The 88,104-nt window shown below is 67.8% G+C and carries 83 protein-coding genes (1 of these 83 cut by a window edge); 26 read left to right on the top strand and 57 right to left on the bottom strand.

Going from position 1 to position 88,104, the window contains the following annotated elements; translation table 11 throughout:
* A partial coding sequence (locus AOZ53_RS03395) for a TadE/TadG family type IV pilus assembly protein (protein WP_054486841.1) occupies positions 1-751 on the top strand: 751 nt, incomplete at its 5' end.
* An 81-nt stretch (positions 752-832) separates the two neighbouring features.
* On the opposite strand, the gene ftsB is transcribed toward AOZ53_RS03395, so the two are convergent.
* The 4 genes from ftsB to AOZ53_RS03375 all read right to left on the bottom strand — a co-directional run bounded on the left by ftsB (position 833) and on the right by AOZ53_RS03375 (position 4,799).
* Positions 833-1,279 carry a cell division protein FtsB gene (ftsB, locus tag AOZ53_RS03390; protein WP_054486839.1) on the bottom strand — a complete coding sequence of 149 codons (447 nt, stop codon included), beginning with the start codon at positions 1,277-1,279 and terminating at the stop codon, positions 833-835.
* Positions 1,280-1,343: 64 nt separating this feature from the next.
* Entirely contained in the window at positions 1,344-2,630 is a 1,287-nt protein-coding gene (gene eno / locus AOZ53_RS03385; protein WP_054429546.1) for a phosphopyruvate hydratase, read from the bottom strand.
* 4 nt (positions 2,631-2,634) lie between these two features.
* Positions 2,635-2,919, bottom strand: coding sequence for a DUF1330 domain-containing protein (locus AOZ53_RS03380; protein ID WP_054429547.1), 285 nt, complete (start codon positions 2,917-2,919; stop codon positions 2,635-2,637).
* A 227-nt stretch (positions 2,920-3,146) separates the two neighbouring features.
* Entirely contained in the window at positions 3,147-4,799 is a 1,653-nt protein-coding gene (locus AOZ53_RS03375; protein WP_054429548.1) for a CTP synthase, read from the bottom strand.
* 192 nt (positions 4,800-4,991) lie between these two features.
* Between AOZ53_RS03375 and AOZ53_RS03370 the strand changes: the two genes are divergently transcribed.
* Positions 4,992-5,999, top strand: a complete 1,008-nt coding sequence (locus AOZ53_RS03370; protein ID WP_054486837.1) for a hypothetical protein — start codon at positions 4,992-4,994, stop codon at positions 5,997-5,999.
* 77 nt (positions 6,000-6,076) lie between these two features.
* On the opposite strand, the gene AOZ53_RS03365 is transcribed toward AOZ53_RS03370, so the two are convergent.
* The 9 genes from AOZ53_RS03365 to AOZ53_RS03325 all read right to left on the bottom strand — a co-directional run bounded on the left by AOZ53_RS03365 (position 6,077) and on the right by AOZ53_RS03325 (position 17,302).
* The gene (locus tag AOZ53_RS03365; protein ID WP_054479679.1) at positions 6,077-7,867 is read right to left on the bottom strand and encodes an aminopeptidase P family protein; all 1,791 of its coding nucleotides are present in this window, start codon (positions 7,865-7,867) and stop codon (positions 6,077-6,079) included.
* 8 nt (positions 7,868-7,875) lie between these two features.
* Positions 7,876-8,694 (bottom strand): M55 family metallopeptidase, encoded by an 819-nt coding sequence (locus AOZ53_RS03360; RefSeq protein WP_054486835.1) that lies wholly within the window; start codon positions 8,692-8,694, stop codon positions 7,876-7,878.
* 20 nt (positions 8,695-8,714) lie between these two features.
* Entirely contained in the window at positions 8,715-9,809 is a 1,095-nt protein-coding gene (locus AOZ53_RS03355; RefSeq protein WP_082385488.1) for a DmpA family aminopeptidase, read from the bottom strand.
* Between the two features lie 169 nt (positions 9,810-9,978).
* A complete protein-coding gene (gene gsiD, locus AOZ53_RS03350) occupies positions 9,979-10,881 on the bottom strand; it encodes a glutathione ABC transporter permease GsiD (protein WP_054429553.1) in 903 nt (300 codons plus the stop codon).
* 7 nt (positions 10,882-10,888) lie between these two features.
* The gene (gene gsiC, locus AOZ53_RS03345) at positions 10,889-11,809 is read right to left on the bottom strand and encodes a glutathione ABC transporter permease GsiC (protein WP_049072229.1); all 921 of its coding nucleotides are present in this window, start codon (positions 11,807-11,809) and stop codon (positions 10,889-10,891) included.
* 88 nt (positions 11,810-11,897) lie between these two features.
* Positions 11,898-13,451 carry a glutathione ABC transporter substrate-binding protein GsiB gene (gene gsiB / locus AOZ53_RS03340; RefSeq protein WP_054429554.1) on the bottom strand — a complete coding sequence of 518 codons (1,554 nt, stop codon included), beginning with the start codon at positions 13,449-13,451 and terminating at the stop codon, positions 11,898-11,900.
* 65 nt (positions 13,452-13,516) lie between these two features.
* Positions 13,517-15,403: a dipeptide ABC transporter ATP-binding protein gene (locus AOZ53_RS03335; protein WP_054429555.1), complete on the bottom strand. Its 1,887-nt coding sequence runs from the start codon at positions 15,401-15,403 to the stop codon at positions 13,517-13,519.
* Positions 15,404-15,449: 46 nt separating this feature from the next.
* On the bottom strand, positions 15,450-16,430 hold the full coding sequence (locus tag AOZ53_RS03330) for an isoaspartyl peptidase/L-asparaginase family protein (RefSeq protein WP_054429556.1): 981 nt from the start codon (positions 16,428-16,430) through the stop codon (positions 15,450-15,452).
* The gene (locus AOZ53_RS03325; RefSeq protein ID WP_054429557.1) at positions 16,427-17,302 is read right to left on the bottom strand and encodes a MurR/RpiR family transcriptional regulator; all 876 of its coding nucleotides are present in this window, start codon (positions 17,300-17,302) and stop codon (positions 16,427-16,429) included. Before AOZ53_RS03325 ends, AOZ53_RS03330 begins: the two co-directional genes overlap by 4 nt.
* 186 nt (positions 17,303-17,488) lie before the next feature.
* On the opposite strand from AOZ53_RS03325, the gene AOZ53_RS03320 reads away from it, so the two are divergent.
* Entirely contained in the window at positions 17,489-17,947 is a 459-nt protein-coding gene (locus AOZ53_RS03320) for a GNAT family N-acetyltransferase (RefSeq protein WP_054479148.1), read from the top strand.
* A 143-nt stretch (positions 17,948-18,090) separates the two neighbouring features.
* On the opposite strand, the gene AOZ53_RS03315 is transcribed toward AOZ53_RS03320, so the two are convergent.
* The 3 genes from AOZ53_RS03315 to AOZ53_RS03305 form a co-directional block, all read right to left on the bottom strand.
* Positions 18,091-18,744, bottom strand: coding sequence for a CoA transferase subunit B (locus AOZ53_RS03315; protein WP_054429559.1), 654 nt, complete (start codon positions 18,742-18,744; stop codon positions 18,091-18,093).
* Positions 18,745-18,756: 12 nt separating this feature from the next.
* Complete coding sequence (locus AOZ53_RS03310) at positions 18,757-19,455, bottom strand: CoA transferase subunit A (RefSeq protein ID WP_006393519.1); 699 nt, start codon at positions 19,453-19,455, stop codon at positions 18,757-18,759.
* Positions 19,456-19,754: 299 nt separating this feature from the next.
* Complete coding sequence (locus tag AOZ53_RS03305; RefSeq protein WP_035361297.1) at positions 19,755-20,204, bottom strand: acyl-CoA thioesterase; 450 nt, start codon at positions 20,202-20,204, stop codon at positions 19,755-19,757.
* Between the two features lie 112 nt (positions 20,205-20,316).
* Between AOZ53_RS03305 and AOZ53_RS03300 the strand changes: the two genes are divergently transcribed.
* From AOZ53_RS03300 to AOZ53_RS03275, 6 genes are all read left to right on the top strand, one after another.
* On the top strand, positions 20,317-21,963 hold the full coding sequence (locus tag AOZ53_RS03300; protein WP_054429560.1) for an electron transfer flavoprotein-ubiquinone oxidoreductase: 1,647 nt from the start codon (positions 20,317-20,319) through the stop codon (positions 21,961-21,963).
* A 14-nt stretch (positions 21,964-21,977) separates the two neighbouring features.
* Positions 21,978-22,826, top strand: coding sequence for an NAD(P)H-binding protein (locus AOZ53_RS03295; protein ID WP_054429561.1), 849 nt, complete (start codon positions 21,978-21,980; stop codon positions 22,824-22,826).
* A gap of 75 nt (positions 22,827-22,901) precedes the next feature.
* Entirely contained in the window at positions 22,902-24,035 is a 1,134-nt protein-coding gene (locus AOZ53_RS03290; RefSeq protein ID WP_054486924.1) for a cytochrome P450 family protein, read from the top strand.
* Complete coding sequence (locus AOZ53_RS03285) at positions 24,032-24,376, top strand: antibiotic biosynthesis monooxygenase family protein (RefSeq protein WP_054429563.1); 345 nt, start codon at positions 24,032-24,034, stop codon at positions 24,374-24,376. Before AOZ53_RS03290 ends, AOZ53_RS03285 begins: the two co-directional genes overlap by 4 nt.
* A 128-nt stretch (positions 24,377-24,504) precedes the next feature.
* Positions 24,505-25,386: a GntR family transcriptional regulator gene (locus AOZ53_RS03280; RefSeq protein ID WP_054486833.1), complete on the top strand. Its 882-nt coding sequence runs from the start codon at positions 24,505-24,507 to the stop codon at positions 25,384-25,386.
* 165 nt (positions 25,387-25,551) lie between these two features.
* Entirely contained in the window at positions 25,552-26,880 is a 1,329-nt protein-coding gene (locus AOZ53_RS03275) for an omega-aminotransferase AptA (RefSeq protein WP_054429565.1), read from the top strand.
* A gap of 63 nt (positions 26,881-26,943) precedes the next feature.
* Here the strand turns inward: AOZ53_RS03275 and ltaE are convergent, their stop codons facing one another.
* The 6 genes from ltaE to AOZ53_RS03245 all read right to left on the bottom strand — a co-directional run bounded on the left by ltaE (position 26,944) and on the right by AOZ53_RS03245 (position 34,895).
* On the bottom strand, positions 26,944-27,954 hold the full coding sequence (ltaE, locus tag AOZ53_RS03270) for a low-specificity L-threonine aldolase (protein ID WP_054486832.1): 1,011 nt from the start codon (positions 27,952-27,954) through the stop codon (positions 26,944-26,946).
* Positions 27,955-27,996: 42 nt separating this feature from the next.
* A complete protein-coding gene (locus tag AOZ53_RS03265; protein WP_156333218.1) occupies positions 27,997-28,884 on the bottom strand; it encodes a DMT family transporter in 888 nt (295 codons plus the stop codon).
* A gap of 136 nt (positions 28,885-29,020) precedes the next feature.
* Positions 29,021-31,000: an acetate--CoA ligase gene (gene acs / locus AOZ53_RS03260; protein WP_054486830.1), complete on the bottom strand. Its 1,980-nt coding sequence runs from the start codon at positions 30,998-31,000 to the stop codon at positions 29,021-29,023.
* Positions 31,001-31,264: 264 nt separating this feature from the next.
* On the bottom strand, positions 31,265-32,605 hold the full coding sequence (locus AOZ53_RS03255) for an MFS transporter (RefSeq protein ID WP_054429569.1): 1,341 nt from the start codon (positions 32,603-32,605) through the stop codon (positions 31,265-31,267).
* Positions 32,602-33,009 carry a heme-binding protein gene (locus AOZ53_RS03250; protein WP_054486829.1) on the bottom strand — a complete coding sequence of 136 codons (408 nt, stop codon included), beginning with the start codon at positions 33,007-33,009 and terminating at the stop codon, positions 32,602-32,604. The genes AOZ53_RS03255 and AOZ53_RS03250 overlap by 4 nt, the downstream gene beginning before the upstream one ends.
* A complete protein-coding gene (locus tag AOZ53_RS03245; protein WP_054486826.1) occupies positions 33,006-34,895 on the bottom strand; it encodes a propionate--CoA ligase in 1,890 nt (629 codons plus the stop codon). The genes AOZ53_RS03250 and AOZ53_RS03245 overlap by 4 nt, the downstream gene beginning before the upstream one ends.
* Positions 34,896-35,208: 313 nt before the next feature.
* Between AOZ53_RS03245 and AOZ53_RS03240 the strand changes: the two genes are divergently transcribed.
* Positions 35,209-35,868: a C40 family peptidase gene (locus AOZ53_RS03240; protein WP_054429571.1), complete on the top strand. Its 660-nt coding sequence runs from the start codon at positions 35,209-35,211 to the stop codon at positions 35,866-35,868.
* 200 nt (positions 35,869-36,068) lie between these two features.
* Here the strand turns inward: AOZ53_RS03240 and AOZ53_RS03235 are convergent, their stop codons facing one another.
* The 4 genes from AOZ53_RS03235 to AOZ53_RS03220 all read right to left on the bottom strand — a co-directional run bounded on the left by AOZ53_RS03235 (position 36,069) and on the right by AOZ53_RS03220 (position 40,470).
* Entirely contained in the window at positions 36,069-36,392 is a 324-nt protein-coding gene (locus tag AOZ53_RS03235) for a DUF2325 domain-containing protein (RefSeq protein WP_035361296.1), read from the bottom strand.
* A 232-nt stretch (positions 36,393-36,624) separates the two neighbouring features.
* On the bottom strand, positions 36,625-37,569 hold the full coding sequence (locus tag AOZ53_RS03230; protein WP_006389315.1) for a CysB family HTH-type transcriptional regulator: 945 nt from the start codon (positions 37,567-37,569) through the stop codon (positions 36,625-36,627).
* Positions 37,570-37,662: 93 nt separating this feature from the next.
* A complete protein-coding gene (locus AOZ53_RS03225; protein ID WP_054429572.1) occupies positions 37,663-39,156 on the bottom strand; it encodes a CoA-acylating methylmalonate-semialdehyde dehydrogenase in 1,494 nt (497 codons plus the stop codon).
* Positions 39,157-39,252: 96 nt separating this feature from the next.
* A complete protein-coding gene (locus AOZ53_RS03220; RefSeq protein ID WP_054429573.1) occupies positions 39,253-40,470 on the bottom strand; it encodes an ABC transporter substrate-binding protein in 1,218 nt (405 codons plus the stop codon).
* Between the two features lie 171 nt (positions 40,471-40,641).
* Between AOZ53_RS03220 and AOZ53_RS03215 the strand changes: the two genes are divergently transcribed.
* The gene (locus AOZ53_RS03215) at positions 40,642-41,562 is read left to right on the top strand and encodes a LysR family transcriptional regulator (protein WP_054429574.1); all 921 of its coding nucleotides are present in this window, start codon (positions 40,642-40,644) and stop codon (positions 41,560-41,562) included.
* A 105-nt stretch (positions 41,563-41,667) separates the two neighbouring features.
* On the opposite strand, the gene lptF is transcribed toward AOZ53_RS03215, so the two are convergent.
* Positions 41,668-42,768 carry an LPS export ABC transporter permease LptF gene (lptF, locus tag AOZ53_RS03210; protein WP_054429575.1) on the bottom strand — a complete coding sequence of 367 codons (1,101 nt, stop codon included), beginning with the start codon at positions 42,766-42,768 and terminating at the stop codon, positions 41,668-41,670.
* A gap of 55 nt (positions 42,769-42,823) precedes the next feature.
* Here lptF and AOZ53_RS03205 point away from each other — a divergent pair, with 55 nt between their 5' ends.
* From AOZ53_RS03205 to AOZ53_RS03165, 9 genes are all read left to right on the top strand, one after another.
* The gene (locus AOZ53_RS03205; protein ID WP_054429576.1) at positions 42,824-44,329 is read left to right on the top strand and encodes a leucyl aminopeptidase; all 1,506 of its coding nucleotides are present in this window, start codon (positions 42,824-42,826) and stop codon (positions 44,327-44,329) included.
* Positions 44,330-44,351: 22 nt separating this feature from the next.
* The gene (locus AOZ53_RS03200; RefSeq protein ID WP_054429577.1) at positions 44,352-44,807 is read left to right on the top strand and encodes a DNA polymerase III subunit chi; all 456 of its coding nucleotides are present in this window, start codon (positions 44,352-44,354) and stop codon (positions 44,805-44,807) included.
* A gap of 60 nt (positions 44,808-44,867) precedes the next feature.
* Positions 44,868-45,449 (top strand): hypothetical protein, encoded by a 582-nt coding sequence (locus AOZ53_RS03195; protein WP_054486824.1) that lies wholly within the window; start codon positions 44,868-44,870, stop codon positions 45,447-45,449.
* A gap of 150 nt (positions 45,450-45,599) precedes the next feature.
* Positions 45,600-46,310 carry a Bax inhibitor-1/YccA family protein gene (locus tag AOZ53_RS03190; RefSeq protein ID WP_006393496.1) on the top strand — a complete coding sequence of 237 codons (711 nt, stop codon included), beginning with the start codon at positions 45,600-45,602 and terminating at the stop codon, positions 46,308-46,310.
* A 67-nt stretch (positions 46,311-46,377) separates the two neighbouring features.
* Complete coding sequence (locus AOZ53_RS03185) at positions 46,378-47,295, top strand: aldo/keto reductase (RefSeq protein ID WP_054429579.1); 918 nt, start codon at positions 46,378-46,380, stop codon at positions 47,293-47,295.
* Positions 47,296-47,299: 4 nt separating this feature from the next.
* Positions 47,300-48,586, top strand: a complete 1,287-nt coding sequence (locus tag AOZ53_RS03180) for an NTP/NDP exchange transporter (RefSeq protein WP_054486822.1) — start codon at positions 47,300-47,302, stop codon at positions 48,584-48,586.
* A 90-nt stretch (positions 48,587-48,676) separates the two neighbouring features.
* The gene (locus tag AOZ53_RS03175) at positions 48,677-49,639 is read left to right on the top strand and encodes a Bug family tripartite tricarboxylate transporter substrate binding protein (RefSeq protein ID WP_054429581.1); all 963 of its coding nucleotides are present in this window, start codon (positions 48,677-48,679) and stop codon (positions 49,637-49,639) included.
* A gap of 31 nt (positions 49,640-49,670) precedes the next feature.
* A complete protein-coding gene (locus AOZ53_RS03170; protein WP_054486820.1) occupies positions 49,671-50,648 on the top strand; it encodes a M14 family metallopeptidase in 978 nt (325 codons plus the stop codon).
* A gap of 3 nt (positions 50,649-50,651) precedes the next feature.
* Complete coding sequence (locus tag AOZ53_RS03165; protein WP_054429583.1) at positions 50,652-51,749, top strand: pyridoxal-phosphate dependent enzyme; 1,098 nt, start codon at positions 50,652-50,654, stop codon at positions 51,747-51,749.
* A gap of 33 nt (positions 51,750-51,782) precedes the next feature.
* Here the strand turns inward: AOZ53_RS03165 and AOZ53_RS03160 are convergent, their stop codons facing one another.
* The 19 genes from AOZ53_RS03160 to AOZ53_RS03070 form a co-directional block, all read right to left on the bottom strand.
* Positions 51,783-52,700, bottom strand: coding sequence for a LysR substrate-binding domain-containing protein (locus AOZ53_RS03160; RefSeq protein WP_054429584.1), 918 nt, complete (start codon positions 52,698-52,700; stop codon positions 51,783-51,785).
* Between the two features lie 19 nt (positions 52,701-52,719).
* Positions 52,720-53,307, bottom strand: coding sequence for a DNA repair protein RecO (gene recO / locus AOZ53_RS03155; RefSeq protein ID WP_025137141.1), 588 nt, complete (start codon positions 53,305-53,307; stop codon positions 52,720-52,722).
* Entirely contained in the window at positions 53,300-54,190 is an 891-nt protein-coding gene (era, locus tag AOZ53_RS03150) for a GTPase Era (protein WP_006393488.1), read from the bottom strand. Before era ends, recO begins: the two co-directional genes overlap by 8 nt.
* Positions 54,187-54,948, bottom strand: a complete 762-nt coding sequence (rnc, locus tag AOZ53_RS03145; RefSeq protein WP_049072173.1) for a ribonuclease III — start codon at positions 54,946-54,948, stop codon at positions 54,187-54,189. The genes era and rnc overlap by 4 nt, the downstream gene beginning before the upstream one ends.
* 2 nt (positions 54,949-54,950) lie before the next feature.
* On the bottom strand, positions 54,951-55,835 hold the full coding sequence (gene lepB, locus AOZ53_RS03140; RefSeq protein WP_054429585.1) for a signal peptidase I: 885 nt from the start codon (positions 55,833-55,835) through the stop codon (positions 54,951-54,953).
* A gap of 22 nt (positions 55,836-55,857) precedes the next feature.
* Positions 55,858-57,651, bottom strand: coding sequence for a translation elongation factor 4 (gene lepA / locus AOZ53_RS03135; protein ID WP_054429586.1), 1,794 nt, complete (start codon positions 57,649-57,651; stop codon positions 55,858-55,860).
* A 220-nt stretch (positions 57,652-57,871) separates the two neighbouring features.
* Positions 57,872-59,296, bottom strand: coding sequence for a DegQ family serine endoprotease (locus AOZ53_RS03130; protein ID WP_369815784.1), 1,425 nt, complete (start codon positions 59,294-59,296; stop codon positions 57,872-57,874).
* Positions 59,297-59,405: 109 nt separating this feature from the next.
* The gene (locus tag AOZ53_RS03125; RefSeq protein WP_054429588.1) at positions 59,406-60,482 is read right to left on the bottom strand and encodes a MucB/RseB C-terminal domain-containing protein; all 1,077 of its coding nucleotides are present in this window, start codon (positions 60,480-60,482) and stop codon (positions 59,406-59,408) included.
* Positions 60,482-60,991 (bottom strand): sigma-E factor negative regulatory protein, encoded by a 510-nt coding sequence (locus AOZ53_RS03120; protein ID WP_054429589.1) that lies wholly within the window; start codon positions 60,989-60,991, stop codon positions 60,482-60,484. The genes AOZ53_RS03125 and AOZ53_RS03120 overlap by 1 nt, the downstream gene beginning before the upstream one ends.
* 12 nt (positions 60,992-61,003) lie before the next feature.
* On the bottom strand, positions 61,004-61,603 hold the full coding sequence (gene rpoE, locus AOZ53_RS03115; protein WP_006389292.1) for an RNA polymerase sigma factor RpoE: 600 nt from the start codon (positions 61,601-61,603) through the stop codon (positions 61,004-61,006).
* Positions 61,600-62,058, bottom strand: coding sequence for a hypothetical protein (locus AOZ53_RS03110; RefSeq protein WP_082380378.1), 459 nt, complete (start codon positions 62,056-62,058; stop codon positions 61,600-61,602). The genes rpoE and AOZ53_RS03110 overlap by 4 nt, the downstream gene beginning before the upstream one ends.
* A 37-nt stretch (positions 62,059-62,095) precedes the next feature.
* A complete protein-coding gene (gene fabF, locus AOZ53_RS03105; protein ID WP_054429591.1) occupies positions 62,096-63,325 on the bottom strand; it encodes a beta-ketoacyl-ACP synthase II in 1,230 nt (409 codons plus the stop codon).
* A 183-nt stretch (positions 63,326-63,508) separates the two neighbouring features.
* Complete coding sequence (gene acpP, locus AOZ53_RS03100) at positions 63,509-63,748, bottom strand: acyl carrier protein (protein ID WP_005012191.1); 240 nt, start codon at positions 63,746-63,748, stop codon at positions 63,509-63,511.
* Positions 63,749-63,961: 213 nt separating this feature from the next.
* Complete coding sequence (gene fabG, locus AOZ53_RS03095) at positions 63,962-64,714, bottom strand: 3-oxoacyl-ACP reductase FabG (protein ID WP_006393479.1); 753 nt, start codon at positions 64,712-64,714, stop codon at positions 63,962-63,964.
* 4 nt (positions 64,715-64,718) lie between these two features.
* Entirely contained in the window at positions 64,719-65,654 is a 936-nt protein-coding gene (fabD, locus tag AOZ53_RS03090; RefSeq protein WP_054486818.1) for an ACP S-malonyltransferase, read from the bottom strand.
* A gap of 91 nt (positions 65,655-65,745) precedes the next feature.
* Positions 65,746-66,732 (bottom strand): beta-ketoacyl-ACP synthase III, encoded by a 987-nt coding sequence (locus AOZ53_RS03085; RefSeq protein ID WP_054486816.1) that lies wholly within the window; start codon positions 66,730-66,732, stop codon positions 65,746-65,748.
* Positions 66,732-67,799, bottom strand: coding sequence for a phosphate acyltransferase PlsX (gene plsX / locus AOZ53_RS03080; RefSeq protein ID WP_054429593.1), 1,068 nt, complete (start codon positions 67,797-67,799; stop codon positions 66,732-66,734). Before plsX ends, AOZ53_RS03085 begins: the two co-directional genes overlap by 1 nt.
* Before the next feature lie 59 nt (positions 67,800-67,858).
* Positions 67,859-68,041, bottom strand: a complete 183-nt coding sequence (gene rpmF / locus AOZ53_RS03075) for a 50S ribosomal protein L32 (protein ID WP_006389284.1) — start codon at positions 68,039-68,041, stop codon at positions 67,859-67,861.
* Between the two features lie 52 nt (positions 68,042-68,093).
* Complete coding sequence (locus AOZ53_RS03070; protein ID WP_231690288.1) at positions 68,094-68,771, bottom strand: YceD family protein; 678 nt, start codon at positions 68,769-68,771, stop codon at positions 68,094-68,096.
* A gap of 123 nt (positions 68,772-68,894) precedes the next feature.
* On the opposite strand from AOZ53_RS03070, the gene AOZ53_RS03065 reads away from it, so the two are divergent.
* The 3 genes from AOZ53_RS03065 to AOZ53_RS03055 are packed head-to-tail and all read left to right on the top strand — an operon-like array spanning position 68,895 to position 70,992.
* Positions 68,895-69,497 (top strand): Maf-like protein, encoded by a 603-nt coding sequence (locus AOZ53_RS03065; RefSeq protein ID WP_054429595.1) that lies wholly within the window; start codon positions 68,895-68,897, stop codon positions 69,495-69,497.
* Positions 69,494-70,204, top strand: a complete 711-nt coding sequence (locus tag AOZ53_RS03060) for an SAM-dependent methyltransferase (RefSeq protein ID WP_054429596.1) — start codon at positions 69,494-69,496, stop codon at positions 70,202-70,204. The genes AOZ53_RS03065 and AOZ53_RS03060 overlap by 4 nt, the downstream gene beginning before the upstream one ends.
* Complete coding sequence (locus AOZ53_RS03055) at positions 70,201-70,992, top strand: N-acetylmuramoyl-L-alanine amidase (protein WP_369816780.1); 792 nt, start codon at positions 70,201-70,203, stop codon at positions 70,990-70,992. The genes AOZ53_RS03060 and AOZ53_RS03055 overlap by 4 nt, the downstream gene beginning before the upstream one ends.
* 18 nt (positions 70,993-71,010) lie before the next feature.
* Here the strand turns inward: AOZ53_RS03055 and msrQ are convergent, their stop codons facing one another.
* The 4 genes from msrQ to AOZ53_RS03035 all read right to left on the bottom strand — a co-directional run bounded on the left by msrQ (position 71,011) and on the right by AOZ53_RS03035 (position 74,422).
* The gene (gene msrQ / locus AOZ53_RS03050; RefSeq protein ID WP_054429598.1) at positions 71,011-71,664 is read right to left on the bottom strand and encodes a protein-methionine-sulfoxide reductase heme-binding subunit MsrQ; all 654 of its coding nucleotides are present in this window, start codon (positions 71,662-71,664) and stop codon (positions 71,011-71,013) included.
* Positions 71,661-72,629 (bottom strand): protein-methionine-sulfoxide reductase catalytic subunit MsrP, encoded by a 969-nt coding sequence (msrP, locus tag AOZ53_RS03045; protein ID WP_054429599.1) that lies wholly within the window; start codon positions 72,627-72,629, stop codon positions 71,661-71,663. Before msrP ends, msrQ begins: the two co-directional genes overlap by 4 nt.
* A gap of 163 nt (positions 72,630-72,792) precedes the next feature.
* Positions 72,793-73,455, bottom strand: coding sequence for an HAD family hydrolase (locus AOZ53_RS03040; RefSeq protein WP_054486813.1), 663 nt, complete (start codon positions 73,453-73,455; stop codon positions 72,793-72,795).
* A 1-nt stretch (position 73,456) separates the two neighbouring features.
* Complete coding sequence (locus tag AOZ53_RS03035) at positions 73,457-74,422, bottom strand: RluA family pseudouridine synthase (protein WP_100505113.1); 966 nt, start codon at positions 74,420-74,422, stop codon at positions 73,457-73,459.
* A 508-nt stretch (positions 74,423-74,930) separates the two neighbouring features.
* Here AOZ53_RS03035 and AOZ53_RS03030 point away from each other — a divergent pair.
* Positions 74,931-78,002, top strand: coding sequence for an Rne/Rng family ribonuclease (locus AOZ53_RS03030; RefSeq protein ID WP_054486811.1), 3,072 nt, complete (start codon positions 74,931-74,933; stop codon positions 78,000-78,002).
* 153 nt (positions 78,003-78,155) lie between these two features.
* Here the strand turns inward: AOZ53_RS03030 and AOZ53_RS03025 are convergent, their stop codons facing one another.
* From AOZ53_RS03025 to argE, 6 genes are all read right to left on the bottom strand, one after another.
* A complete protein-coding gene (locus tag AOZ53_RS03025; protein ID WP_082380376.1) occupies positions 78,156-78,662 on the bottom strand; it encodes a hypothetical protein in 507 nt (168 codons plus the stop codon).
* 154 nt (positions 78,663-78,816) lie between these two features.
* Positions 78,817-79,365, bottom strand: coding sequence for an acyloxyacyl hydrolase (locus tag AOZ53_RS03020; RefSeq protein WP_054429602.1), 549 nt, complete (start codon positions 79,363-79,365; stop codon positions 78,817-78,819).
* Positions 79,366-79,628: 263 nt separating this feature from the next.
* A complete protein-coding gene (gene accD, locus AOZ53_RS03015) occupies positions 79,629-80,507 on the bottom strand; it encodes an acetyl-CoA carboxylase, carboxyltransferase subunit beta (RefSeq protein WP_054429603.1) in 879 nt (292 codons plus the stop codon).
* A 37-nt stretch (positions 80,508-80,544) separates the two neighbouring features.
* Positions 80,545-81,411, bottom strand: a complete 867-nt coding sequence (gene trpA, locus AOZ53_RS03010) for a tryptophan synthase subunit alpha (protein ID WP_054429604.1) — start codon at positions 81,409-81,411, stop codon at positions 80,545-80,547.
* 1 nt (position 81,412) lies between these two features.
* On the bottom strand, positions 81,413-82,612 hold the full coding sequence (gene trpB / locus AOZ53_RS03005; RefSeq protein WP_054429702.1) for a tryptophan synthase subunit beta: 1,200 nt from the start codon (positions 82,610-82,612) through the stop codon (positions 81,413-81,415).
* Between the two features lie 181 nt (positions 82,613-82,793).
* On the bottom strand, positions 82,794-83,945 hold the full coding sequence (gene argE, locus AOZ53_RS03000; protein ID WP_054429605.1) for an acetylornithine deacetylase: 1,152 nt from the start codon (positions 83,943-83,945) through the stop codon (positions 82,794-82,796).
* A gap of 132 nt (positions 83,946-84,077) precedes the next feature.
* On the opposite strand from argE, the gene AOZ53_RS02995 reads away from it, so the two are divergent.
* Positions 84,078-85,391: an MFS transporter gene (locus AOZ53_RS02995; RefSeq protein ID WP_054486808.1), complete on the top strand. Its 1,314-nt coding sequence runs from the start codon at positions 84,078-84,080 to the stop codon at positions 85,389-85,391.
* A gap of 132 nt (positions 85,392-85,523) precedes the next feature.
* On the opposite strand, the gene AOZ53_RS02990 is transcribed toward AOZ53_RS02995, so the two are convergent.
* A complete protein-coding gene (locus AOZ53_RS02990; RefSeq protein WP_054429607.1) occupies positions 85,524-87,815 on the bottom strand; it encodes a RelA/SpoT family protein in 2,292 nt (763 codons plus the stop codon).
* A 108-nt stretch (positions 87,816-87,923) separates the two neighbouring features.
* Between AOZ53_RS02990 and AOZ53_RS02985 the strand changes: the two genes are divergently transcribed.
* Positions 87,924-88,104 carry the 5' portion of a M90 family metallopeptidase gene (locus tag AOZ53_RS02985; protein ID WP_054474953.1) on the top strand. It continues 653 nt past the right edge of the window, so 181 of the gene's 834 nt are visible here — the first part of the coding sequence; the start codon lies at positions 87,924-87,926; its stop codon lies beyond the right edge, outside the window.

Raw genomic sequence — 88,104 nt, 5'->3', positions numbered from 1 at the left:
CATGACCGCCTTTTTTGTCGCCTCGCGCTTTTCCGCCACGCGCCCGTCCCAGCGCGGCGCCGCCGCCCTCGAATTCACCCTGGCCGCCGTCCTGGTGCTGCTGCTGGCGCTGGGCACGGTCGAGGCCGTCCGCTGGCAGCTGACCCGCCAGATCGTCCACCTGGCCCTGTTGCAGGCGGCCCGCGCCGGCGCCACCGCCCACGCCGATCCGGTCCGCATCCGCTCGGCGTTCCAGCAGGCCCTGCTGCCGCTGCACGCCGGCGGCGGCGGCCAAGCCGGCGCCCGCCGCCGCCAGGCCAACGCCCAGGCGCGCATCGCCGCGCGGGTGGGCGCGCCCGCCTGGCGCATCGAGATCCTGCGGCCCGACGCCCAGGCCTTCCGCGATCATGCGCGGCCGGGGCTGCGCACCGACGCGCCCGCCGGCCTGCCGGCCATCGACAACGCCTACCAGGCGCTGCAATACGCGCGCCGGCCCGATCTGCCGGACAGCCGCAGCATCTTCCTGGCCAATACGCTCAGGCTGCGGCTGACCTATCTGTACCGTCCCCTGTTGCCGCCCCTGCGCGCGCTGCTGGCGGGGCTGGCCGGCGCCGACGGCAGCTACGCGAACGCAGCCAGGGCGAGCGGCCTGGCGCCGATCGGCATGGAACTCGACATGGAAATGCACAGCCATCCCGTGGACTGGCGCGGCGGCCAACCGTATCCGCCCGGCATGGTGGCCGGGGCGTGCCGCGGCCTCCACTGCCCGTGAACGGACGAGGTGGCGCGGACATCAGCGCTCGAATATGACGGGGCCGTTGGCGGGTCCGGGCATGGCCCGGACGCGTGGCGATCAGCGTTGGGGAGTGGCGGCGCCGTTGGCCGGCCGGGCATTGGCCGGCCGCGTGGCGGAAGTCGCGGCCGGAGCCGGCCTGGCGGGCGTGGCCGGCGCGCTGGCGCGCACCGGGGTCGCCGGACGGCTGGCGGCCTCGGTGGCCAGCGATGCGCCGCCGGCGGGCGGCTGGGTGTTCTGCGGCAGGATATGCACGAAGACCTCGCCGTCGCGCATCATGCCCAGTTCGCCGCGGGCCCGTTCCTCGATGGCGCCGGAGCCGTTTTCCAGGTCGCGGACTTCGGCTTCCAGGGCCGCGTTGCGCGCGCGCAGGCCTTCGTTGGTCTCGCGCTGCGCCGCCACCTGGCGTTGCAGGTCCCAGACCTTGAACCAGCCACCCTTACCCAGCCAGAGCGGGTATTGGATCAGCCCTACCAGCACGAACAGCACCAGGAACAACAGGCGCATACGCAGGAACCCTCAGCAGTCGTGGCGCGAAGAAGGCCGCGGCGCGCGCCGCGGCCCGCTTACATTAACGCAAGTTGTAGAAGGCTTCCAGACCGGGGTACGACGCGACTTCGGCCAGCTCTTCCTCGATGCGCAGCAGCTGGTTGTACTTGGCCATGCGGTCCGAACGCGACAGCGAGCCGGTCTTGATCTGCATGGCGTTGGTGGCCACGGCGATGTCGGCGATGGTCGAATCCTCGGTTTCGCCCGAACGGTGCGAGACGACGGCGGTGTAGCCCGCGCGCTTGGCCATTTCGATGGCGGCGAAGGTTTCGGTCAGGGTGCCGATCTGGTTGATCTTGATGAGGATCGAGTTGGCGACGCCCTTCTGGATGCCTTCGCGCAGGATCTTGGTGTTGGTGACGAACAGGTCGTCGCCCACCAGCTGCACCTTCTTGCCGAGCTGGTCGGTCAGCAGCTTCCAGCCTTCCCAGTCGTTTTCGGCCATGCCGTCTTCGATCGAGATGATCGGGTACTTGTCGCACCAGGTGGCCAGCAGGTTGGTGAATTCCTGCGAGGACAGCGAGATGCCGCCTTCGCCGGCCAGGGTGTACTTGCCGTCGCGGTAGAACTCGGAGCTGGCGCAGTCCAGGCCCAGGGCGATCTGCGTGCCCGGCTCGTAGCCGGCTTCGGTGATGGCCTTCAGGATCAGCTGGATCGCGGCTTCGTGGCTGGGTACGTTGGGGGCGAAACCGCCTTCGTCGCCCACCGCGGTGGACATGCCCTGGCCGTGGATCAGCTTCTTGAGCATGTGGAAGACTTCGGCGCCCCAGCGCAGGGCTTCACGGAAGCTGCCCGCGCCCACCGGCAGGATCATCAGTTCCTGCAGGTCGAGGGTGTTGTTGGCGTGCGCGCCGCCGTTGATGACGTTCATCATCGGCACGGGCATGCTCATGGGGCCGCTGCCGCCGAAGTAGCGGTACAGCGACAGGCCGGATTCGTCGGCGGCGGCGCGGGCCACGGCCATCGAGGCGGCCAGGATGGCGTTGGCGCCCAGGCGTTCCTTGGACTCGGTGCCGTCCAGCTCGATCAGGGTGCGATCGACGAAGGTCTGCTCCTGGGCGTCCAGGCCCATCAGGGCTTCCGAGATCTCGGTATTGAGGTTCTCGACGGCGCGCAGCACGCCCTTGCCGAGGTAGCGGCCCTTGTCGCCGTCGCGCAGCTCGATGGCTTCGCGGGCGCCGGTGGACGCGCCCGACGGCACGGCCGCGCGGCCCATGGCGCCGGATTCCAGCAACACGTCACATTCGACGGTCGGGTTGCCGCGCGAATCCAGAATCTCGCGGCCGATGATATCGACGATTGCACTCATGACTTTACATTCCCTGAACGATAAACATATTCATCACGGCCGCGCCTTCGCGGGCATTGCGGGCGCGTCGGTACTGCCAGGAGTCGTAGAAGGCCTGGGCCGCGGCCAGGGAGGGAAACTCCATGACGACGGTGCGGCCGGGCTCACGCCCCTCGAGGTGCCGGGATTCGCCGCCGCGCACCAGGATCTTGGCATCGTACGCGCGCATGGCGAGCGTGGACAGACGCTTGTAATCCTCGTACTGTGCGGGCTTGGTCACTGTGACGTCGGCGATGAGGTAGGCACTCATGGGGTTCCTTCAGAGCAGTTGCGTTGATGGGGTCGCGGCGCCGGACCGCATGACTCGGGCAGTGTCTCGCAACACGGCCAGGCCGTGCCTGTCCGATGCTAAGTGGTTGTATCCGAAAGCAGCGCCGTGGCCCGGGGCCACGGCGCATTGTCCGCCAGGAGCGAAGGCGGGAACAAGACCGGCGGCCCGGGCGGCGCAAAAGCGCGGCTCGGTGCCGCCGACCCCCATTACGCCCCCTGGCCGCGGCGAGCCTTCTGCTCGATGGCGGCGCGGATGTAGCTGGAGAACAGCGGATGGCCGTCACGCGGGGTGGACGTGAACTCCGGGTGGAACTGGACGCCGACGAACCAGGGGTGGTCGGGCAGTTCCATCATTTCCGGCAGGTTCTCGGTCGGCGTGCGCGCGCTGATCACCATGCCGGCCTCTTCCAGGCGCGGCACGTAGACGTTGTTGACTTCGTAGCGGTGGCGATGGCGCTCGTTGACTTCGTCGCCGTAGATCGACTGGGCGCGGGTGCCGGACTTGATCGGCACGCGCTGCGCGCCCTTGCGCATGGTGCCGCCCAGGTCGGACGAGTTGTCGCGCTTCTCGACCTTGCCTTCGCGGTCCATCCATTCGGTGATCAGGGCCACCACGGGATGCGGCGCCGACGGATCGAACTCGGTGCTGTTGGCGCCGCCCAGGCCGGCCACGTGGCGCGCGAATTCGATCACGGCCAGTTGCATGCCCAGGCAGATGCCCAGGTACGGCACGCCGTTTTCACGGGCGTAGCGGATCGCGGCGATCTTGCCCTCGGTGCCGCGCTTGCCGAAGCCGCCCGGAACCAGGATGGCGTCCAGGTGCTTGAGCTGCTCGGTGCCGCGCGTTTCGATGTCTTCGGAATCGATGTACTCGATATTGATCTTCGAGCGCGTGTGGATGCCGGCGTGCACCAGGGCTTCGGTCAGCGACTTGTACGACTCGGTCAGGTCGACGTACTTGCCGACCATGCCAATGGTCAGCTGGTGCTCGGGGTGTTCGAGCGCGTAGACCAGGTTGTCCCACATGGACAGGTCGGCCGGCGGCGGGGTCAGGCCCAGCGCTTCGCAGACGATGTTGTCCACGCCCTGCTTGTGCAGCATGGCCGGGATCTTGTAGATCGAGTCGGCGTCCCACACCGAGATGACGGCATCCAGGGGGACGTTGGAGAACATCGAGATCTTGGCGCGCTCGTCGTCCGGGATGGGACGGTCGGCGCGGCACAGCAGCGCGTTCGGGTAGATGCCGATTTCGCGCAGCTTCTGCACCGAGTGCTGGGTCGGCTTGGTCTTGAGCTCGCCGGCGGACGCGATGAACGGCACCAGCGTCAGGTGCACGAAGGCGGCGTTGTTGCGGCCCATGCGCAGGCTCATCTGACGCGCGGCTTCCAGGAAGGGCAGCGATTCGATGTCGCCCACGGTGCCGCCGATCTCGACGATGGCGACGTCGGTGTTGCCGTTCCAGGCGGCGTCAGCGCCACGGGCGATGAAGTCCTGGATCTCGTTGGTGATGTGCGGAATGACCTGGACGGTCTTGCCCAGGTAGTCGCCCCGGCGCTCCTTGCGCAGCACCGATTCGTAGATCTGCCCGGTGGTGAAGTTGTTCACCTTGTGCATGCGGGCTGAGACGAAACGCTCGTAGTGGCCCAGGTCCAGGTCGGTTTCCGCGCCGTCTTCCGTGACGAACACTTCACCGTGCTGGAACGGGCTCATGGTGCCCGGATCGACGTTGATGTAGGGGTCGAGCTTGAGCATGGTGACTTGCAGACCACGCGACTCGAGGATGGCGGCAAGCGACGCAGCGGCGATGCCCTTGCCCAGGGAAGACACCACTCCGCCGGTGACAAATACGTATTTGGTCATCGTAATAAGCGCCCGGGACGAGCGGGCGCGTGCGGGAAATTTGGATTATAGCCGGGAGGCGGAACTTGTCTGGGTTTTCCCCTAGCGGCCAGGCGTAACATTTGGCTGCACTCGCGCGCAAGACCGAAATGCCGTGACGGCGGCCATCATGCTATGGTCGTCCCCGATTTTCTCGTCCCGAGGCCCCTGCCGATGAACCTTCCGACCGCACACCCGAACGCGCTGGCCAGGCGCCTGACCACCGCCGCCGTCGGCCTGCAGCTGCTGGGCGCCATCCTGGTTCAGCTCTACCTGGTAAGCGCCGGACCGCTGGCCGCGCTGACGCGCGAGGCGTTTGCCCGGCCCGACATGGTGGCGAGCACGGTAGTGAACATCGTCGCCGGCTGCATCCTGGTCGGCCTGACCACCTGGGGCGCCACGCAGCGCTGGCTGCGCCGGCACAACGCGGGCGACGTCGACCGCCCGGGCCGGATGGTGGCCGTGCTGCTGGCGGTCTCGCTGGTGCTGTTCGTTCTGATCTCGACCGGGCTGGCGTTGCTGCAGCACGGTTTCTACACGCTCATCTTCAAGCACAAGGAATGGGTGAACCAGGCCTTCGGCTATTACGGCGCCCGCCGCATGCTCCTGATGGCCCTGCCGCCCAAGCTGTGCGCCATCCTGCTCACCATCCTGGGCAGCTGGCTGGCGGTGCGCATCGCGGCCTGGAGCGTCACGCCCGTCGCCGCCGCGCAGGCGCCGTCCCTGCAGCGGCGCCACGCCGCGTGGATCGCCGCGCTGACGCTGCTGCTGTGGCAATTGCATGTCGCGCTGGTGATCGGCCTGTACTTCATGACCTATGCGGGATCGGCCGGCATGCTGGAACACGCGATCGGCTACTGGATCGTGCCCGCGTTGCTGCTGGCGCTGGCTGCATGGGTCTGCCTGCGCAGCCTGCCGCCAGTGCTGGGCGTAGCCGGCATGGGCCGCGCCATCGCCCACGGCACCTTCGCCTTCTGGCTGACCCAGGTGCTTGGAATCGGCCTGGCGCTTTTGATCATCTGGTCAATGACCTGGAGCCAGCTGATGCGCACGGCCGCGTCGTACACGACCTCGGTGGTGTCGGTGCTGATCTACAGCGTGCTGCTGGCGCTGAGCTGCTACCTAGGCGCCCGGCTGTTCTACCGCCGCCGCGCGACGCCGCCGGAGAGCGCGTCGGCCTGAGCGTGAGCGCCGCGCGATGGCGCGCATGCCATGAAAAAAGGCCCCTCGGGGCCTTTTTTCATGGTCGGAAACGACGATCAGATGGCCGCCGTGCGACGCTCCAGCCAGGCCAGGGCCTCGCCTTCCACCAGCGGCGACAGGCGCTCGAACACGGTCTTGTGATAGTCGTTGAGCCACGCGGTTTCGTCGGCACGCAACAGCGACGGCTCGATGCAGCGCGTGTCGATCGGGCACAGCGTCAGCGTCTCGAAGCACAGGAACTCGCCCAGTTCGGACGTCAGCCAGGCGCGGTTGGCCACCAGGTTCTCGATGCGCACGCCCCAGCGGCCCGGGCGGTAGATGCCCGGTTCGTTGGAGGTGATCATGCCCGGCTCCATCGCCGTGTGCGGGCCGGGAGCCGCGCGATAGGAGATGACCTGCGGGCCTTCGTGCACGTTCAGGAAATAGCCCACGCCGTGGCCGGTGCCGTGGCCGTATTCCGCGCCGCCTTCCCAGATCGGGGCGCGCGCGATGGCGTCCAGCATCGGCGACGGCGTGCCGCGCGGGAACGAGGCGCGCGACAGCGCGATCATGCCCTTGAGCACCAGCGTGAAGTCGACCTTCTGGTCGGCGCTGGGCGTGCCCACCGCGACCACGCGGGTGATGTCGGTGGTGCCGCCCAGGTACTGGCCGCCGGAGTCGATCAGCAGCAGGCCGTCGCCTTCGATGGTGGCGTGCGACTCGGCCGTCGCGCGGTAGTGCGGCATGGCGCCGTTGGCGTTGAAGCCGGCGATGGTGGCGAAGCTGGGGCAGACGTAGTCCGGGCGGCGCGCGCGGGCGGCGGTGATCTGCTCGTCGATGGTCAGCTCGGTGATGCGCTCGTTGCCCAGCGCGCCTTCGAACCAGGCGAAGAACTCGCACAGGGCGGCGCCATCCTGCGCCATCGCGTGGCGCACGTTGGCCAGTTCGGCGTCGGTCTTGCGCGACTTGATCAGGGTGGACGGGTTGATCGCCTCGACGCGCGGCACGGCCGGATCCATCGCGTGGAACACGCCGCAGGTGACGCGGGCCGGATCGATCAGCAGCTTCTGGTCCAGTTCGAGCGAGGCCAGCGCGTCGGCGGCCTGGGCGTAATCGGCCACCTCGACGCCATCGGCGGCCAGCGTGGCGCGCAGGGCGGCGTCGATCTTGCCGTCGGCCACGAACAGGGTGGCGTGGTCCGGGCCGATCAGCGCGTGGCCGACGAACACCGGGTTGTAGTCGACGTCGGCGCCGCGCAGGTTGAAGAGCCAGGCGATGTCGTCGAGCGTGCTGACGAAATGCACGTCGGCGCCGTGGGCGCGCATGGCGGCGCGCACCTGGGCCAGCTTGTCGGCGCGCGCGACACAGGCCTGCGGCGCCACGTGTTCGTAGATCGCGGCCTGCGGCAGGCCGGCGCGGTCGGTCCAGATATCGTCCAGCAGGTCGGCGCGGATCTCCAGCGTGGCGCCGGACGTGGCGGCGGCCACCGACAGCGCGCGGAACGCGGCCAGGCCCAGCACCTGTCCATCGACGCCGATGACGTCGCCGGCGCGGGTGTTGGCGGCCAGCCAGTCCACATGGCCCGGCGTGGTGGCGACGGCGATCTTCATCAGCTGCACGCCGGTGCCGGCCAGTTGCGCCTCGGCCTGCACCCAGTAGCGGCTGTCGACCCACAGGCCGGCGAAATCAGCGGTCACCACCAGCGTGCCCACCGAACCCGTGAAGCCCGACAGCCAGCGCCGGCCCTGCCAGCGCGCCGGCAGGTATTCGGACAGGTGCGGATCCGAGGACGGCACGATATAGGCGGACAGGCCGCGGCGGCGCATGGCCTGCCGCAGTTGGGCAATACGGGTGTCGGTGCTGGACATGGGTTTCCTTAGCGCAACATGAAGGACATCGCGGCCAGGCTGTTCAGGGTGCGAACGGCGGCCTGCATGCTGTCGGTGGTGAACCGCAGCGTCACGCCGTCCACGCGCTCCAGCGTGGGCCACATGCAGAACAGGTCGGCCAGGGCCGACGACTGCGTCTGCAACCGGCATTCTATAGGGGCGGGGATGCGGAAAGGAACCGCCTTCTTCAGGTTGCGCACGGCGGTCTCCGCGGCGGCGGCGATCGCGCGGCGCGAGGCCGCCGGCGACAGCGTCACGCCGCTGCCCTGGCCGTGGGCGACCTTGGTCTGCACCCACTGCGCGCCGGGGAACAGGTCGGTGGTCTCGGCGATGAACACGTCGTCGCCGGTGGCCAGGATGACGGGCACGCCCATTTCACCGGCCAGCGCGCCGTACAGGCCGGCCTCGCCCAGCTCCATGCCATTGATGAAGACGCGCGAGAAGGCGAAGCTGTTGATGGTGTGCGCGAGAATGCCGCGACCCTGCGAGCGCGAGTGATAGCCGATCATGAAGACCGCGTCGCAGCCCTCTTCCAGGCCGCCCATCATGCCCAGGTAGCGCGGCTTGCCCAGCACCAGGCGGGCGCGTTCGTCCAGGCCGTCCGGCAGCAGGTTGCGGAAACCGCCGTGCGAATCGTTGACCAGGATCTCTTCGGCGCCGCCGGCGATGGCGCCCTGCACGGCCGCGTTGGCCTCGGCGGTCATCCAGGCGCGGGCGCGTTCGTATTCGCCGTTGCCTGCGCGCACTTGTTCGGCGTGGAAGACGCCGGCGACGCCTTCGATATCGGTGGAAATCAGGATTTTCATGGGGTGTGCCTTGGTGGGATTCAGAATTCGGTGTCCGCCAGCCATTGGCGCCAGTCGGGCGCGGCGTCGCGGAGGGCGGCGCGGTGATGGCCATCGCGGCCCCGCACGCTTTCGGCCTGCCACAGCGCGGCGATGATGGCCTGCTCGCAGGCCTCGGCGGCCGCCTCGAACAGCGGATCGATGCGGGTTTCGTGCAGCATGGCCAGCGCCGGCATCGGCTGTTCGGCCTGTTGCGGCACGGTGTACGCGGTGGAGAACGCCAGCGCGATGTCGCCGCTGCCATGGCCGAACACCGAGCCGGTGCGGGCCAGGCCGGCGCCGGCGCGCAGCGACAGGCGGCGCAACTGGCGCGCGTCGAGCGGCGCGTCGGTCGCCACCAGCAGGATGATGGAGCCCTTCTCCGGCACGATGGCGGCATTCTCGCCCGCCTGCGCCAGGCCGCGGTCCAATTGATCCGCCAGCCGCCGGCCGAAGGGCCGGCCGGCCACGGTCAGATTGGGCAGGCGGCCGAAATTGGCCAGCACCAGCGCGCCGACGGTGTAGCGCAGGCCCGGCTGGATCGATGCCAGGCGCGAGGCCGAGCCGATGCCGCCCTTGAAGGAAAAGCACGACATGCCGCGGCCGGCGCCGACCGCGCCCTGCGCCATGCGCTTGTCCGCGGCGGCCAGCGCCTGGGCGTAGTGCGACTCCTGCACCGCCATGGCCTGGATGTCGTTCAGGTAGCCGTCGTTGCACTCGAACACCAGCGGATTGACCGTCGACATGCCGCGGCCGATCTCGGGCGTGGCCGCCACCGCCGAACGGATCTGGGCGTTGGCCACGGTGCCCACGCCGAAGGTGTTGGTCAGCGCGATCGGCGTTTCCAGCACGCCCAGTTCCTGCACCTGGACCAGGCCGGTGCTCTTGCCGAAGCCGTTCAGCACCGTGGCGGCCGCCGGCACCTTGTCCAGGAACAGATTGCCGCCGTGCGGCCGCACCACGGTCACGCCGGTCTGCCGCGCGCCGTCGTCCAGCGTGCAGTGGCCGACGCTGATGTCGCCCACGTCGCAGATCGAATCGAGCGGGCCGGCCTCCAGCTTGCCGATGCGGGGTTGGTCCAACGCTTGTTTGTCCATGCTTGTCGCTGCGTGTCGCCACGCTCCAGAATGCAAAATGCCGCCGTCCTGCGTGGCCGTGGCGCGCGCCGCGAGGCGGGCGCCCGGACGCGGGCGGCGGCAAGGGATCCGATGCCGCGCGCCGAGCCCCGAGGGGCGGCCGGCGCGGTGGCCATCATCCGCTTGGCGGTTACTTGCGATCGATCTTGGGATCGAGCGCGTCGCGCAGGCCGTCGCCCAGCAGGTTGAACGCCAGCACGGTCAGGAAGATCGCCAGCGCCGGGAAGATCGCCACGTGCGGGGCGATCACCATGTCGGCGCGCGCCTCGTTCAGCATCGCGCCCCACTCCGGCGTGGGGGGCGAGGCGCCCATGCCCAGGAACGACAGGCTGGCCGCGGTGATGATCGAGGTGCCGATACGCATCGTGCCGTACACCACGATCGGCGAGATCGTGCCGGGCAGGATGTGGCGCATGATGATGGTCCAGTCGGACGCGCCCACGCTCTTGACCGCCTCGACGTAGGTCATCTGCTTGATCGATAGCGTGTTGCCGCGCACCAGGCGGGCGAACGCCGGCACGCTGAACACGGCCACGGCCACGATCACGTTGACCATGCTCGAGCCCAGGATCGCGACCACGCCAATCGCCAGCAGCATGCCGGGGAACGCCAGCAGCACGTCGGAGACGCGCATCGTGATGCGCTCCCACCAGCCTTCGTAGTAGCCCGCCATCAGGCCCATGAAGGTGCCGACGACGGCGCCCATGGCGACGGACAGGAAGCCGGCGGCCAGCGAGATGCGCGCGCCCATGATGATGCGGCTGAAGATGTCGCGGCCCAGCGAGTCCACGCCCAGCCAGTGCGTCCACGAGGGACCGGCATTGAGGGCGTCGTAGTCGAAGAAGTTCTCCGGGTCGAACGGCACGATCCAGGGGGCCAGGATCGCCACCACGACCAGCAGCAGGACGAAGAGGCCGGCGCCCACGGCCAGCTTCTGCTTCTTGAACTTGCGCCAGAACTCGGTGGCGGGCGTGCGCACGTCGTTCTTGGGCACGGCGGTGGCGACGGTTGCGGCGGGTGTCGTATTGCTCATGGCCGCCTCACTTGTAACGGATGCTGGGATTGATGACGCCGTAGAGCACGTCGACAATCAGGTTGATCAGGATGAATTCGAACGAGAACAGCAGCACCAGGCCCTGGATCACCGGGTAGTCGCGCTGGGTCACGGCATCGACCAGCAGGCGGCCGAGGCCGGGCCAGTTGAACACCGTCTCGACCACGATCGAGCCGCCCAGCAGGAAGCCGAACTGCAGGCCCATCATGGTGACGACCGGAATCAGCGCGTTGCGCAGCGCGTGCTTGATGACCACGCGGCGCTCGCTCAGGCCCTTGGCGCGGGCGGTGCGCACGAAGTCTTCCTGCACCACTTCGACGAAGGAAGCGCGGGTGAAGCGCGCCATCACCGCGGCCACGGCCGCGCCCAGCGTGATGGACGGAAGTATGTAGTGTTTCCAGCTGGAGGCGCCCACGGTCGGCAGCCAGCCCAGGTTCACGGAGAAGATCTGCATCAGCATCATGCCCAGCGCGAACGCGGGGAACGAGATGCCGGACACCGCCAGCGTCATGCCCAGGCGATCGGGCCAGCGGTTGCGCCAGACGGCGGACACGATCCCGATGATCATGCCGAAGGTGACGGACCAGGCCATACTGGCGATCGTCAGCCACATGGTGGGCATGAAGCGATCGGCGATTTCGGTCGAGACGGGACGCTTGGTACGCAGCGAGGTACCCAGGTCGCCTTGCAGCATGTGGCTGAAGTAGCGCACGAACTGCTGCGGCAGGGGCAGATCCAGGCCCAGTTCCTTGCGCACCAGTTCGACGGTCTGCTGGTCGGCCTCCTGGCCCGCGGCCAGTCGCGCCGGGTCGCCCGGAAGCATGTGCACAAACAGGAACACGACCACGGCCACCAGCAGCAGCGTGGGGATCATGCCCAAAAGACGTTTGACGATGTAGGTCAGCATTGAAATTCCTGCAACATCGGCGGGGACACCGCGTCCCCGCCGTATGTGGCCTTGCAAGGGCCTTGCGGCCCCGAGAGTTACCGCCGGATTACTGCTTCAGTTCGATGTCGCCGAACCAGAACGAGGTGTCCGGTTCCACGTACACGCCCGACAGGTTCTTCGACTTGACGTACAGGTTGTTCTGGGTCACCAGGAAGGCCCACGGGGCGTCCTTCCAGATGGTTTCCTGAACGGTCTTGTAGATCTCGGTCTTCTTGGCGCGGTCGGTCGTCGCCAGGGCTTGCTGGATGCCGTCGTCAACCGACTTGTTCGAGTAGTACGACACGTTGTTGAGCACCGGCGGGAACGCGGCGGTGGTCAGCAGCGGACGCAGGCCCCAGTCGGCTTCGCCGGTCGAGGACGACCAGCCGGCGTAGTACATGCGGACCTTGGCGTCTTCAGGCTTCTGCACCTGTTGCACGCGCTGCACGCGCTGGCCCGATTCCAGCACTTCGACCGACACCTTGATGCCGACTTGCGCCAGTTGCTGCTGCAGGAACTGCACCACCTTCACCGAGGTGCCGTCGTTGTAGGCGGACCAGAGCTGGCTTTCGAAGCCATTGGGGTAGCCGGCTTCGGCCAGCAGGGCCTTGGCCTTCTTGATGTCGTACGGCCACGGGCCGGTCTTGTGGGCGAAGTCCACGCCGGTCGGCACGACGCCGTCGACGACGGTGGCGTAGCCCGAGAAAGCGACCTTGGCCAGGGCTTCCTTGTTGATGGCGTAGTTGATGGCTTCACGCACCTTGACGTTGTCGAACGGCTTTTGCTGCACGTTCATCGACAGGTAGCGGGCCATGATCGAGTTCTTGTGGTCGACCACGTCCAGCTTGTCGTTCTTGGCCAGCACGGCGGCCTGCTCGAACGGCACCGGGAAAGCGAACTGCGCTTCGCCCGTCTGCACCACGGCGGCGCGGGTGTTGTTGTCGGTGACGGTGCGGAACGTCAGGGTGTCGACCTTGGGGTAGCCCTTCTTCCAGTAGCCGTCGAACTTCTTGACCTTCAGGTATTCGGCCGGTTTCCATTCGACGAATTCGAACGGGCCGGTGCCGACCGGGTGGAAGCCGATTTCCTTGCCGTACTTGGCCAGGGCGGCCGGCGAGATCATCATGGCGGCCGGGTGGGCCAGCGCGTTGATGAAGGCCGAGAACGGCTTCTTCAGCGTGATCTTGACGGTCAGCGGGTCGATCACTTCGATCTTCTCGATGACGCTGAACTGGATGTAGCGCGACAGGCGGTTTTCCGGGTTGGCCGGACGGTCGAAGTTGATCTTGACGGCTTCGGCGTTGAACGGGGTGCCGTCATGGAACTTAACGCCATCGCGCAGCTTGAAGGTGTACACCAGGCCGTCTTCGCTGACGGTGTAGTCGGTGGCCAGGACCTTCTGGACCTTCAGGTCCTTGTCGAACTCGAACAGGCCTTCGTAGTAGGCCTTGCCGGCCGCCTGGTTCAGCGTGCTGTTGGTGTTGTACGGATCGAGCGTTTCCAGCGCGATGGAGACGGCAAACGTCACGTCCTTGGCAGCATGCGCCAGCGGCGAGGTGAGCACGCCGAAGGCCACCGCGGCGGCGGCCATCAGCTTGGTGGGGCGCAGAACTTTCATCATTGCAACTCCTGGTTCCGTGAGGAATTAGGGGGTTTGGTGGAAGAAAAACAAGTACGACAACTGACTCAATACGCTCCGCCGACCGCATGGCGGGCGACGAAGTGATCGGTTCCTACCTGCACCAGCGGTTGCACCACCGGCTCGTCGCCGAGCTTGCGGATCGGGCTGGGAATTTCATCGGACAGCAAGGTGCGCTTCATGTGGCGGCGCGCCGGATCGGCGATCGGCACGGCGGCCATGAGCTTCTTGGTATAGGGGTGCTGCGGGTTCTCGAAGATGGCCCGGCGCGGACCGATCTCGACAATCTGCCCCAGGTACATGACCGCCACGCGGTGGCTGACGCGCTCGACCACGGCCATGTCGTGCGAAATGAACAGGAACGAAATGCCCATGTCGCGCTGCAGGTCGATCAGCAGGTTGACGATCTGCGCCTGGATCGACACGTCCAGCGCCGACACCGATTCGTCCGCGATCACGACCTTCGGGTTGAGAGCCAGCGCGCGCGCGATACAGATGCGCTGGCGCTGGCCGCCGGAGAATTCATGCGGATAGCGCTGCGCCATTTCGGGCGGCAGGCCGACGCGTTCGAGCAGTTCGGCCACGCGCTGCTCGGCTTCCTTGCCCTTGGCCACGCCGTGCACCAGCAGCGGCTCCATGATCGAGAAACCGACCGTGACGCGCGGATCGAGCGAGGCGAACGGATCCTGGAACACGAACTGGATGTCGCGGCGCAGGGCTTGCAGTTCGGAGGTCTTCAGACGCACGATGTCGCGCCCGCCGAAGCGGATCTCGCCGCCCTGGCTGTCCACCAGGCGCAGCAGCGAGCGGCCGGTGGTGGACTTGCCGCAACCGGATTCGCCCACCAGCGACAGCGTCTCGCCGGGGTACAGGTCGAAGCTGACCTTTTCCACGGCATGCACGCGGCGCTGCACGCGGCTCATGATGCCGCCGCGCAGGTCGAAACGCGTTACCAGGTCGCGCACGCTCAGGATCGGCTCGCGGCGCGCGGCCGGCACTTCCTGGGTGCTGGTGGCGCCGGGTTCGGCCACCGGCTGAGCCTTGCCGTCCACCTGCAGCAGCGGGAAACGCGCCGGCAGGTCGGTGCCCTGCATCGCGCCCAGCTTCGGCACGGCCGACAGCAGCGCCTTGGTATAGGCATGCTGGGGCGTGGCGAACACCGACGCCGACGGGCCTTCCTCGACCTTGTCGCCGCGGTACATGACCAGCACGCGGTCGGCCACTTCGGCGACCACGCCCATGTCGTGGGTGATGAACACCACGCCCATGTGCATTTCTTCCTGCAGCTGGCGGATCAGTTGCAGGATCTGCGCCTGGATCGTGACGTCCAGCGCGGTGGTGGGTTCGTCGGCGATCAGCAGCGCCGGCTTGCAGGCCAGCGCCATGGCGATCATGACGCGCTGGCGCATGCCGCCCGACAGCTGGTGCGGGTAGCGGTCCAGCACCGACTTGGCTTCCGGGATGCGCACCTGCTCCAGCATGCGCAGGGCTTCGGCGCGCGAGGCCGCGGCGTCCATGCCCTGGTGCTCGCGGATCGATTCGGCGATCTGGTCGCCGGCCGTGAACACCGGGTTCAGGGAGGTCATCGGCTCCTGGAAGATCATGGCCATGTCGGCGCCGCGCACATTGCGCATGGCGCGCTGGTTGGCATTGACCAGGTCGATCACGGAACCGTTGCGCCGGCGCAGGGCCATGCTGCCCTGGGCGATGCGGCCGCCGCCATGTTCCACCAGGCGCATCAGCGCCAGCGACGTCACCGACTTGCCCGAACCCGATTCGCCCACGATGGCCAGGGTCTCGCCCCGGTCCACATGGAACGACAAGTTGCGCACGGCTTCGACCGTGCGCTCCGAACCCACGAAGCGCACCGTCAGGTCGTCGACCTGGACCACGCGGTTATCCGGCAGCGCCAGGCTGTTTGCGCGATCAACCATATCTCTAGTAATCCCCAAAACTGACAAAAACGAAGCCCGCCGCCGCTCAGCGGTAGATGGCGGTGACCGGCTTCTCGCCGACGCGGGCGTAACCGCGGTACATGCCTTCCGTGTTGAACGGCAAGGCCACATTGCCCTGGGCGTCGACGGCCACCAGGCCGCCCTTGCCGCCGATGGTGGGCAGTTTTTCCATCACGACGCGGTCCGCCGCCGTTTCCAGCGAGGCGCCGCAATATTCCATCTGGGCCGCCACGTCATAGGCGGCGACCATGCGGATGAACATCTCGCCGGTGCCGGTGGTGGACACGGCGCAGGTCTTGTTGCTGGCGTAGGTGCCGGCGCCGATCAGCGGCGCGTCGCCGACGCGGCCGACCTGCTTGTTGGTGATGCCGCCGGTGGAGGTGGCCGCGGCCAGGTTGCCCTGCGCGTCCACGGCCACGGCGCCCACGGTGCCGAACTTCTTGTCCGAATCCAGCGGATCGGCCGGCGCCGGCTGGCCGCGCGCGACCATGGCCTGGCCGTCGTGGTCCAGCACCGCCGCTTCCGGCGTTTCGCGCTGCACGCGCAGCAGCTGCTCGCGGCGCGCTTCGGTCGAGAAGTACGACGGGTCGACCAGTTCCAGGCCGGCGTCCTTGGCGAAGGCTTCGGCGCCCTCGCCCACGAAGAACACGTGCTTGCTGGTTTCCATGACCTTGCGCGCGGCGAACACCGGGTTGCGCACGCAGTTGACGTTGGCGATGGCGCCCGAACGCAGCGTGGCGCCGTCCATGATGGCGGCGTCCAGCTCATGGGTGCCGGCGCTGGTGAACACGGCGCCATGGCCGGCGTTGAACAGCGGGCAGTCTTCCAGCAGGCGCACGGCCTCGGTGACGGCGTCCAGCGCGCTGCCGCCACGGGCCAGCACGGCCTGGCCGGCGGTCAGGATGGATTCGAGCGCGCTCAGGTATTCCTGCTCTTTCTCGGGCGACATGGCCGCGCGGGACATCGCGCCGGCGCCACCGTGAATCGCGATCACGGGTTGAATCATCGTTTACCTACTCCATGGATGAGCCACGGCATCACGGACTGGGTCACCCCAGCGGCGGCCGCGACGGAATTCTTGGCCCGATAGGCCACCGCCGCCGACAAGGCCTCGATCAGGCCGAGCGCGGCGGTTTCGGAATTGGGGATCAGCTGGCGCGTGGACACGGCGTACAGCACCACCGACGCGGTCGGCGCCAGCGGCGAGGTGGGCTTGTCGGTCAGCACCAGCACCGGTACGCCGGCCTGCTTGGCGGCGCCCGCCAGGGTCACGGTGTCGGCCAGGTAGCGCGGAAAGCCGATCGCGATCACCAGATCCTTGCTGGTCATGCGCGACATCTGGCGCGCCGCGTGCGACACCCCGCCCGGGCCGGCCAGCGATTCGACCGAATGCAGGTGCATGCACAGGCCGCGCTGCAGCATGCCGGCCAGGAAGCCGCTGGCGCCGAAGCCGATGATGAACACGCGGTCGGCGGCCAGGATGGCGTCGACCGCCTGCTCACAGGCGGCGGCATCCAGGGTCTGCAGGTTGCGCTGGGCGTTGCGGATGTCTTCTTCGAGGGTCGCGGCGAAGATCTGCACCGCGCTGGCCGAATGCGCCAGCTCGGTGCGCAGCTTTTCGACCGGCTCCAGCGCCGCCTCGAAGCCGCGCGCCAGCTCGGCGCGGAACTGCGGATAGCCCGGCAGGTCCAGGGCGCGCGCGAAGCGGTTGGCGGTCGCGACCGACACCCCCGCCGCCGTCGCGAATTCGTCGATGGTCATCGTGGCCACGCGGAACTGGTGCGCCAGGACGTATTCGGCCATCTTGTGCTGCGTGCGGCTCAGCGCGGGCTGGGCCCGGGCGATCCGATCAGCGATCGTGAGTGCGGCCTTGTTCATCGAAAAAAGGGGGAGACGTAGCGGAGGTTTGTGTAAATCTGTTTACACATAAATTTTAGATAAGAAAATTCATTTTCATACTAAGGGTATACCCGTGAATTTATGTAACAGTGCTTCAAAAGAAACGGGGCCGGTTTGAGGTACGCTAAATGCCCCTTCCCGTTTCCCGTTTTCCGGAACCTTCGAATGCCCGTCTGGACCTGCAAACCCCACGCCGAACTGACCCTGGCCGAGCTCTACGCCATCCTGCGCCTGCGCTCGGAAGTCTTCGTGGTCGAACAGAACTGCGTCTTCCTGGACATGGACGACAAAGACCTGCTGGGACAGACCGAACACCTGATGGCCTGGGACAACGGCGCGCTGCTGGCCTATTGCCGCCTGCTGGAACCGGCGCTGAACGACGGCCAGGCAGTCATCGGCCGCGTCATCACGGCGCCAGCGGCGCGCGGCACGGGCCTGGGCCACGACCTGATGCGCCGCGCCAAGGACGAAGTGGCGCGGCTGTGGCCGGGCCAGCCGGTCTACCTGGGCGCGCAGGCCCGGCTGCGCGGCTATTACGGCGGCCACGGCTTCGTGCCGGTGACCGAGGAGTACATCGAGGACGGCATCCCGCACGTCGGCATGCTGCTGCGCGAAGCGGCCTGAACGCCACGGCGGCGGGCAGCGCTGCCCCAGGCGCGTTGCCGCCGCCCCAATGAAAACGCCCCTTTGCGGGGCGTTTTGTGTTTTGCCGACGGCATGAAAAACGCCCCGCAAAGGGGCGTTTTTCGTTCCAGCGTCGATCGAGGTTACTTGACCGCCGACACGTCCAGCTTGGCGGCCGTCTTGGACTGGATCTCGTCCACCGTCACGCCCGGCGCCGTTTCCAGCAGCTTCAGGCCGTTGTCGGTGACTTCCATCACGCCCAGATCGGTGATGATCAGGTCGACCACGCCCACGCCGGTCAGCGGCAGGTTGCATTCGGGCAGCAGCTTGACGTCCTCGGTGCCGTCCTTCTTCTTGGCCACGTGTTCCATCAGCACGACCACGCGGCCGACACCGGCCACCAGGTCCATCGCGCCGCCCATGCCCTTGACCATCTTGCCCGGAATCATCCAGTTGGCCAGGTCGCCCTTTTCGGACACCTGCATCGCGCCCAGGATGGCCAGGTTGATCTTGCCGCCGCGGATCATCGCGAACGAGTCGGCCGACGAGAAGATCGACGAGCCGGGCAGCGTCGTGACCGTCTGCTTGCCGGCGTTGATCAGGTCGGCGTCGACCTCGGCGTCGGTCGGGAACGGGCCGATGCCCAACAGGCCGTTTTCGGATTGCAGCCAGACTTCGACGCCCTTGGGCACGTGGTTGGCCACCAGGGTCGGCAGGCCGATACCCAGGTTCACGTAAAAACCGTCTTGCAGCTCGCGCGCGGCGCGCGCCGCCATTTCATCGCGGGACCATGCCATGTCGTGTTCTCCTTAGGCCGGGCGAGTGGTGCGTTGTTCGATGCGCTTTTCCGGATTGGCGTTCAGCACGATCCGGTGCACATAGATGCCGGGCAGGTGGATCTGGTCGGGGTCCAGGCTGCCGGTGTCGACGATCTGCTCGACCTCGACCACCGTGAACTTGCCGGCCATGGCCACGTTCGGGTTGAAGTTGCGCGCCGTCTTGCGGAACACCAGGTTGCCGCTGCGGTCGGCGATGTGCGCCTTGACCAGCGACACGTCCGGCACCAGCGAACGCTCCATCACGTATTGCTGGCCGTCGAATTCGCGGATTTCCTTGCCGTCGGCGACGATGGTGCCCACGCCGGTGCGGGTGAAGAACGCCGGGATGCCGGCGCCGCCGGCGCGCAGCTTCTCGGCCAGCGTGCCCTGCGGCGTGAATTCGAGCTCGAGTTCGCCCGACAGGTACTGGCGTTCGAATTCCTTGTTCTCGCCCACGTACGAGGCGATCATCTTGCGGACCTGGCGCGTGTTCAGCAGCTGGCCCAGGCCGAAGCCGTCGACGCCCGCGTTATTGCTGATGCACGTGAGATCCTTGACGCCCGAATCGCGCAGCGCGGCGATCAGGGCCTCGGGAATGCCGCAAAGGCCGAAACCGCCGACGGCGATCATCTGGCCGTCCTTGACGATGCCTGCCAGCGCCTCCTGGGCGCTTGCAAAAACCTTGTCCATCGCTCCAACTCCTAGTTAAGGTCGAACTGAAGAGGATCCGCCCGCCCTGCCGGACCGCATGCCCCGCGAAGGAGGCCGGCGATCCTGGATGGACCCTGTTTGTACTTGGGGCGCGGCTGCCGGTTTCGCGGCCCGGCGGCATCGCGGCGTGGCCCGATGCCTGCTGGTTCGCGGCGCCGAGGGTGGCGCGCCCTGTCATTCGTATTGTGGTTCTGTCCTGGATTTTAACGGCATGGCCGGCAAATGCGGGCGCCGTTTCAAACGCCGCATTGAAGTCGGACCGCCCGCCGCCGGCGCGCCTAGGCCGCCGGCTGGAACTGCGTGGCCATTTTCGCCAGCACTTCGGGCGGCCACGGGGCGGACGTATTGGCCACGTAATCCATCCACACCAGCACGTTGCGGCCGCGGGCGTAAGGGCCGGCGTCGTCGCCCACCTTCTCGAGCAACAATTCGAACTCGGCGCTCGAACGGCCGATGCGCGTGACCTTGTGCGTGACCCGCACGGTCGCCGGATAGGTCAGCGGTCGCAGGAAATCGCAGGACGCGTGCGCGAGGATGGCGCCGTCGTCGGCCGGCAGTTCGAAGCCCGCGTCGTAGAGGATCTGCATCCGCGCCTCTTCCATGAGGCGGAAATACAGCGTGTTATTGAGATGGTTCAAGGCGTCGGAATCGCCCCAACGCAAAGGCAAATCCACATGATGGGTATCCCCCACCGTCAGAATCCGCGCAGACAGAGTGTCCGGGTTCACCAATTGCTCCTGATAGCTGATGGAAATGCGAAGACGTGCAAGGTCTCCGCCTGCAATACAATCGCCGATAATACTTCCAGCCATATATGGAATACATACGGGGAGCTTTGCAATGTCTGAACGCGAGTCGATGGAATATGACGTGGTCGTGGTTGGCGGGGGTCCCGCCGGCTTGGCCACCGCTATCCGTCTGAAGCAACTGGCCGCTGAGAAGAACCAGGAAATCGGCGTCTGCGTCCTGGAAAAAGGCGCGGAGCTGGGCGCGCACATCCTGTCCGGCGCCGTCATGGACCCGCTGGCCCTGACCGAGCTGATCCCCGACTGGAAGGAAAAGGGCGCGCCGCTGAACGTGCCCGTGACGCAGGACAAGTTCCTGTTCCTGTCCGAAAACGGCGCGCGCGCCACGCCGAACTGGCTGCTGCCGCCCTGTTTCCACAATGAAGGCAACTACATCGTCCGCCTGGGCGACGTCGTCAAGTGGCTGGGCGAACAGGCCGAGGCGCTGGGCGTCGAGATCTTCCCGGGCTTTGCCGCGGTCGAAGTGCTGTACGACGAGAACGGCGCGGTGCGCGGCGTGGCCACCGGCGACATGGGCGTGGCCCGCGACGGCAGCCACACCGACCACTACCAGCCCGGCATGGAACTGCATGCGCGCTATACGGTGTTCGCCGAAGGCGCGCGCGGCCAGCTCGGCCGCCAGCTGATCGAGCGCTACAAGCTCGACGACGGCCGCGATCCGCAGGCCTACGGCATCGGCATCAAGGAAATGTGGGAAGTCGACCCGGCCCAGTCCAAGCCCGGCCTGGTGATCCACACCGCCGGCTGGCCGCTGGATTCGGACACCTACGGCGGTTCGTTCCTCTACCACCTGGACAACAACCTGGTGGCCGTCGGCATGATCGTCGGGCTGGACTACGCCAACCCGTGGCTGTCGCCGTTCGATGAATTCCAGCGCTACAAGACCCACCCCGCGATCCGCGGCACTTTCGAAGGCGGCAAGCGCATCGCCTACGGCGCCCGCGCCATCACCGCCGGCGGCCTGCTGTCTCTGCCCAAGCTGACATTCCCGGGCGGCGTGCTGGTCGGCTGTGAGGCCGGCTTCCTGAACGCCTCGCGCATCAAGGGCAGCCACGCCGCCATCAAGTCCGGCAAGCTGGCCGCCGAGGCCGCGTTCGACGCGCTGGTGGCCGACCGCCGCCAGGACGAACTGGCCGCCTACCCGGAAGCCTTCAAGAATTCGTGGCTGCATGCCGAGCTGAACAAGGCGCGCAACTTCAAGCAGTGGTTCAAGAAGGGCCGCACCGTGGCCACGCTGATGACCGGCATCGAGCAGCTGGTGTTCAAGGGCAAGATGCCCTGGACCCTGCGCCACAGCAAGCCCGACCACGCCTGCCTGCAACCGGCCTCGCAGTGCGCCCGCATCGACTATCCCAAGCCCGATGGCAAGCTGACCTTCGACAAGCTCAGCTCGGTGTTCATCTCCAACACCAACCACGACGAGAACGAACCCATCCACCTGACGCTGAAGGATGCATCGGTGCCGGTGAAGGTCAACCTGGCCAAGTACGGCGGCCCGGAATCGCGCTACTGTCCGGCCGGGGTGTATGAGTTCGTCAAGGACGACCACGGCGAGGACCGCCTGCAGATCAACGCGCAGAACTGCGTGCACTGCAAGACCTGCGACATCAAGGACCCGACCCAGAACATCGTCTGGGTGGCGCCGCAGGGCGGCGAGGGCCCGGTCTACAGCGGCATGTAGCAGGCTCGCGGGCAATGGCTGAACGGGTGCTCTTCATCGGCTGCGGCGATCTCGGCCAGCGCGCCGCGCGCCTTTTCCTGGCGCGCGGCGACGAGGTCCACGCGCTGCGCCGCCATCCGCCCGCCGGCGACGCCAGCGGCATCCGCTGGCTGCAAGGCGACATCACCCGGCCCGACGGCCTGCCCGCCCTGCCGGCCGGCGTCACCCGTGTCGTCCACGTCGCCACCGCCGGCGCGCGCGATCCCGCGGCCTACCGCGGCGTCTTCGTCGACGGCCTGAAACACGCGCTGGACGCGCTCGACACGTCCCGCGTCGAACGCATCGTGTTCGTCTCCTCCAGCGCGGTGTATGGCGAGCATCATGGCGACTGGGTCACCGAAGACACCCCCACCGCGCCGCAAGGCTTCAATGGCCGCATCCTGCTGGAAGCCGAAGCGCTGCTGGCCGCGCAGGCGCTGCCCCACACCACCCTGCGTTTCGCCGGCCTGTATGGCCCCGGCCGCCTGCAACTGATCGAACGGCTGCGCGCCGGCGACGCGCGCGCGCCGAGCCAGCCGCCGCACTGGGCCAACCGCATCCACATCGACGACGCCGCCGCCGCCATCGCGCACGTGGCGTTGCTGCCCGAGGCGCAGCCGGTCTACATCGGCTGCGACGACACCCCGCTGCCGCTGCATGAACTGTATGCGGACCTGGCGCGCCTGATCGGCGCGCCGGCCCCGGCCGAAGGCCCCGCGCCTGCCGGCATCGGCAGCAAGAAGCTCAGCAACGCCCGGCTGCGCGCCAGCGGACTGACGCTGCAATGGCCCGACTCGCGCGCCGGCTACGCCGCGCTGCTGGCGGACGCGGCCTCGCCGGCATAGTTCGACCACCGTCGAATCGTCGACGGCGTGACGCGGCGATACTGGCTGGCCCAGACCCGCCGCCCCCTCACCGCCATGTCCATCCCCTTCCCGCTCGATCCGCTCCAGGCGGTAACGCACGCTAACCCCTATCCCTATTACGCCGCGCTGGCCAGGGAGCGTCCGCTGTATCACGACACGCGGCTGGGCCTGTGGGTCGCCAGCGGGCCGCAGGCGATCCTGGCGCTCATGCGCCACCCCGCCGCCCGCGTGCGCCCCATCGCCGAGCCGGTGCCGCAAGGCATCGCGACGGGTCCGGCCGGCCAGTTGTTCGGCCGCTTCCTGCGGATGAACGACGGGCCGCCGCAAGCCCTGCTCAAACCCTTGCTGAGCGACTTCCTCGCGCAACAGGCGCGACACGCGCGCGATCCCGCGTGGCCGCGGCTGGATGCGGGGCAGGATACGAAGCGCGGCCCCGACGCGGCCGCCATCGACCGCTTCCTGTCCGCCGCGCCGGTGCTGGCGCAGGCCTGTTTCATCGGCCTGCCCGATACCCTCGCGGCGGACTGCGCGCGCGATATCGGCGACCTCCTGGCGGCGTTGCCGCCCGCCGCGCCAGGCGACCGGATCGCGGCCGGGCACGCGGCCGCCGAACGGCTGGCCGCGCGGTTGCGCACTCACCTGGACGATCCCGACGCCGCTCCGGCGCTGCGCGAATTGCGGCGCCAGGGCATCGACGCGGGCCTGGATCCCGCGCTGCTGGCCGCCAACCTGGCGGGGCTGCTGTTCCAGTCCTGTGACGCTGGCGCCGGGCTGCTCGGCAACGCGCTGCTGCGAGCCGGCCGCCATGCCATCGCGACGGACCTGGCTTTCGCGGATGCGCTGGCGCTGGTTGACGCGACGCTGCGCGACGATCCGCCCATCCACAACACCCGCCGCTTCCTGGCCGAGGCCATCGACGTCGACGGCCAACACCTCGAGGCTGGCGCCACGGTGCTGCTAGTGCTGGCCGCCGCGGCCACGGCGCAACCCGACGCGCACTGGACCTTCGGCGCCCTGGGCCACGCCTGCCCCGGTCGGGAGCTGGCGCGGCGGCACGCGGCGGGCGCGCTGGTCCACCTGCTGCGGGCCGGCGTCGACTGCCGCGCCCTGGCGGCGCGCCCGCGCTATCGCCCGCTGCCCAACGCCCGCATTCCCCAATTTGATTTCACCGAGGAGCCCACCCCATGATCGCCGTGATATTCGAAGTCGAGCCCACCGACGGCAACCCCGCGCCCTATCTGCACATCGCCGCGGGGCTGATCGACGAACTCAAGACCATCGACGGCTTCATCTCCGTCGAACGCTTCCAGAGCCTGAGCACGCCGGACAAGCTGCTGTCATTGTCGTTCTGGCGCGACGAGGACGCGGTCCGGCGCTGGCGCACGCTGGATTCGCACCGCCGCGCCCAGGAGGCGGGACGAGGGGGCGTGTTCGCCAACTACCGCCTGCGCGTCGCCCAGGTGCTGCGCGACTACGGCATGCAGGCGCGCGACGAGGCGCCGCAAGACAGCCGCGCGCGCCACGGCTGAGCGGGCGCCGGTCCCGCCCGGACCGGCCTCGCGACGACTGCGGGCAGGCGCGCCGCGTTACAGTTGGGCCGATTACGGCGGCCCGGCTGTCCGTTACCATTGCTCCACCGCCGCTTTCGCGCCCATCCATGCCCACCGCTGCTCACGCCCGCCCCACCCCGCTGCAAGTCGATCTGGCGCGCCTGATCGCGCAGGACATCGTGGCCCGGCGCTACGCCCCCGGCGCCCACCTGTCCGAGGAAGCGCTGGCCGCGGGCTACGAGGTCTCGCGCACGCCGGTGCGAGGCGCCCTGCGGCTGCTGGCGACGCAAGGCCTGATCACGCATCGGCCCAACAGCGGCTACACCGTGGCCGAGAACGCCGCGCTGGCCACGCCCGCCATCGCCGGCGCCGGGCCGACCCAGAACGAACTCTATCGGCGCCTGATCGACGACCGCGCCACGCGCGCGCTGCCCGACCAGTTCACCGAGCGCGAACTGCTGCAACGCTATCCCGCGCCGCGCAGCGTGCTGGCCAAGACCCTGCTGCAACTGTCGGCCGACGGCCTGATCGAGAAGCGCAAGGGCCACGGCTGGCAGTTCGCGCCGTCGCTGGAGAACCGCGAGGCGCTCAACGAGAGCTACCGGTTCCGCATGACGATCGAGTGCGCCGGCCTGCTGGAACCTTCCTTCAAGCTCGACCGCGACGCCCTGGCGCGCATGCGCGCCGCGCATGAAGCGCTGATCCAGCGCGACGACGCCGACATCTCCGCCACCGAGTTCTTCAGCCTGAACGCCTCGTTCCACGAAATGCTGGCGCGCTTCTCCGGCAACCGCTACATCCTGCAGGCGGTGCAGCAGCAGAACCAGTTGCGCCGCCTGGAGGAGCACGCCGCGTTCTACCGCGATGCCCGCTTCGTCAATTCCAGCAACGAGCACCTGCGGATCATCGAGGCCCTCGAAGCCGGCGACCAGGAATGGGCCTCACAGCTCATGCGCCGCCACCTAAAGACCTCGCAGCAGCAATCCTGACCCGCGCCGCTGTCGCGCGGCGCCTTTCCCCGCCTTTTCCTGCCGTTCCCGCGGGCCGGAGTCGCTTTCACGCGCTGATCGACCTGGACCGATCTCGCTCCAAATTGTATTTTTCTTATTATTAATACAAAATAAGCAGACCCCAACTCCTCCGACAGACCCCCCATGACCTCGCCCGCCCCCGCCACACCGATCAACGCCGACGCCTTCTGGATGCCGTTCACCGCCAACCGGCGCTACAAGCGCGACCCGGTGCTGTTCAGCGCGGCCGAGGGCATGCACTACATCCGCCCGGACGGCCGCCGCGTGCTCGATGGCATCGCCGGCCTGTGGTGCGTCAACGCCGGCCATCGCCGGCCCGAAATCGTCGAGGCCATCGCGCGCACCGCCTACGAGCTGGACTACGCGCCGTCGTTCCAGATGAGCCATCCGCTGGCGTTCGAGCTGGCCGAAAAGCTGTGTGAGGAGGCGCCCGCCGGGTTTTCCAATGTATTTTTCTCCAACTCCGGATCCGAGGCCGTCGATACCGCCCTCAAGATCGCATTGGGTTATCACCGCGCGCGCGGCGAGGGCCAGCGCGTGCGCCTGATCGGCCGCGAGCGTTCGTATCACGGCGTGGGGTTCGGCGGCCTGTCGGTCTCGGGCATCGGCGGCCACCGCAAGCCGTTCGGCAACCTGCTGCCCTATGTCGACCACCTGCCGCATACCTATGACCGCGAGCAGATGGCCTACACCCGCGGCCAACCCGACTGGGGCGCGCACCTGGCCGACGTGCTCGAACGCATCGTCGCGCTGCACGACGCCTCCACCATCGCCGCCGTCATCGTCGAACCGGTGGCCGGCTCGACCGGCCTGCTGGTGCCGCCGCGCGGCTACCTGCAGAAGCTGCGGCAGATCTGCGATGCGCACGGCATCCTGCTGATCTTCGACGAAGTGATCTGCGCCTTCGGCCGCATCGACGGCGCCTTCGCCTCGGCGCATTTCGGCGTCACGCCCGATCTCATCACCAGCGCCAAGGGGCTGACCAACGGCGCCATCCCGATGGGCGCGACGCTGGTGCGCCAGCACGTCTACGATGCCTTCATGCAGGGTCCGGACAGCGCCATCGAACTGGCGCACGGCTACACCTACTCGGGCCACCCGGTGGCCTGCGCGGCCGGGCTGGCGATGCTGGACATCTGCCGCCGCGACGGCCTGTTCCAGCGCAGCCGCGACCTGTGGCGCTATTGGGAAGACGCGGCCCACGGCCTGAAGGGCCTGCCGCACGTGGTGGACATCCGCAACATCGGCCTGCTGGCCGCGATCGAACTGGCGCCGCTGGCGGGCAAGCCGGGGCAGCGCGGCTATGCCGTGCACCAGGCCTGCCTGGAACGCGGCTGCCTGATCCGTTCGGCGGGCGACACCATGCTGCTGTCGCCCCCGCTCATCATCGAACCCGCGCAGATCGACGAACTGTTCGCCGTGCTGGCGCAGGTGCTGCGCGCCGGCGACTGACGCGGCGCTGCGGGGTCAGGGCGGCATGGGCGGCCCCTTGCGGACCCGCGGCCCCGCTGCCGGTCAACCCAGGTGGCGCGCCACGGCCTCGACCACCCGGCGCACGTCGGCCGCCGACACGTCCAGGTGCGTCACCAGGCGCGTCGGACCGCCGTAGACCGCGCGCATCAGGATGCCGTCGGCCGCCAGCGCGGCGGTCAGGGCCTCGCACCGCGCCGGCTCGAATTCCGCGAACACCATGTTGGTGTCCTGGCTCAGGACCCGCACGCCGACGATGCCGCGCAGGCCGTCGGCCAGCAGGCGCGCGTTGGCATGATCTTCCGCCAGGCGCTCGACGTTATGTTCCAGCGCGTACAGGCAGGCCGCGGCCAGCACGCCCGACTGGCGCAGGCCGCCGCCCAGCACCTTGCGCCAGCGGCGCGCGCGGGCGATCAGCTCGGCGCTGCCCACCAGCACGGAACCGACCGGCGCGCCCAGGCCCTTGGAAAAGCAGATCGACACCGAATCGAACGGCGCGCACATCTCGGCCAGCGGCTTGCCGCTGGCGACGGCGGCGTTGAACACGCGCGCGCCGTCCAGGTGCGTGGCCAGGCCATGGCCGCGGGCCCAGTCAGTCGCCGCGCGCACGTAATCCGCCGGAATCAGTTTGCCGTGGAAGGTGTTCTCCAGCGCCAGCAAACGGGTGCGGGCGAAGTGCGGGTCGCCTTCGGGCTTGAGCGCCGCCGCCAGCTTGTCCAGCGGCAGCGAGCCATCCTCGGCTTGTTCGATGGGCTGGGGCTGGATGCTGGCCAGCACCGCGGCGCCGCCGCCCTCGTATTTATAGGTGTGGGCCTGCTGGCCCACCAGGTACTCGTCACCGCGTTCGCAATGGGCCATCAAGCCGGCCAGATTGCTCTGCGTGCCAGACGGGAAGAACAGGCCCGCGGCCTTGCCCGCGCGCTCGGCAACCGCCTGCTGCAGCTGGATGACGGTGGGGTCGTCGCCCATCACGTCATCGCCCAGCGGCGCGCTGACCATGGCCTGCAACATGGCCGGGGACGGCCGGGTGACGGTATCACTGCGCAAATCGATCATGAAGCTTCCTTGAAGGAAAACGGAATCCGGTAAACGGGCCGGTCAGCCCGCGCGCGCGGTGGGCGCCGCGCGGCTCACGACAAAAATGCCGGCGAGGATCAGGGCCATGCCGCCCAGCTCGACCGGCGACGGACGTTCGGACAGCACCGCCCAGGCCATCAGCATCGCCACCACCGGCACGCCCAGGCTCGACAGGCCCGCGATGGAGGCCGGCACGCGCCGCACCACCTGCAGCCACAGCAGCCAGCCGGCGGCGGTGGCGATCAGCACGATGTAGGTCATGCCGGTCCACAGCTGCCAGCCCCATTGCGGCGCGATCTGCGGCACCAGCCAGGCCACCGGCGTCATCACCAGCCCGCCGAACAGCATCTGCCAGGCGGTGAACGTCATCACGTCGGGCGCGTGGCGCTCGAACATGCGCTTGGACAGCACCGTGCCCACGCCCCAGCACAGACCGCTGCCCAGCCCCAGCAGCACCGGCCGCATTTCGCCCACGCCATGCCAGGGTTCGATGAACAGCACCAGGCCGATCGCGGCCAGGCCGATGCCGATGCCATGGCGCGCCGTCGGCCGCTCGCCCAGCAGGCCCCAGGCGAACAGCACCACCCAGAACGGCATGGTGTAGGCCATCAATGACACCTTGCCGACGCCGCCCGACACCAGCGCCGTCTGCACGAAGCCCTGGAAACCCGCGGTCTGGGTCAGGCCGATCAGCAGGGTCAGCTTCCAGGGCGGCAGGGCCAGCGGCCGCCGGGTCGCGGCCGCCAGCGCGAACAGCACCAGCGCGCCGGTCACGTAGCGCAGCGCCACGAAATCGAAGGGGCCGATGTAGGGCACGATCAGCTTCATCGCGATCCAGCTGCCCGCCCACACGAGGATGGTGCTGAACATCAGGGCTAGCCCTGCGCGATCGAAACTGCTGCGGCTCACGGCGGCGTCTCCAGTGGAAGTGGGGAAAAAAAACGACGATGCCCATGCCGGCAGACCGGCATGGGCATCTCGCATTATGCTCCCGTCGGGCCGGGAACCGTCCACGCCGTCCGCATGACGGACGGCGCGCGCCGCATTACAACGGCTTGGACAGCTGTTCCAGGATGGCGGGATTTTCCAGCGTCGACACGTCCTGCGTCACTTCCTCGCCCTTGGCGACCACGCGCAACAGACGGCGCATGATCTTGCCGGAACGCGTCTTGGGCAGGTTGTCGCCGAAGCGGATGTCCTTGGGCTTGGCGATCGGACCGATTTCCTTGGCGACCCAGTCGCGCAGCGTCTTGGCGATGGCCTGCGCCTCGGCGCCTTCGGGACGGGCGCTCTTGAGCACCACGAAGGCCACCACGGCCTCGCCGGTAGTGTCGTCGGGACGGCCGACCACGGCGGCCTCGGCCACCAGCTCGTGCGCGACCAGCGCCGATTCCACTTCCATCGTGCCCAGGCGGTGGCCCGACACGTTCAGCACGTCGTCGATGCGACCCATGATCCAGAAGTAGCCATCGGCATCGCGCTGCGCGCCGTCGCCGGCCAGGTAGTAACCGCGCAGCTCGGGCGGGAAGTAGCTCTTCTTGAAGCGTTCCGGATCGCCCCAGATGTTGCGGATCATCGCCGGCCACGGACGCTTGATCACCAGGAAACCGCCGTTGCCCTGGTCGACGTCGCCGCCGGTCTCATCGACGATGGCGGCGGCGATGCCCGGCAGCGGCAGCGTGCACGAGCCCGGCTTGGTCGGCGTGGCGCCCGGCAGCGGCGTGATCATGTGGCCGCCGGTCTCGGTCTGCCACCAGGTGTCGACGATCGGGCAGCGCTCGCGGCCGATGTTCTTGTGATACCAGATCCAGGCCTCGGGGTTGATGGGCTCGCCCACCGTGCCGATGATGCGCAGGCTGTCCAGGTCGTACTTGGACGGATGGGTCTCGGGCGCCGCTTCGGCGGCCTTGATCAGCGAGCGGATCGCGGTCGGCGCGGTGTAGAAGGTGGTGACCTTGTGGCGCGCGATCATGTCCCAGAAGCGGCCGGCGTTGGGGAACGTCGGCACGCCCTCGAACACCACCTGCGTCAGGCCCGCGGCCAGCGGGCCGTAGGTGATGTAGGTGTGGCCGGTGACCCAGCCCACGTCGGCCGTGCACCAGTAGACGTCGTCCTTGCGCGCATCGAAGGTCCACTTGACGGTCAGCAGCGCCCACAGCAGGTAGCCGGCGGACGAATGCTGCACGCCCTTGGGCTTGCCGGTGGAACCGGAGGTGTACAGGATGAACAGCGGATGCTCGGCATTGACCGGCACCGGTTCGCAGGTGTCGGCCTGGCCGGACTCGACGTCGTGCATCCAGAGGTCGCGGCTTTCGTTCCAGGCGATCTTGCCGCCGGTGCGGCGATAGACGATGACGCGCTTGACGGCTTCGCAGCCGCCCATGGCGATGGCTTCTTCCACCGCCGGCTTGAGCGGGATGGTCTTGCCGCCGCGCACCTGCTCGTCGGCGGTGATGACCAGCGAGGCGCCGACGTCGACGATGCGCTCCTGCAGGCTCTTGGCCGAGAAGCCGCCGAACACCACCGAGTGCGTCACGCCCAGGCGCGCGCAGGCCTGCATGGCCACCACGGCTTCGATCGACATGGGCATGTAGATGATGGCGCGGTCGCCCTTCTTGTAGCCCAGCTTGGCGATGCCGTTGGCGAAGCGGCACACGCGCGCCAGCAGTTCGCGGTAGGTGACCTTGTTGACCTTGCCGTCGTCGGTCTCGAAGATGATGGCGGTCTTGTCGGCGTTGCCGTTGGTCAGGTGCACGTCCAGGCAGTTGGCCGAGACGTTCAGCTCGCCATCGCCGAACCAGCGGTAGAACGGCGCGTTGGATTCATCCAGCACCTCGGTGAACGGCTTGGTCCACTGCAGGTTGTCGCGGGCCTGGCCGGCCCAGAAGCCGTCGAAATCCTTTTCGACCTGCGCGCACAGCGCTTTGTACGCGTCCATGCTGGGAATCGCGGCGCCCTGCGCCGCGCGCTCGGGCGGCGGGAAGACCCGGGTTTCCACCAGTACGGACTCAATAGCATTCGACATGATCTTGTCTCCAATCTGTGATTCTGTTGTTGATGCCGCTTTATCTGACTGCCACTCGCAACCGTATCGCCACGCTCTTACGGGCACCTTACGCAAAATACGGGCCACAGGCCCGTATCACCGCAACAGCGCGCACCGGCCACGGCGGGCAACGGCACCGACAACCTGACAGCGCAATACGCAAACGGCCCGACGCCGCGCTCCGCCTGGCGGCGCGGCGGCGTCCGGGACTTCATAAGAATATCAGTTGGCACCACGGCCCCGCTACGCCGTGCGGCGCGCCAGGCCGCGCGCCATGTCCACGCGCGACAGCAGGATCAGGCCGCCGACGAAGAACAGCCCGGTCACCAGGATCGCCAGGCGATGGTTGCCATGCGTGGCCCAGGTCACCAGGCCGTAGGTCAGCGGGCCGATGACCGCCGCCAGCTGCACCGCGAACGTCCAGAGCGAAAAGAATTCCGCCAGGCGTCCGGCCGGCGCCAGCGCGCCGGTCATGGCGCGGCCCGCGCTCTGGGTCGTGCCCATGCACAGTCCGGCCAGCGTCGCGGCCACCCAGAACACCGGCGCGGTCACGGCCGCATAGGCCACCAGCACCATCAGGATCCAGCCGCACAGCGTGATCGTCAGCGCCGGCTTGTGGCCGATGCGGTCCTGCACGTAGCCGAACGAGAACGCGCCCGCCGCCGCGCCGATGTTCACGGTGAACACCAGCAGCATGATCTGCGGCGTGGTGAAGCCCATGACCTCGGAGGCGTACACCGCCGCCAGCGTGATCACGACCGAGATGCCCGCCTGGTAGCAGGCGATGCACATCAGCAGCCGGCGGAACTCGGGGAAATGCTGGCCGGTCTCGCGCCAGGCGTAGGCCAGCCGCTTGAGCATGGCCAGCGTTTCCTGCCCCTGGCCGGAAGGCCGGGCGCGCTCGCGCAGCAGGAAGAACGACGGCAGCGCCGCCAACGCGAACACCGCGCAGGTCACCAGGATGACGCGCGGCACGAAATGCTCGGCATCGAGCCCGTCGGCCTCGGCCAGCTTCACTACCACCAGCGACAGGCCCAACGTCAGCATGCCGCCGCAATAACCGAAGCTCCAGCCCCAGCCCGACACCCGGCCCAGCGCCGCCGGCTTGGCCAGTTCGGGCAGGAACGCCGCCACCACGGACTCGCCGACGCAATAGCAATAGTTGGACACGACGATGGCGGCCAGCGCCAGCCACACGTCGCCCGGCCCGGCCTGGGTCAGGACCAGGGTGGCGGCCACGCAGCCGGTGGTGCTGGCGTAGAGCAGCCGCCGCTTGCCGGCGCGGGCGTCGGCGCGCGCGCCCAGCGTGGGCATCGTCAACATGATGAGCAGATAGGACAGCGACAGCGCCGCGGTCCAGGCCAGCGTGGCCCACGGCGCGCGGCCGCCGACCACGCCGACGAAATAGGTACTGAACACCGCCGTGAGGATCACGGTGGTGTAGCCGGAATTGGCGAAGTCGTACATGGCCCAGGCCCAGACTTCGCGCTTGGCCACGCCGGGGTTCAGCGGACTCCTGTCCGCCTCCCCGCCGGCGGACGCGGCGGCGCCGGCAGGCGCCTGCCGCGGCGTTTCCTGGCTCACAGGCCCAGCGCGGCGATGCCAGCCTGGGCGATCTGGGCGTCCTCGGTGGACTTCACGCCCGACACGCCGACCGCGCCGACCACCTGGCCGTTGACCGTGATCGGCACGCCGCCTTCCAGCATGCCTTCGATCAGCGGCGCCGACAGGAAGGAATAGCGGCCGTTGTTGATGATTTCTTCGTAGACGCGCGATTCACGGCGGCCCAGGGCCGCGGTCTTGGCCTTGGCCGGCGCGATGTGCGAGGAAATGGGCGCGGCTTCGTCCAGGCGCAGCATGCCCAGCAGGTGGCCGCCATCGTCCGACACGGCGATGGTCACGGCCCACTTGTTCTGCAGGGCGTGTGCTTCGGCCGCGGCCAGGATTTTCTTGACGTCTTCGGCGTTCAGCACGGGTTTGGTGTTCATTGCAGCGACTCCTTGATCTGTTCCAGGGCGGTGGGGTCTTCGATGGTGGTCAGGTCGCCGGGATCACGGCCTTCGCATACCGCGACAATGGCGCGGCGCAACACCTTGCCCGATCGGGTCTTGGGCAGCGCGCCCACGAACCGGATCCGGGCCGGTCGCGCCACCGCGCCCAGCTGATCTTCCACCAGCCGCATGATATCCGCTTCCAGCTGCTTTGCGCCCTCCGCCGTTTCGGCCGCCGCCGGATTCTTCAGCACCGCGAAGGCCATCGCCACCTGGCCCTTGAGCGCATCGGCCACGCCCACCACCGCGCACTCGGCGATGCCGCTGTGGCTGTTGACGGATTCCTCGATCTCGCGCGTGCCCAGGCGGTGGCCGGCGACGTTGATGACGTCGTCGGTGCGCCCCAGGATGAACCAGTACCCGTCCGCGTCGACCAGCCCCCAGTCGAAGGTGGAATACACCTGGCGGCCGGGAATCGAGGTGAAGTAGGTCTGCACGAAGCGCTCGTCGTCGCCCCAGATGGTGGACATGGCGCCCGGCGGCAGCGGCGGCACGATGGCCACCACGCCCTTCTGGTCCGGCCCCAGATCCTCGCCGCTGGACTCGCTGACGATGCGCGCGTCAAAACCGTAGACCGGGAACGACGGACTGCCGAAACGGGTCGGCACGTTTTCGACGCCAGGCTGGGCCGACAGGATCGGCCAGCCGGACTCGGTCTGCCAGTAGTTGTCGATGATGGGCTTGCCCAGCCCTTCCGAGATCCAGTGCGCGGTCGGCTCGTCCAGCGGCTCGCCGGCCAGATACACCGCCCGCAGCGTGGACAGATCATGCTTCCTGAGCAGGGCCGGATCCTGGCGCTTGAGCACCCGCACCGCCGTCGGCGCCGAAAACAGCGTGTTGACGCCGAACTGCTCCACCAGCTTCCACAGGATGGCGCCGTCCGGGCGCACCGGCGTGCCCTCGTACAGCACCGTGGCCTGCCCGCCGATCAGCGGGCCATACACAATATAGGAGTGCCCCACCACCCAGCCGATGTCGCTGGTGCAGAAGAACGTGTCGCCGGCCTTGCCGTTGAACAGGTATTCCATCGACGAGGCCAGCGCCACCGCGTAGCCGCCCGTGTCGCGCTGCACGCCCTTGGGCTTGCCGGTGGTGCCGGACGTGTACAGGATGTAGCTGGGCTCGGACGACTCCAGCCACGTCACCGGCACGTGGACGCCGCGCTGCGCCGCGCGCAGGGTGGCGTAGTCCAGGTCGCGGCCGGCCACCGGCTCGAAGGGCGCCAGGCCGCGGTCGAACACCACCACCGAGGCCGGCGGCGTCTTGCACAGCGCCAGCGCCCGGTCCAGCAGCGGCTTGTAGGGCACCACCTTGCCGCCACGCGAACCGCCGTCGGTGCACACCACCACCTTGGGCGCGGCATCGTCGATGCGCTGCGCCAGGTTGACCGAGGCGAAGCCGCCGAACACCACCGAATGCACCGCGCCGATGCGGGCGCAGGCCAGCATGGTGAAGACCGCCTCGGGCACCATCGGCATGTACAGCAGCACCCGGTCGCCGCGCCCCACGCCCAGGTCCTGCAGCATGGCGGCGGCCGCGTTCACCTCGTCATAGACGTCCTGGCGGGTGTAGACGCGTTCGCGTTCGACTTCGGTCGATACCCAGATCAGGGCCGGCTTGTCGGCCTGGGTCGGCAACCAGCGGTCCACGGCGTTGTAACAGAGGTTGGTCCTGCCGCCCACGAACCACTTGGCGAAGGGCGGCCGGGAAAAATCCAGGACCGATTCGAACGGCGTCTCCCAGTGCACCCGGCCGGCCTGCTCGCGCCAGAAGGCATCGCGGTCATGCACCGAGCGGTAATGGAAATCCCTGGTTTTTTGCATTTTTGTCTCCTGTTATTGTGCATACGCCTTAAGGCTGATTGCTTTCTTTTTGAATCCTTCGGTCATTCTGGTGGGCAAACCTTGCACGAGGCTTGCCGCAGGTCAAAAAATTCTGCCACGCGTCTACGCCGCACGGGCGCCGGGCTAGTTACAGTAACGAACCAGTCTTAAAAGTTTGGTAGAATCCCCGCGAAGTTGTAGACAACATATCTGTTGGTTCGCTGCTTGATTTCCGCTATTCAGGTGTTTTTTAGCGTTTTTGACGCTTTATTACGCCAAATGCGCGAAACAGGACGCAACCATCCCCAGGCGAATGCATCGACACTCCAAAAGCGCGCGACTGAATTCATCCTCTGGCCAGGCAAACCGCGGTCTGCGTTTGCTGGCGCTGGCGGCGTGCGTCGCGGGTCTGGCGGGTTGTGCCAACACCTCTCAAAAGTCCACCGCCTATACGTCCGAGATCGATCCCTACGAGACGGAATGGGTCGCCACCGCCGATGATCCCATCGGCATGCTGGTGGTGCAGAAATTCAAGCGCGAACGCCAGCGCAACCACAGCGAAGTCAGCAGCGACAACGCCATGGTCAGCGAAGCCCTGAACTACCTGGGCATCCGCTACCGCTTCGGCGGCAACTCCCCCGACACCGGTTTCGATTGCAGCGGCCTGGTGGCCTACACCGCCGAACGTTCGCTGGGCCTGAAGCTGCCCCGTAACGCCGCCGAAATCGCGCAGCAAGGCATTTCCGTCGCCAAGAACGAGCTCAAGGCCGGCGACCTGGTCTTCTTCAACACCCTGGGCCGCCGCTATTCCCACGTCGGCATCTACCTGGGCGACGACCGCTTCGTGCACTCGCCCAGCGCCGGCGGCGTGGTGCGTGTCGAAAACATGACCATGGCCTACTGGAGCAAGCGCTACAACGGCGCCCGCCGCCTGGACAACGGCCTGGTGGCCAGCGCCCGCGCGGCCAACTGATACCTCGCAGTGTGACGCGCCGGCCGCGGCGCGGCCATCCTCCAAACGGCGCGACAGGCGCGCGCCATTCGGCACAGACAGCAAAACGCCGCCGGACTTTCCAGTCCGGCGGCGTTTTTCATTCCTCTTCGCGGCCTTGGGCCGCAGGCCTTTTCGGCCTCCCCAGTTGTCAGTGTTGGTGGCGGCGTGGCACGGCGGTGTCAGTGGACCGCAGCGCCCCGGCTGCACAGGCCGCATTGCTGCAGGGCCTGCTGCATGCTGCACACCGAACGGCGACAAGCCACGACACGGATGCCACCGCGCTGCGCCGCGTTGCGGAAGGTCTTCATGACGTTGTGGCCCAGGAAATCGGTCAGCAGGATGACCAGTTGGGTGCCCGAGGGCAGTTGCAACGTCTTCTTCTGATGCGAGGGATCACGGCCACTGATGTGGTGCGTGATCGAAATGTTGTGTCCTTTAAGCAGATCCGGAATGTTGCCGAGCCTGTCGGCGCCCACTACCACTGCACTCAATCCTGCCGTCATGTTTAACCTCACTGGGTCGTTGAGACTGGATGTAATGATAATGATTCCTATTTTTTAGTCAACTCAAATGAGATCAGTTCTTATTTAATATTTTTTATGAGCTTATGGAAAGGGATAGCGAGACCCGCTGTCCACGCCCTTCCCCGCCCCCGCGCTTTCCAAAAAAAAGCGGCTCCCCGCCAGGGGAACCGCTACTTTTCATCCGACTTCGGCGGCGCTCGTCATGGCCGGCCTACTTCGGCGTTCCCTGCACGGCCTCGGTTACGACCGCGCGCGTCAGGGACGGCGCCAGCATTTCCAGGAACGTGTAGACATAGTCGCGCAGGAACACCCCGGCCTTCACGCCGACGCGGGTGGTGTGCGTGCCGAACAGGTGTCCCACCGGCAGGCCCACCAGGCTCGAATCGCGCCGCGGGTCATAGGCCACGCCGGCGATGATGCCGATGCCCAGGCCGACGTCGACGTAGGTCTTGATCACGTCGGCGTCGATGGCTTCCAGGACGATGTCCGGATGGATGCCCTGGTTGGCGAAGACCTCGTCGATCGTGCTGCGGCCGGTGAAGGCGCGGTCATAGGTGACGATAGGGTATTCCGCCAGTTGCGCCAGCGACAGGCGCTTGGCGGCGCTGGAGGTCAGCTCGGCCAGAGGATGATCGGGCCGCACCACCACGGTGTGTTCCCAGGCATACACGGGCAGCGTCGCCAGGCCAGGCGTCAGGGCCAGCGACTCGGTGGCCAGCGCCAGGTCGGCCTGCTCGTGCAGCACCATTTCGGCCAGCTGCGCGGGGCTGCCTTCGGCCAGCGACAGGTGCACCTTGGGGAATTGCTTGCGGAACGCCGGGATCACGCGCGGCAGCAGGTAGCGCGCCTGGGTGTGGGTGCAAGCGATCACCAGGCCGCCTTCGTCGCGGCGGGCGAATTCGTCGCTGACCTTCTTGAGGTTGTCGACTTCGCGCATGATGCGGTCGATCACCTGCGACACGGCCAGGCCGGGCTTGGTCAGGCCCTTGATGCGTTTGCCATGGCGTTCGAAGATCTTGATCCCGAGTTCGTCCTCGAACTCGATGATGGCCTTGGACACGCCCGGCTGGGAGGTATAGAGCATCCGGGCGGCTTCGGTCAGGTTGAAGTCGCGCCGGATGGTTTCGCGCACGAAACGAAATTGCTGCAGGTTCATGAATTGGCCCCTGATAGACGGGCCAATTATAAGTAATAAGGACGCCTTGTTATATGACTTATTTGTATAAGCTTAGGACAAGGCGTCCCTCTTTCAGCGCATCGAGATCGTGGTGTTCACGGTCTTGGCATGGGCCGACCAGCGCGCCGTGACGGTCTTGGTCTGGGTCCAGAACTGCACCGCCTGCTTGCCGTTGGGGCCCAGGTCGCCCAGCTTGGAGCCGCGCGAACCGGTGAAGCTGAACCACGCCACCGGCACCGGGATCGGCACGTTGATGCCGACCTGGCCGACGTCGATGTTGTTCTGGAAGTAGCGCGCCGCGCCGCCGTCCTGCGTGAACAGGGCGACGCCGTTGCCGTTGGGGTTGCGATTGATGAACGCCACCGCCTCTTCCAGCGTTTCCGCGCCCACCACGCACAGCACCGGGCCGAAGATTTCCTCGGTGTAGATGGTCATGTTCTCGGTCACGCCGTCGAACACGGTCGGGCCGACGAAGTTGCCCTGCTCGAAGCCGGAGACCTTCAGGTTGCGGCCGTCCAGCAGCAGCTTGGCGCCTTCGTCCACGCCCTTCTGGATCAGGCTTTCGACGCGCTTCTTGGCGTTCGGCGAGACCAGCGGGCCCAGGTCGGCGGCGCGGTCCATGCCCGAGTTGACCTTGAGCTTCTTGGCGCGCTCGACGAAGTCGGGCAGCCAGTTGCGGGCCTCGCCCACCAGCACGGCCACCGACGAGGCCATGCAGCGCTGGCCGGCGGCGCCAAAGGCGGCGCCCAGCAGCTGGTTCAGCGCGACTTCCGGATCGGCATCCGGCAGGATCACGCAGTGGTTCTTGGCGCCCATCATCGACTGGCAGCGCTTGCCGGCGGCCGAGGCGCGGTTGTAGATCTCGGTGCCGACACGGGTCGAACCGATGAACGACACCGCCTTGATGTCGGGATGCTCGCACAGGCCGTTGGCCGTGTCCGGGCCGCCATGCACCACGTTCAGCACGCCCGGCGGCAGGCCGGCTTCCAGCGCCAGCTGGGCCAGGAACAGCGACGAGGTCGGATCCTGCTCGGACGGCTTGAGCACGAAGGTATTGCCGCAGGCCACCGCGATCGGGAACATGAAGCACGGCAGCATCACCGGGAAATTGAACGCGGTGATGCCCGCGCACACGCCCAGCGGCTGGATCAGGGTGTAGACGTCGATGCCGGAGGCGGCGTTCTCGGCGTATTCGCCCAGCTGCAGGTTGGCGATCGAGCAGGCGTGCTCGACCACTTCCAGGCCGCGGCCGACTTCGCCCTCGGCGTCCGGCAGGGTCTTGCCATGCTCGCGGGTGATCATCTCGGCCAGCTTGCCGGTGTTGGCGCGCAGCAGTTCCTGGAACTTCAGCATGACGCGCATGCGCGCGCCCTGGCCGCTGTTGCGCCAGGTCTTGAAGGCTTCCTTGGAATTGGCGATGGCCTCGTCCAGTTCGTCGCGCGTGGCGAACGGCACCTTGGCCACGACCTCCTGGGTGGCGGGGTTGATCACGTCGCGCCATTCGGTGGTCTTGGACTGCACGAGCTTGCCGCCGATCAATAGCGGAACGCGGGGGACTTCACTCATTTGATGCTCCTCACACTGCATAGTCGATGCGGATGGAATCCGCGTTCTTGGATCTCGCGCGCACGCCGCCGGGCTGGCCCGGCGGCGCGCCGCGCCTTACTTCTGCACCAGCGGGCAGGCCGAATCGGCCAGCGGCTGGAAGGCCTCGGCCGCCGGGATGGTGGCCACCAGCTTGGAATAGTCCCAGCCGCCCTTGGACTCGGCCGGCTTCTTCACTTCGTACAGGTACATGTCGTGGATCACGCGGCCATCGGGCCGGATCGAGGCGTTGCGCATGATCGGATCCTTGATCGGCAGCGCGCGCATCTTGTCGGCCACCACCTTGCCGTCGGTGCTGCCCGAGGCCGCCACCGAGCGCAGGTAGTGCAGCACGCTCGAATACACGCCGGCCTGCGTCATGGTCGGTTTCAGGCCGCGGAAGGCCTTCTCGAAGCGCGTCGACCACTGGCGCGTGGCATCGTCGTAATCCCAGTAGAAGCCGTCCACGTACGACAGGCCCTGGGCGCTTTCCAGCCCCAGCGCGCGCAGGTCGGACAGGAAGATCAGCAGCGACACCAGGCGCTGGCCGCCGGCCACGATGCCGAACTCGCGCGCCTGCTTGACCGCATTGACCGTGTCCTGGCCGCCGTTGGCCAGCGCCACCACCTGGGCCTTGGAGCTTTGCGCCTGCAGCAGGTACGAGGCGAAGTCCGGCGCGTTGAGCGGATGGCGCACGCTGCCGGCGACGGTGCCGCCCAGCGCCTTGACCGCCTTGGCCGTGTCGGCCTCGAGCGAGTGGCCGAAGGCGTAGTCGACGGTGATGAAGTACCAGGACTTGCCGCCCGCCTTGACCGTGGCCTTGGCGCCGCCGGCGGACTGCGAATAGGTGTCGAACATCCAGTGGAAGCCAACTGGCGAGCATTCCTTGTTGGTCAGCGCCGTGGTGGCCGGGCCCGAGAACATCACGACCTTGTTCTTTTCGCGCGCGATGCCCTGCACCGCCAGCGCCACCGCGGAATTGGTCAGGTCGGCGATGGCGGTGACGCCGTCGCGGTCGAACCATTCGCGCGCCTTGGCCGCGCCCACGTCGGCCTTGTTCTGGTTGTCGGCCGACACCAGCTCGATCTTCATGCCCTTGCACTCGGCCGCCAGGCAATCGTCGATGGCCAATTGCGCCGCCGCCACCGAACCGGGTCCGCCCATGCCGGCATAGGTGCCCGACATGTCCGTCAGGATGCCGATCTTCACTGGCGGTTTATCCGCCGCGTACGCCTGACCCAACAGTGCTGCGCCCAGACACAAGCCTGCGGCCAGCCCGCGTGCGTGCAATTCCATGGATTTGTCTCCTGAGTGTTATGCGTTATGGCGCCGTCTTCGCGGCCCGCGGCTCCCGGAGCATTCCCCCCAGGGCTGCCGACCCAGTGTAGATGTGTGAAAATCAACAAGCAACACCAGAAATGCACATTCCTTGTGCATCAATGCACAAGCCTGTCAGGAGCGAAAAACGTGCTGGATTGGGACAGTCTGCGGTATTTCCTGGAGGTCGCGCGGACCCAGCGGGTCAGCGCCGCGGCGCGCAAGCTCGGGGTCGAGCACACCACCGTGTCGCGCCGCATCCGCGCGCTGGAAAGCGAGCTGGACACCCTGCTGTTCGAGAAATCGCGCAGCGCCGGCTTCGTCCTGACCGAAGACGGCCAGCGCCTGTTCGTGCACGCGGAGCAGATGGAGAGCACGGTGCACAGCGCCCGCGAGACGCTGTCCGGGATCGGCCAGGCCCTGTCCGGCCACCTGCGCATCGGCGCCACCGAGGGCTTCGGCAGCTACGTGCTGACGCCGCTGGCGGCCGACTTCCAGCGGCGCTATCCGCACATCACGCTGGACATCCTGCCGGTGCCGCGCTTCGTCAGCCTGTCCAAGCGCGAGGCCGATCTGGCCATCACGATCGAACGCCCCCAGCGCGGGCCCTACGTGTGCAGCAAGCTGTGCGACTACACGCTGCGCCTGTACGGCACGCCCGAGTACCTGGCGCGCCATCCGCCGATCCGCGGCCGCGCCGACCTGGCCGGCCACAGCTTCATCGGCTATGTCGACGAATTGCTGTTCAGCGAGCGCCTGCGCTACCTGGAAGACCTGCTGCCGGCCAGCCGGGTGGTGTTGCGCAGCACCAGCGTGGTGGCGCAATACCATGCCGCGCTGCAGGGCCAGTCGCTGGCCATCCTGCCCTGCTTCATCGCGGCGCAGGACCCTCGGCTCAAGCCGGTGCTGGAAAAGGAAGTGGAGATCACGCGCTCGTTCTGGATGTATTGCCACGAGGACCTGCGCAAGCTCAAGCGCGTGACGGTGCTGTGGGAGTTCATCCGCAAGTCGGTGCTGAAGAATGCCGACCTGCTGGCCGGCAAGCGCGGGACGATGAAATACCTGCCCTGAAGCCGGCAGCGGCGGCGCGGATCAGGCGCGCCGACTGCCGCGCCCCGCAGCGGGCGCCGGGGCTGGCGCCCGCCCGGCATGCCGCCGCGCCCCCGGGTCGGGGCGCTAGCTGTTCTTGGGCGCCTTGACGCGCAAGCGGCGCATCAACAGGAAGGCCGTGAAGGCGGCCACCACGAGGTGGATCGCCACGGTGCCCACGCCGAAACTGAGCTTGCCGTTGGAAATCCAGGCGCGCGACAGGTTGATCAGGTTCATGTACAGCAGGCCCACCAGGCCGGCGATCAGCAGGTCGCCGGAACGGCCCAGGCGCGGGTTCACGGCGCCCAGCGGGATCGCCAGCAACGCCAGGTTCAGCGCGGCCAGCGGCAGCGAGATGCGCCACATCACCTGCGACCAGCTGCTGGTGGTGTTGTCGGCCATCAGCTGCGGCGTGGTGCGCGCCTTGGCCGAGCGTTCGGCGGCGGCGCGCGCGGAGGCGACCGGGTCGTCGCCGCCCTTGCTTTCCAGGCGCAGGCCGTATTTCTCGAAATGCACCAGGCGGATCTCGGGCGTGCCCGGCTTCAGGTCGTAGCGATGGCCCTCGCCCAGCACCAGGAAGCGGTCGCCGTTGGGCAGGGTTTCGCTGTGGGCGCTGCTGGCGGTCAGGACGCTGAGCCATTCCGGGCCGGTTTCGCGCGCGAACACGTTGCCCAGTTCATCGGTCGGCTTGGCCGGATCCTCGGCGAAGAACACGCGGTTGCCGCCCGCCGATTCCGCGAACTGGCCCGCCGTGACCTTGGACAGGTCCGAGCGCTGCTCGAAGCGTTCGTGGTATTCGCCGATCTGGCGATAGGCCCAGGGCGCGGCCACCAGCGTCAGGCCGGCCACCGCGATGGCCACCGGAATGGCGACGCGCAGCACCGGCTTGAGCCAGTCCGCCAGCGACAGGCCGCTGGCGAACCAGACCACCATCTCGGATTCCCGGTAGTTGCGCGTGACCGTGGTGAGCACCGCGATGAAGACCGAGACGGCCAGGATGGTCGGCAGCGCCGTGATGGTGGACAGCGCGGCCAGCACGAGCACGACGTCCGCCCCGATGTTGCCGCCCGCCGCCTCACCGAGCAGGCGCACCAGCAGCACGCTGAGCCATACGATGAGCAACGTGGAAAAGACAACGCCAGCGTGACTGGTGATCTCGCTGACGACAGAGCGTTTGAATAGAGACATGGGAGAATATGCGGGATAATCGACCGCATCATACAGACGCACACGGGAAACCCTCATGGAATTTAGCACACAGACCACTGCTTCCCTGCACCAGATCAAGACCGCCGCCCTGGCGGTCGGGGTCTTCGCCGACGGCGTGTTGAGCCCCGCCGCCGACCTGATCGACCGCGCCGCCAACGGCGCCGTGCGCGCCGTCACCAAAACCGAATTCCGCGGCCGCGCCGGCAGCACCCTGGTGCTGCGCTCGCTGCCGGGCGTGTCGGCCCAGCGCGTGGTCCTGGTGGGCCTGGGCAAGCAGGACGAATACTCGGCCCGCGCCCACGCCTCGGCCGAACAGGCCTTCGCCGCCGCCTGCGTCTCGGCCCAGCTGACCGAAGGGGTCTCGACCCTGGCCGCCAACCCGATCGCCGACGTGGCCCTGATCGCCCGCGCCCGCAGCGCCGCCATCGCGGCCGGCAGCGCCACCTATCACTACGACGCCAGCTTCGGCAAACCCGACCGCGACGCCCGCCCCAAGCTCAAGAAGATCGTCCAGATCGTCGAGCGCGCCGACGCCGCCCAGGCCCAGAAAGGCCTGCGCGAAGGCGCCGCCATCGCCAACGGCATGGAACTGACCCGCACCCTGGGCAACCTGCCGGGCAACATCTGCACCCCGACCTACCTGGGCGACACCGCCAAGCGCCTGGCGCGCGAATATAAGTCGCTCAAGGTCGAAGTCATGGACCGCAAGCAGGTCGAGGCCCTCGGCATGGGCTCGTTCCTGTCGGTGGCGCGCGGCTCCGAGGAAGCGCTGCGCTTCATCGTCCTGCGCCATGCCGGCAAGCCCGCCAAGAAGGGCGCCAAGGCGTCCGACGGCCCCATCGTGCTGGTCGGCAAGGGCATCACCTTCGACGCCGGCGGCATCTCGCTCAAGCCCGCCGCCACCATGGACGAAATGAAGTACGACATGTGCGGCGCCGCCAGCGTGCTCGGTTCGTTCCGCGCCCTGGCCGAACTGGAACTGCCGCTGGACGTGATCGGCCTGATCCCGGCCTGCGAAAACCTGCCGAGCGGCAAGGCCAACAAGCCGGGCGACGTGGTCACCAGCATGGCCGGCCTGACCATCGAGATCCTCAACACCGACGCCGAAGGCCGCCTGGTGCTGTGCGACGCGCTGACCTACGCCGAACGCTTCAAGCCCTCCGCCGTCATCGACATCGCCACCCTGACCGGCGCCTGCGTGGTGGCCCTGGGCCACGTCAACACCGGCCTGTTCAGCAAGGACGACGCGCTCGCCGAGGCCCTGTCGGCCGCCGGCCGCCAGGCCCTGGACACCGCCTGGCGCATGCCGATGGACGACGCCTACCAGGACCAGCTCAAGTCCAACTTCGCCGACCTGGCCAACATCGGCGGCCCCCCGGCCGGCGCCGTCACGGCCGCCTGCTTCCTGTCGCGTTTCACCAAGTCGTACCGCTGGGCCCACCTGGACATCGCCGGCACCGCCTGGAAGAGCGGCAAGGACAAGGGCGCCACCGGCCGTCCCGTGCCGCTGCTGATGCAGTTCCTGCTGGACCAGGCTTGAGCGGCCGTCCACGGATCCCGGCATGACCCGCATCGACTTCGCCTTTGGCGCGCCCGACCGCTTGCGCATGGCCTGCCAGGTCGTGCGCAAGCGCTATCTGGCGGGCCAGCGGCTGGTGGTGTATTGCCGCGAGGGCTCGCGCCTGGCGCAGTTCGACCGCATGCTGTGGGCCTTCGACGACACCTCGTTCGTGCCGCATGTCCTGGCCAATGATCCGCTGGCGGCCGAGACGCCCGTCGTCCTGACCGCCGGCGATCCGCAGCAGGCGGCGCAAGCCGCCGGCGACGGCCCTTCGCCCTGGCTGCTCAATCTCGACGACGACTGCCCGCCGGGCTTCGAGGCCTTCGAGCGGCTGCTCGAGATCGTCTCGGACGATCCCGACGACAAGCAGGCCGCGCGCCAGCGCTGGCGCGTCTACCAGGGCGCCGGCCACACGCCGCAAAGCCACGACCTGAGCCAACGGCAGCCGGGCGCCTGACCGCCCTCCCCGCCTCCCGCGCCGCCCCAGGCGGCGCCATCTCGACCCTCGGGAGCCCCCATGCCCCACCGCCCCTCCGACCCCGGCATCCCCACCCTGACCCAGCGGGCCGAACCCACCCTGTCGCCGTCCACGCCGCCGCCGGACGCCCCGCTGCTGACCGAGGTGGCGCCCGAGCGCGCATCCGCCCATGACGGCGACGCCTTCCCGCTGCTGACCGACGTGGCCCGGCATGACGACGCCTTTCCGTTGCTGACGGATGTCGCCCGGGATGACGACGCCTTCCCGCTGCTGACCGACGTCGCCCGGGATGACGATGCCCTCCCGCTGCTGACCGACGTCGCCCGGGATGACGATGCCTTCCCGTTGCTGACGGATGTCGCCCAGGACGGCGCCGACGCGTCGCGTTCGGCTGAAGCGGCCGATACGCCCGCCCTGCCGCCCCCCGCCGCGCTGGTCGCGCCCGCCGCCCCGGCCGCGGCATCGCCAGAGGCCTCGGTGCTGGCCGCCCGCCTGCAGGCGGAAGTCGAACAGGTCATGCGCCAGGCCCTGGCCGACGCCATCGAACAGATCCAGGCCCGCATGGACGAGGAACTGCCGCGTATCGTGGCGCGGGTGATGCAGGACGTCAGGCCCGGTTGAAATCGGCATGACCATCCCCATAATGGGGTCATGCCTGCCCACCCTGCGCGCTAATTCTTCCGAAAACTGGATTCTTCAGGGAACTGTAAGGTATCCTTGGCATCTAAGCCTTCTAGGCAAATCAATTTCTGCCGTACACAGGAGTCCTCCATGAACGAATATCGTCCGTCCCCCTTTAACCGTTCCGGCACCCTCGCCGGCGCGCCGGGCGAGGTCGTGCGCAACAAAGTCCTGCGCAACACCTATTGGCTCCTGGCGCTCTCGCTGATCCCGACCGTGCTGGGCGCGGCCGTCGGCCTGTACACCGGCATCAACCGCGTCATGGGCGCCAGCCCGGGCCTGTCCGCCATCGTGTTCCTGGTGGGCGCCTTCGGCATGATGTTCGCTATCGAGAAGAACAAGAACAACTCGCTGGGCGTGGTCCTGCTGCTCGCCTTCACGTTCTTCATGGGCGTGATGCTGTCGCGCCTGCTCGGCTTCGTGATGGGCTTCAGCAACGGCTCGCAACTGGTCATGACGGCCTTCGGCGGCACGGCGATCGTGTTCGGCACCATGGCCACGCTGGCCACCACCATCAAGCGCGACCTGTCCGGCCTGCAGAAATTCCTGTTCATCGGCGCGGTCGTGATCCTGGTGGCGGCCCTGGCCAACATCTTCCTGCAGCTGCCCGCGCTGATGCTGACCATCTCGGTGCTGGCCATCGTGATCTTCTCGGCGTTCATGCTGGTCGACCTGCAGCGCGTCGTGAACGGCGGCGAGACCAACTACGTGTCCGCCACGCTGGCCATCTACCTGGACGTCTACAACGTCTTCTCGAACCTGCTGATGCTGCTGGGCATCTTCGGCGGCAACCGCGAGTAAACGCGCTGCCGTGACAGTCGCAAGGGCCTGCATGAACAATGCAGGCCCTTTTTCATTGGAGCGAGCCATGCCTGATCGCCGTCGATTCCTGCAGGCCGCCGCCTGCGCGCCGCTGCTGGCCCAGTCGTGGACGGCAAGCGCCCTGAGCCCCCGGCAGCCGATGCTGGCCCGCCCGATCGGGTCCACCGGCGACATGCTGCCGGTGATCGGCCTGGGCACCGCCGACACCTTCAATGTGTCGCCCTCGGACGCGGCCGCCATGGCGCCGCTGGCGCAGGTCGTGGACGCCCTGCTGGAGGCGCGCGGCTCGCTCATCGACACCGCCCCCAGCTACGGACAGGCCGAGGCCGTCACCGGCGCGCTGCTGGCGCGCGAGCCGGACCGGCGTCCGCTGGTGTTCCTGGCCACCAAGATCAACACCCAGGGCCACGACGCGGCCCGGCGCCAGATCGAGAACTCGCTGCGCGCGCTGCGCACGCAGAAGCTCGATCTGATCCAGGTCCACAACCTGATCGACACCCGCAACCAGCTGGCGCTGCTGCGCGAACTCAAGCAGCAGGGCGTGACGCGCTACCTCGGCATCACGCACTACACCGACGCCGCCCATGACGAACTGACCGAGCTGGTCGAAAAGGAAAAGCCCGACTTCCTGCAGATCAATCTGTCGGTAGGCGCGCGCAATGCCGAAAAGCGCCTGCTGCCGGCCTGCCAGGCCAATGGCGTCGCGGTGCTGATCAACCGCCCGTTCCAGGACGGCGCGCTGTTCCGCCAGGTCCGGGACCGGCCGCTGCCGGACCTGGCCGGTGAAATCGGCTGCACCTCGTGGGCGCAGCTGTTCCTGAAATTCATCATCGGCCATCCGGCCGTGACCGCCGTCATCCCCGCCACCTCCAAGCCGGCCAACATGGCGGACAACGCGCGGGCCGGCTTCGGGCCGCAACCGGACGCGGCGCTGCGCGAACGCATCGCGGCCCTGCTGGGCTGACGCCATGCGCGCCGCCGGCTCCTGGCGCCAGCGGGCGGCGCAAGCGCTGGGGATCCAGCCCGGCGAGGTGGCGGCGGGCGCCTGCGGCTTCGCCTTCTTCTTTTTCCTGTTCTGCGGCTATTTCATGCTGCGGCCGATCCGTGAGACCCTGGGCATCCAGGCCGGCGTCGACCAGCTGCAATGGCTGTTCACGGCCACCTTCCTGGCCATGCTGGCGGTGGTGCCGCTGTTCGGCTGGCTGTCGGCCCGGGTGCCGCGCGCCACGCTGGTGACCTGGGCCTACGCGGTGTTCGCCATCACCATGGCCGGCTACGCGGCGCTGTTCCACTGGCAACCCGATGGCGTCTGGGCCGCGCGCAGCTTCTACGTGTGGCTGTCGGTCTTCAACCTGTTCGTGGTCTCGCTCGGCTGGAGCCTGATGGCCGACGTCTTCCGCATGGAGTCGGCCAAGCGCCTGTTCGCCTTCATCGCCGCCGGCGCCAGCGCCGGGGGACTGTGCGGTCCCCTGCTGGGCGGCCTGCTGGCGGGCACGCTCGGCGCGGCGGGCCTGCTGCTGTTGTCGGCGCTGCTGCTGACGGCGACGCTGCCGCTCAAGCGCTGGCTGCTGCGCTGGCGCGCCGCGACCCGCCCCGAGGCCGAGACCGCCGAACTGGTGCGCCCGATCCCGGGCGCCATGCTGGCGGGACTGTCACGGGTGTTCCAGTCGCCCTACCTGCTGGGCATCGCCGTGCTGGTGCTGCTGCTGGCCACGCTCAGCACCTTCCTGTACATGGAGCAGGCGCGGCTGGTGGCCGAGACCTTCCCGGACAGGGCGCAGCGCATCCGCGTCTTCGCCACGCTGGACTTCATCGTGCAGGCCCTGGCGTTGCTGTCGCAGCTGTTCCTCACCGGCCGCGTCGCCGCCTGGCTGGGCGTGCGCTTCCTGATGGCGGCGGTGCCGCTGGCGATGGCGCTGGCGTTCCTGGCGCTGGCGGCCTACCCGGTGTTCGCGGTGCTGGCCGTGGCCATGATCCTGCGGCGCGCCGGCGAGTACGCCCTGGTCAAGCCGGGACGCGAGATGCTGTTCACCGCGGTCCCGGCCGAAGACAAGTACAAGACCAAGAACGTCATCGACACGGTGGTCTATCGCGCCGGCGACGCGGCCAGCGGCTGGGTCAAGGCCGGGGTCGATGCGCTGGGCCACGGCGTGGCGCTGATCGCCCTGCTGGGCGCGCTGTGCGCGCTGGCCGCAGCGGCGCTCGGCTACGGCCTGGGACGCAAGGCCGACCGGCAGCCGCCGTCCCAACCTTAGATTTCACCGAACAACCATCTTAGAAAGCCAAACGGATTCCCGGCGCGGCCGCCGCACAATAGCGCAGCCCTCAACGTTCCGGGAACCGTCATGAAACGCGCCGCCAGCCTTGCCGCCCTGTTGCTTTGCCTGACCGCGCAGCCCGCGCTGGCCGAATACCCGGAACGGCCGATCACGATGATCGTGCCGGCCGCCGCCGGCGGCAACGCCGACATCACCGCCCGTCTCGTCGGCCAGGAAATGAGCCGCGTGCTGGGCCAGCCGGTGGTGATCGAAAACCGCGTCGGCGCCGGCGGCCGCATCGGCACCCAGGCGCTGGTGCGCGCCGCGGCCGACGGCTACACCATCGGCTATGCCCACGTCGGCACGCTGGTGCTGCATCGCTACCTCTTCAAGCAGCAGCTCTATGACCTGGACCGCGACATCACGCCGATCGGGCTGGTGGCCGAAACGCCCAACGTCATCGTCGTCAACGCCGCCTCGCCGTATCGCGATCTCAAGAGCTTCATCGACGCCAGCCGCGCCCAGCCCGACCGCCTGACCATGACGTCGGCCGATCCCGGCACCACCAGCGAAGTCGGCGTCAAGCTGTTCATCGCCCAGACCGGCGCGGCGGTGCGGCAGATTCCCTACAAAGCCACGGCCGCGCAACTGGCCGACCTGCTGGGCGGCCACGTCGATTCGATGATGGAGAACCTGCCGCCCCTGATCGGCAACCTGAAGGATGGCCGCCTGCGTGCGCTGGCGGTCACCACCAAGGCCCGCGCGGCCTCCAACCCCGACGTGCCGACGGTGGCCGAGCAAGGCTACCCCGACTACGAACAATCGGCCTGGAGCGCATTGGTGGCGCCGGCCGGCACGCCGCCCGCCGTCATCGCGCGACTGAACGCCGCGATGAATGCCGCGCTGCGCGCGGAGCCCGTCGCCCGCGAACTGCGCAGCCGCTCCCAGGAGCCGCTCGGCGGCACGCCCGCCGACGTCAAGACCCAGATTCAGAAGGAACTGCCCAAATGGGAACACCTCATCAAGGCCGCCGGCACCACGCTGGATTGACGCCCCATCGCCCGCAACCGGAAGGCACGCCATGATCAAGGTGAGCCGCGAAGACTTCACCTGCGCCGCGGCGACCAACGCCTCGGCCTACCGGCGCGTCACCATCCCGGTATTGAAGATCGAGGCCGGCCCCGGGCCGGCCGTGGCGCTGATGGCCGGCGTGCATGGCGACGAATGGGAAGGCCAGGCGGCCATCCTGCAGCTCTGGCAGCTGTTGCCGGGCGTCCTGCAGCGCGGCACGGTCTACCTGCTGCCCGCCGCCAACGCTGAGGCCTCGCTGGCCGGCACGCGCCTGTCGCCCTCCGACGCCGGCAACCTGAACCGCGCCTTCCTCGGCGCGCCGGCCCGCGGCTATACCGAAAGCGTGGCCGCCGCCCTGGAGGCCCGGCTGCTGCCGCGCATCCAGGCGCTGGTGGACGTCCACAGCGGCGGCGCGTCGCTGCGCTACCTGCCGTCCTCGGTCATCACCCGCTATGGCGACGACGCCTATGATGCACGGCTGCCGGCCCTGGCCCGCGCCTTCGGCATGCCGCATTGCGTGTTCTTCCGCGGCGGCGAATCCGGTTCGATGCCGGCCGCCGCCAGCCGCCTGGGCGTGCTGCGCCTGAGCGCGGAAATCGGTGGCGGCGGCGAGACCTCGTGCGCGCTGGTGGAACGCTGCCGCGACGGCCTGCTCGGCTGCCTGGCCGAACTGGGCCTGCTGGCCGCCGCCGCGCCGCGCCAGCCGGCCCCGACGCTGCACGACCTGGACGCGCCGGCCGCGACCCTGCGCGGCCGCGAACCGGGCGTGTTCATCCCCGCCGTCGATCTGGGCCAGACCGTGACCGCCGGCCAGACCATCGGCCAACTCATCGAACCCGCCCGCCCCGACCTGCCGGCGCGCGCCCTCGCCAGCCCGCAGGCCGGCACCGTCGTCTGCCTGCGCGCCATCGCCCGCAGCGACGACGGCGACTGCCTGCTGCAGGTCGCGCCCGCCCTTCCCCTGGACTCCCTTGCCTCGTTGTACTGACCCATGCAGATGAACCCCCGCTTGTCCGGCCTGCGCTGCATCCGCTGCGACAGCCGCCTGCCGCCCGCCGACTACCCGGAAGGCTGCCCGCATTGCCTGGAGGCCGGCCATCCCGCGACGCTGGAATGCCAGTACGACGCGGGCGCCGCCGACGCGATCGACCTGCCGGTGCTTGACCCCGTGACGCTCGGCGAAGGCGCCACGCCCTGCCTGGACGCGCCCGCGCTGGCGCAGGCCGAGGGCGTGGGCCGGCTCTGGCTCAAATGCGAAAGCGCCAACCCCACCGGCAGCCACAAGGACCGCATGGCCGCGCAACTGGTGTCGCGCGCCCGGCTGGCCGGCGCCACGCGCGTGGCCGCGGCCTCCAGCGGCAACGCCGGCGTCTCGCTGGCGGCCTATTGCGCCGCCGCCGGCCTGCAGGCCGACATCGCCATCACCCGCAACTGTCCGCCGTTGCAGCGCGACGCCATGCAACGCTTCGGCGCCCGCCTGACCGCGTTCGACGACAGCCTGGGCCGCTGGCCCCATGTCGCCGATCTGTGCCGCAACCAGGGCGCCTTCGCCGGCACCAACTACCTCAATCCGCCGGTCGGCACGCATGCCTACGGCGTCGAAGGCTACAAGCCGATCGCGCGGGAATTGTTCGACCACTGCGGCCTGCCCACCGATATCGTCGTGCCGACCGCGCGCGGCGACCTGCTGTGGGGCATCCTGCTGGGCTGGCAGCAACTGCTGCGCGCCGGCCGCATCCCGCGCCTGCCGCGGCTGCACGCGGTCGAGCCGTACGCCCGCCTGTCGCGGGCGCGCGCCGCGGGCGATGCGCGCGGCCTGTGGGAAGGCGCCACCGACCAATACTCGATCGCCGGCGGCACGGTCACGCTGCAATCGCTGGAGGCCCTGGCGCGCTCGGGCGGCTCGCCGGTCGAGGTCTCCGATGCCGCCGCCGCCCAGGCGCAGCAGCGGCTGGAGCGCCTTGGACTGGCCACGGAGCTGTCATCGGCCGCGGCGCTGGCGGCGGTCACGCGCTTGCGCCGCGCCGGCCAGCTGGATGCGGAATCGTCGGTGGTGCTGATCCTGACGGCGGACGGCCGCCGCGGCTAGGCGGCGGCAACGACTGCGCGACACCCGCGCCCGTCAGCCGCGCTTGACGCCGTAGCGCTCCACCAGCGGCGCCAGCGCCGCGCGCAGACAGGTCGCCCAGTACTTGCCGGCCTCCGACAACGGCCGGCTGCCATGCAGGATCATGTGGCATTCGAAATGCACCGGCGCCGCCAGCGGCCGGTGGCACAAGCCCGCGGCTTCCAGCCCCACCGCGGTGGCGGGGTTGGCGATGCCGACGCCATGGCCGGCCAGCGCAAGCTGGCACACCGTGCTCGAGTACGGCGTCTCGATCGCGACGCGCAGGCTGAGGCCGGCCTGCAGCACCAGCGCGTCCAGCCGCTGGCGCGAGGCATCCTCGGCATTCAGGGCGATCACGTCCACCTCGGCCAATTGCGCCAGGCCGACCTGCTCCAGGCGCGCCAGCGGATGGCCATCGGGAAATACCGTCACGGCCCGCAGGCTGGCCAGGCGGTGGCCGCGCAGGCCCTCCAGCTCCGACTCATCGGCCACGGCAGCCAGATCGAGCTCACCCGACACCACCATGTCGCGCAGCGTGTTCGAATCCCGGATTTGCAGATACAGGGGCGTGTCCGGATAGCGCTCGCGAAAGCGCGCGATCGTATCGCTGACGATCGCCCCGCTGTAGGCATGGATGCAGCCGATGCGCAGGCGCGGCTGGGCCGCGCCGCGGATCGCGCGGATCTTGCGGCCCAGGCTTTCCAGGCCGACGTTCAGGCGGCGGATTTCCTCGTACAGCAGCGTGGCTTCGGGCGTGCGCTGCATGCGCTGGCGCACCCGCTCGAACAGCCGCAGTTCGATGCTGGCCTCGAGCGCGGCCAGCGTGGCGCTGACGGTGGCGGGCGACACATCGAGCCGCCGCGCCGCGGCGGTCACGCTTTCCGTTTCATAGACGGTGCGGAAGGTCTCGACCTGTTTGAGCGTGAAGGTCATGGCCGGACGCGCCGCGGGTTCAGATGCGCTGCAGGTCCATCAGCACCCGGCGCGTGGCCAGGGGCCGGCCCGCCAGGTTCTCGGCCAGGCGTTCGCGCAGGTCGCGGCGCAGCGCCGGCTCGATGACGGGGTCGTCGAAATCGGGTTCGGCCTCATCGACGCCGTAGCCGGTTTCGCGCAACAGCGTCCATTCGAAGCGGCGCAAGGCGCCGGCCGCGCGCGTGCCGCCCGACAGCTGCTGCAGCGCCATGTCGTAGGCGTCGAACAGCAGCGGATGGGCGTCTTCGCGCGGCAGCAGCCGCAGCAGCAGTTCATTCATGTACCACGCCGACATCAGCGCGGTGCCGCTCAGGGCGCGCACGCCCATGATCTCGGCGCGGGTCAGGGTCTTGACCTCGCCGTTGCCGGTCCAGGACAGCAGCAGCGGCTGGAACGCCGACAGCACCGGACGCAGCACGGAATACGGGCGCTTGGCGCCCTTGGCGACCATGGCGACACAGCCGTGGTCGCGCGAGAAAGTCTGAACGATGAGGGATGTCTCGCGCCACGCCGTGGCGTGGAGCATGTATCCCGGGCGATCCTGGACGCGAGGCGCCCGTTTACTCATAGCCCAGGTCGCGCAGCGCACTCTCGCGGTCGGACCAGCCCTTGCGCACCTTGATGTAGATCTCCAGGTGCACCGGCTTGTCCAGCAGCTTGGCGATGTCCTGCCGCGCCTCGGAGGCGATGCGCTTCATGTGCATGCCGCCGGTGCCCAGCAGGATGGGCTTGTGGCTGTCGCGCTCCACCACCACGCAGGCGGCGATGCGCGCGCCCTTGTCGGTCTCTTCCCATTGCTCGATCACGACCGTACAGCCGTAGGGCAGCTCGTCGCCCACCAGGCGGAAGATCTTCTCGCGCACCAGCTCGGCGGCGATGAAGCGCATCGGCCGGTCGGTCAGGGTGTCTTCCTCGAACATCGGCTCGCCTTCCGGCAGCCGCGCCGCGATTTCCTGCAGCAGCTGGTCGAGCTGCTGATTCTTGGTGGCGCTGACCGGCACCACGGCGCCGAACGGATGCAGCGCCATGATCTTCGAGACGAAGGCGAACAGCTCGTCGCGGTTCTTCAGCGCGTCGATCTTGCTGACGACCAGGATGGTGCGTTCCGGCGCCGGCAGCAGCGGCAGCAGCTTGGCGTCGCCCTCCGACCACTTGCCGGCCTCGACCACGTGGACCACCACGTCGACGTCGGCCAGCGCCTGCGTCACGACGCGGTTCATCATGCGGTTCATGGCGCCGCCGTGGCGCGTCTGGAAGCCCGGCGTATCGACGAACACGAACTGTTCGTGGTCGCGCGTCAGCACCCCGTGGATGCGGTGGCGCGTGGTCTGCGCCTTGCGCGACACGATGGAGATCTTGGAACCGATCAGCGCGTTCGTCAGCGTGGACTTGCCCACATTGGGGCGGCCGACGATGGCCACGAAACCGGTACGGAAAGGGGTATCGCTCATTTAGTCTCTTGGGACACTGCCACGGGCAGCGACAACTGCGCGGTCTTGCGCGCCTTGCCCGACTTGCGGGCGGCCTTGGACGCCGGGCTGATGGCCTGCGCCGCCTCCAGCGCCAGCTTGGCGGCCGACTGCTCGGCCGCGCGGCGGCTGGCGCCGGGCGCGTTCACCTTGATCTCCAGCGCCGGAATGGCGCATTCGACCTCGAACTGCTGGCTGTGGGCGGCGCCGTGCGTGGCCACCACGGTGTACACGGGCAAGGCCAGCTTGCGGCCTTGCAGGAATTCCTGCAGCAAGGTCTTGGCGTCCTTGCCCAGGGTCTTGGGATCGACCGAGGCCAGCACCGGCTGGTACTGGCGCACGATCACGCGACGGGCGGCATCGAAGCCGGCGTCCAGGAACACCGCGCCGAACAGGGCTTCGACCGTGTCGGCCAGAATCGACGGACGGCGGAAACCGCCGCTCTTCAATTCGCCTTCGCCCAGGCGCAGGTATTGGGACAGTTCCAGGCGCTGGGCGATATCCGCCAGCGAGGCCTGCTTGACCAGGTTGGCGCGCAGGCGCGACAGGTCGCCCTCGTCGATTTTCGCGTAACGCTCGAACAGCATCGCCGCGACGACGAAGTTGAGCACGGAATCCCCGAGGAATTCCAGGCGCTCGTTGTGGCGCGCACCATGGCTGCGATGGGTCAACGCCTGTTCAAGCAATGCTGGGTCACCAAAGTGGTGATCCAGCCGGTTTTCTAGCGTGGCTAGCGACATAATCAGTTGAACCGGCCGATGCGGCTGAGATCGCTGAAATTCATCCAGATGAAGAAGGCCTTCCCGACGATATTGGATTCCGGCACGAAACCCCAGTATCGGCTGTCGGCGCTGTTATCCCGATTATCGCCCATGGCGAAGTATTGCCCCTCGGGTACTTTGCAGCGTACCCCATCGCGGGAATATTGGCAGTTCCCGAGGTTGGGAAATTGGTATTGCGGGCGATATTCCTGCGGTCGGCCCTCATCCAGCAGGATATTGTGGCTAACTTCGCCCAACTTCTCTTTATATTGTGCGATATACGAGACACGGTCGGGTTCGAAATAGTCGCCGGCGCGCTCATGCGGCACCAATTGACCGTTCACATACAGTTTTTTGTCGAGGTAGGCGATTTCGTCACCGGGCAGGCCGACCACGCGCTTGATGTAGTCGACGTCCGGATCGACCGGATAGCGGAACACGAACACGTCGCCGCGCTGCGGCTTGCCGATGTCGACGACCTTCTTGTCGATCACCGGCAGGCGCAGGCCATAGCTGAACTTGTTCACCAGGATCAGGTCGCCGGATTGCAGCGTCGGCAGCATCGAGCCCGACGGAATGCGGAACGGCTCCACCACGAACGAACGCAGCACGAACACGAACAGGATCACCGGGAAGAAGCTGACCGCGTATTCGATCCACCACGGCACGCGGCGGGCCTTGTCGCCGGCCTCGCGCCGCTGGCGTTCGGCATCCTGCGGATCGTCCGCCAGCGCCGCGTCGTACTGCGCCATCGCCTCTTGCGCCCGACGCTCGCGGCCGCGTCGCAATACGGCCAGATCGAGCGCCCAGATAATGCCGGTCAGCACCAGCAGAACAAACAGGATCAGGGCAAAGTTCCAACTCATCAGCTAACCGCCTTCTTTGGTTCTATTTGTCTTCCACTTGCAGGATGGCCAGGAACGCCTCCTGCGGAATTTCCACGGTACCGACCTGCTTCATGCGCTTCTTGCCGGCCTTCTGCTTTTCGAGCAGCTTCTTCTTGCGCGAGATGTCGCCGCCGTAGCACTTGGCCAGCACGTTCTTGCGCAGCGCCTTGACGTTCTCGCGGGCGATGATTTCGGCGCCGATGGCCGCCTGGATCACCACGTCGAACATCTGGCGCGGAATCAGGCCGCGCATGCGCGTCACGACGTCGCGGGCGCGATGGCGGGCGTTGCTGCGGTGGACGATCACGGCCAGCGCGTCGACGCGGTCGTTGTTGATCAGCAGGTCCACGCGCACCACGTCGGCCGAGCGGTACTCGAGGAACTCGTAGTCCATCGAGGCGTAGCCGCGCGACACCGACTTGAGCTTGTCGAAGAAGTCCAGCACGATCTCGGCCAGCGGGATCTCGTACACCAGGTGCACCTGGCGGCCGTGATAGCTCATGTTGATCTGCACGCCGCGCTTGTTGTTGCACAGCGTCATCACCGGACCGACGTAGTCCTGCGGCATGAACAGCGTGACCTTCACGATCGGCTCGCGAATGTCGGCGATCTTGCCGATCTCGGGCATGCGCGACGGGCTTTCGACGGTGATCACCGAACCATCGCGCTGCTCGACTTCGTACACCACCGACGGCGCGGTGGTGATGATGTCCATGTCGAACTCGCGCTCCAGGCGCTCCTGCACGATTTCCATGTGCAGCAGGCCAAGGAAGCCGCAGCGGAAGCCGAAGCCCAGCGCCTGCGACACCTCGGGCTCGAACATCAGCGCGGCGTCGTTCAGCTTGAGCTTCTCGAGCGAATCGCGCAGCTGGTCGTATTCCGAGCTTTCGACCGGGTACAGGCCGGCGAACACCTGCGGCTTGACTTCCTTGAAGCCGGGCAGCGGCGCGGCGGCCGGCTTGTTCGCCAGCGTCACCGTGTCGCCGACCTTGGCGTCTTCGAGCTGCTTGATGCCGGCGATGATGAAGCCCACCTCGCCCGCCGACAGGTGCGGACGCTGCTGCGACTTGGGCGTGAACACGCCGGTCTGCTCGCACAGGTGGGTGGCGCCGGAGGCCATCAGCAGGATCTTGTCCTTGGGCTTGAGCACGCCATTGACGATGCGCACCAGCATGACCACGCCGACGTAGTTGTCGAACCACGAGTCGATGATCAGCGCCTGCAGCGGCGCATCGGGATCACCCTTGGGCTGCGGCACGCGCGCGACGATGGACTCGAGGATCTCGTCGATGCCCATGCCGGTCTTGGCGCTGGCCAGCACCGCGTGCGAAGCGTCGATGCCGATCACGTCCTCGACTTCCTGGCGCGCGCCTTCCGGATCGGCCTGCGGCAAGTCCATCTTGTTCAGCACCGGCAGCACTTCCACGCCCAGCTCGATGGCGGTGTAGCAGTTGGCCACGGTCTGGGCCTCGACGCCCTGCGAGGCGTCGACCACCAGCAGCGCGCCTTCGCAGGCCGACAGCGAGCGGCTGACTTCGTACGAGAAGTCGACGTGCCCCGGGGTGTCGATCAGGTTCAGGTTGTATATCTTGCCGTCCTGCGCCTTGTAGTGCAGGGCCGCCGTCTGGGCCTTGATGGTAATGCCGCGCTCACGCTCGATCTCCATGGAGTCGAGCACCTGGGCCGACATTTCGCGATCCGCCAATCCGCCGCAGCGCTGGATCAGGCGATCGGCCAGGGTCGATTTGCCGTGATCGATGTGGGCAATGATGGAGAAGTTGCGAATATGCTGCATGCTTGAATTTAAAAGGGACGGAACATTCGGCAAACTGCCGGAAGACGCCGCCACCAGGGTAGGCACGGCTGACGGGTTGGGGCCGCTAGGCCGGACCGCCCGCCGCCGGGCCTCGCTTGCGGCGGGCCGCGGGCGGCATCTGGCGGGGAGCCGGGCAAAAACGAGGGGGCGCCAGGCGCCCCCTCTTGCGGCAACCAGCCATTTTAGCCGGTCTTGGGCCTTATTTGCTTGCGGGCACCGCCACCCACTGGGTCTGCTCGCCGCGGCGCACCAGCAGGCCGACCGCGCGGCCCTTCTCCAGCTTGCCGACCAGCTCGGCGAACTGCTTGGCGCCGGTGACGTCGGTGTCGTTCAGGGCCAACACAATGTCGCCTTCCTGCAGGCCGGCCTTGGCCGCGGCGCCTTCGGCGACCTTGACCTGCACGCCGCCCTTGATGCGCAGCTTCTTCTGCACATCGGCGGGCACGTCGATCACGCCCAGGCCCAGCGCGTTGGTGACTTCCGGCGCCGGCGGCGTGCCCTTCTTGCCCGGGGCCGCCTTGTCGACCGGAATCTCGCCGACCTTGACCGACAGGGTCATCTTCTTGCCCTTGCGCCACACTTCCATGTCGGCGCGCGTGCCCGGCTTGGTTTCGCCGACGATGCGCGGCAGATCGGACCAGCGCTTGATCGGTTCCTTGTTGAAGGTCAGGATCACGTCGCCCGGCTGCACGCCCGCCTGTTCGGCCGGACCGTCCGCCTCGACGCTGCTGACCAGCGCGCCCTCGGCCTTGGGCAGGCCGATGGCCTCGGCCACGTCCTTGCCGACTTCGCCGATCTGCACGCCGACGCGGCCGCGCGTGACCTTGCCAGTGGCGCGCAGCTGGTCGACCACCCGCATCGCTTCGTCGATCGGGATGGCCAGCGAGATGCCCATGAAGCCGCCGCTGCGCGAGATGATCTGGGAGTTGATGCCCACGACCTCGCCCGCCAGGTTGATCAGCGGACCGCCCGAGTTGCCCGGGTTGACCGCCACGTCCGTCTGGATGAACGGCAGGTATTCGCCGGTATCGCGGCCGATGGCGCTGACGATGCCCGAGGTCACGGTGGAGTCCAGGCCGAACGGCGAACCGATCGCCAGCACCCACTGGCCCTTCTTCAGCTTCTTGGGGTCGCCGATCACCAGCGGCGTCATGTCCTTGGCTTCGATCTTGATCAGCGCCACGTCGGTGCGCTCGTCGGTGCCGATGACCTTGGCCTTGAATTCGCGGCCGTCGGTGAGGGTGACGTAGATGTCGGTTGCATCGCTGACCACGTGATTGTTGGTCATGATGTAGCCGTCATCGGAGATGAAGAAGCCCGAGCCCACGCCGCGCGGCACGGTGCGTTCCTCGGGCTGCTGCGGCTGCGGGCGCTGGCGCGGGTTGGGCGACTGCTGGCCCGGCGGCTGGAAGTCAGGACCGAAGAACCAGCGGAACAGCTCGGCCGGATCGTTGCCGCCCGGGCCCACGCCGCGGATCGGCACGGTGGCCGTGGTGCGGATGTTGACGACCGCCGGGTCGGCTTTTTCGATGATGCTGGTGAAGTCAGGCAACGCCACCGTCGGGGTGGGCGTTTCGGCCGCCGGGGTCTGCGCGTGCGAGACCGGCGCGAACGCGGCCGACATCAAGAGCCCCGCCGTCGCGGCCGCCAGGAAGCGGCGCAGGCCGGGGTTCGACACCATCATTGCTTTCATAGATTGCTCCGAAATCACTTCTTGCCGCAGAGGCCGCTCATCACTTGGAGCCGGCCGCCGGAGCGTTCGCCACGGGTACGTATTCTGTCGCTTCCGCCAATTGTTCCAGCGTCGCCACGGGCACTTCGCCCACGGCCGTCAGCCAGTAATCGGCGATGCGGGTGCCATAGACGGTAATCGATCCACGCTGCGCCGCGCCAGGGGGCGGATGATGGCCGCGCTGGCTGTCGTAGGGTTCGATGAACACCGAGATGGCCGCCAGGCCGTCGGACAGCACCATCTGGTTGACCGTCGCGCCGCGACCCATCGAGCGCGCCACCTGCATCACCACCGTGAACCCCTTGGGCGCCGGAATGCGCCATCCCAGGGCGCCCAGGTCGACCGGCTTCATGGAGGGCTCGAGCACCTTCCAGTCGCGCGTGTTCCAGCGCGACGACAGCGACTTGGGATCCACTTCGGCGCCCAGGCGCAGCGAGGTGAACGACACCTGCTCGACCACGCCGCGGGCGGCGTTGAGGGTCTGGGCCTTCAGCAGCAGATTGGTTTCGACGTCGGCGCAGAGGCGATAGCCATAGCGCAACTTGTCCAGCGGCTCGATAGTGATCAGGCGGCATTCGCGCCCGGCGACGCGATGCAGCGCCGACTCGGTGCGGATCTTGTAGTGATCGGTCAGGTTGGCCGGATCGCCCAGCAGCAGACCGGGAAAGCGGTCGCCGCGGCGACGCTCGATCAGGACCGTCTTGCGCTCGGGGATCAGGCACTGCACGTCTTCGTTGTGCCGCAGGTATTCGCGCGGCTGCCCGTCCAGGATCTCGAGACGCTCGCGCTCGCCGGTGCCGTCCAGGACATGCACCAGCCGCGAGGACTGGATCATCTCGCCTTGTTGATACATGAACACGCCGGCGTAGTCCTGCTTGCGCGCGGCCTGCTGGATGCGCGAAAGCAGCTGCACCACGTCATCGCCCTGCTGGGCGGGGGCGGCGTCGGCGGCGCGCGCGGGGTCATGCGCGGCCAGGAATGCGGTCAGGAGCGTAGCGGCGAACCAGCCGGCGCGGTGGGCTTGCCAGGAGGCAGCCCGTCCCAGCACCGGCCAACGAGTCGGAAGCACCAGGGCCATCAGCGCCCCGCCCCGACGTCGAACGACACCTGACGCACCGCGCTGGGGCCGGCCATCTGGCGATGGGCCTCCAGGTAGTCGCTCAGGCCCGACGTATCGGCGCTGCCGCTCAGGCTGGCGTCCGCCAGCACCCGCGTCTCGGTGGCGGGGGAACCGCCCGCCAGATACGGCTGGGCGACCCAGGCCACCGTGGCGACCGCGGCCGCCACCGCCAGGCCGGACAGGCCCAGGCGCAGCGGTGAGCGGCGCCGCGGCGCGGCCACGATCGGCAGTTCGGCATCCAGCGCCCGCGACAGGCGGGCGTGGAAGTTCGCGCTGGGCGTCAGCGCCAGGTCGGTGTTGCGCAGGGCATCACCGATCAGATGATAGGTATCCCAGGTCTGTCGCCCTTCGCGGGTCAACAGGCCGGAGAGAATATCGTCGGTTTCTTCCCCGTCCATCCAGGCGGAAACGGATTCCTCCCAGGCGGCTTCGGAAGAAACGACGGACTTGGCTGCTGTAGTCTGCATGACTGCCACTCCTTACCAGCGACGCTCGGCATCGGTGCCAAGCAATGGGCGCAACTTGGTCGCAATGGCTTCTCGCGCACGGAAAATGCGGGAGCGCACCGTACCAATGGGGCAGTCCATGCTCTGGGCGATGTCTTCGTAACTCATACCTTCGATTTCACGCAGGACGATTGCGGTGCGCAATTCCTCGGGCAATTCCTCGATGGCCGCGTTCACCGTTTCGGCGATCTCGCGGCTGGCCACCATGGACTCCGGCGTGCTTATATCGGTTAGGTTGTCGGTTTCGTTAAAAGTTTCACCGTCTTCCGTTTCTATCGCATTGGGCGCGCTCGGCCGCCGTCCCTGGGACGCGAGCCAATTTCGGGCCGTATTGATGGCGATACGATACAACCAGGTGTAGAACGCGCTCTCCCCCCGGAACTGGGGCAAGGCCCGGTAGGCCTTGATGAACGCTTCCTGGGCCACGTCCTCGATCTCGGCGGGATCGCGGATCATGCGGGCCAGCAGACGGAGGATCTTGCGCTGGTACTTGAGCACCAGCAGGTCAAAGGCCTTCTTGTCGCCCCGCTGGACGCGCGCGACAAGCTCAGCGTCGACTTCGCGCTCGCTCATGAGGCCTCCCGCAGGCGGACCGTCCGGGGCGTCTGCCGCGCCGCGCCGGCCAGCAGGCACAGGCGCCGCCAGTCGTCGGGTCGCAACGTCGGTTGCCAGACGGTGAAAGTTACATGGTGGTCGTTAAAGGCCATACTCCCGGAGGGCAAGGGCTGCAGGGTGAGCGAAAGCCACGCCGGTCCGCGACGCTGTTGCACCAGCGACGCGTCCCGCCAACCGCTCGGCAGGCGCACCTGCCAGCGGCCGCCACCGGCCGCCGTGCGCAGGGCCGATACCGGGGACAGGCTGCGACGGGTCAAGTGTAACAGCCCCGCCGCCAACGCCGATGACATCAGCGCGGCGCCGGCCGTCCAGGCCGTGCCGTGCCACGAGGCGGCGGTGAGAAGGCTGGCCGCGGCGGCGGCCAGCCCCAGGCCGGGCAACGCCGTCACGCCGCGCGGCCGCAGAACGGGCACGCGAAACGTCCAGCGCCCCTGGCCTGGGCCTTCCAAATCAGACCCGGCGAACGGCCATCGAGCCGTTGGTGCCGCCGAAGCCGAACGAGTTGGACAGGCCGACGTCGATCTTCATCTGCCGTGCCTCGTTGGCGCAGTAGTCCAGGTCGCATTCCGGATCCTGGTTGAAGATGTTGATGGTCGGAGGCGAAACCTGGTTGTAGACCGCCAGGGTCGTGAACACCGCCTCGATGCCGCCGGCCGCGCCCAGCAGGTGGCCGGTCATCGACTTGGTCGAATTCACCACCAGCTTCTTGGCGTGGTCGCCGAACGCCAGCTTCAGCGCGTCGCTCTCGTTCTTGTCGCCCAGGGGCGTCGAGGTGCCGTGCGCGTTGACGTACTGGACGTCTTCCAGGTTCAGGCCGCCGTTGCGCAGCGCGTTGAGAATGCCGCGGCGCGGGCCGTCCTTGTCGGGAGCCGTGATGTGATGCGCGTCGGAGCTCATGCCGTAGCCGGCGAACTCGCCATAGATGCGCGCGCCGCGCTTCTTGGCGTGTTCGTATTCTTCCAGCACCAGCACGCCGGCGCCCTCGCCCAGCACGAAGCCGTCGCGGTCGCGGTCCCAGGGACGCGAAGCCGTCTGAGGATCATCGTTGCGGGTCGACAGCGCGCGCATCGCGGCAAAGCCGCCGATGCCCAGCGGCGATACGGTCGACTCGGCGCCACCGGCCAGCATGACGTCGGCATCGCCGTACTCGATCAGGCGGGCAGCGTCACCAATGCTGTGCAGGCCCGTGGTGCAGGCCGACACGACGGCGTAGCTGGGGCCCTTCATGCCAAAGGCGATGGACAGGTGGCCGGAGATCAGGTTGATCAGCGAACCCGGCACGAAGAACGGCGAGATCCGGCGCGGACCCTTGGCCATGTATTCGACCTGGGTTTCCTCGATGCGCGGCAGACCGCCGATGCCCGAGCCGACGATCACGCCAATGCGTTCGGCGTTGGCTTCGGTGACTTCCAGGCCACAATCGCGCCAGGCCTGCATCCCGGCGGCCAGGCCGTAATGGATGAAGGTATCCATCTGGCGGGCTTCTTTGCTCGAGATATAGGTGCTGATGTCGAAGTCTTTGACTTCGCCGGCAATGTGCGTGGTGATGGCCGAGGGATCGAAACGGGAGATACGGCTGATGCCAGAACGTCCGTTGACGATATTGTCCCAAGCGGTGGTCAGGTCGTTGCCAACGGGCGAAACGATACCAAGGCCAGTGATGACGACACGTCGCTTCACGGATGACTCCTCAAACAGACAAAAGAAAGGCGGCTTTCGGGATGCACTGCGCGTGCGGAACACGCAATAGCGGGTCGGGCATCAATGCCCTTCCCGCGCGTGGACCACACGGCAAATTCCTGAAACCGCCCCGGTTCCCGGCTGGCCCCGGACATGGGGCAACCGGAAGGATATAGGCTGAGCTTACTGCTTACCGTTCGAATTGATGTAATCAATCGCTTGTTGCACGGTCGTGATCTTTTCGGCCTCTTCGTCGGGGATCTCGGTCTCGAATTCGTCTTCGAGCGCCATGACCAGTTCGACCATGTCGAGCGAATCGGCACCGAGGTCGTCAAGGAAGGAGGATTCGTTCTTGATCTCGGCTTCGTTCACGCCAAGTTGTTCAGCGACGATCTTCTTGACGCGCTGTTCGATGCTTTCCATGCAGATCTCCAAATGGGAAAAATCCCGCGAATTATAGCCAAGCGCAGAGTACTGCAAACGCCAGGCCGTGACAAAAATAACACCGCGCACTTTGATCTGTCGCCCGCCGGGCGCAGGAAAACCGGTGTGCGGCGTTTCCGGATGAACCGCGCGTTGCCGTGCCGGTTGTCCGGCGCCGGCGCGGCGGCCTGGGCCGCCCGCGCGTTTCGTGACTTATTGCATGTACATCCCGCCGTTGACGTGCAGGGTGGTGCCGGTAATGTAACCCGCCTGCGGCCCGGACAAAAAGGCCACCGCATGGGCGATGTCCGTGGGCGAACCCAGCCGGCCCAGCGGAATCTGCTGCAGCAGCGCGGCGGTCTGGTTCTCGCCCAGCGCGCGCGTCATGTCGGTGTCGATGAAGCCCGGCGCGACGCAATTGACGGTGATGTTGCGGCTGCCCAGCTCGCGCGCCAGGGCGCGCGACATACCGGCGACGCCGGCCTTGGCGGCGGCGTAGTTGGCCTGGCCGGCATTGCCGCTGGAACCCACCACGGAGGTGACGTTGATGATGCGTCCCCAACGGGCCTTCATCATGTTGCGCAACACGGCGCGCGACAGGCGGAAGACCGACGCCAGGTTGGTGTCGATGACCGCGGACCAATCGTCGTCTTTCATGCGCATTGCCAGCGTATCGCGGGTGATGCCGGCATTATTGACGAGGATGTGCGGACCGCCGCCTTCCTTGCCGAGCGCGTCGATGAGTGCGTCGCAGGCCTCGGCGTTGGTCACGTCCAGCACCACGCCGCGGCCGCCGAACGGCGCCAGCGCCTCGGTGATGGCGGCGGCGCCCGATTCGGAGGTGGCGGTGCCGACGACCACCGCGCCGCGCGCGGCCAGTTCCTGGGCGATGGCGCGGCCAATGCCGCGCGTCGCGCCGGTGACCAGGGCGATCTTGCCCTGCAGTTCGATCGAGGTGTTTTCCATGGTCTTAATTTCCGTTGACCGCGGCCAGCGCGGCCTCAAGCGAGGCCGGATCCGTGATGGCCAGGCCGGTGAGCTCGGGGTCGATGCGTTTGGTCAGGCCGGCCAGCACCTTGCCCGGCCCGCACTCGATGACGTGAGTCACGCCCTGCGCCTTCATGGCGCGCAGCGTCTCGACCCAACGCACAGGATGCCATGCCTGGCGCACCAGCGCATCCCGGATTGCCCCGGGTTCCGTCGGCGAGGCGACATCGACGTTGTTGATGACCGGGATCTGCGGCGCCGCCACGTTGACCGCGGCCAGCGCGCCCGCCAGCACGTCGGCGGCGGGCTTGAGCAGGCTGGAGTGGAACGGCGCGGACACCGGCAGCAGCAGCGCGCGCTTGGCGCCCGCGGCCTTGGCCAGTTCGCAGGCACGTTCGACGGCGCCCTTGTGGCCGGCGATCACGACCTGCGCCGGCGCGTTGAAGTTGACGGCTTCGACCACTTCGCCCTGGGCTGCCCCGGCACACGCGGCGCGCACGGCATCATCGTCCAGGCCGAGAATGGCGGCCATGGCGCCCGTGCCGACAGGCACCGCGGCCTGCATGGCGTCGGCGCGCACGCGCACCAGGCGCACGGCGTCTTCCAGCGCCAACGAGCCGGCGGCCGTCAGCGCGGCGTATTCGCCCAGGCTGTGGCCGGCGACGACGTCGGGATTGCGGCCACCCGCCGCGCGCCAGGCCGCGAAGAACGCGACGCCGGCCGTCAGCATGGCGGGCTGGGTGTTGGTGGTCAGGTTGAGCTGTTCGATGGGGCCCTGCGCGATCAGCGCGCCCAGGTCCTGGCCCAGCGCCTGCGAGGCGCGCGCCACGGTATCGGTCACGGCGGCGACGCCGGCCCAGGCATCCAGCATGCCGACGGCCTGCGAACCCTGGCCAGGAAAGACAAAAGCGATTTTCATGTTCGACCGTGTGGAGTGATTCTGAGTCTGTGGAATGTCGGACGCGGCATCCGGGCGGGCGCGGCAATCCGCGTCCCGGCCGGACACGCCCTTACATGCGGGCCAGTACCGAACCCCAGGTGAATCCGCCGCCCACGCCCTGCATCAGCACGAGCTGGCCCGGCTTGACGCGGCCATCGCGGCGCGCGGCGTCAAGCGCCAGCGGCACGCTGGCAGCGGAGGTATTGGCATGGCTGTCGACGGTGATGACAACCTTCTCGACCGGCACGGCAAGCTTGCGCGCCAGGAAATTCAGGATGCGGACGTTGGCCTGATGCGGCACCAGCCAATCGACTTCACTGATGTCGACGCCGGCTTCGGCGCAGGTGTTGCGGGCGGAGCGGTCCAGCACCGTGACGGCCTGCTTGAACACCGCCTGGCCGTCCATGCGCAGGAACGGATCGCCGGTGACGTCGCCATAGGCCACGTTGCCCGCGGCGCTGAGGATCTTCATCTGGCTGCCGTCGGCATGCAGCTGGGCGGCCAGGATGCCGGGCTTGTCGGAGGCCTTGAGCACCACCGCGCCGGCGCCGTCGCCGAACAGCACGCAGGTGCTGCGGTCGTTCCAGTCGAGGATGCGCGAGAACACTTCGGCGCCGATCACCAGGGCGCAACGCGCGCGGCCGGCGCGGATGAAGCTGTCGGCGGTGGTCAGGGCATAGACGAAGCCGCTGCACACGGCCTGCACGTCGAAGGCGGCAGACCCCTTGGCGCCCAGGTTGGCCTGCACCAGGCAGGCGGTGCTGGGAAACACGAAATCGGGCGTGGACGTAGCCAGCACGATCAGGTCGACCTCGGAGGCATCGACACCCGCATCGGCCAGCGCGCGGCGCGAGGCCTCGGTCGCCAGCTGGCTGGTGGTGACGCCGCGTTCGGCGAGGTGGCGCTGGCGGATGCCCGTGCGCTCGACGATCCACTCGTCGGAGGTGGCGATATCGCGCGTCGCCAGCTCCGCGGCCAGGGCGTCATTCGAAACCACGCGTTCCGGCAGGAAGCTGCCGGTGCCCGCGATCACGGAATATTTCATTGCGGTATCCATCAAGCGGTGTCTCCAGCCGCGCCCGGCTCGAGCGCCGGAGCACCCGAGGCAGACTGGACGCGCTGGTTGAGCTGCGCGACCGTCTGTGCGGTGCGCTCCAGCAGTTTACTCACGACGGCTTCGCGCGCCCGTTGCAGCGCGAACCCGAAGGCGTAGACATCAGCCGAGCCGTGGCTCTTGATGACCACGCCACGCAGGCCCAGCAACGCCGCGCCGTTGTAGCGGCGGTTGTCGACGCGATTGCGCAAGCGGTTCAGCACCGGCTTGGCCACGGCGCCGGCCAGCAGCGTGATCAGGTTGCGTTTGAACTCTTCGCGGATGACGCTGGACAACATCTTGGCCAGGCCTTCCACGGACTTGAGCACGACGTTGCCGACGAAACCGTCGCAGACGACGACGTCGACCGTACCCTTGAAAATGTCATTGCCTTCCACGTTGCCGTAGAAGTTCAGGGGACTGGCGCGCAGAAGCTCGGCGGCTTCCTTGACGACCTCGTTGCCCTTGATGACCTCTTCGCCGATGTTGAGCAAGCCCACGGTGGGGTTGTCGCGATGGTCCACCGCCTGCGACAGCGCGGCGCCCATGATGGCGAATTGCAGCAGGTGCTCGGCCGTGCAGTCCACATTCGCGCCCAGGTCCAGCACCGTGGTGGCGCGGCCCGTCTGGTTCGGAATGGACGTGGCGATCGCCGGCCGGTCAATGCCGTCCAGCGTCTTGAGCACATAGCGTGAAATGGCCATCCACGCGCCGGTGTTGCCGGCGGAAATGCAGGCGTCGGCATTCCCGTCCTTGACGGACTGGGCGGCCAGGCGCATGGAGGAGTCTTTTTTGCGGCGCAGGGCGACCTCGACCGGGTCGTCCATGGTGACGACTTCGGAAGCCGCCACGATCTCGAAGCGATCACGCTCGACGCCGCGGTGCTCGGAGAGCGCCGCTTCGATGGCGTCGGGAAGCCCGACCAGCAATAGCCGGGTGTCCGGAAATTGCCGGGCGAACTCGATCGCAGCCGGAATCGTGACGGGCAGACCGAAGTCTCCGCCCATACAGTCTATGGCGATGCGTATCACGGGTGCCAGGTATCAGCGCTCAGCCGAATTGGTCCGAGTACGAGTTCGGCCCGGGGGCCTTATTCGTCGGCCTTGGTCTTCAGGACCTTGCGGCCACGGTAGAAGCCGTTGGGGCTGATGTGGTGACGCAGGTGCGTTTCGCCCGTGGTCGGTTCGATAGCCGTCGACGGATTCACCAGAAAATCGTGCGAGCGGTGCATACCGCGCTTGGACGGGGACTTCTTGTTTTGTTGAACAGCCATGATGACTCCTAGAAACGGGGCGCATTGTACGCGATGCGGCCCGATGTTGATCTCAATCTTTGTGCTTCAGTTGTTCCAGCACCGCAAACGGCGACGGACGCTTGACAACGGGCTCTTGGGGAGCTTCGCTGTCCTTGGCCTGCGCGCCCGGGCATACATCATGCTTGGGCACATACGGAACGCTCAGAATGAGCTCATCTTCGATCTGGGCCAACAGATCGAAATGATGCGAACCCACCACCTTTTCAGGCTGGTTGGACACAAAACCTTTTCCTGCGTTTCCTGCTTCCTCGCCGTCCTCATCCTCGTCGTCGAAACCCGCGGCGTGACCGCCGGAGGCAAAGCCGTCGTCGAGGTCGGCTTCGGACTTGACCAGTTGCAGCAGGACCTCGCTGTCCACCGGATAGGCGAACGGCTCATTGCACCGCTGGCACACCACGACCGGATTCGCCCGCACATGAATGTGCAGGAGCGGCTGACCTTGCAGCAACCCGGCCTTGCCCATCTCGCCGCGCACGGACCACGTCACGAGGCCGGCCTCACCCGCCGGTTGCTCGGGAAGTCCGTCAACCGCGCGCGTCAACCGCACAAGAGGTATGGTGCCTTGCGCTTCCTTGCCCGAATGGGCGAATGCGAATGCGTCGATGGGCTTGATGTTCTGTCCTTTCGCACAAGACCGCCGGGCATGCGCATCGCGCACAACCTGCTCATCCCGTGCATTCGCGGCCATCCCAGGGCGCCAAACCGATGACTCGCGCCGGGGTTGCGCCCCGCCCAAAAGTCATGCTGCCCTGCAAAAATGCCGCAAAACGTTAGATAATACTGTGACTTACGTCCCAGCGTCAAATATCGCATGCCCTCACAACCCAGCCTGATCCTCGCTTCCAGCTCGCGCTACCGCAAAGAACTGCTCAGCCGCCTGCGCCTGCCCTTTACCGCCATTTCGCCGGATGTGGACGAAACGCCACAACCGGGCGAATCCCCCGAAGCGCTGGCGCTGCGCCTGTCGGTCGCCAAGGCCATGGTGGTGGCGTCCGCGCATCCGGGCAGCATCGTGATCGGCTCGGATCAGGTGGCGACCGTGGACGGCCAACCCATCGGCAAGCCTGGCGACTTTTCGCGCGCCCAGGCACAATTGCGGGCACTTTCCGGGCAGATGGTGGAATTTCACAGCGCGTTGGCGGTCACGGACGGTCAACGGGTGGAAAAAGCCGACATCGTCACGCGCTGCCGCTTCCGGCGCCTGTCCGACCAGGCCATTGACGCCTATCTGCGCGCAGAGGAACCCTACGATACCGCAGGCAGCGCCAAGGCGGAAAGCCTGGGCATCGCCCTGATGGAAAGCATCCAGAGCGACGATCCGACCGCCATCATCGGCCTGCCGCTAATCGCCCTGACCACCATGCTGGCCGGGTTCGGGCTCGACCCGCTGGCGGCGCCGGGAGCGCCCGCATGAGCGGCTCGCTGCACCTGATCCCCGTGGGGCTGGGCGAGGCCGCCCCGGAAAGCTGGCTGCCCGCCGACGCGCGCGCCCGGGCCGGCAGCCTGGACACCTACATCGCCGAGAACGCCAAGACGGCGCGCGCCTTCCTCAAGCTGGTGGGCACCACCCGGCCGCTGCAGGAAATCACCATCCACACGCTCAGCGACAAGACCGACGCCGCCGAGATCGGCGCCTGGCTCGAGCCAGTGCGCCGCGGCGCCGACATCGGCCTGGTGTCCGAAGCCGGCTGCCCGGCGGTCGCCGACCCTGGCGCCAAGGTGGTGGACGCCGCCCACCGGTTGGGCATCACCGTCAAGCCCTGGGTCGGCCCCTCCTCCATCCTGCTGGGCCTGATGGCCAGCGGCCTGGACGGCCAGCGCTTCGCCTTCCACGGCTACGCCCCCGTGGACGCCAGCGAGCGCGCCAAACAGCTCAAGGCCTGGGAACAGCACTCCGCCCGGCACAACCAGACGCAACTGCTGATCGAAACCCCCTACCGCAACGCCGCCATGTTCGCGACGCTGCTGGCCAGCCTGAAGGGCGACACCAAGCTGTGCGTGGCCCGCGCGCTGACCACCGCCGACGAATGGATCGCCACGCGCACCATCGCCGACTGGAAAAAGCAGCCCGCCCCGCAGCTGGACAAGATGCCCACCCTGTTCCTGTACCTGGCGCGCTGACCATGATCCGAATTGCCGCCGTATTCCTGGCCCTCGCGGCCCTGGCCGGTTGCGCCCAGCGCGGCCCCGCCGGCCTGAACCTGGACACCTCGGTCACCGCGGTCAGCCAGAGCAGCCGGGTGCGTTTCGTCGTGGTGCACTACACCTCGACCGACGACGCCGTATCGATGAAGCTGCTGTCGCAGGGCAAGGTCAGCGCCCACTACCTGATCGATACCTCCGGGCGCGCCCACCGGCTGGTCGATGAAACCCGCGCCGCCTGGCACGCCGGCGAAAGCGCCTGGTATGGCCTGAACGCCATGAACAGCACCTCGATCGGCATCGAGATCGTCAACCCGGGGTGGACCGACGGCACCGACGGCAAGCCGCAATGGCATGCCTACGGCGACCGCCAGATCCGCGCCCTGACCATCCTGTTGCGCGACATCATCCAGCGCAACGGCATCACGCCCGAGAACGTGGTGGGCCACAGCGACATCGCGCCCCAGCGCAAGGTCGATCCGGGCCCGCTGTTCCCCTGGAAGCAATTGGCCGCGGCCGGCATCGGCCGCTGGTACGACGAAGCCGGCGCCGCCGCGCACCTGGCGCGCCTGCAGGCGCAGGGCACGCCCGACGTCGCCTGGTTCCAGCAACAGTTGCAGCGGCTGGGCTACACCACGCCGCAGAACGGCACACTGGATCGCGCCACCATCAATGTGCTGGCGGCCTTCCAGATGCACTACCGCCCCGCCCTCCACGACGGTCAGCCCGACGCCGAGACGGCGGCGATCCTGCTGGCCATGCTGTAGCCGGACGGCGCGCGCCGCTCAACCCGGGCGGCGGCGCCACCAGGCGGCCAGCCGCCAGCCCAGCAGCAGCGCCAGCGCCGCGGCGTACAGGATCGGCTGCGACAGGTCGTTCTTGCCGGCCTTGTGCCACCAGTAGTGCAGCACTGCCAGCAGGCCGATCAGATAGATGGCGCGGTGCAGCTGCTGCCAGCGCCTGCCCAGCTTGCGCATGGCCCACTGAGTCGAGGTGGCCGCCAGCGCCGTCATCAGCACGAAAGCGGCGAACCCCACGGTAATGAAGGGCCGCTCGCCGATGTCCTGCAGCATGGCGGCCGGATCGAAGCCGCGATCCCACCAGACCCAGGCCATGAAATGCATGGCGCCGTAGAAGAACGCGAACAGGCCGCACATGCGGCGCAGGCGCACCAGGGCCGGCTGGCCGGTCAGGCGCCGCAGCGGCGTAATCGCCAGCGTCACAAGCAGGCACACCAGCGTCCAGGTGCCCGACGAGCGGGTCAGGAATTCCACCGGGTTGGCGGTCAGCCCATCGGTGAAGCCCAGCCAGATCCAGCGCGCGAACGGCGCCAGGCCCAACAGGAACAGCCAGGGCTTGAAGCGCCCCACCGCGCGCGCCGACCACTGCGGCTTGCGCGGCGCGGCCACGGCGGCGCCATCAGCCACGGGCGGCTTCAATAGTTGGCCTTCAGATCCATGCCCTGGTAGAGCGACGCGACCTGATCGGCGTAACCGTTGAACATCAGGGTCTTGCGCTTGGGCGTGAACAGGCCGTCCTCGCCGATGCGGCGCTCGGTCGCCTGGCTCCAGCGCGGATGCGGCACGGTCGGATTGACGTTGGCATAGAAGCCGTATTCCTGCGGCGCGGCCTTGATCCACGAGGACACCGGCTGCTTTTCCACCAGGCGGATCTTGACCAGCGACTTGCCCGACTTGAAGCCGTACTTCCAGGGCACGGCCAGCCGCAACGGCGCGCCGTTCTGGTTGGGCAGCACCTTGCCGTAGACGCCGAACACCAGCATGGCCAGCGGATGCATGGCCTCGTCGATGCGCAGGCCCTCGACATAGGGCCAGTCGAGGATGGCGGCGCGCACGCCCGGCATGTTCTCGCGCTGCACGGCGGTCACGAATTCCACGTACTTGGCATTGCCGGTGGGCTCGACCTGCTTGAGCAGCGCCGACAGCGAGTAGCCGACCCACGGGATGACCATGGACCATCCCTCGACGCAGCGCAGCCGGTACACGCGCTCTTCCATGGGCGCCAGCTTGAGCAGCTCGTCGATGTCGAAGGTGCGCGGCTTGCCGACCTCGCCCTCGACGCTGACCGTCCACGGACGGGTCTGCAGCTTGCCGGCGTTGGACGCGGGCTCGCCCTTGTCGACGCCGAATTCGTAGTAGTTGTTGTAGGACGTGATATCAGCGAAGGACGTCTGCTTGTCCATGACGCTGAATGCCGCGTTGGGCTGGCCCGCCAGGCCGCCGGCAGCCGCGCCCTGGGCGAAGGCGCTGCGCGCCGCCCAGCCGGACAGCCCCAGCCCCGCCGCCGCCACGCCCGCGCGCAGGATCAGGTCGCGGCGCGAGCGCCAGACCGCCTCGGTAGTGATGTCGGACGGAACGATGTCATCGGGCCTGCGTATCAACATGGGGATTCTCCTGGGGGCCGGCGCGTGGATTCGCGTCGCTGCCGCCCCGCTCAAACCGTGGACGTTTCGCGACCCCATGATATTCCGCCGGACTGGCCGACGGCGATCAGCAATAGACCGCCCCACCCGCCGGGCGTTCCCGGCGGGACCGACGCCTCGGCCGTCAGGCGGCGGCCAGGGCCCGGCTGAGCAGCCATTCGCGCACCAGCGGCACGCTTTCCAGCACCGCCTGCGGGCCGCAACCCTCAAGTTCCTTCAGGGTATGCGCGCCGTAGGTCACGCCCAGGCCGTGCACGCCGGCGTTGGTGGCCATCTGCATGTCGTGGGAAGTGTCGCCCACCATCACCACGCGGGCCGGATCGACATCCAGCTCGCTCATCAACTCGTGCAGCATGGCCGGATGCGGTTTGCTGAAGGTCTCGTCGGCGGTGCGGGTGGCGTCGAACATGGGGCCCAGGCCGGTCGCGGCCAGGGCGCGGGTCAGGCCGACCCGGCTCTTGCCGGTGGCGACAGCCAGGCGCACATCGCGCTCGGCCAGCGCCGTCAGCAGCTCGGGGACCCCCTCGAACAGGCGCAGTTCGGGGTCGCGCAGCAGGTAATGGGTGCGGTAGCGCTCGAGAAAGCGCGGCAGCATCGCCTGGGTCAGCTGCGGCACGGCGCGGCGCAGCGCGCTTTCCAGCGACAGCCCGATCACCCAGCTGGCGTCGGAGGCCGACGGCACGGGCAGCTCCAGGTCGCGACAGGCGCCCTGGATGGCGGCCACGATGCTGGGCGTGGAATCCATCAGGGTTCCGTCCCAGTCAAAAACGACCAGCGAATACGACATATCAGACCGACTCCAGTTGTTTCAGTATTTTCCGGCAGGCGGGCGGCAATTCGGCGGTCAGCGTCATCGGCTCGCCCGTCAGCGGATGGTTCAGGGTCAATTGGTGGGCATGCAGGAACATGCGGCCAAAGCCCATGCGCGAGAACTCGGCGCGGACCTCGTCGTGGCCGTACTTGTCGTCGCCCACGATGGGAAAGCCGCTGGCCGCCAGGTGCACGCGGATCTGGTGGGTGCGCCCGGTGCGCAGTTCCGCGTCCACCAGGCTGTAGCGGCCGAAGCGCTGCTTGAGCGTGATGATGGTGTGGGCGGTCTGGCCGTCGGGATCGACCTTGACGCGGCGTTCGCCGGACTGGGTGGTCCATTTCGACAGCGACAGCTTGATGTGCTGGCGGTCGTTGACCCAGTCGCCCTCGACCAGCGCGTAATAGTGCTTGTCGCTGCGCCCCTCGCGCAGCATGGCGTGCAGGGCCAGCAGCGCGCTGCGCTTCTTGGCGACCATCAGCAGGCCGGAGGTCTCGCGGTCGAGCCGGTGCACCAGCTCCAGGAACTTGGCCTCGGGACGGGCGGCGCGCAGTTGCTCGATCACGCCGAAGGACACGCCGCTGCCGCCGTGCACCGCCACGCCGGCGGGCTTATCCACCACCAGCATCGCGTCATCCTCGAACACCACCGGGAATTCGGCGGCCGGCACCGGCTTGGGCTTGCCCGGGTCGGGCAGGCGCAGCGGCGGAATGCGGACCATATCGCCTTCCGCGACCCGATAGTCGACCGAGATGCGTCCCTTGTTTACCCGGACCTCGCCGCCACGGATGGCCTTGTAGATGTGGGTTTTGGGGACGCCCTTGCACAGGCGCATCAGGTAATTATCCAGGCGCTGGCCGGCGTGTTCGGCGCCCACTTCCACCATGCGGACGGAGGGGGTGGCCATAGGGGAGGAAGTTTCTTTGCGCATTGCGGAAAGCGACATATAATCGGGACAGCCTTAAGGGGCTGAATCAGCCGCTGGCGTAGAGATGCAACTCAAGTACGCAACTCCGTCGAGCGCGTGGGCCGCCATTGTACTGCCTGCTCATTCAACCCCTGGGTCATTTGGTCGCCGGCGCAACCGCGCCCTGCCGGATAGTGGTGTGGCATTCATTTTGCCCGCTGTCCCAGCAGGTCCGTTGCCTGCCGCAAGCGGCTTGAAGCACTGCAAGAATCGTCGCATATTTAAAGCACCAGCTGCGCGTCGGCAACCAATCCGGCCGCAACTGCCGTTCACAGCACATTTCCGTCAAACCACATTCAGTGAAGCTGACCCTCCTGCTGAAAGAACCCCGTGCCCCACGGCACGACGTGCCCGCCTGACCCGCGGCGGATACGCCTGGGCGCCGCCCAGGTACGGTCCGCATCTTCTTGCCCGCTTCAGCCGCAGCCCGAGTGGCCCGAGGTCACGCGCCGATATCGGCGCGTCATGACAACGGAGAAACCCTCTCATGAAGCGCATGCTGTTCAATGCGACGCACCAGGAAGAATTACGCGTCGCTATCGTCGATGGGCAAAAACTCATCGACCTCGACATCGAGACTGCCGGCCGCGAACAACGCAAAGGCAACATCTACAAAGGTGTCATCACCCGGATCGAACCCGGCCTCGAAGCGTGCTTCGTCAACTACGGCGAAGACCGCCACGGCTTTCTTCCCTTCAAGGAAGTGGCCCGCAGCTTCTTCAAGGAAGGCGTCGACGTCCGCACCGCCCGCATCCAGGACGCCCTGCGCGAAGGCCAGGAGCTGATCGTCCAGGTTGAAAAGGAAGAGCGCGGCAACAAGGGCGCCGCCCTGACCACGTTCATCTCGCTGGCCGGCCGCTACCTGGTCCTGATGCCCAACAACCCCCGTGGCGGTGGCGTTTCGCGCCGTGTCGAGGGCGAGGACCGCCAGGAACTGCGCGACACGATGGAGCAGCTCGAGCTGCCCCAGGGCATGAGCATCATCGCCCGCACCGCCGGCATCGGCCGCAACGTCGAAGAACTGCAATGGGACTTGTCGTACCTGTTGCAGCTCTGGACCGCCATCGACGGCGCCGCGCGCGACAACTCCGCGCCCATCCTGATCTATCTGGAATCGAGCCTGGTCATCCGCGCCATCCGCGATTACTTCTCGCCCGAGATCGGCGAAATCCTGATCGACACGGACGAGATCGCCGACCAGGCCACCGCGTTCATGAGCGTGGTGATGCCGGACAACGTCCAGCGCGTGAAGCGCTACCGCGACGACATCCCGCTGTTCTCGCGCTTCCAGATCGAACACCAGATCGAAACGGCCTACTCGCGCACGGTCACGCTGCCCTCGGGCGGCGCCATCGTCATCGACCACACCGAAGCGCTGGTGTCCGTGGACGTCAACTCGGCCCGCTCGACCCGCGGCGCCGACATCGAGGAAACCGCCCTGCGGACCAACTCGGAAGCCGCCGACGAAGTGGCCCGCCAGCTGCGCTTGCGCGACCTGGGCGGCCTGATCGTCATCGACTTCATCGACATGGAAGACAGCAAGAACCAGCGCGCCGTCGAACAGCGCCTGCGTGACGCCCTCCATTTCGACCGCGCCCGCGTCCAGATGGGCAAGATCTCGCGCTTCGGCCTGATGGAACTGTCGCGCCAGCGCCTGCGTCCGGCCCTGAACGAAGGCTCGCACATCACCTGCCCGCGCTGCAACGGCACCGGCGTGATCCGCGACGCCGAATCCAGCGCCCTGCACGTCCTGCGCCTGCTGCAGGAAGAAGCCATGAAGGAAAACACCGCGGCGGTCCACGCCCAGGTGCCGGTCGACGTGGCGACCTACCTGCTGAACGAAAAGCGCGCCGACATCACCAAGATGGAAGCCCGTCTGAAGGTCAACCTGGTGCTGATCCCCAACAAGCACCTGGAAACGCCGCACCACCACATCGAGCGCCTGCGCCACGACGATCCGCGCCTGGAAGAAGTGAAGACCAGCTTCGAGCTGGTCGAAGCGCCCGCCACGGACGCCCCCTGGCAGCCGCGCGAAAGCGAGATCAAGGCCCGTCCGGAAGCGCTGGTCAAGGGCATCACGCCCTCGCAGCCGGCTCCCGTGTCGACCCCTGCCCCGACGCCCGCCCCCGCGGCCGCGCCGGCGCAATCGGGCGGCCCCGGCCTGCTCAAGCGCCTGTTCGGCTGGCTGACCGGCAACAGCGAGCCCGCCAAGGCCGCGCCCGCCGCCCAGGAAGAGACCGGCGCCAAGCGCGCCGCGTCGCCGGCCCGCGGCAAGGGCCGCAGCGGCCACGACGGCCAGGAACGCCGCGGCGAACGCCACGGTTCCGACCGCAACCGCAACCGTCGCGGTGAATCCCGCGCCGAAGGCGCCGAGGGCAGCGAAGGCGGCCGTCCGCATATCCGCGGCAACCGTCGCCCCGAAGGCGAACGCGGTGAACGCCAGGAACGCGGCGAGCGCCACAACCGCAACGAGCGTGGCGACCGCGATCAGGCCGTGCAGGCCGCGCAAGCCTCGAACCGTCCCGACATCGCCCCGGAAGCCGCTGGCGATGACGCCGGCGCCGGCCGCAACCGCCGTCGCGGCCGTGGCCGCAACCGCCGCGAGGAAGGCCAGGCCGACGCGCCGATGAGCGATCAGGAAAGCATGGTGGCCGCACTGGCCCAGACGGTCGCCACAGCGCTGCCTGAAGCCAAGCTGCCCGCCGCCGACGCCGCGGCCGAGCAGGCCGATGCCGTCGAACAGACCGCCGATGGCGTGCCTGCCGCGGAAGGCGCCGAAGCCGGCGCCGACCCGGAGCGCAAGCGCCGCCGCCGCCGCAGCCGTCGTGGCCGCCGCAGCCCGGACGAAGCCGGCCTGGCTGGCAGCGACGAGCAGCAGGAAGATGGCATCGACGACGAAGCCGGCGAGCCGGCCTCGGACGTGACCGCCGCGCCCGCGCCGGTGGCCGCCGCTCCGGTGGCATCGCAAGCCGAAACGGCCCCGGCCGAGGCGCAAGCCCCGACCCAGCCGGTCGAGGCCGCGCCGGTTCAAGCCGAGCAGGCTCCCGCTCCGGCGGCCGAGCCCGTGGTCGAGCCGCAGCCCGTGCAGGCCGCCGCGCCCGAAGTGACCGCGCCGGTGGCCGTCGAGCCCGCCAGCCAGGTCTCCGAGCCCGCCGTGCCCGCCACGGCGCCGGTGGAAGCCGCCACGGCCGAACCGGTCGTCGAGCCCATCGTGACGGCGGCCCCCGCCGCGCCGGCCGAACCGGTCGCCGCTCCGGCTCCGGTTGCTGCTCCGGCTCCGGTTGCCGCTCCGGCGCCGGTCGCCGCGCCCGTGGCCGCCGCGCCGGTCAGCGCCCAGCCCATCGTGGTGCCGGCAACGGCTCCGTCGGCCAAGGCCCAGGCCCTGCACGAAGTGGTCAACGCCGCCGGTCTGCAGTGGGTGGAAACCGACCCTGAGCGCCACGCGCAGACGCAGCTGCGCATCGCCGCCGCGCACACGCCGGTGCGCCTGGGCCGCGAGCGCAAGCCGGTGGCGCAGGTCTCGAACGAACCCCTGGTTCAGGTCGAAACCCGCCACTGAAGCAAGCCGCGCAAGCAAAAGCCCCCATCGAATGATGGGGGCTTTTTTTTTCAGATCACGCACCTACGTTCGACAACCTGCTCGACCGCCTCTGCTTCGGGGGCCGGCGAGCAACGCTGGCAGTTGCCGGCGGTCAGCTCGCGCAGCGCGCATTCATCGCGCTTCCGGCCAAGTCTTCAGAACGCGCACACCTTCGGTTCCAGCCCCGGGCCAAAGCTGGATCACGTATCGGTCATCTCCTTCCAGGCCATCTTCATCGAGCGTGTCGAGGCCGGAAAAACTGGCACGCACGCCGAGCGGCCCCACCGTCACGGGAAGTCGCGGCGCGGTGGGCGCGTAATCCGTCAAGCCGGCCAGCACGAGTTGACCCGAGGGACAATCGAACCGGGCCTCGACAACGTGTTGGTAGGCATCGAGATCGGGAGCGGGACGCTGATCGTGCCATTCAACGCGGATCGGCACGGTCATATTGCGCGCTGTCTGGAGGACGACGGCATAGGGCCCGACCATGAGGCGGCGGGCCAACACCTCATCGGTGTAATCGTCAGGCAGGTCGGGATGCCCCTCATCGTGCAGGTAGAGCTGGAAATAGTCGGCGAAGAGCTCGCCTTGATAGAGTATCGAGGATGCCGTTGGACGAGCGGCCATGGGCTGTGTCATCGTGATCACTCCGGTTCGCGAACCCTCAATGGGTGAAAGGCGGCATGCCCCGCCTGGAAATACGCCGCGAATCGCCGGGGCATGGCGCGCACCGTGGTCGAAAAAAACCCTCGTCGCCGAGGGTTTTCGTTTGTCAGGCCGGATCGCGCAGCGATCAGAACTGGTACGTGTAGGTCAGCTGCACCATGTCCAGGCCCGGGTTCGGGCGCTTGATGCTGGCGTTGGAGAAGTGCGAGTAGCGCACGCCGATGCGGTTGTTCGGCGTCAGCAGGAAGCCCATGCCGACGTGGTCGCCGAACTGGAAGGCGGTGCTGATGTTCTCGTCGGCGAAGCGGGTGCGCGAGAACACGGTGGCGCCGATACCGGCTTCGAGGTAGAAACGCTCGCCGGTCCACCAGCGGAACATCGGGATGGCGTTCAGTTGCCAGACGCTGCTCGGCGAACGATCGCCGTCAGCCCACCAGTACGAAGCGCCGAATTCCGGCGTCAGGTCGAGGCGGCCCCAGTTGCCGCCGAATTGGTACGTCCAGATCGACGGGGTTTCGTAGTTCAGCGTCAGGCGCTGGTAGTGGTCACCGATACCGTAGTGCAGGCTCACGCCGCCCTGGGTGCCTTGAGACGACTGCGCGCTGGCAAGGGTAGCGCCACAGGCCAGGGCCAGACCGACAAGGCGGACGAGCATTTTCTTCTTGGTCGACTGCATTGGGAGCAACTCCGTATTTTGTTGGCACGAACACCCGGCAAAAATCACAGGTGACATCGAGTACTACAGAACATAGCAAAAACCGGGCCAGAAGGCTCGCAATATGTCGCAATAAGGCAACATAATCGATGGAAAACACTGTTCCGCTCGGCGGACGAAATGTTGTTGTCATGCTCCTGCCCGCGCGCACGTGAAAACGCCGCCGGCACGATGGCGCGGCGGCGTCCTGGTGGGCCTGCCCCGGACAGGAGGCGGCGGATCGATCAGGCGGCGGTGACGACGTCGGCCGGCTGATTGGTCAGCAGCGCCAGCAGGCGGGCGATTTCCTCGCGCAGCTGACGGCGGTCCACGACCATGTCGATGGCGCCCTTCTGCAGCAGGAACTCGGCGCGCTGGAAGCCTTCGGGCAGCTTCTCGCGCACGGTCTGTTCGATCACGCGCGGACCGGCAAAGCCGATCAGGGCCTTCGGTTCGGCGATGACCACGTCGCCCATGAAGGCGAAGCTGGCGGACACGCCGCCCATGGTGGGATCGGTCAGCACGCTGATGAACGGCAGGCCGGCCGCCGACAGGCGCGTCAGCATGGCGTTGGTCTTGGCCATCTGCATCAGCGACAGCAGGCTTTCCTGCATGCGCGCGCCGCCCGAGGCGGCCACGCAGATGAAGGGCGTCTTGTTGTCGAGCGCGGCCTGGGCGCCGCGCGCGAAGCGCTCGCCGACCACCGAGCCCATGGAACCGCCCATGAACTCGAATTCAAAGCACGCCAGCGTGGCGGGCACGCCGCGGATGGAACCGCTGACCACCACCAGCGCGTCGGTCTCGCCCGTCTGCTTGACGGCTTCGGCCAAGCGCTCGGGGTACTTGCGGGTGTCCTTGAACTTCAGCGTATCCACCGACCGCGTGGACTGGCCGATCTCGACCCGGCCTTCGAGGTCGAGCAGCGACTCGATGCGAGCGCGGGCGCCGATGCGCATGTGGTGGTCGCACTTGGGGCAAACGTGCAGGTTGGCCGCGAGATCTTCGCTGTACAGCACCGTTTCGCACGACGGGCATTTCACCCACAGGCCTTCCGGCACGCGGCGGGCGCCGCTGTCGCTGGTCTTGTTGATGCGAGGCGGCAGGAGTTTTTCGATCCAGCTCATTGTTTGTTCATCCCGTAAGGAGGTCGCGCCAGGCCGTTCAGGCCGACGCGCTCTGTCGTTTTACTTGGTCCAGCGCCTGCCGGATGGTGCGCAGCCAGCCGCTGGCGGCGGCGACTGCGGCGTCGGTTTGCTGGGCGGCGGGGGCGTTGGCCACCGCCTGCTCCATGGTTTCAATCAGTTTGCTGCCGATGACGACCGCGTCGGCCACGGCGGCCACGCGCTGCGCGCTGTCGGCGTCGCGGATGCCGAAGCCCACGCCGACCGGAATGTCGCGCACGTGGCGGCGGATCACGGCCAGGCGCTCGGCCACGTTGTCGGTGTTGAGCGAGCCGGCGCCCGTCACGCCCTTGAGCGACACGTAGTAGACATAACCGCGGGCCACCTTGGCCACGGCCTGGATGCGATCCTCGGTGGAGGTCGGCGCCAGCAGGAAGATCGGGGCGATGCCGTGGCGGCCGAGGGTTTCGGCGAACTCGACCACCTCTTCGGGCGGATAGTCGACCACCAGGACGCCGTCGACGCCGGCGGCTTCGGCACGGCGGGCGAATTCAGCCTGGCCCATGCGTTCGATGGGATTGGCGTAGCCCATCAGCACCACCGGCGTGGCCGTGTCGCGCTGGCGGAATTCGGTGACCAGGTCGAGCACGCGGCTCAGCCCCACGCCCTGGGCGATGGCGCGGTCGGCGGCGCGCTGGATCACCGGGCCGTCGGCCATGGGATCGGAGAACGGCACGCCCAGTTCCAGGACGTCGGCGCCGGCCTCGACCAGCGCGTGCATCAGGGGAACGGTGGCGGCGGGCGAAGGATCGCCGGCCGCGATGTAGGGGATCAGCGCCGCGGCGCGGCCGGATTCGGCGGTGCGCGCAAAGGCGGCGGCGATGCGATCAGAGCGGGTTGTCGTCATATCAGAGTTCGATACCGGCGCGTTCGGCGACGGTATGCATGTCCTTGTCGCCACGGCCCGACAGATTGACCAGGATGACCGCGTCGCGCGGCAGCGTGGCGGCCATCTTCACGGCCTGGGCGATGGCATGGGAGGATTCCAGCGCCGGCATGATGCCTTCGATGCGGCAGCAGTCGTGGAAGGCCTTGAGGGCTTCATCGTCGGTGATGCCGGCGTATTCGGCGCGGCCGGTATCCTTGAGCCAGGCGTGCTCGGGGCCGACGCCCGGGTAGTCCAGGCCGGCCGAGACCGAGTGCGTTTCCTGGACCTGGCCGTCGGCATCCTGCATGACGTAGGTACGGTTGCCGTGCAGCACGCCGACCTGGCCGGCGGCCAGCGACGCGGCATGCTTGCCGCTGTCCATGCCCTCGCCGGCGGCTTCGACGCCGATCAGGCGCACGTTCTCGTACGGAATGTAGGGGTGGAAGATGCCCATGGCGTTGGAACCGCCGCCGACCGCGGCCACGACGTAGTCGGGCTGGCGGCCGATGGCCTCGGGCATCTGCGTCAGGCATTCATTGCCGATGACGGTCTGGAAGTCGCGCACCATGCGCGGATAGGGGTCGGGACCCGCCACCGTGCCGATGATGTAGAAGGTGTTCTCGATGTTGGTGACCCAGTCGCGCATGGCTTCGTTGAGCGCATCCTTCAGGGTGCGCGAACCGGACGTGACCGGCACCACAGTGGCGCCCAGCAGCTTCATGCGGTAGACGTTGGAGGCCTGGCGGCGGACGTCTTCGCTGCCCATGTAGACGACGCATTCCATGCCGTAGCGGGCGGCCACCGTGGCCGTGGCCACGCCGTGCTGGCCGGCGCCGGTCTCGGCGATGACGCGCGGCTTGCCCATGCGCTTGGCCAGCAGGGCCTGGCCAATGCAGTTGTTGACCTTGTGCGCGCCGGTGTGGTTCAGGTCTTCGCGCTTGAACCAGATCTGGGCGCCGCCCAGCATTTCCGACCAGCGGCGGGCGTGGTAGACCGGGCTGGGGCGGCCGACGAAATGCTTGAGTTCGTAGTTGAACTCTTCCAGGAAGGCGGGATCGGTACGGTAGTGGTCATAGGCGGCGCGCAGCTCGTCGAGCGCGTGCATCAGCGTTTCCGCCACGAAAACACCGCCATAAGGACCGAAATGGCCCTGGGCATCCGGAAAATCGTAAGGTTTCACCAAGCATCTCCCCCGGTATCGCGGCCAACCTCTGCCGGCCGCAAATCCGGTTTGCAACCCGTCATTTTACCTGACGCCGGCCATGGCGGGGGTCGCCCCCGACCCGGCCGGGCGCCCCCCGGGGTGTCCCGGGCGGACGGCCCGGCTGGTCGCCCATACCGGTCACCCTGGTCAGGTCGCCTCAGAGCGACTGGCCCATGCGGCGCAGGAACGTTTCGCAGGCGGCCAGCTGGTCGAGCGCGACGAATTCGTCGGGCTTGTGCGCCTGTTCGATGTGGCCGGGGCCGCAGACCACCGTGGGGATGCCGATGCCCTGGAACAGGCCAGCTTCGGTGCCGTAGGCGACCTTGCGGGTGGCGCGGTCCTCGGTCAGGGCGCGCACCAGCTGGGTGATGGCGGCTTCCTCGGAGGCCTCCAGGGCGGGCGCGGCGGCGCCGGTCTCGATTTCGATGCTGGCGCCGTCGAATTCGGCCTTCATGCGCGGCAGGAGCTCATCGCGCACGTATTTTTCGACTTCTGCCTGGATCTGGTCGGGTTGCATGCCCGGCAGGTTGCGGAATTCATAGGTGAATTCGCACAGTTCGGGAATGGTGTTGACCGCGATGCCGCCCCGGATCTGGTTGGTCGTCATGGTCGAGAACGGCACGTCGTAGAACTGGTCGTACGGGCCGTTGGCCTTGAAGCTGTCGGCCAGATCGCGGATGCGGCAGATCAGGCGGGCGGCGTATTCGATGGCGTTGCAGCCGCGCGGGGTCAGCGACGAGTGCGCCGCCTTGCCGTGCACCTTGCAGCGGAACAGGTTGATGCCCTTGTGCGCCACCACCACCTGCATGCCGGTGGGCTCGCCCACCACGCAGCCTTCGGGACGGATGCCGCGGTCGTGCAGGTCGGCCAGCATGTACGGCGCGCCGGCGCAGCCGACTTCCTCGTCGTAGGAGAACGCCAGGTGGATCGGCTTCTTGCGCGGCATCGCCAGGAATTCCGGCACCAGCGCCAGCGAGCCGGCGATGAAACCCTTCATGTCGCAGCTGCCGCGGCCGTACAGCAGACCGTCTTTCTCGACCAGCTTGAACGGGTCGGTGCTCCAGTCCTGGCCGTCGACCGGCACCACGTCGGTATGGCCCGACAGGACGATGCCGCCCTGCTGGTTGCCGTCCTGCGCCGGCAGGGTGGCGAAGAGATTGGCCTTGGTACGCTCGGGATTGTGCGCCAGCCATGCCTCGACGCCCTGGCCCTTGAGCCAGTCACGGACGGTCTCGATGAGGGCAAGATTGGAATTTCGGCTGGTGGTGTCGAAACCGACCAGCGTCTCCAGCCAGGTGCGCGCGTTCATGTAGCAACTCTCTCGGGGAAAAGAAGGAGTGTAAAGCCAGGACGCGTCCGCGTCCCGCGGTCGCGTGGCCGTCCGAGGCGGACACAGGCCTAGAATGACGCCATTCCAGCCGTAAACCCCCAAGGAGAATCCGTGCAGCACAAAGCAGTTCCCACGCGCAACATCGTGGCGGCAGTCATTGGCAATGCCCTCGAATGGTATGACTTCCTGGTGTTCGCGTTCATGACGCCGATCATCTCGAAATTGTTCTTCCCCACCGATCCCAGCGTTCCCGGCAGCGAGCTGAACGCCATCCTGATGACCACCGCGATCTTCGGCGTCGGGTTCTTCATGCGCCCCGTGGGCGGCATCATCCTGGGCCTGTATGGCGACAAGAAGGGCCGCAAGGCGGCGATGGTGCTGGTGACCTCGCTGATGGCCGTGTCCATCGCCCTGATCACCGTGGCCCCCACCTATCATGCGGCGGGCATCCTGGCCCCCATCTTCATCCTGATCGCGCGGCTGCTGCAGGGCTTCTCGGCCGGCGGCGAGTTCGGCACCTCGACCGCCCTGCTGATCGAGATGGCCCCCAATGGCAGGCGCGGCTTCTACGGCTCGTGGCAGATGGCCGGGCAGATGCTGGCGCTGCTGCTGGGCGCGGCCTGCGGCACCCTGATCACCGAGTTCTTCACGCAGGAGCAGATCGCGGCCTGGGCCTGGCGCCTGCCGTTCGCGTTCGGCCTGGTGATTGTGCCCATCGCCATCTATATCCGCCGCAACATCGACGAAACCGACGCCTTCAAGCAGATGAAGGAAGACGAGCGCCAGGCCGCCGCGCGCGGCGAGGTGCAACGCCTGAGCCTGGGCGAGATGGTGCGCGCCCACACGCGCGAAACCCTGATCGGCGTGGGCCTGGTGGTGACGGCGACGGTGTCGATCTACATCACCTTCACCTACCTGGTGACCTACTCGACCCAGATCCTGAAGCTGCCGCTGAACCAGACCTTCCTGGTGCAGATGGCGGGCGCGGCGCTGATGGTGCTGCTGACGCCGTTCATGGGCGCCTGGTCCGACCGCGTCGGCCGTCGGCCGCTGGTGATCGGTTCGCTGATCGGCTACCTGCTGGTGCTGTACCCGCTGTATCACTGGCTGTCGGACGCGCCGTCGATCGGCCGCCTGCTGACCGTGCAGATCGTGGTGTGCTTCTTCGTGTCGGCCTTCTTCGGCGTGTTCAGCACCGTCATGGCGGAGCTGTTCCCGGCGCGGGTGCGCTCGGTCGGGCTGTCGCTGGCCTATAACGTGGCGGTGATGATCTTCGGCGGTTTCGCGCAGTTCATCGTGACCTGGCTGATCAAGACCACCGGCTCGCCGATGGCGCCGGCCTACTACGTGATGTTCGGCGTGGCGCTGGGCCTGGTGGCGTCGTTCTTCATGCGTGAACGCGCTCACGAGAACCTGGACCACTGAACTTCGCCGGGATGCGCCCGGGCCTCGATGGCCCGGGCAGCCGCTTCCGCATTCTGTCCCGCGCGGCCTGCATCCGGGCTCCATCCCGGATGGCCTGCCTTGGGACCTCTCCCTCCAGGATGCCGCGCCGGGCTAGCGGCGCGCCGCCGACGACACGCCCGGCACCTCGGCCAGCGCATCGAGCGCGCGGGCCAGCGATTCGCCGCCGCGCACTTCCACCGTGAACACCATGTGGGCCAGCGACTGCCGGCTCTGCGTGTTCACGCCCACCACGTTCAGGCGCAGGCGCGCGAACACTTCGGACAGATCGCGCAGCAGGCCGGAACGGTCGTGCGCGCGCACGCTGATGTCGACCGGGTAGAACGTGTCGGCCGGGGTCTCGCCCCAGGCCACCTCGATCACCCGCTCGGGTTCGCGCGCGGCCAGCGCCAGGTAGCTGTGGCAGTCGCTGCGGTGGATCGACACGCCGCGCCCGCGCGTCACGAAACCGGCGATGGCATCGGGCGGCGCCGGACGGCAGCAGCGCGCCAGCTGCGTCAGCAGCGAGCCCACCCCCACCACCAGCACCCCGCTCTTGCCGCTCTTCTCGGCGCTGCCGGCGCTGGCGTGGCGCAGCGCCGCCGGCTGCGGCTCGACGGCCGGCCCCGGCTGCTGGAACACGGCATCGATCTGCCGCAGGCTGAATTCTTCCTTGGCCGCGGCGACATAAAGGTCGTCGGCGCGGGCAAAGCCGAGGTTCTGCGCCAGCTGTTCGAGATTGACGGCGGTCTTGCCGAGCCGCTGCAATTCCTTTTCGACCAGCGCCTGGCCTTGCGTGATGCGCTGCTGCAGTTCGATGGCGTTGAACCACATGCGCACCTTGGCGCGGGCCCGCGGGCTGGCCAGGAAACCGAGCTGCGGGTTGAGCCAGTCGCGCGACGGGCCGCCCGACTTGGCCGAGATGATCTCGACCGTCTGGCCGGTGGCCAGGCGCGTCTGCAACGGCACCATCTGGCCATCGACGCGCGCGCCGCGGCAGCGGTGGCCCAGGTCGGTGTGCAGGTGATAGGCGAAGTCGACCGGCGTGGCGCCGGCCGGCAACTCGATCACGCGCGCCTGCGGCGTCAGCACGTAGATGCGCTCGTCCGTCGGCGCGGGCGCGGCGGCGGCGTGGCGGCTCTTGCCCGGGCCGGACCTGGCGGCGGCCGGCCTGGCCGTCTCGGGCGTGTCGGCGGCGGGCGCATCGCCCGCCTCGACGTCGCTGTTCCAGGCCAGCAGCTGGCGCATCCAGGCCAGTTGCCGGTCGTATTCGCTGGAGGCGGCCACCTGCCCGCCCTTGGCGCCGGCTTCCTTGTAGCGCCAGTGCGCGGCCATGCCGTACTCGGCGAACTGGTGCATCTCGCGGGTGCGGATCTGCACCTCGAACGGGCGGCCGTCGTCGTCGGCCACCACCGTATGCAGCGAGCGGTAGCCGTTGGGCTTGGGCCGCGAGATGTAATCGTCGAACTCGTCGGACAGCGGCGTCCACATCTCGTGGACCATGCCCAGCGCCGTGTAGCAGGCGCGCACGTCGTCGACGATGATGCGCAGCGCGCGCAGGTCGTACATCTGGGAGAAGTCCAGGCGCTTGACCCGCATCTTGTTCCAGATGCTGTAGATGTGCTTGGGCCGGCCGCTGACCTCGGCGTCGATGCCATGCTTGGCCAGCGCCGTCTGCAGGCGCTCGATGGCGCCGGCGATGAAGGCTTCGCGCTCGACCCGCTTTTCCTCGAGCAGGCGGGCGATCTGCTTGTAGCGGTCGGGCTCCAGGAAGCGGAACGCCAGGTCTTCCATTTCCCACTTGATCTGCCAGATGCCCAGGCGGTTGGCCAGCGGCGCGTACAGGTCGAGGGTCTCGCGGGCGAAGTCGGTCGAACAGGGAGTCTTGCTTTCGGCGTGCCAGCGCAGGGTCCGCAGGCGCGAGGCCAGGCGCATCAGGACGATGCGCAGGTCGGCCGCCATGGCCAGCAGCATCTTGCGCTGCATTTCCTTCTGCGAGCCGGTTTCCGCCACCGCGTCGCTGGCCTGCCGCGCCACCACGCCCAGCCGCAGCAGGGCCCGGGTGCCCTGGACCAGGCGCGCAACCTCGGCGCCGAAGGCCGTGGCGACCGGGTCGTTGCGCAGCGCGGGCGCCGGCACGGTCAGGTCGGTCGGCAAGGCCGCGAGCAGGGCCGCGGCGCGCGTGGCCGCATCGGTATGCAGGCCCGCCAAGATCCGCACCACGCCCGCGCCGTGCGAGGCCAGCGGTTCGCCCGTCAGGGCCTGCTGGCCCTCGAAGCGGGGAACCGACCAGGCCACCGCCTGGTCGATAAGCGCAAGGCCATCGGCGTCGAGCCCCGCCCCCGCCTCCTGTCGCCAGGAAGCGTCGAAAGGCGAAGGCGCATCAGGAACGGGCGGGGCGGACATCGCGGGAGTATTGCGGTTACGGTAATCGAAGATTCCGACACTCTACACTAGGAATCAACGCTGAAAACCCCGGCAACCACCGGGCACATATACAAGGAACCCAAGCTTATGTTGCGCTGGCTCAAGGGCCGGGGTGCGCGCGCCGCCGAGGTGGCGCAGATGCAGGCCCGGATCGCGCCCGAACTCTGGCGGCAGGTGCTGGACGCCCACCCCTTCCTGGCGGCGCTGGACGCCGATGAATCCGCGCAGTTGCTGGCGCGCTCGGCCTGGCTGCTGGCCAGCAAGACGA

The organism is Achromobacter sp. 2789STDY5608621 (assembly GCF_001299375.1).
In the GTDB taxonomy this organism is placed as follows: Bacteria; Pseudomonadota; Gammaproteobacteria; order Burkholderiales; family Burkholderiaceae_B; genus Achromobacter; species Achromobacter insuavis.
The sequence above is the reverse complement of the archived record's forward strand: the minus strand, read 5'-3'. Positions and strand labels throughout refer to the sequence as shown.

Excerpts from the sequence above, each read along its gene's own strand:
- ftsB (WP_054486839.1), bottom strand. The coding sequence starts at position 1,279 with ATGCGCCTGTTGTTCCTGGTGCTGTTCGTGCTGGTAGGGCTGATCCAA.
- eno (WP_054429546.1), bottom strand. The coding sequence starts at position 2,630 with ATGAGTGCAATCGTCGATATCATCGGCCGCGAGATTCTGGATTCGCGC.
- AOZ53_RS03380 (WP_054429547.1), bottom strand. The coding sequence starts at position 2,919 with ATGAGTGCCTACCTCATCGCCGACGTCACAGTGACCAAGCCCGCACAG.
- AOZ53_RS03375 (WP_054429548.1), bottom strand. The coding sequence starts at position 4,799 with ATGACCAAATACGTATTTGTCACCGGCGGAGTGGTGTCTTCCCTGGGC.
- AOZ53_RS03370 (WP_054486837.1), top strand. The coding sequence starts at position 4,992 with ATGAACCTTCCGACCGCACACCCGAACGCGCTGGCCAGGCGCCTGACC.
- AOZ53_RS03365 (WP_054479679.1), bottom strand. The coding sequence starts at position 7,867 with ATGTCCAGCACCGACACCCGTATTGCCCAACTGCGGCAGGCCATGCGC.
- AOZ53_RS03360 (WP_054486835.1), bottom strand. The coding sequence starts at position 8,694 with ATGAAAATCCTGATTTCCACCGATATCGAAGGCGTCGCCGGCGTCTTC.
- AOZ53_RS03355 (WP_082385488.1), bottom strand. The coding sequence starts at position 9,809 with ATGGACAAACAAGCGTTGGACCAACCCCGCATCGGCAAGCTGGAGGCC.
- gsiD (WP_054429553.1), bottom strand. The coding sequence starts at position 10,881 with ATGAGCAATACGACACCCGCCGCAACCGTCGCCACCGCCGTGCCCAAG.
- gsiC (WP_049072229.1), bottom strand. The coding sequence starts at position 11,809 with ATGCTGACCTACATCGTCAAACGTCTTTTGGGCATGATCCCCACGCTG.
- gsiB (WP_054429554.1), bottom strand. The coding sequence starts at position 13,451 with ATGATGAAAGTTCTGCGCCCCACCAAGCTGATGGCCGCCGCCGCGGTG.
- AOZ53_RS03335 (WP_054429555.1), bottom strand. The coding sequence starts at position 15,403 with ATGGTTGATCGCGCAAACAGCCTGGCGCTGCCGGATAACCGCGTGGTC.
- AOZ53_RS03330 (WP_054429556.1), bottom strand. The coding sequence starts at position 16,430 with ATGATTCAACCCGTGATCGCGATTCACGGTGGCGCCGGCGCGATGTCC.
- AOZ53_RS03325 (WP_054429557.1), bottom strand. The coding sequence starts at position 17,302 with ATGAACAAGGCCGCACTCACGATCGCTGATCGGATCGCCCGGGCCCAG.
- AOZ53_RS03320 (WP_054479148.1), top strand. The coding sequence starts at position 17,489 with ATGCCCGTCTGGACCTGCAAACCCCACGCCGAACTGACCCTGGCCGAG.
- AOZ53_RS03315 (WP_054429559.1), bottom strand. The coding sequence starts at position 18,744 with ATGGCATGGTCCCGCGATGAAATGGCGGCGCGCGCCGCGCGCGAGCTG.
- AOZ53_RS03310 (WP_006393519.1), bottom strand. The coding sequence starts at position 19,455 with ATGGACAAGGTTTTTGCAAGCGCCCAGGAGGCGCTGGCAGGCATCGTC.
- AOZ53_RS03300 (WP_054429560.1), top strand. The coding sequence starts at position 20,317 with ATGTCTGAACGCGAGTCGATGGAATATGACGTGGTCGTGGTTGGCGGG.
- AOZ53_RS03295 (WP_054429561.1), top strand. The coding sequence starts at position 21,978 with ATGGCTGAACGGGTGCTCTTCATCGGCTGCGGCGATCTCGGCCAGCGC.
- AOZ53_RS03290 (WP_054486924.1), top strand. The coding sequence starts at position 22,902 with ATGTCCATCCCCTTCCCGCTCGATCCGCTCCAGGCGGTAACGCACGCT.
- AOZ53_RS03285 (WP_054429563.1), top strand. The coding sequence starts at position 24,032 with ATGATCGCCGTGATATTCGAAGTCGAGCCCACCGACGGCAACCCCGCG.
- AOZ53_RS03280 (WP_054486833.1), top strand. The coding sequence starts at position 24,505 with ATGCCCACCGCTGCTCACGCCCGCCCCACCCCGCTGCAAGTCGATCTG.
- AOZ53_RS03275 (WP_054429565.1), top strand. The coding sequence starts at position 25,552 with ATGACCTCGCCCGCCCCCGCCACACCGATCAACGCCGACGCCTTCTGG.
- ltaE (WP_054486832.1), bottom strand. The coding sequence starts at position 27,954 with ATGATCGATTTGCGCAGTGATACCGTCACCCGGCCGTCCCCGGCCATG.
- acs (WP_054486830.1), bottom strand. The coding sequence starts at position 31,000 with ATGTCGAATGCTATTGAGTCCGTACTGGTGGAAACCCGGGTCTTCCCG.
- AOZ53_RS03250 (WP_054486829.1), bottom strand. The coding sequence starts at position 33,009 with ATGAACACCAAACCCGTGCTGAACGCCGAAGACGTCAAGAAAATCCTG.
- AOZ53_RS03245 (WP_054486826.1), bottom strand. The coding sequence starts at position 34,895 with ATGCAAAAAACCAGGGATTTCCATTACCGCTCGGTGCATGACCGCGAT.
- AOZ53_RS03240 (WP_054429571.1), top strand. The coding sequence starts at position 35,209 with ATGCATCGACACTCCAAAAGCGCGCGACTGAATTCATCCTCTGGCCAG.
- AOZ53_RS03235 (WP_035361296.1), bottom strand. The coding sequence starts at position 36,392 with ATGACGGCAGGATTGAGTGCAGTGGTAGTGGGCGCCGACAGGCTCGGC.
- AOZ53_RS03230 (WP_006389315.1), bottom strand. The coding sequence starts at position 37,569 with ATGAACCTGCAGCAATTTCGTTTCGTGCGCGAAACCATCCGGCGCGAC.
- AOZ53_RS03225 (WP_054429572.1), bottom strand. The coding sequence starts at position 39,156 with ATGAGTGAAGTCCCCCGCGTTCCGCTATTGATCGGCGGCAAGCTCGTG.
- AOZ53_RS03220 (WP_054429573.1), bottom strand. The coding sequence starts at position 40,470 with ATGGAATTGCACGCACGCGGGCTGGCCGCAGGCTTGTGTCTGGGCGCA.
- lptF (WP_054429575.1), bottom strand. The coding sequence starts at position 42,768 with ATGTCTCTATTCAAACGCTCTGTCGTCAGCGAGATCACCAGTCACGCT.
- AOZ53_RS03205 (WP_054429576.1), top strand. The coding sequence starts at position 42,824 with ATGGAATTTAGCACACAGACCACTGCTTCCCTGCACCAGATCAAGACC.
- AOZ53_RS03200 (WP_054429577.1), top strand. The coding sequence starts at position 44,352 with ATGACCCGCATCGACTTCGCCTTTGGCGCGCCCGACCGCTTGCGCATG.
- AOZ53_RS03195 (WP_054486824.1), top strand. The coding sequence starts at position 44,868 with ATGCCCCACCGCCCCTCCGACCCCGGCATCCCCACCCTGACCCAGCGG.
- AOZ53_RS03190 (WP_006393496.1), top strand. The coding sequence starts at position 45,600 with ATGAACGAATATCGTCCGTCCCCCTTTAACCGTTCCGGCACCCTCGCC.
- AOZ53_RS03185 (WP_054429579.1), top strand. The coding sequence starts at position 46,378 with ATGCCTGATCGCCGTCGATTCCTGCAGGCCGCCGCCTGCGCGCCGCTG.
- AOZ53_RS03180 (WP_054486822.1), top strand. The coding sequence starts at position 47,300 with ATGCGCGCCGCCGGCTCCTGGCGCCAGCGGGCGGCGCAAGCGCTGGGG.
- AOZ53_RS03175 (WP_054429581.1), top strand. The coding sequence starts at position 48,677 with ATGAAACGCGCCGCCAGCCTTGCCGCCCTGTTGCTTTGCCTGACCGCG.
- AOZ53_RS03170 (WP_054486820.1), top strand. The coding sequence starts at position 49,671 with ATGATCAAGGTGAGCCGCGAAGACTTCACCTGCGCCGCGGCGACCAAC.
- AOZ53_RS03165 (WP_054429583.1), top strand. The coding sequence starts at position 50,652 with ATGCAGATGAACCCCCGCTTGTCCGGCCTGCGCTGCATCCGCTGCGAC.
- AOZ53_RS03160 (WP_054429584.1), bottom strand. The coding sequence starts at position 52,700 with ATGACCTTCACGCTCAAACAGGTCGAGACCTTCCGCACCGTCTATGAA.
- recO (WP_025137141.1), bottom strand. The coding sequence starts at position 53,307 with ATGAGTAAACGGGCGCCTCGCGTCCAGGATCGCCCGGGATACATGCTC.
- era (WP_006393488.1), bottom strand. The coding sequence starts at position 54,190 with ATGAGCGATACCCCTTTCCGTACCGGTTTCGTGGCCATCGTCGGCCGC.
- rnc (WP_049072173.1), bottom strand. The coding sequence starts at position 54,948 with ATGTCGCTAGCCACGCTAGAAAACCGGCTGGATCACCACTTTGGTGAC.
- lepB (WP_054429585.1), bottom strand. The coding sequence starts at position 55,835 with ATGAGTTGGAACTTTGCCCTGATCCTGTTTGTTCTGCTGGTGCTGACC.
- lepA (WP_054429586.1), bottom strand. The coding sequence starts at position 57,651 with ATGCAGCATATTCGCAACTTCTCCATCATTGCCCACATCGATCACGGC.
- AOZ53_RS03130 (WP_369815784.1), bottom strand. The coding sequence starts at position 59,296 with ATGTCGGCCGCGTTCGCGCCGGTCTCGCACGCGCAGACCCCGGCGGCC.
- AOZ53_RS03125 (WP_054429588.1), bottom strand. The coding sequence starts at position 60,482 with ATGGCCCTGGTGCTTCCGACTCGTTGGCCGGTGCTGGGACGGGCTGCC.
- AOZ53_RS03120 (WP_054429589.1), bottom strand. The coding sequence starts at position 60,991 with ATGCAGACTACAGCAGCCAAGTCCGTCGTTTCTTCCGAAGCCGCCTGG.
- rpoE (WP_006389292.1), bottom strand. The coding sequence starts at position 61,603 with ATGAGCGAGCGCGAAGTCGACGCTGAGCTTGTCGCGCGCGTCCAGCGG.
- acpP (WP_005012191.1), bottom strand. The coding sequence starts at position 63,748 with ATGGAAAGCATCGAACAGCGCGTCAAGAAGATCGTCGCTGAACAACTT.
- fabG (WP_006393479.1), bottom strand. The coding sequence starts at position 64,714 with ATGGAAAACACCTCGATCGAACTGCAGGGCAAGATCGCCCTGGTCACC.
- fabD (WP_054486818.1), bottom strand. The coding sequence starts at position 65,654 with ATGAAAATCGCTTTTGTCTTTCCTGGCCAGGGTTCGCAGGCCGTCGGC.
- AOZ53_RS03085 (WP_054486816.1), bottom strand. The coding sequence starts at position 66,732 with ATGGATACCGCAATGAAATATTCCGTGATCGCGGGCACCGGCAGCTTC.
- rpmF (WP_006389284.1), bottom strand. The coding sequence starts at position 68,041 with ATGGCTGTTCAACAAAACAAGAAGTCCCCGTCCAAGCGCGGTATGCAC.
- AOZ53_RS03070 (WP_231690288.1), bottom strand. The coding sequence starts at position 68,771 with ATGGCCGCGAATGCACGGGATGAGCAGGTTGTGCGCGATGCGCATGCC.
- AOZ53_RS03065 (WP_054429595.1), top strand. The coding sequence starts at position 68,895 with ATGCCCTCACAACCCAGCCTGATCCTCGCTTCCAGCTCGCGCTACCGC.
- AOZ53_RS03060 (WP_054429596.1), top strand. The coding sequence starts at position 69,494 with ATGAGCGGCTCGCTGCACCTGATCCCCGTGGGGCTGGGCGAGGCCGCC.
- msrP (WP_054429599.1), bottom strand. The coding sequence starts at position 72,629 with ATGTTGATACGCAGGCCCGATGACATCGTTCCGTCCGACATCACTACC.
- AOZ53_RS03040 (WP_054486813.1), bottom strand. The coding sequence starts at position 73,455 with ATGTCGTATTCGCTGGTCGTTTTTGACTGGGACGGAACCCTGATGGAT.
- AOZ53_RS03035 (WP_100505113.1), bottom strand. The coding sequence starts at position 74,422 with ATGTCGCTTTCCGCAATGCGCAAAGAAACTTCCTCCCCTATGGCCACC.
- AOZ53_RS03030 (WP_054486811.1), top strand. The coding sequence starts at position 74,931 with ATGAAGCGCATGCTGTTCAATGCGACGCACCAGGAAGAATTACGCGTC.
- AOZ53_RS03025 (WP_082380376.1), bottom strand. The coding sequence starts at position 78,662 with ATGACACAGCCCATGGCCGCTCGTCCAACGGCATCCTCGATACTCTAT.
- AOZ53_RS03020 (WP_054429602.1), bottom strand. The coding sequence starts at position 79,365 with ATGCAGTCGACCAAGAAGAAAATGCTCGTCCGCCTTGTCGGTCTGGCC.
- accD (WP_054429603.1), bottom strand. The coding sequence starts at position 80,507 with ATGAGCTGGATCGAAAAACTCCTGCCGCCTCGCATCAACAAGACCAGC.
- trpA (WP_054429604.1), bottom strand. The coding sequence starts at position 81,411 with ATGACGACAACCCGCTCTGATCGCATCGCCGCCGCCTTTGCGCGCACC.
- argE (WP_054429605.1), bottom strand. The coding sequence starts at position 83,945 with ATGAACGCGCGCACCTGGCTGGAGACGCTGGTCGGTTTCGACACCACC.
- AOZ53_RS02990 (WP_054429607.1), bottom strand. The coding sequence starts at position 87,815 with ATGTCCGCCCCGCCCGTTCCTGATGCGCCTTCGCCTTTCGACGCTTCC.